Genomic DNA, 115,343 nt, shown 5'->3' with positions numbered 1-115,343 from the left:
CAATGCGTTGATAGCCGGCATCTCGCACTCGCCCGTCAAAAAGGTCCGCCTATCGCTCAACTATCAAGGCTTTTTTTATGACGATAATATCGCGAACAGCAACAACATTAATCTCAGCATGGAATACAAGTTTTGAGATGGATGGTCAGAAGCCGGAAGACAGAAGTCAGAGAACAGAGGCCAGAAGTCAGAAGCCAGAAGCCAGAAGTCAGAGGCCGGAAATAAATAGAAATAAAAGAATATAAATTGAAATAAGTTGTTAAGTAGAAAAGTTGTTGCGTGCGATGGCATTCCCCCTTTAGAGGGTTAGGGGGTGAGCAATGAGGAGCATTTGAAGCCAGCCAGAGATTAGATGTTAGATTATAAGAAATTAAGGCTAGTTATTTCTTTTTATATCACCTTATTTCCATATATATCCCTGGAATTCTTACATCTTAAATCAAAAAAAATCTTACATCTTAGAATCTTATATCTAAATATCTAACATCTGCCCTCTGCCCTCTACCAGCCAAACCGCCTACCCCTCTATTTCCCCCGCCTTCTTCAGCGAATATTTGGATGCGATGGGTCCCAGCAATTCGTGGACAATGGCCGTGCCGATGACCACCGTCATGATAAGGGTCGAGAACGACTGAAATGCCGTTTCGTCCGATACCAGCAAGGCCAGACCGATCACGATACCACCTTGCGGCAGCAGACCCCCCGCCGTATATCGCTTCACCGGCCTGGAGATATTCAACATTGGTGAGGTACTTAGAATGCCCAAATATTTACCCAGGGCGCGGGCCACGATAAACAGAATCATTAAAGGGATATTGCCCGAAATCAACGATATATCCAGATGCAATCCCGACAAGGTGAAAAATATCACAAAAATCAGCTCCTCGGTATATCGCTCCACCACGCAAAAAACCTTGTCGTGCTGACGGTTGTAGTTGACCACCGTCACGCCCATGGCCAAGGTAGAGAGCAGTTCATCCACCTTTAAATACGACGAAGTACCGTAACACAGCATCAGGACACCCAGAATCATGACAATTAAACCGCCATCCGTCTCACGCTTAAAGATTCGTGTCAACAGGTTCAGCAAAAAGCCGAAAACAACCCCCAGCAATAGGGCCAGACCTATGTTTATCACCATCTGCACCAGGGTGGCCCCCAGCGACACCCCGGCATTTCCCATGAGGGCCCCGGCAAATGCCACCGACAAGGTGAACAGTACAATGCCCGCAATATCGTCGAAGGCAGCGATACCAAGCACCGTGGAACTCACCGGCCCGCGCGCCTTGTATTCGTCGATCACCGCCAGAGTGGCCGACGGATCGGTAGGCGCCGCCAGAGAAGCCAATATCAAACTGAAAGCCAATGAAAAATAGATGGAATCGAACAGGTGAAACACATATTCAACCGCCAAAAAGCTGAACAAAAAGACCAGCACATAAGCCATGATCGATTCCCCCAGCGTCATGATAAAATAATTTCGTCCTTCCTTCCTGATCTTCCCAAACGACAACGAACCACCGATATGAAACGTTATCACCGCCAACGATATGTTGATCAATGGTGCGCCCGCCTCGATAAATGTGCCGGGAACGATCCCCAGCACTTTGGGATTCAACAATATTCCTGCAATGATATATCCCGATATTCTGGGAAGAGATAGTTTGGTTACCAGTTCGCCCAGCAAAAAGCCGGAAAAAATGATTATGCCGGTGATTAGAAGTACATCCATCAGGAAAAGTGATTTTAGGTTACTTAAAAAATATACAAAACCTTAGGTATCGTAGATTGCCATGAAAGAAGAAAGAAATTGTTTAATCACAAAATTAAGAAATTAAGGCTTAACACCTAACATCTAGCCTCTGACCTCTGGCTTCCAATGACCAGGCCACCAAAACCACACTCTTTAACCGCCTAAAGCGCCAGAAAAAAGGGGCAATCCCACAAACCCGGGACTGCCCCTAAAGTTTTTTGCCTTAATGGGTTAAACATAAAAATAAAAGTGATGAAAGCAAGCATTAATTTTGTTCGGGTTCAACTTCCTCCTCTTCTTTGCCGCGCCGTGTTTGAGCGGCACGGGCAATGGCCATGGTCTCGGTAATGAGATGGTTGATATCCCGGATAAGCTGATTAAGGGTTTCATTTTCTTCGCTTTGGGCCAGCAGGTCGACCATGGCATAGAAGTTACGCAACGCCTGCTCCAGAGGTTTGCGCGTTTCGGTGAGCGTAACACGGTCAGGAATGTTGCTAACACTGCTTATTTTAACTGCAGTGAATGCGTCCTGAGCCTGTTCCAACTCCTCAAACCACGGGGATGTGGCCCCTATGGCATCCATCTGGTCTGCATGCTCTTGCTTTAGTTCCTCTATCATATTGGCATGCAGTGCCGTTTGTTTTTGGTAACCTAAATTCCAACTGCTCCACCCATACTTACGGATGACTTCCAAAATATCCTCAGCTGGTTCCGATACCGACACATCACGACGATGAGTGCAGGCTTCCACATATCCTCTGAACCCTAGGAAGGCTTCATCGCGCTCACTGTCTCTCAGTGCCTTTTCTTCGGTGTACGGGTTTTTGTCATCCCGCTGAAAGCCACGCGAGAAATCCTTGTGACATTGGTCCACATGCGACAAGAACGTAGTCAACGGGCCCTCCGGCAACTGTGCCGAATTAGCCAACGACAAAGTACCATCCGACAAGTTAAATAACTGGCCGGGTGTTAACAATGAATAATTGATTGTTTTAATTTTCATACACCTTGTGTTTTTTATTATTAAGGCAAAAAACTTTCGATGCTGATTACAACCTATCTTTTATCTATCTAAAAATTTTTAGGTTCAATTTCGGACGTCGATTTTCGACCTATATTTTTACAGATTCAATTTCGGACGCTGATTTTCGACCTGTAATTTTACAGATTCAATTTCGGCCGTTAATTTTCGACCTATAATTTTACAGATCCGATTTCAGCCGCTGATTTTCGACCTGTAATTTTACAGATTCAATTTCGGACGCTGATTTTCGACCTATAATTTTACAGATTCGATTTCGGCCGTCAATTTTCGACCTATAATTTTACAGATTCAATTTCGGACGCCGATTTTCGACCTATAATTTTACAGATTCGATTTCGGCCGTCAATTTTCGACCTATAATTTTACAGATTCGATTTTTGAACTATTCTCAGCCCTTAATTGGATGGATTACTCATAAAAAACTGTTTAATTACAGGCTACATACCTAATTCAAAAACAATCCTCAAAAACCAAAGAGCTTTGTGAAGTATTATATTAATCAAAAGCATCAATCAACTTATCATTAGACTTTACCACACACCAACAGTAATAAATTAACAGACATAAAATTAATAAATGCCAACACGATTGTCAATATTTTTTAATAATTTATTCGACACAAATAGACATTAGAGAAAAATGGTCGGGACGCATGTCGGGAACCCTGTCAGGGTCGCAAAATTTTGCGACCCTGACATGTACCCCAAAAACGCACCCAAAAATCAATTTGGGCCACAATCACAAAACCTGGCATCCATCATTCGCGGGTTTAAAATTGGCGTCACCAAAAATGCCCGACAAATCAACCCCCATTTTGCATGGCAACCTCGCTATCACGACCACATTATCAGAAATGAAAAATCGTTTTATAACATTTCGAAATACATCATTAACAATCCGGGGAAATGGACTGGTGAAAAATTTTACCAAATGACCTGAATTACCTCAATTACCACATCGATAATTTCGCTTTCAATTCCTGGTGCGTTTCTACCTATATCCTGTTAAATCTGACTTCTGACTTCTGGCTTCTCAACATTCCCAATACTAAAACCGAACAGCAATCTGACGAGAAAAATTTTAAATTTGTATCAATCCCCCAATTGGGTATGTAAACCGAAAGCACGTTCCGTCAGATAGTACAGATGAAAAAATTTCTCAACAAATACCGCGGCACCACTACCCGCGCCCGGTTTTGGGATTACGGATGGAATGCGGCCTATTTTGTAACCATATGCACCAGGGACCGGGAATGTTTTTTCGGGGATGTGGTGGATGGTCGCATGGAATTATCCCCCATCGGGCATATAGCCAATTCGTGTTGGCACGAAATACCCAAACATTTTCCGTTTGTGGTATTGGGGGCGCATGTCATCATGCCCGACCATGTGCATGGCATTATTATCATCAACAAACCCGATGATGGACGCAATCATGGACAGATGGTCGGGGCGCATGTAGGGAACCCTGTCAGGGGCGCAAAATTTTGCGCCCCTGACAGGTACCCCAAAAATCAATTTGGGCCACAATCACAAAATCTGGCATCCATCATTCGCGGGTTTAAAATTGGCGTCACCAAAAATGCCCGACAAATCAACCCCCATTTTGCATGGCAACCCCGTTATCACGACCACATTATCAGAAACGAAAAATCGTTTTATAACATTTCAAGATACATCATTAACAATCCGGGGAAATGGGCTCGGGATAAATCCCGATAATTTTTATGTCACCATATACCCTACGTTTTTTCTCAACAAATACCGCGGCACCACTACCCGCGCCCGGTTTTGGGATTATGGATGGAATGCGGCCTATTTTGTGACCATTTGCACCAGGAACCGGGAATGTTTTTTCGGGGATGTGTTAGACGGTCGGATGGAATTATCCCCCATCGGGCATATTGCCAATTCGTGTTGGCACGAAATACCCAAACATTTTCCGTTTGTGGTATTGGGGGCGCATGTCATCATTCCCGACCATGTGCATGGAATTATTATCATCAACAAACCCGATGATGGGCGTAATCATGGACAGATGGTCGGGGCGCATGTAGGGGACGCGGTCAGGGTCGCAAAATTTTGCGAACCTGACATGTACCCCCAAAACGCCCCTAAAAATCAATTTGGGCCACAATCACAAAATCTGGCATCCATCATTCGGGGTTTTAAAATTGGCGTCACAAAAAATGCCCGACAAATCAACCCCCATTTTGCATGGCAACCTCGCTATCACGACTACATTATCAGAAACGAAAAATCGTTTTATAACATTTCGAAATACATCATAAACAACCCATTAAAATGGTCAGGAAATAAATTTCATCCTTGACCCGAATTACCTCATATACCACATCAATAATTTCGCCTTCAATTCCTGGTTCATTTCTATCTATTTCTATTTTATATCTATTTATATCCTGTTATATCTGGCTTCTGGCCTCTGGCCTCCGGCTTCCGGCATTCCTCAAACGCCAAACAGCCTATCTGCCTTTGTAAGTTTTTCCGAAAATTGTGTAAAACAAAACCGGGTTTCAGGGGTTATTTTTGTGTTTGGTATAACGGCCGAATTGAAATTCAGTTCTTTGGCCCGTCGGGGGGAATAGTCTTTAACGCTTCCCTCAAATACAAATTATTACAAGAAACGAAATGCTTAGAGCGGTTACAAATATGGTTATAACCTTCCTGTTGCTCATCTCGACAACGGGCCTGGCTGTTTCTAAGCATTATTGTGGTCAACAACTGAAGTCGGTTGAGCTGAAACCGGTGGTTGCGGCCTGCTGCGACGAAGGCTCGTGCTGCCACACCGAGACGCAGTTTTTCCGTGTAGACGATGATTTTTTGATGGGCCACACAACCGGGGAACCAGAAAATTTTCATTTCACCGACATTGTTTTACCGTCTCCGATCGATGTGGTAAAACCTTTTGCTACCTTAAGCACGGATACTTCAATAAACTATTCCGATCCGCCGCCATTAGTCACCACCCTCCGCCGATTGGCATTGGTACAAACCTATCTGTTGTGATGCCTCATATGCATAGGCAGGAAGGGGATTTAGTCAATAGTCAATTAGCGATTAGTTAATTAGTGATTAGTCATTAGTGGACAGTGCGAAGTAAAAAGAGTTTAGTTTATTTCAGCTTTCCGGTTAATAGATTAGTCCGGTCACTGTAGATAAAAACCCGGAGGTAAGAAAATAGAAATCAGATACCCGGATAAATAAACTACCTATATCAATTTATTTCTATCTATTTCCATTGTATATCAAAAAATCAATTTTCTGGTTTCCGGCTTCTGGCTTCCGGCCTCTGCCCGTGCCTTTTAGGTATAAAATTCTTAATGTGATAAACTTTCCTGGTTAAATTGGTTTCGTTTCAAAAACTACAACATGCTTAACAGAATAATAAAATACTTTCTGGAGAATAAGCTGGTCACCACCCTGGTGCTTATAGGCCTGGTTGTTTGGGGTATCTCCACCTCACCGTTTGGGTGGGACCTTGGCCCGCTGCCCTCCGATCCGGTTCCGGTGGATGCCATTCCCGATATTGGGGAGAACCAGCAAATTGTATTCACCGAGTGGAAAGGTCGCTCGCCTCAGGACATTGAGGACCAAATCACCTACCCACTCACCACCTATCTGTTGGGTATCCCCGGCGTTAAGAGCATCCGCAGCTCATCGATGTTTGGCTTTTCGAGCATCTACATCATCTTTAAGGAGGATATAGAGTTTTACTGGTCGCGCTCACGCATACTGGAGCGTCTCAGCTCTATACCTGCGGGATTGTTGCCCCGGGGGGTGCAACCCACCCTGGGACCCGACGCCACCGCTTTGGGCCAGGTGTTCTGGTACACCATCGAAGGACGTGACAACGAGGGTAATCCCACCGGGGGGTGGGACCTTCAGGAGATTCGGACGGTACAGGATTTCTACGTCAAATATGGTCTTAACGCCGCCGAAGGCGTGGCCGAAGTGGCCTCGGCAGGAGGATTCGTCAAAGAGTACCAGATCGATGTGGATCCTTCGGCACTGAAAGCTTACAACATACCGCTGAAAAAGATTGTTGCTGCGGTAAAAAACTCGAACCGCGACGCCGGCGCACAAACCATGGAAATCAACCAGGCCGAATATCTGGTGCGCGGGCTCGGAACCATCAAAAGCCTTAAAGATATAGAAGAGACGGTAGTAGAGGTTCACAACCATGTGCCCATACGCCTGAAAGATGTGGCCACCGTCACTGTAGGTCCGGCCACGCGGCGAGGGGCTCTCGACAAAGACGGCGCCGAAGTGGTTGGGGGTGTAGTGGTGGCCCGCTATGGTGCAAACCCGCTGGAGGTTATTGAAAACATCAAGGAGAAAATAAAAGAGATCAATCCCGGCCTACCCCGTAAGGTGCTGGCCGACGGAACCGAAAGTCAGCTGACCATAGTGCCCTTCTACGACCGATCGGAACTCATCTACGAAACGCTGGGAACGCTGGAATCGGCCCTTTCCCTTCAGATACTCATCACCATACTGGTAATCGTTGTAATGATATACAACCTCAGAGCGTCGGTGATGATCTCGGCCCTGCTGCCCATAGCCGTGCTGATGGTCTTCATTGCCATGCGTTATTTTGGTGTTACAGCCAACATAGTGGCGCTGTCGGGCATTGCCATCGCCATCGGCACCATGGTCGATCTGGGGATCATCCTTTCCGAAAACATCGTCAAGCGCATGGAAGAAGCATCGCCCGATGAAAAACTCATCAACACCATATATAAGGGTGCCTCGGAAGTCTCCTCCGCCATTCTGACGGCCGTATCGACCACCATCGTCAGCTTCATACCCGTTTTTACCATGCAGGGTGCCGAAGGAAAGCTGTTTGGACCATTGGCCTTCACCAAGACGTTTGCTTTGGTAGCCGCATTGCTGGTATCACTGATGATTCTTCCCACGCTGGCCCACTGGTTTTTCGGGATTCGTTCGGGCAGTCGCAAAGTGGCGGTATGGGGAAACGGACTATTGACAGTAACAGGTCTTACCGCTCTGATCACAGGTTACACCTGGGGCGGAACCATACTGCTGCTCTTTGGTCTCACGGGGTTAGGAAAACTATTTTTCAAATTACCCGATGCCGGGACAAAAAGATGGTACCATTGGGTTATTCATCATTCCGCCCTAATCATATCTGTCATTGCGGTGCTTTGGCTGCTGGCCGGCTACTGGCTGCCGCTGGGACCGGGGAAAAGCACGCTTCTCAACACATTGTTTGTGGTATTAATCGTTGGGCTGGTTCTGGGTTTCTTTATCTTGTTGGAACGGTTTTACAAGCCTGTATTGCAATGGGCCCTGGAACACAAAGCGGGGTTTCTGACAATTCCCGCCACGCTGGTGGTGGCCGGGGTGGTCATCTGGCTTGGCTTCAGCACCGTTTTTGGCTTTGTGGCCAAAGGCTTCGACACCATTGGTTGGAATATACGTCCCACCAAAGTATGGTCGACGCTAACACATACCTTCCCCGGCATAGGGAAAGAGTTTATGCCGTCCCTCGACGAAGGCAGCTTCCTGCTGATGCCTACATCGATGCCCCACTCGGGCATGGCCTATAACCTGAAAGTACTGGCACAGCTCGACATGCTGGTAAGCGCTATCCCGGAGGTGGAGCTGGCCGTCGGAAAACTGGGAAGGGTTGAATCGGCCCTTGACCCGGCACCCGTATCCATGTTCGAAAACATCATCCAGTATAAATCCGAATATGCGCTGGATGAGCGTGGCCGGCGCATGCGGTTCCGGACCGACAACCGAGGTCGCTTCATCACCCAAAAGGGGGATACCCTGACCAATGATGAAGCACTGGAACAAGGGATTGGAAAAGATGACCTGATACCCGATGACGACGGCCTCTATTTCCGCAACTGGAGAAAACAGATTCAAAGTCCTGACGACATCTGGAACGAGATTGTGAAAGCCACACAAATACCGGGGGTTACCTCGGCACCAAAGCTGCAGCCCATCGAAACGCGTCTGGTGATGCTGCAAACCGGCATGCGGGCACCCATGGGCATCAAGGTTTATGGTCCCGACCTTAAAACCATCGAAGCCTTTGGTATGGAACTGGAAAAAATACTGAAAGAGGTGCCGTCGGTCAAAGCCGAATCGGTATTTGCCGACCGCGTAATCGGGAAACCCTACCTTCACCTAAACATCAACAGGACGGAAATCGGGCGTTACGGTCTGAGCGTGGAGGATGTGCTGCAAACCATCGAAACGGCCATAGGAGGCATGCCCCTCACCTATACCATCGAAGGGCGTGAACGCTACCCGGTGAGGGTAAGATATCCGCGTGAACTCAGAGGAGACCCTCAGGCAATGGAAAACATACTGTTTGCCACCCCATCCGGGGAACAGATTCCTCTAACACAATTGGTATCCATCGAATATGTACGTGGACCCCAGGTAATTAAAAGCGAAGACACATTTCTGACCGGCTATGTACTCTTCGATAAGCGCGATGGATATGCCGAGGTAAATGTGGTGAGCGATGCACAAAAAGCCATTCAGGCGAGAATTGAGGATGGAAGTCTCACCGTCCCGGCGGGCGTCAGCTATAGGTTTTCGGGCAATTACGAAAATCAGGTGAGAGCCGAAAAGCGACTGTCGGTCATTGTCCCTCTGGTGCTGGTTATAGTTTTTCTGATTCTTTATTTTCAGTTTAAATCGATATCCACCTCTCTGATGATCTTCAGCGGCATTGCCATGGCTTTCAGCGGAGGATTCATTCTGTTATGGCTTTACGGCCAGGGCTGGTTTGCCGACTTTTCCCTCTTCGGAACCTCCATGCGCGATTTGTTTCAGGTAGATACAGTTAACCTGAGCGTGGCGGTATGGGTAGGCTTCATTGCCTTGTTCGGACTGGCCACCGACGACGGCGTGCTGATGGGTACCTATCTGGATCAGAGCTTCCGGAAACAGCGTCCTTCCACCATCGGGGAGATCCGCCAGGCGGTGCTGGATGGTGCCTCCCGCCGTATCCGCCCGGCCGTGATGACATCGGCTACCACCATCATAGCGCTGTTGCCTGTGCTCACTTCCACCGGTAAAGGTTCTGACATCATGGTCCCCATGGCCATCCCTTCATTTGGCGGCATGCTGGCCGCTACCATCACCTGCTTTGTGGTACCGGTACTTTACTGTTGGAGGGAAGAAAGCAGAAGACAGAAAGCAGAGGCCAGAAGTCAGAGGTCAGAAGCTAGAGGCCAGATAACTTAAATTCTTCAGACTTCCTGCATCAAAAATGTCGCAAAATTTTAATTTGTCATATATTTATTATCAACACATTAAAAGCAAATACACCCTTAAAACCTTGTTAAATGATAAAATCATACAACGATTTGAAGGTATATAAAAGGTCATTCAAATTAGCTATGGATATTTTTCATATGACCAGGGAATTTCCAAAGGAAGAGCAATATTCTCTGACTTCTCAGATTATAAGATCTTCCAGGTCAATAAGCGCAAATATTTCGGAAGGATGGTCCAAACGTGCCTATGAATTGGTTTTCAAGCAACATCTAATCAATGCATTAGGATCTTGTTCCGAAACCGAAACATGGATTGCCTTCGCAAAGGAATGCCATTACATTGATAATGACACTTATAATCATTTTATCTGTGAGTTAAAAGAAATTGGGAAGATGCTCATCAAGTTACACAAAAACTGGATAACCCATGAAAAATAGAATCAACAGCATAACAATAAGATCCTTAATTACAAAAAGTTTTTATTATACTTCAACTCGTATAGGATTTGAATCTGCTATCCGTTTTCTGACTTCTGGCTTCTGGCCTCTGGCTTCCAAACACCGCATCACGATGATATATGGCTTCATTATGGTCATGGCAGCCTTTGATGTCCAGAGCCAACCCCTCGACTCCCTTTTCGTCCTTGCTGCCCAAAGCAATCCTGACGTTCAGTCCAAATACAAAGCATTTGAAGCAGCGATGCAGAGGATCCCTCAGGTGAAGGGATTTCCCGACCCTACCTTGTCGTTGGGATATTTTTTGTCGCCTGTGGAGACTCGTCTGGGGCCGCAGGAGGTCAAGATTTCGCTTTCGCAGATGCTGCCCTGGTTTGGCACGCTTAAAGCAAAGGAAAAGGTAGCTTCACTGGCGGCCGAAGCGCGCTTTCAGGATTTTATGGATGCCCGCAACCGGCTCTATTACCACGTTGCAGACGCCTATTACGCCATTGCCAAAATAAAAGAGTGGACACGCATCGAAAGAGAGAACGTCAACCTGTTGAAATCGTGGAAAGAGCTCGCCACCCGGAACTATGAGAATGGTGACGGCGACATGGTGGATGTCCTGAGAGCAGACCTTCACCTAAAAGAGTCGGCCACCAATCTGGAAATTCTCAGTCGGGAAGAGCGCCCCCTCCTGGCCCGTCTCAATCAATTACTCAACAGACCTTTGCAGGAACCGGTGGTGACCGATACCCTGAAAATGTTTGACGATGCTTTGACGCCACTCAGCAGAGATTCGCTTCTCCTGCTCCATCCGGCGCTTCAAAAACTCGAGCTGATGGAACAATCGTCCAAAGCAGAGGAAGCGGTAGCCCGCAAAAACGGATTGCCCAGGCCAGGCATCGGCATCGACTATGTGGTGGTGGGTAACCCCTCCGGCCTCCAGGTAGATAACGGAGGCAAGGATATTATCATGCCCATGGTATCAATCTCACTGCCCATATACCGAAAAAAGTACAAAGCTGCTGTCCGTGAGGCACAATTAAACCGGGAAAGCCTCGCCCTGCAAAAAGAGGCAGCAACCAATAATCTGCTATCCCTCTACGAAGAGGTATGGTTCACCATTCAAAAACAGGAACAGCTCATCCAATTGTATGACGAACAGATAAGAGAATCCCGTCAGGCACTCAAACTTTTAACCACCGCCTATGCCAACGCGGGTAAAGACTTCGATGAAGTATTGAGTATGCAACAAAACCTCCTGAAATATGAAAAAAACAGAGCAGAAGCCATAAGCCGGTACAACACCGCACTGGCCCGATTAAGATATGTCACAGGAAGGTAGCCCCCCCTGTAAAGCTGCACAATTTATGGGGCTCTAAAATGCATCTCAACAGAATCACAATACAAACACCAAACACCATGAAAACAGATAAGAAAAACCTCATCACCATAGCAATCGCCGTAACCGTCGGCCTTTTCATCGGTTGGATACGCTTTGGTACTTCCACCAAAAAGGAAGAAACAGAACCATCGTCAACCATAGCCGCCGAACATCATCACGAAGGTGAAGAAACCATCTGGACCTGCTCCATGCACCCCCAGATCCGGCAATCCGAGCCGGGCGACTGCCCCATCTGCGGCATGGACCTCATCCCCCTGGAAAAAGAGGAAAGCAGCGATGACCCGCGGGAGATACGAATGTCACCCGCCGCCATGAAACTGGCAGAGGTCCGGACCCAAACAGCAAAAAAAATGAAGCCGGTAAAAGAGATTCGTCTTAACGGTAAAGTGGCGTTGGATGAACGCCAGGTCTTTTCACAAGTGTCGCACCTTGGGGGACGCATCGAAGCATTGAAGGTAAGCTTTACCGGTCAATACGTAACCAAAGGAACCACGCTGGCCTATCTCTATTCGCCCGAACTGGTGTCGGCACAGGAAGAGTTGCTGGAGGCAGAACGCCGGAAAGAGGAACAGCCCGGCCTTTACAGGGCAGCACGCGAAAAGCTAAAAAACCGGAAACTCACCGATGAGCAGATCAACGATATCATTGCTGCCGGAACGCCGCAGCAGCAATTTCCCATCCTGGCCGATGCTTCGGGATATGTAACCCAAAAGCTGGTGAATCAGGGTGATTATGTCAAAGCAGGCCAACCCATCTACACCATTGCCAACCTGTCTACACTATGGGTAATGTTTGAGGTTTACGAGAAAGATATAACCTGGTTAAAGCCGGGAGATAAGGTTGTTTTTACGACTGCCTCCCATCCCGGAAAAACCTTTCATGGCACCATTTCTTACATCGATCCCCTCATTGATGCCCAAACGCGGGTTACCAGGGCTCGTGTGGAACTCCCCAACCCGGAACTGGCACTCAAACCCGGAATGTTTGTTACGGGTGTTGCAGAAGCCTTACTCCCCGACAGGGAAGAACGTATTGTGGTGCCAAAATCTGCAGTGATGTGGACCGGCAAGCGGTCGGTGGTATATGTGAAAAAGACGGATGATGACTTTGTTCGCTTTGCTATGCGGGAGGTAGTGTTGGGTCCCGACCTGGGCAGCAGCTACATCGTAGAGGAGGGACTGATGCCGGGCGAAGAGATTGCGGTCAACGGAACATTCAGCATCGATGCGGCAGCACAATTGGCGGGTAAACACAGCATGATGAATCCCCGGGGAGGAAAAGCTGACTCCGGACCTGACCATGGAAACATGGCTTCCGACCAGATGGCAAACAGGAACCGTAACCATCAGAAGGAAGACATTAATTTAGACGACAACTATAAGACACCCCAACAATTTAAAAAGCAGCTTACCGATTTTTTTAATCAATACATAAAAATGAAGGATGCCATGGTTGCATCGGATGCCTCAAAAACAGCTTCCGAAGCCCGGGAAACACTAAAGGCTCTCGAAAAAACCGACATGTCGTTACTGGAGGGGGAAGCTCATATTTTCTGGATACAGAACCTTGACACCATGAAAAAGGCACTGCAAGTTATCAGTCAATCAAAAGAGATAGATATCCAGCGAGAGGCTTTTGTGGATTTTAATCCAATACTATACCGGAAAATCAAAGCATTGGGTCTGGACGGAGAAACCGTTTACTACCAGTTTTGCCCCATGGCCAATGACGATCAGGGCGCATTCTGGCTGAGCAATGAGGAAAATATTCGCAATCCCTATTTTGGCGATATGATGCTGGAGTGTGGCGAGGTGAAAGACAAATTGGACTTTTAAAACGGAAGGTATTACATTGCATCAAAACAATCTATATCACAAAACGTTACACTTAGCAGGCAGATTCATTGCAAAATCCGAAGATGGTGGTCAGACCCACCCAATATACACGATAAGTCAATCAATTATTAATCATTAAAAACAAAATACCATGAAACGAATAATGTTAAGTTTGTTAACTCTGTTGCTGATAGCGCCGATGGCTATGTTTGCACAAAGCAAAACAGAAAAGTTTGAAGTCAAAGGCCAGTGTGGCATGTGCGAAAAAAGAATCGAAAAAGCTGCCAAATCGGTAGAAGGTGTCACTTCGGCCGACTGGAATTTAGAGACCAAGATGCTGGTTGTGACCTTTGATGACACCAAAACTCAATTGGACAATATTCAAAAGGCCATCGCCAAAGCAGGTCATGACAACGGAAAACATAAAGCACCGGATGAAGTTTATGACAAACTTCCGGGATGTTGCAAATATGACCGTTCGGATGTAAAGAAGGAATAAGTTAGTCCGAAAAAACATTAAGATTCAGCGAATAGCCGTCCACATTAATTGGGCGGCTTTTTTTGGGCACCTTCTCAAACGTTTAATGGCCTTCGGTTATCTAAGAATCTGAGCTTATCTGATACTATTCAAATAAACTTCCAACATTGTATATCCATCATCCGATATTTTGTTCCTATCCGCGTCATTAAAGGGGTCAAGCCCATTTTCCACTTCCCAATCATCGGGCATCCCATCATGATCTGAATCTTTAGGTGGTGTAAGGCTGTTAAGGACAGGCCATCCTCCAACATCCCTTTGAGAATCGATAATCCCACATTTCTTTTCCAAATCCAAAACTTTATGTCTCTTTTTATAAGAAGTACCTTCAAATGTGGCATAGCCATTTCTAACCTCATCAATAATACGACAGTCTACCACGTCTCGTTTAGGTAAGACGGCCCCCACATACTCAAGTACTAATTCATATGCTTCCTCCGCCGTTTGTTGACTTATGGGCATAGAAGGCCATGGTTCTTGAAGTCTTATCTTATCCAATGCAATAGAAGTTTGCACGCCACCGTTCCAGTTATCAATAGTCACCTGTTCATTGCCCACAACTACATTTTCGGCAATATACCATTTTCCAAAATCGGTATCACTTCTGGCAGAAGGACTGGCTATTCTATACATTACTTTTCCCGGTTGAGTTGCCGGACCAGGTTTGAAGTAATTAGCCACTATATTGAAAACTGAAAAATTGAATTTTTCTTTTCCAAATTGTTGTTTTTCTCCGCCATAACAACTGTTATACCCCCAATTATATATTACATTGTTTCGAAAGTCGGTATAACCGGAGCCCGAAGCCATCCTGGGATTACGGCTTGAATGGTGCGCCAACAGGTTATGGTGATAGCTGCCGTAGTTACTTCCCCAGATACCACCAAATCCATGTGATCCTTTTTTATGATTGGAACCACTCAGGCTTTCAGCAATCAGACACCACTGAACGGTAATACTATCGCAATGATATACCGACAGGCATTCATCCACGCTCCAACTGGTTGAGATATGATCTAATATGACATGTTTGGTGTACCTGCTTGATACAGCATCATAATCCTCTCCCGATTCATCACCCAAGCGCACCCGCATATAGCGAATAACTACATGATCTGCCTCAATGATTATGGGATACCTTCGGATACATATACCATCTCCCGGGGCCGTCTGCCCTGCAATGGTAATATAAGGGTGTTTAATTCGAAGAGGACTTTCCAACACAATAGTTCCCGAAACCCTAAATACAACCGTTCTCGGTTCTTTCGCTTCAACGGCAGCCCTTAAACTACCTTCTCCCCTGTCATTTAAATTCGTCACTTCGTAAACAACGCCTCCCCGTCCGCCTTTTGCGTATTTCCCATATCCTTCGGCTGTAGGAAAGGCCAATTGTTGTGCTTCACAATTTATTACTAGAATAATTGAGAGAAAACATAATATACTTTTCATCCTAAAAACTAGTTTTGTTATTGATCTCATAGAACTCGCATGCTGGAACATTTTTTTCAGGTTCTTTTTAATACAATGGTTGTCATGCTCGTTTCAAAAAGTAAGTTTAGAAACCAACCGTTGCAATGATAAAAGGAGCCATTTACCACCACAAGCATTAAAATTCATTGTTTGTATCGTTTTTTGTATTGTGAAGGCGACAATCCAAATTTACTGCGAAAACAACGACTAAAATAGCCGGCATCATTCATTCCCACCATAAATGCCACCTGGCTGATACTATAGTCTCCCATTTTAATTAACTGAGCGGCCCTTTTCATTCGCATGTCACGAATAAATTCGATAGGTGCCATCCCGGTCAAAGTTTTAAGCTTTTTGGAAAATACACTTCGGCTTACCCCCATTTCCGCCACCAGATTTTCCACCACCAATTCATTATTGTCCATATTTTTTTCCATAAAACGGATCAATTTGCGGATGAATTCATCATCCATTGAAGTAACCTGCGGTTGAGAGGGTTCAATTTGGATGGGCTCCTCCTTTCCATTCATATTTTCCCGAAACACCATTTGTAACTGTCTTTGGCGTTGTAACAGGTTTTGCACACGAGCCATGAGATATGAGGTGCTGAAAGGTTTCGTGATATAAGCATCTGCCCCTTTTCCCAATCCCTGCAACTTACTCTCCAAATTGGTACGGGCTGTAAGGATGATAAAAGGAATATGAGAAGTCTCTATATCCTGCCGGATACGCTGAAGCAAGGTAACACCATCCATAACAGGCATCATAAGATCACTAATAATAAGATCAGGTTGATTCTCTTTGGCCTTTTTCCTTGCCTCGGCACCATTGCAGGCTTCGATGACATGGTAGGATTTGACAAGTGAATCCTTAATAAAATTGCGTACTTCCCGGTTATCTTCCACTAGGAGTACCGAACTCAATTCGGAGCAAACATGGTCGGCCTCCTTTTCCGAGGAATTGATTGCAATATCGTCACAAGATTGGTTGGCCTCAGCATTAGACCAAAAAAACTTAGAGGTATTCATTATCTGTACCTCTGCAGAGAAATGATCCAGCCCTTTTCGGAATAAGAGCCGGAACTCTGTTCCCTCTCCGGGAGTACTATTAACCAAAATACGCCCATGATGCATCTCCACAAACTCTTTAACAACGGCCAGACCAATACCACTACTGGACTGGAAGGACGTTTTTCTCAGAGAACCGTTTTCAAAGCGTTCAAATAAGCGATTCATAACTTCCGGTGAAATTCCCTTCCCATCGTCACAAATGGCAATTACAACCTGATTCTCCGCTTCATCAATGCAGACCGTTATTCGATGGCCGTTGTCAATATATTTAAACGCATTGGATAACAGGTTAAAAATAATCTTTTCAAATTTGTCTACATCTACCCACAAATAGGCATTTTGCAACCGATTTTCAAGGGTAAAAATAATCTTCTGATCAATGGCTCTGAACCGAAAATGATCCATCACCCTTTTGACCAATGGTGCGACATCTATTTGCTCCACCATGAGCTTCATCTTCTTATGATGGATTTTTACAAAATCCAGAACCTGATCAATAAGCCGTAACATCCTGTCACTATTCTTTTTGATGACATAAAGGCGCTCTTTGGTAGTAACAGACAAATCATTTTGCTTTAGTACTTCTTCCAAAGGACCGTTGATCAGTGTCAGGGGCGTTCTTAACTCATGCGAAACATTGGTAAAGAAATCGAGCTTCATTTGGGCCAACTGATGTTCTAATTCGGCTTTATGTCTTAAACGAAGGATGGTCGTCAACACAAAACCGCCCCAAAATACAATGGCCAAAAACAAAACAATATAAATGACATATGCCCAAGTAGTAACCCAAAAAGAAGGACGAATAATTAAAGGCAGGCAGCGTTCATTATCGACCCACACGCCGTCACTGTTGGTCGATCGGACTTTAAAGAGATATTCCCCATGTTGGATATTAGTATAGGTAACCCCTCTTTGGTGGTCTATGTATCTCCATTCTGCATCGAAACCCTCCAGCTTAACAGCATATTTCACAAATTGAGGATACTTCATGTCGAGAGCTGCAAAACCGATGGAAAAAATATTCTGTGAATGTTTCAATACGATTTTATCCACCACATCAATGGGTTTAGGCAGAGGACTCCCTTCGCCGACCTCTACTATTCGGTTAAAAAGACGAAACTCAGTAAATCTAAGGGGAGGAACAAATGAGCTTTTAGATAACATGTCGGGATGAAACCATAGCACCCCCTGTTGACTTCCAAACCATAATTTACCTTTACTATCCTTAATATGCGCGGCCTCAGAAAACCTAATTTCATAAAAATAATTCGCTTTATTGTAGTTTTGAAAAGTTTTTGATTGCGGATTAAAGCGGGAAAGTCCATTTTCAGTTGTGATCCAGATGTTTCCCTTACTGTCTTCCTGTAAGGCCAGCAAAACATCTGAGGGTAAGCCATTTTTCACAGTAAAATGTTCAAAAAGAGGTATCGAATCCTCCGAGAACTCCACCAGCCGATTCAATCCTCCGCCGAAAGTAGCAAAGTAAAGGTCGCCATTGGAAGCCCACAGAATATCGTGGACATCGTTATTACTCAGGCAGCTTGAATCTCCGGGGATATAGGTAAAATGGTTAAAAACAAGATTTTCTCCCTTTTCAAAGTTAGCATCAAACATAACCACTCCCTTGGTAGTAGCCGCCCATATCTTATTTTGAGGGCCATAGGTAATAAAACGCACCCTAAAACTCTCATCTATGGGATAATTTCTGAAATGATTCCTATAGTTGATGAATTTCAATTTGTGATCTGGCTGATAAGGTTTTTCAACTAAATTAATACCTCCTCCAAGGGTAGCAATCCACAAGCGTTCCTGGGCATCCTCGAAAATATGATAGACATTATTGTTGCTCAAGCTATAAAGATCTTCTTCTCTGTTTTTATAATGAAAAAGAGAATAAGCAAACTCTTTGGTATCAGTACCAGGAACCGCCATAATTAGTCCCTCCCCTTTGGTGCCGATCCACATAACCCCATTTCTACCTGGAACCAATGAATAAGCCGGAGCGTCGAAATAACGTTTTTTTTCATGAAGTTTTCCATCCATTCCCAGAAAACCTAACAAACGGAGGTTGGAATCATAAATCAATATTTCATTGGATTTAGTGGCGATCCAAATGCGCCCCTGATGATCTTCGGCAACGGCTCTGACATGATTATCATTAATATTATCGGGCGACTGATTAGGAATCAAAAAATTGAAATTCCCATGTGGGAAAACAAATTTTTCCAGTCCTTTGGCACGCGTACTCATCCATAAATTACCCTGATAGTCGGAATACATAGAATGCAATCGATCGGAAATGTGCATAGATTTCTTTTTACTGCCAAAGAAGGGAACTAACTGGTCATTTTTCCGATCAAAATAGAAAATGCCTCCTCCCAAAGGATGAATCCATAACGTTTGATTAATATCTTCATGCGCCATAAAATTGGGGTTATCCGCATCACTCACAAAATGGCCCTTTAAATCGTAATAAGAAATTTGACCGGTTAATTTATTGAATCTGGCAAGGCTGTCGATATCCTGCTGAATCCAAACGTCCCCATGGCTGTCCTGGTAAGTAAAAAGTATATCATCACTCTTCAGTTTATTTCTGGACTTTGTAGAGAAATAAACAAATCTTTTTTCATGATTTCCATTGAAAACGAAAAGACCATCGTTATCGGTAGCAATCAAGCATTCTTTATGGCTAAGTAAATGCAATGCTATTATTTTGGCCTTAGAAGGTAATTTTAGAAAAGAGAATTGTTGTTTGTTTTTATCGTAAATACAAATATTTCCTTTATCGGCACCGAACCAGATCTCCTCACCGAAATCGGCAGCAACAAAAAAGGCCATTGGTTGCTGCCCGATTTGAGAATTTTGAACAAAAAACAATTGTGGAATAGTATCTTGGTTAGAAGTAATTCTTCCTATTCCGTTGTTTGTGAGTATCCACTCATTCCCCCCGTTATCTTGAAAAACATCATGAACCTTGTTGGTGGCAAGATTTTTTCTTGTCAGGGAATAAGGATAAGCCACCATATTGAAAGAGCTGGTATCCGTAACAACACGAAAGGCCCCCCGGTCAGCAGTTAACAGCCAGGTAGCTCCCCCGGGAAGGGTTATTAATCTATCTATCCTGAAATCCTCATTCTCCAGACTGGGAACATTAGCAAATTCTTCCTTCATCGGATCGAACCGACAAACATTTTTCCCATAGGTCAATAACCAGATAAAGCCATATTTGTCCTCAGCTATATAGTCGATCCGACTGCTGGAAATATCAACTTCATCCCCTGGTTTAACTTTAAAATTGGAAAACTGATAACCATCAAAACGACTTAATCCATTCCAGGTTGCAAACCACATAAATCCCCGACGATCCTGCAAAATACTCGTAACGGCATTCTGAGACAATCCATCAACAGTTGTATAGTGCGTCCAATGATAATTTTCCTGCGAAAAAGAAAAAGCACCTGGAAGCAACCATAAGCACAAACAAAGAAAGCCAAATGACATTTGCCATTTGGTTTGAAAGTAAATTCCTTTCACACAATAGAATCGGGCATATATTTTAAAAAAACCGTTCACAACCGGATGATTTCACATCATTAAGGGAACCGGTACCAGGTTAAAATGAACAGACACAATTAGTGTTTAAGCTCCCCAGGTACCAGTATTCCCAAATAAACAGTACAGTAAAGATAATACTCAGAATTGATTATTGAATCCTTACTTCCGATTGATCTACCCGGCGACCGAATCTGATCAAGGCACGAATATCCTCATCACCCGATTGAGAAAAGTTAACTTTCCGGGTTTTTGCCCCCAATATGTAAATAGATTTTTCTTGTTGGGTCTTAAAGCGAAAGTCTTCCACATTAATGTTTTTCCCATTAAACATTATTAATGCCGGTCCTTTTTCTACCGTAACATGAACATTTTTTAACACAATACCATCGGCATCGATAACGGAAATACCCTTTACAGCTCGTAACAAGGCATTTTCCAACTGGACATTTTGCAGATTCATTTCGGGCAACCCCATAAAAAAAGCAGCATTACCAAAACCGTTGGCTCTAATGTTTTTCATAAAAATATTTCTAAAGGCAGGGGTCTCTTCGGTTACCGGTGCGGGTTCATTTTCCTGAATATCAGGAACACTATTACCTCCATCATCCAAAACGGGTGACTTTCCGCCATAAAAAAGATTGAACCGAATGGGTTCGGTAGGTATATCTATCATATCGATATTTGAGATATAGATGTTTTCAACCACACCTCCCCTTCCACGGGTGCTCTTAAACCGCAGTCCAACGTCGGTACCAATAAAGGTGCAGTTGGAAACATGAACATTTCTAACGCCACCCGACATTTCGCTGCCAATAACAAAACCTCCATGACCGTGATATACCACATTATTTTTTACCACCACATTTTCGGTAGGGACAGCACGTTTTCGGCCATCTTCATCTTTTCCGGATTTGAAACAAATGGCATCATCCCCTACATCAAAACTGTTATTATAGATTACCACATTTTTACAAGATTCCAGGTCTAACCCGTCGCCATTTTGTGAATACCAAGGATTGCGTACGGTCAAATTTCGGATGGTAACATCCTCGCACAAGAGTGGATGAATATTCCAGGCAGGCGAGTTCTGGAAGGTGGGCCCGTCTAACAAAACGCGTTTACACTCCTTAATGCTGACCATAACCGGACGGAGGAAATCTCTAATTTTTTCAAAATCTTCTTTTCTTTCCAAATCAGGGACATTGAAATTATCATGGCTATCACCGGCTTTTGACTTTTCTGAAGGATACCAGATCTGCCCGTCGTCACTGAGCACCCCTCCGGAATTAACCAGTTTCTTCCATTGGCTTTCCGTTAATTTACTTTTCTTAACCGGCCGCCAGGCATTGCCATTGCCGTCGAAAATACCTTTCCCTGTAAAGGCTATATTTTCGAGGTTATGGGCATGAATAGGGGACATGCACCTGAAAGTATTTAGTCCTTCGAAGATTGTTTCGATTAACGGATAATCCTCGAAGTCGGGGCTAAACCGCACCACAGCCCCTTGCTGAACATGAAGATCGATATTGCTTTTCATGATGATTGGCCCGGTCAGCCAAATCCCTCTGGGAACAATCACGCGACCTCCACCTTTCTCCGCAACATAATCAATAGCTTTTGCAAAAGCCTCACTGTTATCGGTAACGCCATCCCCTACTGCGCCAAAATCGACTATAGAGACCTTTAAATCAGAGAAAACAGGCTCTTTTACTCGGGGCATATCAAATTCCAGATCCTGGTAAATGAAATCTTCCGCCTCCTTAAAAGAATTACTGAATTCTTCCTTACAACCAAAATTGGCGGTGACAATAAAAAAGGTCACACCAGTTATTAAACAAATTCTACCAAAAACATCTCTGATTTTCATTACTGTAATTTTTTTAGACCATTAAAAACTAATTGAGCCACAGCCATAGCACCTTCCGGTTGGAAATGAGTATTATCTTTTTGCCCGTTCGGATAGGCTTCATATTTTCCTTCAGGAAGGTTCATAAAGTAGTGCTCGGTAACATATTCTCTACCAACACGGGAAAAATGTTCCATTGATAATTGGTTTAAATCAATGAATTTTACATTCATTTCATTGGCTACCTCTTTTACTGCTTCAGGATAATCGCCATGAACATTCACCAATCGACCATCGATCCAAGGGTAATTTCTGGCAACAGGGGTGAGTAAAACGGGAACACCTTTTTTTTGCCGGGTTTGAGATACAAACAACCGCAAAAACTCTTTGTATCCTTGAATGTTTACATGCCTTTCCGGCTTATTTTCAGCCGCATCATTGTGTCCAAATTGAATCAAAACCAAATCCCCGGGTTGGATATTCTCATAAACAAAACGCCATCGTCCTTCCTGAAAGAAAGTCCTGGTACTGCGTCCTCCCCTGGCCCTGTTTTCAACAATAATACTATCAGCAGGAATAATATTGGCCACTAAGGGGAGACTATCCTGTACGAAAAAATGTTGAAAAACCTGCCCCCATCCCGTAACGGGGAATCGTTTTGACAAGTAGTCCTCTTCCAAAGCATAATTAGCCATAGTAGAATCCCCTATTAACCAAATTTTTTTTATATCCTTCTTCTTGTTTCCTTCACTACAGCTACAAATAATTATAAAAACAAGAACAATTTTAAAAAGCGTTTTAAACCTGTTTTTCATAATCTCATCCATAAAAGCTGCTAACAAATAGCTTTCCCCGAAAACCTATCAATCTAAATCTAATTGATAGGTTCCACTCTGAACCAATCAATATCAACATTTCCTGCATCATTGATTATACCGTCGCGTACGGCAAAATAACCGATTTTAGCTCCGATCCAACGTCCTGGAACAGCCTGAAAATCTTCACCCACGACTTTAAATCGACGGCCGTTTTCACTGAATCCAAAACGACAAATGGCCCCATCATGCACTTCGATACGGAACCATATCGTATTGTTACTTATTTCTTGCTTAAAAAGCACTTCTTCGGCTCCCCCTTTTCGGGCATCCTTGCATCGAACCACTTTTATCCACAGTTTGTCGTTCTCCTGTTTTAAGGAAATATATTGATAAGAATCACCCATAACGATAAAACCGGCCTCTTCACCATTGAAACGATGGTTAAAAGTAACTTTGGTAGTAGCCCTAAACACAGGTGCGGGGAATTTTTGCAATAGCATATTGGGGACGTCCCATAGGTTAGTAGCATTTTCGGGTCTTGGACGACAATTGAGTCGAAAGAACCCCAAATTACCGGAAGGATACCCGTAATTAATGTTAGGATTAGCATGCCACTGCCACTGGAGACCTGTGGTATAACCATTAAATTCATCGCTTTCGGGTGGTGTTATCACCGGCCAGTGAGTTTTAGTCACAGGTTTTTTAAACGAAGAAACGGGCTCACCCACGCCATTTCCGTCGAAGTCTTGTCCTAAAAGAGGCCAACCTTTTTCCCACCTCATAGGTTGCAGGTGAAGTATTCGACCGTAAGCCCCTTTGTCCTGAAAATGAATAAACCAAAATTCACCCATAGGGGTTTCGACCCAACCTCCCTGATGAGGCCCATTGATATCGGTAGAACCTTGCTCCAACACCCGTCTAAATTCATAAGGTCCAAAAGGATTTTTGGAACGCAAAGCGAGCTGCCACCCATGCGAAACGCCTCCTGCCGGAGCAAAAATGTAATAATAACCGTTGAACTTATAAAATTTGGGTCCTTCCACCGTCGGGTTGTCAGGATGGCCATCGAATACCATAACCGGATCGCCGACTAAAGAGGTACCGTCGGGGGTCATTCCCTGAACCAGAAGTACCGATTTAACACCGGCCCGACTACCGGCAAAGGCATAAACCAAATAAGCCTTGCCATCCTCGTCCCAGAGGGGGCAAGGATCGATCAGGCCTTTTCCTTCTTTCACCAAAACAGGCTTTGTCCAGGGTCCTTTCGGATCGGATGATTTCAACATAAAAATGCCAAAATCAGGATCCCCATAATAGATGTAAAACTCTCCGTTATGGTAACGAATCGAAGGCGCCCATACTCCCTTTCCATGCTGAGGCTTTGAAAAGTGGTCCTCGGGGGACAAAGAATTAATGGCATAACCTATCAATGTCCAATTAACCAAATCTTTAGAATGAAGGATGGGCAAACCAGGGATACAATTAAAACTGGAAGCGGTCATATAAAAATCATCGCCCACCCTGCACAAATCCGGATCGGAATAGTCGGCATGGATTATCGGATTTTTGTAGGTCCCGTCTCCCTGGTCGGCTACCCATACTTTTGAAACATACTCTTCCTGGGCAAATATGGAAAGAATAGAAATCACCCAAACGAAAATAGTTGCAAAAAGATTCTTCATCATCAAAATAATTTTAAGCATTAAATAATTTTATATCCGTTATTTTATACTGCTTCCCTGAACAAAAGAATTTAAAACAAGGAAACCCCGGAATTAACATTAATCATTTCTAATTATTACAATTTTGGTGATGCATCCATAGTCAGTACATCCTTTTATATGTGTCAATAGAGTCTGAGGTTGGAAGCAAAAGCCCTGAGGTAAAAAAACAATTATTCGGGCCCACCAACAACATCGGCAGGTGTTAGCCACTCCCAATATTTCCAGTTGTCCTCACCACTTAAAATATTTTCAGGGGTATATTTCAAAGCTTCCTCATCGGTCAGCTGATGCGACCAAACTACCCGTTTTTCTGGGGCCGCACCCGGGCCGTAAGATTTATATTCGGCAAAAAATGCTGTTTTTTCTTTGTCCGGATCTCCCCAATTGTGCCAACCTTCCGGTTTTATGTGTTTTCCCATGAAACAATTAATAAACACTGCTTTGGCATATGGACGCCATGGACGTCCCAGATAAAAAGAGTTTTCGGGGGCATTGCCGGTGATCTTACAATTTATAAACACAAATCCGAATTCACGCTCCTGGTGGGTGGAAGCAGCCGTTATATAGCCGCGATCTTTACAAAAAATTTCGCAATCATCGAAAACGGCAGTACTCCAACCAAAAATAAAATCCACCGTACCTTCGATATAACAGCTTTTGTAATATTGACGGCTACCATCTCCATGTGGATAAAGGGTATCCTGGTTTCCCAGGAATCGACAGTTTTCAAACACCACGCGATCGCCGTCGATACGGACCGCCACAGCTTGTCCAACAGGTCCGGCCGAGTTTTCAAACGTAATATTACGGGCCACAAAACCGTCACCAAAAACAAAAAAGCTGGAAGAGCCGGTAGTTCCCATCTCTTCACCAAAACGATTTTTTTTGGAAGCATAATCATCGTGGGTGATAACGGTTTTATATTTATCTTCACCGATAAAAGTCACATTGGTTTTGGAAGCCGGCAATATTAACTTTTCATTATAGACCCCGTTTTTGATAAAAATAACGGTTCTTTTCTTTCTGAAATCCGGTACCGCATTGATCGCCTCCTGAAGGGTTAAAAAATCACCGGTTCCATCGGAGGCAACAATAAAATCGGAATCCTGTGACCGGATATCTTCTAACAATAAAAAGACCCAAATCAGAGCGAGGACTAGTTTAAGCAAAAAATTTCCCATGTTTCTATCTTCTCTTATTTCAATATTCAATGAGACAATTCACTAAGGTCAACACAGATGAGTTGTCCAGGAACGTCCCTATTTTTTCGTCCCAAACTCCCTATATTCTTAGCAAACATCAGGTCTTGGTAAGACTGTGCTCATTCCATTCTTCATCATTTTACCCAGAGAAATTCAGTTGTCATTTTAGTTATTAAAATGGCAATAATGATGTATCACTTCATCTTTCGGTACTTCTCCGCTTCCAAAGCAGCCATGATAAAGGGCCCAACAGCTTTGGGATCATTATTGCGAATCGGTTCGGAAATATAGTATTCAAAAGAGCCATCCCTATATGGGTCTCCCCCAAGGCCAGCCACCGAGCAGACATTGGTAATGGAGATGGTCCCATCCGACTCTTTCTGAATAAAGTTTTTCAGGATTCCCTTGTAGGCCTTCTCGGCCGAGGCAGAAAACGAATTGTCAATATATCCCTTATTAATGGCTTTAAACAAGAAATATGTAAACATAGAACTGGCGGACGACTCCAAATAATTACCCTGGCGATCGCCCAAATCAAGCACCTGATACCAAAGACCGGTATCGTGATCCTGATACTTCACGATTCCCCGGGCAACCCTATCTACCACAAACAATACACTGTCACGCCCCTTATGGTCTTCTGGAATAAAGTCCAAAACATCCACCAATGCCATAGCACACCATCCCATGGCTCGTCCCCAGAAATGAGGCGACAGTCCGGTAACCGGATCGGCCCATCTTTGTTGACGGCTTTCATCCCATCCATGATAAAAAAGACCGGTTTCTGAATCATAATGGTGTTTATTGACCAGCATGATCTGATGCACCACTTCATCAAAGAGTCCCGGTTCATTAAACTCCCGACCATAAAGCGCCAGAAATGGGGAACCCATGTAAAGGCCGTCGAGCCACATCTGATGGGGATATCTTTTTTTGTGCCAGAATCCACCTTCTGAGGTCCGTGGATGATTTTCCATTTGGCTTCTCAGTAACTTAATAGCTTTCAAATACTTTTCTTCTGGTTTTATATGATAAAGATTGATGAGAAAGCGTCCCGGACTCAGCCGGTCAATATTATAATCGGTGAGTTTGTAAGTAAGAATATTTCCGGATTCCTGCACCATAGTGTCAGCAAAGGCATTCACATAACCCCAATAACCTTTATCCTGGGTTTCATGATACAATGCAAGAAGGGCATTCATCATCAACCCATGGGTATATTCCCATTTGGGTTGCTTCCTGAAGTCGATTCTCCAGCCTTCGGGATTTCGCTTCATATCCGAATCAGCCATCTTAACCGCCATATATATTGGCTGTTTCTGTTTTTCTTGGCCAGGCGGGGAATATCTGCAAGAAATGAAAAAACTCGTTAAAGAAAACAGCAAAATTGTAATACAAGTATGGTTCATAAGTCTAAATTCAGCTTTACATATAGGAAAAAGATCATAAAACAGTTTTTGCAAATACATTACAAAAGCAATAACAATTTATTCTACAATCTTAATCAATTGAAAAACCATTCATGGGTTACAAATTGAGTTTTGAGGTGGGATATTTAGTCAAAAAGGAGGGAAAATGTATAAAATCCCGTAAATTTTACCACTTTATAAGTTCATTCAAGTAAATTTCCAAATTGGTATAGGTTTCACTTAGTTCATATTCCCAGCCATCGGAAATGCACAGGGGATTCAAACCATTGGCCTGTTCCCATTCATCAGGGATGCCATCCCAGTCGGTATCAGTAGGAGGTTCCTCTGACTTTAATTCGGGCCAACCACCAACATGTGCCTGAGTATCGATAATACCATTGACGCTACCGTTTCCGCCAGTCATAAAAGTGGCAGTTCCAGTTCGAACATCATGAACAATACGTGCATCAACCGTATCGCGTGATAAAGAAGCACCTGCCCTTTCCAACACCAATTCATAAGCTTTCTGGGCAGTATGAGTAGTAATCAATCCTGGATCGAGAGGCGAGTCGAGTTTCATGTTTCTTTTATCTGATTCAGGAATAGCTCCATACTTGCTATGAAACTGATTATAAACACCATAAGCCCAATTATCATTTGTAGCCCTTTCAGAACCGGCCATATAGTTTCCATCAATATAAAATTTACCCCAAATGCCGGTTGTAGCAAAGCCTTCCTCTGTTTCCAAATCGATGGCAATAATTCTCTCAGTTTTTGTAGTAGCAGGACCTGGTTTGTAGTAGCAGTTCACAATGTTGACATTCATCGCTTCGCCTCCATAACAACTGTTACCCTGCCAATTATAAATAACATTATTTCTCAGGTCTACCAGGTCGGTCAATGCAAAAGCGTCACCATTGATTTCACCTAACCTTGGATTCCGACTGTCGTGATGGGCCAGTAGGTTATGATGAAAAGATGCCTTTTTACCACCCCAAATTCCACCATATCCATGAGATCCTTTGTTGTGAACGGAGTTACGTAGACTCTCTGAAATAATGCACCACTGCATTGTAAAGTTCTCATTTTGATAAAAAGAGGCACATTCATCGGTAGACCAACTTATGGAACAATGGTCAACAATAATATTTTTGCGGAAACGCCCCCCCAGAGCATCTCCCTCCTGCTGTTCAGTATCTCCCATCCTAAATCTTAAGAAACGAATTATTACATTATCCGCATCCACGGTAACCGGATAATTTCTGAGGCAGATGCCATCGCCCGGTGCACTTTGACCAGCAATGGTAACGTCTCCATTGGTAATTTTCAAATCCCGTTGCAATTCAATGGTTCCTGAAACTTTAAACAAGATTGTTCGTGGTCCTTTGTTGGTCAGAGCCCATCGCAACGAGCCTTCACTGCCATCGTCCTTTAAGTTGGTCACAAAATAGACCCTTCCTCCCCGTCCTCCGGAAGTATAACAACCATGCCCTTCGGCGCCCGGAAATGCTATTGAGTTATCAACAGGTGCAGCATTAAAACTCAATGATTCAATATCAACAATCTTCAATCTACCCATAGCACTGTTCCCGTTGATATCGATCGCTTCCACGTTAACTTCCGATGTGGTTGTATTCATTTCAATAGTTTCATCAAAAACAAATTCCTGATGATCATCAAACGTATTAACTTCCTTAATTACTAGGCGATTACCCCCGTTAATCCGAATAAATCTGACTATTGCAAGATCTTTTTCGCTAACTATAGTCCCTTGCACCGGAGGAACAAAATGCTCCAAATCAGTTATCATTGTATCTCCTGCAGCAAATGAAATACTTATCAGGTCGTCTGAATAAGGATCTTTTTCGTCAAGATGGTCACTGTGACAGCTAAACAGAGAGAAGATCAAAAGGAACACTAACAAACATCTCATATTTTTGATATTTAGAAAAAAAGAATAGTACATATACCATTTCTATTAATCAAGGAAGTATCGCTACATCTTATGACATCTCAAATGATGAAGTCTTAACAATGAGAACCAAATCAGAGACCGCAAGGGGAGCGACACTAACTTTACCAAAAGGTTTAATTTCGGTTTAACATCTAACTTTTCTGCATAAGATATACTATACACAATCCATAGGTCCCATTACCACCATCTAGGATCACCTGCTCTGTTTTTCACGGGATTATAAATTAATGTATAATCGTTATTATTAGGATCCTCAAAAACAGAGTAAATGTCTTTTCCCAAATCGGTGGCTTCGATGGGATACATTTCTGTCAACGTTTCAGCATTGACATCCCAAGCCAAATCACTGGTTTTATAATTCTGCAAAAGGGCTAAGGAAGAAGCATTACTTCTTAAGCCACGCACGGTTACATCATCTCCCCATGCTTTTCCAAACAGACAATTGTTAATTTTAATACCATCTTCAAAGGTTTTTTTATCCAAATCAAAGAAGTATCTTCCCCCTACAGGAGCGAAACAGGTTGTTACATACTCAACAGTTAAAGATTTAGGTTGCAGATTAGTTTTCGAAGCACGAACAATATAGCCGTCTAGATGTGAAATGGTTGAATTAGAAATAATAATTTCTTCTGCTCCGGCCCCTCCATTATCGAGGTTAATAACCCCGTAACCTCCAATAGAATCAATAACACAATTATTTATAGAAATAAGGCCAATGGTTGCAGCGGTTTTTATCCGCAATACCCCCCGTTTATAGCGTATTTCACAATTATCAAATAGAATTGAATCCACATGACCGGCTGAACCGAAATTAAAGACATAAGTAGAACCATAATCCCTAAGCTTATCAGGATGATCTGTAAAAGTAATGTTGGAAAATGAAAATTTGGAAACATTTGCACTTCCGTCACTTGGGAAATCGAAATTACCACTTACACGAATAATTGCTTTTCCTTCCAAACTTAAGCCCCCGGTTAAAGAGATTGGGGAATATAAACGTGCCCCTGTAAGTTCATATTCAGTACCACCATCTAATACTATGGTCACTCCTTCTGGGTATTGAGTAGCCATCTGATCGAAAAAGCTCTGTGTAAGAATAGTATAAGCGGTTTCCTCATCATAATCTCTAAGATCAACTACCGCTCCCTCGTATATAGGAGATGCCATGGTTGAAAAGCTTTGTTTACCCATGTATTCTCCCTGGAAATAAGCCTTGACGACGTAAGAGGTTTCGGGCTTTAGTTTTTCAATTATAACCATTTTATGTTCATTGTCGGTATCGCCAAGTAAAACAGAGGTAATTAAAGTATCGTTATGAAACACAACCAAACTGTCGTAAACAGCATCTTTCCATGAAACCATGGCTTTGGTATCGATAACTTTGGTTATCGGTTCCAACTGTGTAGGATAATCCGAAGTTGAAATCTTATCGTAAACAAAATATTCTGATTCAATATTTTGCCCTACAGCTTTTATCCTCAAATAATAGTCAGTATCATAATCTAAATTTTCGAACTTATAATAATTGGTATCCGTTTCGGCCTCAACGGTAATGGTTTCAAACGAGTCGACAGAAAGTTCCAATTGAAAATAATCGGCATTTCTGTAGTTATCCCATTCTGCACGAATCCAGGTTCCACCTGCAGTTACATTTTTGATAATGGGTCGGAACAAACGATCGGCTGTACCCAATTCATCGTCTTCATTACAACCGTAAAAACCGGTCAACAAAAAAATCATCACAAAAAAAACTTTGTGAACAAATAATTGGGAACTAAAGAAGCGTATATATTCGGTTTTATTTTTCATGACCTTTTGATTTTTAATGATAAACAAGTCACCAATAAACTTGCCTCTAATTTTCATTAACATTAATATGACATACCTTTAATTTAACTCATTGGAATAATAAAACTCGCATATCTTTATTTAAACAAGTTCTTGATTTAACAAAAATTCTGGTTACGCTCGTTTTATTATTGCATAGACCTTTTTGAAGTAGACAATTCGATCATAATTAATTTGCAGAAAAAACGTGCCCATATCCTTCATTATTAAGATATATACTATTTCCTACTATTGTGGAAGGAATTGGCAAAAGATAGGGAACAGCCGAAAGTCCGGTATCATCGGTATATCCTCTCCAACTGCGAACCGTATAATCGGCACTTTCAAATATTCCCTTATCTTCATCAACTTTGTAAAGGCTTATTGTCCAGTTTTGTTGTGCATAAGCATCTTCATTTCCTGGTTCTTCCAGCTCCGTAACATCAACAATTTTATCGGGCACTTCATCAGGATCGTACTTGGTATTTAAAAAAATAACCTTTCCATTTTCTTTTTTATAGTACAACCGATCGGCATAATTAATATACCGGGCAACTTCAGGATTTGATACATCGAGTCCCCAGGCGGCCTTCCCCATATTATTAAGAGCTTGTTTAGTTTCTACAATCTTCTTACCGTAAATATTCCACCGGGCCAGATCGAACTTTCGCAAGCATTCACCGCCAAACTCCCAGGCTCTTTCATCAACAATAGCCTCAAAGAATTCTTCCTTTGAATTAAGATTAGCGATATAGTCGTCTACTTTGGATGGATGGTATTCCGCATCAAAAGCACGTCTTCGTACACGGGCCAAAGCTTCTTTAGCAAGGGCATTAGGTCCGTCGTTCAATTCGTTTTCAGCCTCTGCCAACATCAATAACACATCTGAATAACGCATCAGCGGCCAGTTAATACCCGTTCCTTTTGAAGAAGAAGAACCCGGATCAATGGGAAGATCTAACCGATTCCACTTTCCAGTGGCAAGGCCAGTTATTGCCGACACAAACTGATCGTTATCGCTTTCATAATAAATTTTGGAAACAGTAACATCACGCCGCTTATCCTTATCATCAAAGGAAAAATAGTAAGTTGGTGTAAGATTAACCTGAATGGTTGTAGAACCTTTAGAACTGGAGTTTACCGTGGTACCTATACACCACCCCACATCACCACCGTTAGAAGCCAGAAAAGCTACCTCGTAAAGTACATCATCGTTAACAGGTTTTTGGAATGTAGACTGATTTTTAAAGACCGTTTCAAAATCGGGAATTAGTTCTCTGTCTTTCAAAGCTATTAACTTTTGGCAATAATCTGAAGCCAATTGATAATACTCCTTGTATGTACGGGCAGTTTTAACCGTTCCGTTCATGTCAGTATAAGTAACCGCCAACGAATCGTTTCCCATCACATCCAAATAATCATCGGCTCTTTTCATAATCCCCTCTTTAGTCATTCCATAACCTGCACGAAACAAAGCAAGTCTGGCAATAAGGCCTAAGGCAAATTCACGATTCATACGCTCAATGCCGTCAGCAAATTCATCGGCAAAATACATATCTGCTTCACAATTTACCAAATCCTGAATACACCCGGAATAAATAATATTCTTATCCGTTTTAGGCACATCCAGCTGCATACCCGCTTTTGCCGCTTCGGTAAAATAGGGTACATCTCCCCAGAAATTACACAAAAGAAAATAACGGTATGCCCTTAAACAATATGCTTCACCCAAAAGCATTTTCATATCTGGGTCATCAGTTATACTACTACTTTTAATACCTTCTATGCATTGGTTGGCCCTATCTATGGCAAGATAATTATTTTGCCAGGCAGAATAGATATCTTTAAACCCGGTAAGCAAACCACCTTGAAGGGACCAAACATCACGCCTCGAACCATCGGGATTCGCAGCAGGTTGCATAGCTTCCACATCGGTATTTTGCATCCAGACACAAGACATTCGGGAAGTATAAGCATCATGACCAAACAAAGAATAAACGCCCAATAAAGCCTTTTTTGCATCAGTGGTATTGGAAAATATGTAATCGGAATTGAACGAAGAAGGTGAACTGACATCTAGCTTATCCTCGCAAGATGATGAATAAAGGAGAATACAAAACAGAAGTATGTTGATATTTTTCATAACCTGATCTTTTTATTCACTATTTAAAACCAAATACTTAAGACTCTGAAAGTTAAAACTACCACAAATTACCAGGGGCTTAAAATTTCACATTTACACCAAAGGTCCAAGAAAGACTTTTGGGGTAAGATGAATAATCGACCCCGGGAGTTAGTCCTGAGGTGGAAGAATTCCTCACCGGGGAACTAACTTCCGGATCATAACCTGAATAATTGGTCCAAGTCCAAGCATTGTTGATAGTTCCAAATATCCTAAATTGCTTACATTCAATTATCGAACTAATTCGTTTGGGTAAAGTATAACCTAGTGTTATGTTTTGAAGCCGGAGGAATGAACCATCTTCAATAGCCCAAGAATGAGGTAAAGTTGTAGCATTTCCAAAAGTGAAGGGGGACCAAAAAGCTTTATCGTTCTCTCCTTCATTCATTTGCCGAAGTGTTTCCAAGTCAGTCACAATTTCACCGGTACTTCTGTCAAGATATGTATACCGATTACCAACATCCATCATTTTCAACATATTAGGATAATTTGTACGGTATTGCTGGGTGGAAGCCAACTTGTTGGCATTGTAAACATCATTGCCATATACAAAGTTGAAAAGAACTGAAAAATCAAACCCACGGAAAGTAGCATCTAAACCAAAACCACCATAAAAGTCCGGATTGGTATCACCAATGATGGTTCGGTCATTATCGTCAATAACACCATATCCTTCTTCTCCGGGCGATTGCATATCCTTTAACTTCAAAGTACCGGGACGAATACCAATAACACCACCGTATAATCCTGTGGTAGGGATTCCATCTTTAAGAACATATTGTCCTGAAGCTTCATCGAAGTATTCAAAATCGCTAGTGGAATAATAACCATCCGTCACCCAACCATAGATCAATCCAACAGGTTCTCCTACCCTAATCTTATAATCGTAATATCCTTTAAGGTCAGTCCCTGCCCAAGCCGAAGCATAGGACTGCTCAAGGATGCCTTCAGCAAGATTTTCGACCTTTGTACTGTAAAATCCTATATTAAAATTGGCGGATAGCGAAAAATCTCGCTTCTCCAGAATAAAAGCATTCATAGAAAATTCAATTCCTTTGTTGGAGGTTTCTCCCACATTCTCAATGGTGGTTTCATAACCAGGGGCAACTATTTCTCGTTCGATAAGAAGGTCCACCGCCGAGTTCCAGTATCCTTCAATTGTTCCGGACATCCGTCCGTTCCATAAACCAAAATCAAGACCTGCATTTCGTGTAATGGTAGTTTCCCATTTCAGACCAGGATTAGCTAATTGACTGTTTCTGGTTTCATAATATCCCGTTAACACATCACCAATACCATAGGCTTTGAAGGAATTTATTTTATATTCCTGTTTGTACATTGCACTTTTAATTCGGTTATTTCCGGCTTCTCCGTAACTAACCCTCAACTTAAGATGTGACAACCAATTACGCATACCATCCATAAAAGGTTCTTCGGATATACGCCATGCCAATGCAGCGGCAGGGAAAAAGCCCCAATGATTTTTTTCGGGAAACTTGGATGAGCCATCGGCCCTAGCAGTCAATGTTAGCAAATAACGATCACGAAAATTATAACCAAACCTGCCAAAAAATGATGCCATATTATCTTCATCATTCACCGTACTAGAAATCTTAATAGTTCCATCCGACAATCCCATATTGGCGAAAATACGCGCAGGAGATAGATCCGCACTGTAGTTGGTAGCATACATATAGGAGTTCCCCCCTTTATTAGTAATATACTCTTGCCCAACCAACAGATCGAAACGATGGTCTTCACCCACCTTAAATTTGTAGGAAAGGGTTTGTGCCTGCCTCAATTTGCGGGCATCGGATTTGGTCCAATCGACTAAAGGCTCACCACCCACATAAGAAGCATTGCTGGTATATTCACCCCAATAGTTTTGGGTTTCATCAAACCCGTATCGATAACCTCCGTCGATTCGGTAAGTAAGATTTTCCAGAATATTCCATGAAAGGCTACCAGAGAAATAAAAACTCTTTCGGAATTTTCGTTTCCAATATTGATCCGCCAGTTCAGAAAGGGTAAGGTTGCTTCTGAGCCACTGTTCATATTCATCGTCCGAAAGAGTAATCGGGTTTACTTCTATAAAATCGTCTAAACCATTGACTGGACCTTTAGAAACTGCCTCAGAAGTTCTCACTTTGTAGGTTCCTCCCGAGGTTCCGGCGCCATTGATAGTGGCATCTGAAATACGAGCATTGACATCGAACCTGAGATTATCCCGAAGTTTGTGGTTGAGCTTAAAATTAACATTATACCGTTCGTAATCGTTGTTTTCCATTAGCCCGCCATCATAATTCCAAGTTCCACTGAGAGAATATTTGGTTTTATCGTTTCCGCCATTGATCGACAGATTATGCTGTTGAGAAACCACATCGGCGCCGAACATATCGTCCTGCCAGTCTGTTCCTTCCTGATATTTATACAACTCCAGATCTTCGTACACACCGAATTTATTACGAAAACTGTTTAATTCGTCCTCCCCCCGAAGGGCTGCTAACTCATAATTAAGCATCACATACTCATAAGAATCAAGCACATCAAGTCGTCTTGCAAGTCGCTTTGTTTGTACAAAGCCATTGTAGGAAACATCCGTTTTTCCTCCTTTTGCACTTTTGGTGGTAATGATTACAACCCCGTTAGCACCCTGCGATCCGTAAATAGCTGTGGAGGAAGCATCTTTCAATACATCAATACTTTCGATATCGCCGGGGACCACATCGTTAATGCTTGAGACAGGAAACCCGTCAACAATATATAAAGGGCTGTTGTCCCCCGTAATAGATCCTCCACCACGAACTCTAACGATCATCTCCGCATCAGGTGATCCATCTGCAGTAGTGATATGCACACCAGCCAAACGTCCTGATAAAGCTTGGGAAACATTAGAAACAGGCACCTTTGATATGGTCTTGCCGGATACCGATGCTACCGAGCCTGTCAGATCACGTTTGGTGACCGTACTATAACCGATCGCCACCACTTCATCCAGACCTATCACGTTCTCATACATGGTGATATCGATCTGTTCTCTATTTCTAACAGCAACCTCCTGATTCTCCATTCCAATAAAAGAAAATAAAAGCACAGAATTGCTTGGCACTCTCAAAGAATAATTTCCATTAACATCTGTAATGGTTCCAGTGGAGGTTCCCTTGATAGTGATGGTAACCCCAGGCAATGGTTCTCCCTTTTGATCGGTAACCGTACCTCTAACCGTCAGTTCCTGCTGACAAAAGGCTATCATAGAAAACGCGAATACAAACATCAAAAGGTACAATCTTAAAAATCTGATCTTTCGCATAATTTAAATCTGATTTAAAGTTTTGATTTTAAAATATGACTTTATTAAAGGGCCGTCCCCAAAGACCTTTAAGCAGGAGCTACGACTCTTTAATTTTTGTTATACAATTTTATGCGAAATAAAACTGTTTTTATGGTAAAAATCGTTTTAAAATGTGGATTTTTTGAGATTCCAACAAGAGAGTCAAAATGCCATAACACTAACTATCAATCACTTTTGTTTTTTTTAATAAACCCCAGCAAATTTATCCACCACATGTTAAAAACGATAATAACCGTTATCGCCATTATTTTTGCGCGACACTAATGTTTCGGGATGTATTATTGAATAGATGAAAAATGTCACCGACAATAAATAATGTAAAACACTAGCGATCTATGAATTGTAGAATATAGATTTTGTTTTAAATCATCATTTTGTAAATCTATAAACGGGATAACTTAATAGAGCTATGATTTTAACACAACCATTTGTCTTCATCTCTTGTAGAAAAGGAAATGTAAAAAATGTAGCTAAATATTTATTCCCATCGCAATTTTCAGATAACTTATTTACCATTAACAATCCTAGTAAATTGTATACGCAATCAAAACAACCCTTAAAAAAAATAAAATTAAACCTTCTTTACCCTCCAAAAAATTCATAAAACAATAAACTATCTTAAACAAAAACTGTTATCCTTATCTAGGCAGACATTACCGTTATTACGTGAATTTGCGATAAGAAGGAAGTAACCAGATAAAGCAGACGGTTAAATTGGATGATTTCCTAAACCACTGAAAGCCCGATTGGTCTTTTACATTAGAAAGCTAACAAGATTTATAAATTCAATACCACAAGATCATGACCACCGTAAACGTTTATCTGGCCTTTGACGGCAATTGCCGCGAAGCCTTTCAATTCTACCAATCCGTCTTTGGCGGTGAATTTTCCTATTTTGGCACCTATGGCGAAATGCCCAAACAAGAGGGGATGCCCCCATTACCCGGGAGTGAAAAGGATAAGATTATGCACATTGCTCTGCCCATCAGCAAAGAAACCATGCTAATGGGTTACGACACCTCCGAAGTATTTGGAAATGCAGTCACCTATGGCGACAACATTTCTATTATGATAGCCACATCTACCACCGACGAAGCCGACCGGTTATTTAAAGAACTGTCGGAAGGCGGAAAAGTCACCATGCCTATGGAAAAGACTTTCTGGGGTGCCTATTACGGTACTTTTACCGACAAATTCGGCATTAACTGGATGGTGCATGTGGATTTGATCCAATAACCAATTACCCACCCTGTAACAAATTGAAGACATGTCTCAAACAAAAGGCTGTTAAGGAGATATCCCCAACGGCCTTTTATTCTTTTGTCAACATCCCCCCTAACCATACAACCTATTGAGTCAAAGAGCTGCGCCCCCCCATTCACAAAACATACCATTAATTTAGATTCATTTCACATAAATATTGCAACAGCGTTGCAAGAGTTATAAAATAAGTTCATATATTTGCAACAGCGTTGCAAGAATTGATTAAAAACAGTTTTCTCGAAGCAATTGGTCAAAGGATAAAGAAACGTGATTGGGATTCGTAAAAATATGGCTCTTCTACTGTTGGGAATCTTTTTATTCCCAATTGCCTTTCATGGGGTTCATGTGATTCGTCACCACATGCATGACCACCATGAGCATGCCCATTGGATAAGCCGCCATAACACGAATGATTTTCCCCAAACACAGGAATTAACCGAAATTCATAAAGACCCAACCTGTCTCATTTGTAACTTTCAGTTCTTTACCAATACCCTTCCCAAAACCGCCGCTTGGGTGTCGGTAATACCGACGATAGAGGCGCGCTTCATCGAATCCGAAACAGAACCTCCTTACTGCGAATTAATTTCCACCACGACGCCCCGTGCTCCACCAGCCTGTGAATCATAAATCATCTCATCACTATTTCTCAGGTTGTTTAATTTCAATTCATATTACATATGAGCAAAATTGTCGTGCTTGTAGTATGCATGCATTTTGTATATACCCTCGCTTTGGCACAAACACAACATACCCTTCACGGGGTGGTGGTGAATGAAGAGGAAGAACCATTGCCGGGAGCGTCAGTAGTGCTGCTGCCCGCACAAAAAGGTACGGCCACCGATGAGGCAGGCAAATTTGTATTTCACCATCTACAAAGAGGACGTTATGCCGTTCAAATATCCTTTCTGGGTTATGAATCACTGACGGATACCATTATCCTGAAAGATGATTTAACCTATCGTGCAAAACTGAATCGCCTGCCACTCAATTTACAGGAAGTGGTGGTGACAGACCATTATGCCGAAACACGGAAAAAGGAATCAACCCTAAACATAGAAGTGGTTAACGACGACTATCTGAAACAATATATGGGCGGTAGTCTGATGAAATCGCTGGAACGGTTACCGGGCATATCGACCATAGACATTGGTTCGGGACAATCCAAGCCGGTGATACGAGGTCTGGGATTCAACCGTGTGGTAGTGGTCGAAAACAACATCAAACACGAAGCCCAGCAATGGGGTGCCGACCATGGTCTGGAAATTGACCAGTACGCCATCGATAACGTGGAAGTGGTAAAAGGTCCGGCCTCACTCATGTATGGTTCCGATGCCATTGGCGGTGTAATAGATTTGAAGAACCGTAAATTACCGGCCAACAACAGCTTAAGGGGTGTTTTAAACCTTTCGGGTAAAAGTAACAATGACTTTGTGGGGACTTCGGTCATGTTACAAGGCCGGAAAGAATGGTTCTATGCACGGCTGCAGGCCACACTACTGTATTATGGCGACTATAAAGTACCAACCGATAGCATCGACATCTATTCCTACCGGGCCGCACTGTATAAAAACCGTTTGAGAAACACGGCCGGCAAGGAACAGGATGTACATTTATCTTTTGGCATACTGAAAAATCTATTTCAAAGCAGATTTTACGTCAGCAGCATCAACAGTAAAAGTGGCTTTTTTGCCAACGCACATGGCCTGGAACCCAGAAATGTGGATACCCGGATGCACGACGAGTCATCCCGCGACATCCATTATCCTTATCAGTCGGTACACCATTTTAAGGTCACCAATACCAGCCAATACACCCTCGGGAAAGTAAAGGTAGAGTCAGATTTAGGCTTTCAACGCAACTTCAGGCAAGAATGGAGTCAATATGTAAGTCATGGCTATATGCCGGCCACATTCCCCGATACATTGAATTTTGATCCGGACCTGGAACGTGAATTTGAAAAATATGTTTACTCGGGCAACCTAAAGGCGTCATTCCCATTGAACGAAAAGACCTCATTAACCCTGGGTGTCAGCAGCGAATATCAGGACAACAGAATTGGCGGACGAGGTTTTATAATTCCGGCCTTTCACCAACTTAACCTGGGCGGTTTTGCTTTTGCCAAATATACCTTTTCGGAAAAGAGTTTGTTGCAGGTGGGTTTACGCTATGATTACGGCCATCTGAATACCCAACAATATAACGACTGGTTTCCATCGCCCGTTATTGAAAATGGCGACACCACCATGCAGTATCTGGAACGGGCGGAAGAGATAAATCGTACATTTTCCAATATCTCATGGTCGGTAGGATATAACTATAATCCCGGCAACTGGGTGTTTAAGGCGAATGTGGGGAAAAGTTTCCGCATGCCCATCGCCAAGGAACTGGCAGCCAATGGCGTTAATTATCATCATTTTAGCTACGAGGTGGGCGATCCCGATCTGTCACCCGAAATCTCCTACCAGTTGGATGCAGGCATAGAATATGCTTCCGACCGACTGGCTTTGGGAGCTACACCCTTCCTAAACTATTTTACCAATTATATATATCTGAATCCAGGTTGGGAACACGACAGGCTCTACGGCAACGGCAATCAGGTGTATTACTACACGCAAAGTGAAGTATTCAGATATGGCGCCGAGATTCACGCGCATTATGAGCTATTGGAACCGTTGCAGGTAGGAATAATCGGCGAATATGTCTATTCAGAACAGATGTCAGGCGAAAAAGAAGGCTATACCCTGCCCTTCTCTCCCCCTGCCTCCGTCATCTTTAACATTAAGTATCAAAAGCACAAACTGAAATTTATGAATAATTTCTATTGCTCTGTGGACTATAAGCTGACTGCATCACAGGACGACATAGTCCCCCCGGAAGAACCAACGGACGGCTATCAGGTAGTCAACGGAACATTGGGCGGACAAATAATTTGGGGACGGCAAAAAATTGATCTTTCCATGCAGGTAAAAAATATTTTCAATACCAGATATTTTAACCATACCAGCTATTACAGGTTGATAAACGTCCCCGAACCGGGCCGTAATGTTATCATCAATCTTTCCATTCCTTTTTGATGTTGGATATGACCTGAAAAACTCCTTAAAACAGAATAATGTTTGGGTAGCAAAATATCAATGAGAAAGGATTGAAGAGTTCCATCATTAATAAATCAAAAGTTAATCTCAAATACATCAATTTTAATTTTTAACCACCAAAAGTGATAAATTATGAAAACCAAACTGAAAACTATCATTGCTATCGGGTTATTGGCATCAAGCCAGGCATTTTTTTGGTCCTGCGATGATGACGATGCTTCGGTGTCCAAACCGGTCATCTCAGACCTGGAAATAGGCCTCGATGACAGCCATAAGGCCTATGTTGGCAGTGACTTGCACGTGGAAGCAGAAATTATTGCGGAAGGATTAATCGACAAAATCACCATCGAAATCCATCAGGAAGAAGGCGGAGATGATGAAATTGAATTGGAATACGATGAATATGAAGGATTAAGAAACGCCACTTTCCACAAACATGTGGATATTCCTTCTGAAACTGTTCCGGGAGAATATCATTTTCATCTCACTGTCACAGACCAGGAAGGGAATCAAACCAGTGTTGAGGAAGATATTACCATTGCATTAAAATAGATTTTAGTTATCACCCTAATGGAAAGCGCATGATCAATAACATTGATCCTTTTCCCGGTCATCAATCCAATGGTTCATGGGCTTTCCATTAACACAAAATTGTTATAACCAACCTCGGTCATCATTATTCTTAGCAGAATTTATAGCACCATATTATATAAAAACACAACCATTATGAAATATTTACGCAACCTTATAATCGTAACATTTGTCATCCTCACCGTTGTCGCTTGTGGTGATGATGAAGATCCTGATAAGGAAAAACCCGTTATTGATATATCAATTGAAAATGCTTTCCCAACAAATTGCGACACAATCTATTTTGGCGAAACCTTTGAATTAAAGCTACTCTTCACCGACAATGAGGAGTTAGGTTCTTTCAGCATTGATATTCATAACAACTTTGATCACCACTCACATTCCACCGAAGTAACCGAGTGTAACCCAGGCGCCAATAAAGAACCGATCAATCCATTCGCTTTAATTGAAAGTTTCAGTATCCCAGATGGTTTAACCATTTATGAAACCAACCAATTAATAACCATCCCGGCAGGTAATAATGAAGGTCTTTATGATGAAGGGGATTACCATTTTTTTATCCGGGTTACAGACAAAGCCGGCTGGTCAACATATAAAGGCTTAAGTATAAAAATGTTCCATAAGCAGACAGCACAATAGGCTATTAGGCCGTTAGGCCGTTAGGCTGATAGGCCAGTAGGGCCATTAGACCGGTAGAGTGTTAAGTTACCAGAAAGTTTTATTATAAAAGCGTAAGAGGAAGTTAAAATGATTGGGTCGATTTTAAGAAAAAATGAACTAAAAACTAATATCTTTGTGACTGTTAATTTTCACAATTGAAGTTATCGTGAGCCACAAAAGAGAAATTATATTACTGAATATCAGCGGCGAAGACCAGCCGGGGCAAACCGCTGCCTTAACCGGTATCCTGGCACAATACAATGTTAATATTCTGGATATTGGTCAGGCGGTGATTCATCAGAATCTGGGCCTGGGTATTTTGTTTGAAGTCCCTGCCAAATCGGAATCTTCGCCTATCCTCAAAGATATTCTCTTTAAGGCCTACGAAATAGGACTTCATGTCAAGTTCACCCCCATTAGTGAAAAAGAATACCAGGATTGGGTGGATAATCAAGGGAAAGAACGCTACATAATTACCCTGTTGTCGCCCAAACTTACTGCACGTCAATTGGCCGCAGTCACCCAGGAAATTTCCAGACAAAAACTCAATATAGATATCATCACGCGACTGAGCGGACGTATTCCCCTTGATGATCCGGACGGAAAAACCAAATCGGTAGTTGAATTTTCGGTTCGGGGAACACCGGCCAACATCGAGGAGATGAAAAACCATTTTATTGAAATATCTTCATCCACAGGCGTAGATATTGCTTTTCAGGAAGACAATATTTACCGTCGCAATCGCCGTCTGGTATGCTTTGATATGGATTCTACCCTTATACAGACCGAAGTTATTGATGAACTGGCCCGACGGGCAGGTGTTTACGATAAGGTTAGTGCCATAACCGAGGCGGCCATGCGTGGCGAAATCGACTTCGACGAAAGTTTCAAACAAAGGGTCGCTCTTCTCAAAGGCCTCGATGAATCGGTCATGAAAGAGGTGGCCGAATCGTTACCCCTGACCGAAGGGGCCCAAAGACTCTTCAAAACCCTGAAAAAATACGGGTACCGCACCGCCATCCTCTCGGGTGGCTTCACCTATTTCGGCAATTATCTCAAAAACAAACTGGGCATCGACTATGTCTTTGCCAACGAATTGGAAATAAAAGACGGAAAACTTACCGGCCGGCATGTGGGCGAAATCGTCAATGGCCAAAAGAAAGCCGAACTATTGAAACTTATTGCTTTCAAGGAAGATATTAATCTGGCACAGGTCATTGCCGTGGGTGACGGCTCCAACGATCTGCCCATGCTCCGTCAAGCAGGTTTAGGCATTGCCTTCCACGCCAAACCCAAAGTTAAGGCTTCGGCCAGACACGCCATCTCTACCATTGGTCTGGACGCCATCCTCTACCTGTTGGGATTCAGAGACAGGGAAATCAATATGTAGTTTTTTAGATGTAAGATTTTTAGATGGCTAGATATAAGAAGTCAGAAGCCAAAAGTCAGATATTTGGGTACATTGATATATAATTAATACAGATAAAATAAGTAGTTTTTAGTGAGTCATCCACGTTTCCAAAGCCAGACTACCATTCACACAAACAACTTATTTCTGTTTATTTCCATTTGTATCTACATATAATAAACCTATCCTCCTAACCCCATAACCCGAAACCATGGACCAGTAACCAGAAACAACTATCTATATCTACTTTTTTCAAAAATCTGACTAACACCGCCTTGTACCTAACCTCTGGCTTCTGGCTTCGGACTGCCCCGTCCTCTAGCTTCTGACCTTTATCCTCCGGCTTCGGGTGAACTCTCTGCCACCCCACGGTTACCATCCACCCCTTTCACCTTTCTACCCTTACCCCTATGCGCTAAGCCTTATCCTTCATTTCCCCATATTCCCTCATAACAGCATCAGCGTTTTTCGAATCCTTAAGCATTTCACCCTTTAAATATTCTAATCGAAACCTAATTTGCCATTATTCGATATTTTTGTAAGCTATTTGCTTGTTTTTAATTTTAATTTATTACTTTTGCTGAGGATTTAATTACAATTAATAATTTCTACGACCAAAAACCGATTACCATGTGTGGATTTACCGTTTACACCGGAGACGACGCAATGCAGCGATTGCAGATTGCTCATGATTTCAGAAATCTGCAATACCGAGGTCCGGACAATACAATCATAAAAGATCTTGGAAATAATGGGTGGATAGGTTTTCACCGATTAAAAATCATGGATCTTTCCAATAATGGTAATCAACCTTTGGAATACAAACACATCAGTCTGGTATGCAACGGAGAAATTTACAATTTCCGGCAACTCCGAAAAATATATGAACCTGTATTTCAATTCAAGTCATCCAGCGATTGCGAAGTAATGATCCCCCTATACCTGGAAAAAGGGATTGTTGGGATGGCCAAAGCATTAGATGCTGAATTTGCCTGCGTGATTTACGACAGCCAAAAGAATAAATATCTGGCAGCTCGTGATCCCATAGGCATCCGCCCCATGTTTTACGGCTATGATGCCAAAGGGGAAATCCTTTTTGCCAGCGAAATGAAAGCCTTACATAACATTTGCAAAGAAGTACGCCCATTTCCTCCAGGCTATTGTTACGATGGCGAAAAATTTGTTTGTTATCGCGATATAGCCAAAGTAGAGGCCTTTCATGACGATGAACAAGAAACCATATTTAAAGAAATCAACCAACGCCTAACCAAAGCCGTCGAAAAACGGATGGACAGCGATGCCCCGGTGGGCTTCCTCTTGAGTGGCGGACTGGATTCCAGTCTGGTCTGCTCCATTGCCGCCCGGATGACCAGCAAGCCCATCCGTACCTTTGCCGTAGGCATCAAAGATGGGCCCATCGACACCAAATACGCCCGCCAGGTAGCTGATTATCTGGGCGCCGACCACACCGAAGTATTATTTGAAAAACAAGATATTTTCGACACCCTCAGCACCCTGATCTATAATATCGAAACCTGGGACATTACCACCATCCGGGCTTCGGTGGGCATGTACCTCGTCAGTAAATACATTCATGAGAATACCGACATCAAAGTGCTGATGACAGGTGAAATCAGCGACGAAATATTCGGGTATAAGTACACCGACTTCGCACCGTCGCCAGAAGCCTTTCAGGCCGAGGCAGAAAAACGTCTGACGGAAATCTATATGTACGATGTACTTCGAGCCGATCGATGCATCTCCTCCAACGGATTGGAAGCTCGCGTTCCGTTTGGCGACCTGGATTTTGTGGAATACGTAATGGCCATTGGGCCCGAAAAGAAAATGAACTACACAGGCATCGGAAAATATTTACTTCGAAAAGCCTTTGAGGGTGACTATTTACCAAAGGATATTCTTTATCGTGAAAAAGCAGCCTTCTCGGATGCCGTAGGGCATAGTGTAGTGGATAATCTGAAAGCCTATGCGGAAGAGCTCTACAGTGATGAAGACCTGAAACAGGCCAAAGAAAAATATCCCTTTGCCACCCCCTTCACCAAGGAATCGCTGATGTACCGCGACATTTTTGAAAGTCATTTCCCCGGCCGTGCCGATCTGATCAAAGATTTCTGGATGCCCAACAAAGAGTGGGAAAACTGCAATGTGGATGATCCCAGTGCCAGAGTGCTGCCAAACTATGGGAAAAGTGGGGAATAAGGTAATGGCAGGGGAACCCACATCAATAAATGAACAACCAAACCTTTTATTATATCCATCAATAGTTCCATCAACTATTGCATCCCATACCAGTATTGAAAATTGTTAGAGGTTTTGATCTGGTACCAACCGGAAGCTTTCGGGAATACTTTTTCCCGGGACTTCCGGTTTCAATATTTAAACTCCATTTTCAAAAAAACAAAGAAACAGAAGCATAAAAAAAGATCATTTTCATGCATGGTTTTTTCTTTAAAAAAATCGTGTCAAAAAATGAAATCTATCAATACCCATCAATTTCTGTTAATTATCAATAACTTTTAGCTCTCATCTTTTTCCGTCAAACCATTTGGTCTTCCTAATGGGTGCAACTTTTATCCCCTCCCCCATGGACTTTAATAACTTTTTTCTATATTTGCACCGCATTTGAAATGCTGGTCCGGTAGCTCAGCTGGATAGAGCAACAGCCTTCTAAGCTGTCGGTCGTGGGTTCGAATCCCGCCCGGATCACATTTTAACATTCATCCAAAACCAAAAAGCTGTAAATCGTTTGATTTTCAGCTTTTTGTGTTTTTGGGGTATTCATCAAAAACCATCAAAAAACACAATGATGGTGAACAAACTGGTGAACAGATTATTTTATTAACTTTGTTCACCAGCATCGCCACGAACAACTGGTTTTCTGTTTGTTACAAAAATTCTCATTTCATTTTTCCGATGAATTTTGAGCGTTTCCGGAGCAATTTCCGGTGAACAATTTGTCAAACATTTAACACAGCAATCATGGCAAACGCTCAAAATTTTACAGTAAGCTTCATCATTCGAACCGCCAGAATGACTGAAGGACAGGCACCTATCTATGCCCGCATTTCCATCAATGGCAAGCGAACCGAATTTTCCATCAAGAGATTTATCTCTCCGGAATTGTGGAATAAGGAAGCAGGAAAGGTAAAGCCAAAATCCAGAGAAGCTGCTCAAATCAATCCTTACCTCGACAAAATCAGGAAAAGACTTTGGGAATGTTATTCCGAATCCCTCCTGAACAACAAAGTCATTACAGGATCCTACCTCAAAAACCTCTATTTTGGAATTGATGAAGAAACCTTAAAAACCACGAAGGACCTTTTCGAATACCACAATCTGACAGAAAGGGAGAAGCTCGACAAAGCCACTTTTGCTCACTATCAGACTACACAGAAGTACTTCAATGAGTTCCTTAGCAAAAAGAAAAAGACCGAAATCATCCCATTAAGAACCATCGATTACAAAACACTCGTTGACTTCGAGCTATTTCTAAGAAAAAAGACAGGCTTGAATAGTGCAGAAGCTATGCACACGAATACCGCTATGAAACACTTCTGCCGAATTAGAAAAATGCTAAATCTCGCTGAGCGACTCGAATGGATACAAACAAACCCATTTAAGAACTACAAAATCAGATATGAGCGAAAAGAAAGAGAATATCTGAATGCAGAACAATTAGAGAAATTGGAAAACAAAGAATTCTCAATCCAGAGGATTCAACTCGTCAAAGATTTATTTGTATTCTCTTGTTATACAGGAATAGCCTACATAGACATTCAAAACCTGATGAATGACAATTTGGTTAAAGGAATAGACGGTCAGGAGTGGCTTTCGTTTCAGAGACATAAAACAAAGTCAGCCATAAAACTGCCGTTACTCAGAAAAGCCAAAGACATTATAAACAAATACACCAATCACCCAACTCTGGAAGAAACCACCTGGCTATTTCCAAGAATAAGCAACCAAAGAACCAATGCCTACCTCAAGGAAATTGCCGACCTGGTAGGCATCAGACAGAACCTCACCTTTCACATGGCCCGTCACACCTTCGCAACCACCGTCACCTTAAGCAATGGCGTTCCCATCGAAACCGTTAGTAAGATTCTGGGGCATACAGACCTCAAGACCACCCAAATTTATGCCAGAGTAATAGAGAATAAAGTTGCAAACGATATGCAATCACTCAGAAACAAACTGGAAAGACCAGACTTCCAATCTAATAGAAAAACAAATCAATAGCATTTGTTTTGTTTTATAGAAAAATCAGGCTACTTTTAACATACCAAAACCAATATTTAACCCAAAACACCCTAAAATGCAAAAGAGCCTGGTTTTTCTTGAGGACCTGGTATCTAAAGCCGGTTCCATTCCATACCTCAAAGATGAGCGTAAACTCAAACAATTAATTACCTCCTTCAAAACATTTGTTTTCAAGCTGGCAGCTCAACCTTCTTCAACCAAAGAGAAAAAACAAACCTTGTCATACCTTATTGATATCGTTTCGCATATCATGAATGACAGCTATAATAAAAAAGAACCAGCAACCAGCCCGTTAAATCAACTCGTAGAATTCATCCTGTTCCTCGAATTCAATTACCAAACCCTGTTCAACTATCAACTGAACACCCCGCGATACATGGCTGAATTACTTCGCGAAGAGTTAAAAAACAAACACCCAACCCTTCATGCCAGGCTGAGGGACAAAGGAATTCCGGATAATTTGATAAACGTCACGCTGAAACCAATCCGGTCCAATTATGAAAAACAAAAAAACATTCGGTTTTATCGATATTTCTATTTATCCAGATATCACCAGTGGCTAGACGAATTTCTTTCAACAAACTGCCACTTTTATGATACTGAATGTGACCTCATATGCCTTCTGATATCCAGAAATCTCAACACAATCTCTTTCCAGGCATATCTCACCAATTACATTAAAACCCTTTTAGAAAAACAACCATCTCCCCTCGAAAAATCAGACATCCTTCATAATCTAAAAATTTGTCTTTCAGACTTACCCCGCACAACATTTATGATGTACTCCAATAAGACCCCTTCTACAAAAAGCTTTTTTCAAAAAGCCATCAATTCCAGAATACAATATTTTGACAAAAAAGCAAGTACCATTCAGCCTAATGAATTAAGAGAATCCCAAAAATCTTACTCAAAAACCAGGTTGCAAACCTCTCTCAAAGTCAGTCACCTGGGCATTCTGTGCAGACTACTCCATGAACAGGGGCACATCATTAATGCATCGTCAACAGAACTCACAAACTCACTGGCTACACTCCTGGAACTCAAAAACAGGGAACAAATCTCCCCATCCAGCCTGCGCAATAAATTCTACTCCCCCGACGAAAAATCACTCAAAGAATTCAAGTCTATCATCAAAACTTGGGATGAAAAAATCAACGAAATTCTTTACGACCTAAATTACAAGTAAAAGAACAAATCACAACTCCATTCATCCCAAAACCCAACAATTATAAGCATCACAAACCATTTTCAGGAAATTATTAAAAAATCTCCCGAAAAACCAGCTGCAACCCAAATGTTAAATTTCACTTTTTTTCAACCCTCCAACCCCTATAAAATCAGGAGTTGCAGTTGGGTTGCGCAACCCACTGCAACCCATAATTTTCTCCTCAGTTTCTCATATTTGTTGCATCTCAAACTTCATCGGAAAAATTATGAGTATTCAAATTGTAACAACAGAGGAACTTCGCCTTTTAAAGGAAGACCTCATCACCGAAATCAGAGCCATTCTGGAAGAAACTTCAACAAATTCCACTGATGGCCGAAAGTGGCTGCGCTCAGCCCAGGTGAAAGAACTCCTAAGCATCTCTTCAGGAACACTCCAGAACCTTAGAGTAAATGGCACCTTACCCTTTACCCGTATAAATGGTGTCATCTATTACAACAAAGACGATATTGACGCTCTCCTAAACCAAAACATGGTCCGTTAGAAGGAGAAAATACCAATTACCCACACATTTTTGAACGGATCGCCTGGCTTGAAGAATCCGACCTTGACAGATATGCCTAAAAACAAGCTTGTTTTATCGTAAAATCGTTTCTGTCTGAATCTCGTGCGCACAGCAAGCGAGATGAGTTTTGACGATTTCGATAAAAGAACTGTAGTTTTTAGTGCGAAAGCTGGCTCAGTCTTGACCTTTTTTTGATTACTTTTTTTGTGTCAAGACAAAAAAAGTAATTCAGGGTCTAAGGGATGAAATCCCTTTACCCACAATTCCAAAGAATGTTTTTTTAAGAAAAAAAAGTTTCTATTCAAACAGCGTGCTGGCCAGCCCGGTTTCCGGGATGGAGAATGAAAACAAAAAAACCACCCAATGAACTACATCAAACACCTAAATCTAATATTCGCGGTGTTCGATCACGACAAACGACTCGGCCCCTACCATGTAATGATCTACCTGGCACTTTTCAGGGAGTGGAACCATACCGGATTCACCAACCCTATCCAGGTAAACAGGGAGCTCATCATGCAAAAAGCCAAAATCAAATCGCCTAAAACCTATGCAAAAACAATCAGAGAAATGGCAGACTGGGGATACTTCAAATATGAACAGTCAACTTCAAGAGTTTTCGGCAGTAAAATTTACATGTTCCCGACTAGTTTATTTAGGGAACAAGTCATGCCCCCTTTTTATAAACATATAAACAATAAACCAATATATAATGAGACAGAAAATAATTTTCAAATTCAAAATTTCACTGCTTACGCGACTGAAAATAAAAAATCAGCATCCCAGGGTGCTCCAACCAACCTGCAACACGTCAAAATCTATTTCAACGAAAAAAAAGCTCCGGAGATGGAAGCAGAAAAATTCTTCAATTATTATGAAGCACGAAACTGGCTCAACAATTCATTTAACCCCATCATCAACTGGAAGGCTGCCGCCCGTAACTGGATCATCAACATCCTGAAGTTCAACCCCCAAAAAACAAAGAACCGAAGAAAAAAGCCACCTCAGCAAGTTCCGGGAAATCACAAACTCAACCAAAACAAAAATTACAACACCCCCCTCTAATCTCACACCATGAACAACAATACCTCTACCAACACTCAGCCCCCAACCTCCACCCCCCATGCTCCAGGCTCCATGCCCCATGCGCCTTGCTCACTACTCCATGCCCAATCCCCCGGTAACCATTAACCTCATGTCCCCCTACTACCAAAAAGCATTCACATACCTCCAACAAAAAGGAAGAGAAACGTATGGAAATTTCTTCCTCCTATACCCTAACGATACCCAGGTGATAGGAAAACTACTGGCGTGGTTTCTTCGCGACAAAGTCACAGCTGACCTCAAAGGCATAAATCTCCAAAAAGGAATCCTCCTCACCGGCCCGGTTGGTAGCGGAAAAACATCACTTATGAATCTAATGCGACATTTTTCACAAGAAAAGGCACCCCATTTCATGAAACCATGTCGCGACATTGCTTTTGAATTTGAAAAAAATGGATTTGAAATCCTTCGCCGATATTCTGGTATCACATACTTGGCAGGTTCAAAACCAAAAATCATCAAAACATTTTGCTTTGACGACCTCGGAACCGAACAGATCCTTACCCATTATGGAAAGGAATGTAACGTAATGGCAGAAATCATTCTTTCCCGTTATGAAAACTTCATCCGTCATCAAAGATTAACACATTTTACCACCAACCTCTCTGCTGACGAAATTGAGAATGTTTATGGTTCCAGAGTAAGATCACGACTTCGGGAAATGTGCAATCTTATCGCCTTTCCAGCAAATACCCCAGACAAAAGGAAATAAGAGAATAAAAAGAAAAAAGTGTGATATATCACCTCCTTTCCCTACAAATACCCCACAATGCTGTTTTTTTTTTAATTTCAGCAATTTAAACTCAATTTTCAATCACTCATCTACATTTCTTATTTAAACCGTATCAAAATTAACAGTAACAAATACTTTTAAACTATTGCAGCAATTTTTCCCAGACCAAATGATTATATTTGTTTATAGATTATTCAAAACATTTGCTGGTATGTTTTATTTGTCAGTTGTTAAATCATCTCCCTTCAATAACTGATCATTAATAAACATCATCAAATTACCGACACAGCCACCTTAAAGAATTAAAAATCACAATCAGGAGGAAAGTCAAAGACTTAAATTCATGAACAATCATTATTTGTTTATGAAAAGATTAATTAAAACCAAATGAAGAAGCCAGACACAGCCAATAGCATAAAAAAATTCATACTACACCTTCACCCTTTAAAAATCGACACCCGTGCCATTGCCTTTAATCGCACCTTCGGGCTGGGAGGGATCGCAGCGCTATTGTTTACGCTACTCTTTATAACAGGCATGATGCTGAGATTTGTTTATATTCCCTCAGCTGGTCAGGCTCATGATTCTATTCTCAATCTTAAGGAAAACATCATTTTTGGTAACTTACTGCGCAATCTTCACTATTGGAGTGCCATGATGCTTGTAGTGGTTGCTTTTCTTCATCTGGTAAGGGTTTTTTATTCACAATCCCTGTTCCAGGAGCGACGTAAAAACTGGCTTTATGGCCTTTTACTGATGTTTCTGGTTGTCAGCGCCAACTTTACAGGTTACCTGTTACCCTGGGATCAGCTCTCTTACTGGGCCGTGACCATCATGACTAATCTTTTGAGTTACATTCCTCTTCTGGGTGACAACCTTGCCGGTCTGATTAGGGATGGAGACTCTGTGGGTGAAGCAACATTGTTGCGGTTCTATCATTTTCATACAGGTCTGCTGCCATTGGTGATGGTCTTTTTCATGACCATACATTTCTGGTTGGTCAGAAAGGCCGGAGGAGTGGCGCTCCCAAAAGCAGAAAAGCCACAAAAAGTGGATACACATCCCCATCTCACCTACAAAGAAGCTTATGTTACCCTGATAATCATTCTGGCACTTTTGCTGTTTTCTATTTTTGTGGATGCACCTCTTCTCGATAAGGCCAAACCAACAGTGAGCCCTAATCCAAGCAAAGCTCCATGGTATTTTATGGGCTTTCAGGAATTATTGATGCATGTACATCCTGTTTTTGGATCTTTCATCATCCCACTGGCAGTCACCACCTTTTTTATTGCTATTCCGTTTTTTAAATTCCCGGAACTCAAACCCGGTGTTTGGTTTCATTCCCCTAATGGAAAGAAAATCACCATTGTTTCTGCAATTTTCTCCGCCATATTCACGTTTATTTTTGTCATCATCAATGACACGGTATTTGATTTCAGTAACCGGCTGGCTGACTGGCCATCATTTTTAAGTACCGGCTTGCTTCCAACTTTATTATATCTGCTCCCTGCCTCCGGATTTGTTGTATTCATCGGCAAAAGATATAAAGCCAATCGAATAGAGCTGATTATTGGGATTGTCAGCATTATCCTCTCGGCTTATATCACAATGACCCTCACCGGAAGCCTACTCAGAGGTGAAGGCATGCAGCTTATTTTTTAACCATGAGTGTGTAAATTTTGTTTTGCAATGGAAAGGATTAAAATAAACAGACGCAATTTTTTCAGAAAGTTTTTATACTGGCTGCTCACCCTGCAGTTTATATACATCATCTTTCGTCTGCTGAAACCCGGTGAAAAAAATACTGACATTGAGAAATATTACGATGCAGGGGATATTTCTTTTTTTGAAAACGGGAAAATGTATCCCTTCGGATCGGAACAGTTTTATCTTCATCGATTGAGCGACGGAGGTTTTCTGGCGGTATCATCCAGGTGCACACACTTGGGGTGTACGGTTCAATTTAATGTAAATCACAACCGGTTCGAATGTCCCTGCCATGCTTCAGCATTCAACACCAACGGGCAGGTTCTTTCCCCCCCGGCCAACCGCCCCCTTGACTTCTATCCTATTATCTTTAAGGACAATCATGTACTGGTGGATGTCAATCATCCGGTTAAGCGAAACAGCCACGATCCCTCACAAATAAAGTACGTCTAAAATCATGAAGCTTTCATCATACAAAAAAAACACCCGAAGGTTGGGAGTCGTGATTATATTCCTGATTCCTGCTTACCTGGGTATAAAACTGGCAGTCAGTACTCCGGATCAGATTTCATTTCAACAAAAGCAACGTGCTGATTTTGTCGGGAAAGAGAGCTGTAAGGACTGCCACCTGGGTGAATACAACGACTGGGTGGGCTCCCATCATGATATGGCCATGGATGTTGCCAATGATTCCACTGTGCTGGGCAACTTTTCCGATCAGACATTAGAGGGTCAGGGGAAAACCCATAAAATGTATAAAAAAGGGGAACGGTTTTTTGTCTATACCGATGGGGAAGACGGCCAGATGCAGGAATTTGAGGTGAAATATGTTTTCGGTTATACCCCTCTTCAGCAATACCTGGTAGAGTTTGACAGGGGACGACTTCAGACTCTTCCCATCACCTGGAATACGGTGGATAGTGTGTGGTATCACATGGCCGATTCTATCTACAAAGAGGAAAACATCGATCATGACAACTGGCTGCACTGGACCAATCAGGCTCAGAACTGGAACGGCATGTGTGCTGAATGTCATTCAACCAACCTGGTAAAAGGATATGATCATGAAACCGATTCTTACAACACCACATGGTCAGAAATCGATGTGAGCTGTGAGGCCTGTCACGGTCCCGGCTCCCGACACGTGGAATGGGCCAACTTACCTGAATACTCGAGAGAGGATTTCACCAATTATGGGCTGGAGGTTAAAACCAGCGGGATTGATCATGTTCAGTATGTGGACAACTGCGTTCGCTGTCACTCCCGCAAAAGTTCGCTGGGGGATTTTGATCATTCTGCCGCCAGTATTTATGATCATGTCATCCCCGATTTGCCCGATGAACCCAGCTGGCATGTGGATGGACAAATCAAGGATGAGGATTACGTTTATGCCTCTTTCCTCCAGAGTAAAATGTACGAGCGTGAAGTGCAATGCAACGATTGTCACAACGTACATAGCGGAGAACGTCTTTTTGATGACAATGAGCTATGCTTTCAGTGCCATCGCAGCGATATCTATGATACTTATGATCATCATCATCACAAACGAGCCGGAGAATCCGGAGAGGCCGTTATCTCAGAATCCGGAGTGAAGTTCGAGGTAGGCTCCGGAACCGAGTGCGTAAATTGTCACATGCACGGACAATATTACATGGGTGTAGATTATCGCAATGATCACAGCTTTCGAATTCCTCGCCCCGACTTATCCATTGAAAACGGCACGCCAAATGCCTGTAATCAATGTCATGCCAATGAGACCAATGAATGGTCGGAAAGATACATTACAGAATGGTTTGGTAAACGCAGAAGATACCACTATGCTGAGGCCTTCGCCGATGCAAAAGAGGGAAAACCCCGTGCGGCAGGTAACCTGAAATTTATTGCAGAAAATGATCTTTACCCTCCCAATATCAGAAGTCTGGCCATCCAGGATCTGGGTACCTACTTCCCTGATTCTCTCGAACCGTTGGTCGACAATTACCTCACACACATGGATCCTTCATTTCGACTGTCCGCCATGCGAAGCATTCAACAACAAACGGATAAAAATATTGAACGTCTGCTGACGGGGTTAACCGATGCCACCAAAGCAGTAAGAACAGAATCGGTTCAAAGATTGATGCAGGCAGGAGAAGACCGGATTCCCGGAAAATACAAGAGTGCTTACAAAAAAGCACTGGAGGAATATCAGGAAGTGCTGTTTTACAACGCTGACTTTCCTACCGGAAAGTTGAATCTGGCCAATTTTTATTATAACCAAAATCAACTGAATCAAGCTGAAAAGTATTACAAAGCCGCCCTTGAACAAGACAGAGAACTGGTATTCATTAAGCTAAACCTGGCCTATCTGTACAACCGGGCCGGACAAAACGACCGGGCGGAAAAACTTTTTCGTGAATACATCGAGGATACTCCTGAGGATGCAGATGCGCGCTTTTCTTTTGCGCTACTGCTCACCGAAGTAGGCAAATACGAAGAGTCCCTGAATACACTACTCGAAGTAAGAGAGATGACACCGGAAAGACCAAGAGTCAATCACAACATTGCCATGATGTACGACTTCATGAAGGACAAGAAAAGGGCTGAAGAATTTCTTTTAAACGAAATTGAAGTTTTGGATAACCTAAACAGCCAGTCGGAGCTACTTCGGTTTTATCTGGACAACAATTACGGCCAAAAAGCATTACAATTTGGAAAAGAGATTTTGGAGGATTACCCTGAAGCTACAGAGGTAGAGCAGGTAGTGAAACAGCTGGAAAACTCTTTGTCTGACTGATAATACTCTGTCGGTACAACGTGAAGCAGACAACTCACTCAGGGGCTGAAAGGATATTGCATAAAGATATTAACATTATAGAAATTAACAACGCATAATCAGGTGCAGCAGAATAACACATAAGGCTCTAATTACAAACCACTCACCGTGAGTGCCTTTCTTTAAAATAAACCTTGAATTTAGTCGGCACTTGAGAAAAAAAAATTTAACATCTTTCTAACCGAAAGAATCCTTTTGTGATTAAAAAGATTCACTATTCAAAGACGCGGTGGCCTGTCCGCTTTCCGGGCCGGCGGATGGCGGGAAGCCAAAATGGGCGAATTTCATGGCCTTGCGCAATGGCCGGAAATTTTGGCTTTCGCGGGCTGATAGGTTTAAGCGGACTAGACTTTTTTCGTTCTTTTTGGGGCAATGCCAAAAAGGACAATGTAAAGAAATCAAAAGTGGGAATGCTGACTTTTTCAGCAAGACATAATTAACCCACATTATTTTAAACTTAAAAAATTTTCAAGTATGAAAACCATTCAATTCATCATCCTTCCGCTCTTAATGATATTCATAATTAGCTGCCAGACCAAACCAGGTAAAAAGAACCAAACAACAGACGCCAAACAGGAAACTGCAGAACGAGAAAATACAGGGACCAATCAACAACTGGTATCAATCCACGAAAGTGCTTTCAATGGGAATCTGGAAGCAGTAAAAGCTCACATAAATAATAATGAGAATCTGGATGCCACCAATCCTGACGGACATACGTCCCTGATGCTTGCTTCTTTTAACGGGCATACAGATGTAATAAAGGTATTGCTACAAAACGGCGCAGACGTAAACATCCCAGACAACAAAGGGCTGACTCCTTTGCACTTTGCGGCATCAGGCGCCTTCCCTGAAACTGTAAGTCTTTTGCTGGAAAATGGTGCAGCAATCAATTCCAAAGATCAAATAGAACATTTTACACCGCTAATGTACGCAGCTGCTGAAGGAAATATTGAAGTGGTGAAAGTGTTGCTTGAGAAAGGTGCCGACACGACCCTCACCGATGATGATGGCGATGACGCAGAAGCATTCGCAAAACAAAACAATCATACCGATATCGTGGAAATACTACAAAATCAAAAAGACAAATAAACCGAAACCAACCCTTAAAATAAAAAAGAGGTTCTTCTATTTCAGAAAAACCTCTTTTTTATTTGCGAACATAACCCGATTATTTTTTGAAAACTAATCCATCACCTCTTTGGGAGAACCTGCGAAAAACCGGGGATTCGAAAATTTAATCGTTTCCGGACCTTCAGTCTTTACAACCAGATAAATATCGTTTTTCCCTCTTGCCTCACGAAGGAAGGTTTGGACCTTCCCGTTATTAACAACAGAACTCTCTTCATTAATCAACAATGTTCCCATAAGCAGTCCGTCTTTACCACCTTTTCTTATTTCTATCCGGCCCTCTTTAACAGGTTTATCCAGGTCCACTTCGAAATAGTAATAACCAGTTCCCAAATCAACTTTTTTGAAACTTACAACTCCTGTCCCATTAACTGAAAAAGCTCCATTTTCAATCGTTGCATTTTCCATTTTTGATTTTTTGCAGGCAAGAGCTATAGAAAAAGGTTGTTCTATTTCAATTTCCCTGACACCTTCAACAGTTTGTTTTACTGGGATCACCGATCCGTCTTCATTGTAATTAAGGTAATCAACACAAACAGAGCGCTGCGTCCAGTTCCCTTTGTCCTTAAACTCATCCAAGCGCCATGAAGATAGAGCCGAGGTATGATAGAAGAAATATTCCTGACCATGGTATTCAACAACCGCACCATGATTGGATTGGGTTAAACGCCAGGGGACATAATCATATCCGGGTAATTTAGGACCATTATCCACATTATAGCCCAACTCATAATTTATGGGCCCCATGTGTTTTAGTGGACCGGTAGGTGAATCCCCCATACTATAATCCAGATGAGATTTCGTACGATTCTGATCATCAGGGTTCTCTTTAGATACATCCCCATCGTATTTTGTATGGTAATTGAAGTAATACTTTCCGTTTCGCTTGTGCATCCAGGCTGCTTCCATAAAGTTTTTTGCCCCATAATCAAGCTTAAACATTTCACCATCAATTTCACGCATATTATCCTTCAGCTTCCCCATCAAAGCCTGATTCCAATAAAGATAAGCCTCTCCGTCATCATCAATAAAGACAGACGGGTCAAGTCCAGCTCTTTCAACCCCCTCCATACGGTGATTAGTGATTGTAAAACGTTGATCCATGCGATCACTTTCCGCAACAACAATGTATCGCTCTTTGGATCCGTCAGCCAGGATATTGCGCATCGGCACATAAAGGAAATAGGTTCCATTACGGTAAACGATATCTGGAGCCCACAAGGCCCAGTCTTCACCTTCAGGAACATCAAAATCCTCCACTCCCAAAATTTCACCATGATCCACCCAGGTCACCATATCTGAAGTTGAAAAAGCATGGATGGCATGCATGGTGGCATATCCGCCCCCATCTGCATGATCAACCGAAGTAACCATCCACAATCGGCCGTCAGGCATGACCTTTGGTGCTGCATCGGCAGTATACATGTGGGTTATTACGGGATTCCCATATGGATAAGGCTTGGTATTAATCTGCTTACCCTGGGCAGAGGCAACACCAGAGAAAAGAAGACTCAGAATAAAAAGCTCAAATTTTTTCATAAATTTTCTTTTTTAATAATTCTAAAATAGCTCCACATCAAAACAAGGGAAAGGCTAAGAAGCAGGAATATTCATTTTTTATTCGATCTCCACTCCAAGTTCTTTCAGCCCTGCAGCACCATTCAGAAAATGAGCTGTTATCCAGAAGACAGTCCAATCCTCAATATACCCCCCTCTGAATTGAAGGGGATTCTTTCCTTCCACATGCGCCTGACTGTAATTTGTTTGTTGAGGTTGTTCTCCCTGACTACCATAAGGATCGATCAACTGACCACAGCTACGATACATTAAAAGGGCAAGTTCTTTGAGCTGCTCATCTTCTGTAATTTGTCCCAGTCGATAAATTTCGGGTGTCATCAAAACTCCATATACATCAATGTGCATATTTTGAACCGAGACTGCCGTCCATCCACTTGTCTTAAAATCATGATCCCTCAACCGTCCGGCAGGCATATCAACGTCCCAAACATAAGTATAAGACAACACGACATCACAAGCATGTTGGGCAGCTTCAAGAAATTTTTCGTCTCCTATGGTTTCAAACAATTCCAAAAAACCCTGAAATGCGGCATAGGCTCCTTCCTTATCTTCGCAACTGGCATCCAGCGTACCTCCCCAATAAGGTTCTTCCATATTGAAATGCCTATTATAATAATGATCGCCTGCTTTTAATGCTGCCTGCAAATATTTATCATCCTTCAGTATTTGAGATGCTTTACATAAAGGGGCAATAAAGAACCCCTCATTGGTCGATTCAGGCTTCCACTCCAGGGATAAAATTCTTTGAGCATGAAAATCTGAGGCCTTTTTCAAAAAACTTTCCCATTTTTGAGGATCCAATCCGGATTTTTTTGAAGCATTAATTGCATTGGCCATATTATTCATAGCTTGTCCCTGTGATAAAATCTCAGGCATTGGTTTCCAGATGCGCTCTACCCATTTTTGGTCATCAACAGAATACCAGGTATAAAATCCTTTTCCGTCTTCACGCATTTTTATGTCGCTGATAAAATCAAGGGATTTCTGGGCCATTTCCATCACCTCAGAAGGCTTTCCAACATCATCTTGCAGTACCTGAAATGCATACCCCGGAGCAGCAGCCTGACCAACCCATCCCAATACCAAATATTTTTTTAACGCATTATCAAATTGATTAAATCCACTGGCTTTGCCTTCCTCTATCCATCGGGATTCTGCAAAACGATATTTTGAAGCCAGTATATCCTTAATAGGAGGAAAGGTTTTTAATTCAACCGGCTGAAAAAGGTCAATTGAAGTATGTACAGGACCAGTGAAGCTATTGCCTTTTTCGGAACCAGTAGTTACCTCAATGTAAAAGGTCTTCTCAACAATTCCTCCGGGAGCAATATTTAGAAAAGCATCATTGTAAGAAGCCCAGATATCTCCTTCCTGAAAAGCTTTTATTACACTTTTCATTCCATTTGAAGCTGTGGGCCCTGACAAAGCTACCAATTCGGTAGTTTCATGTCCTCCTTTCAATCCTAAAGACCACCATTGATCCTGCTTATTGGCATAAGGAACAAGAGATGGTAAAGAATGTAAAGCAACAGATGTCACGCCATCATCCCCCTGTTTTTCTAGCATAGCAAAGGGCATTGGAAACCGGTGCTCTTCAAATAGATGATATTCTCCTTCCTGATTACCAAAAACCGGCACATTACCACTTCTGGCACCAGAGGGATTGCCATAATAATTGATCCCAGGGAGAAATGGCTTAACCGCTTTGGACTTCAAACTGAAACGGACACTTAACGTTACTTCTCTAAGCGTATCCTCCCCCGTCCAATGGAACCGGCGTGTACATTTTATAACACCTGGTTTCACCATGGCGTAGGCATCTCTTAAGCTTAATATTTCACCCGCTATTTCAATTTCACCCGCCAATATGTGATTCGGGCCCGATATCTCAAAATGTTTCGGAGAAATATTTTTCCATTCTTTAATCCAATTATTATCCCATCCAAGGCCAATGCTCCATAGACCTTCAGCAGGCTCTGAAAGGATGGTTTTACCCTCCTCTTTTACCTGAAAGTGAAAAGCACCGTCGATTTCCGTTATTTCAAAAATTCGTTTGAGCTGCCCGATGGCCGGATTACATGCACCAATAGCAACAATCAAGAGAAAAGTTATTCTCCATACCAATTCTGATCTCATTTCAACTTCTGTTTAAATGTCACCCGCTCACCGTTAAGTGAATATTTCAAATAATTCATTAATATTTTTCTGGCCACAATAGCCGACCTGGCTCCACTTGAAATGGCTCCTTTCAAATCCAGACCTGAAACAATAATACGCCCCATTCCAACTGGAATAACAGCAACAGCTGTAAAGACTTCCTTACGGTGATCGGCATAAACGCCCACTACACTTTCCCCATCCGGCAATCTTAATCCAAACCTTTCGCGATTGTACCGTGCAAGGGACTGATACTCCCAATTAAAGGCAGTATTTACAGGCAATCCTTCAAAAAGCGGATGTTCTCTGACAAAATAATTTCCACCAAACCAATTTCTGTCGATGTGTTCCATTCCGCGATACTCAATAATTTCCTTGTCATCGAAATAATTACACCAGTTATCAGCTCCGTCAATTACAAGCATCGTATTGCCTTCAGATATCCAGTCAATTATTGGATCATCCATTCTGAAATTACCTTTGACAAACCCCGGTTGAATATCTTCCCCTACAATTAAAACACTTTTTACGGGGCGTCTTTTCCGTGCACTGTATTCCGAATAATCTATCCCGTCAATTAAATTTAAAAGTTTCTGAACGTTTCCGGAGGTATCTGCCACTTCAAAATCATTTTCAAATTTCCAAACCGGCTCATCCAGTGCAAATAGCAACTCCCGCCCTTTAGCAATAACCTGCTGTCCTTTCAGAAGTTCCGCCTTCACCAAACTATATCCAGGATGACGTGGTGAAATAACAAATTCATCCATCAGCAATTCCCCATATTTCACTCCTCCTGAAACAACAACGGGAATAAGATTGTGAGAAACAACCCCCAGAGTATCGGAAACAGTTATTTTTAAATTAAAATCTCCATGCAGGTTTTCCTCATTGACAATAAAGAAATCAGCCAGTACACTTTTATTAACCGCTGAAACCTTATTCCTGAGCTTAACCGCAACATAAAGAGGCTGATTGTAATAAGCCATGATAGAATCATCCGCTTTGGGATTTCGATAGATGTCCACAATTCCGGAGTGGTTCTCAACTTTCGTGTCTTCCCACCCATTCACGACATAAGCATCCCCGGTATTTCCAATCCGGAAGTTCTCAATAATTCGCCCCTGATAGTAATGAGCATTCTTAGCAATACTTTTTGTTAAAGCATCCACCGAGGGAAAACCTTCTTCAAAGCCCTTATTTTTTATGTATTCATCATAAACATCATACATCTGAAGGTAAGCATCACCATCCCAACCTCTTTTATCATTTTTATTCAGTTCTTCTTTTATAAACTCCAATCTGGGCAAGGTGCCTATCGCACCATCTTCTCCAAGCATCACAATCTCCTCAGGATGACCATAATGACGATAAATATCAGAGGGTTTATTGTAAAAATCATCGGCATATACTCCCGGTCCGCCTGCATGATGTTCATCCCACCATCCAAAATCATAAATAGTGTGATCATAAGGCAACATGTGGGACTTAAAAGGTGCGGGCGTCTTGGGACATTCACCTTGATGAAATTTAGGCCCGAAATAAGTAGAAGTAAATGTGATTATGCGTGTTTCATCAACCCTGTGTGCTTCTGCCATATCTTTTAGCTCATTTTCAAAAGGCTCCCGGGCCGACTCATTAATCATATTGTAGATTACCATGGAAGGATGATTCCGATCTCTTTTGACCATTCTCAACAATTTTTCCCTCTTCCACCTCTGCAGCAAGTCTGTCTCATTCGGCTTATATCCCCCAGGCTCCTGATAATATAAAAGACCTAATTCGTCGGCATAATTTAAAACAAGGGTCTGCCCTATACCGCGATGAAAATTAAGCATATTCAGTCCAAGTTTTTTGGCAGTGGTTATCTGTTTTTCAGCCAATTCAGGAGTTGGATAAATACCATTAACAGGCCAGTGTCCCCAGGATATGGCACTCCGGAGTACAATGCGTTGCCCATTCAAAAAAAACATTTTATCCTCTCCAACCTCTTTAACTTCAAACCACCGAAAACCAAATCTCACATTTTCAATATCCCGGTCTCCTCCTTCCGATTCCCAATCTATATTCAAATAATACAACACCGGATTTTCAACACTCCAGGGCAATGCATCTTCAACTTCAATATGCTCAGTAATTATTTTGGTTTTATCGAAAGCACCGACCCTGATAGTTCCTTGTTTAACCAGTTCCTTTCGGGAATCCAGTATCTGATAACTCAATTTCCCTTGTTCTCCTTTTCCCTTCAGTGCAGTGACAGTACATTCCAGGTCTATAGCTTTAAGATCAGGGCCATTCTTCACAAAAACATCAGAAATATGAGTGTCATCTTCGGCACGCAAAACAACACCTCCGGTAATACCTCCAAAACCATGACTGGGCGGTATAAGTTGGTCGCCCCAATAAAAAGCATCCCAGTCCCGCCATGCAAAATTGCCACAAGGGTCGGTTATCCGGACAGCTATTTTATTCATTTCTCCAGGTTCAACAAAAGAAGAAACATCTACAGAAAAAGGTGTTCCATTAATCAAGTCATATCCAGCCAGTTTATTATTTACAAAAACCTCAGCCCGAACCCTGACACTTTCGAAATCCAGAAAAACATGTTTCTTCCTCCATTCTTTTGGTACTTCCACTGAGGTAAAAAACCAGGATACACCGGTATAGTTTCCTGCAATACCTGTGCTGTTCCCGTTTTCTCCCCAAAAATATTCCTCTACAGTTGCCGGAAGGTTTGTCTGAGTGTCTTTTTGTTTGTATAGCTTCTCCCACCCAATGGTCGGTTCATTGACCGGCAATTCAGCTACATTAATCGGCGGAAGAAATAAAGAATCATCCACCCACTGGGCCGCTTCATCCAACCAGATATTCCAGGTCAGAGATGAACAATCAATTACTTTTTGAGAAAACATATTCCCCCCAATAAAGAAATTGAAAGCAACAACTGCAAAAAATAATTTCTGTCTCATTTTTCGTTTTTTTTAAGATTTTCATAGATGAATCGAATTCACCCTTTTGCTTGATGCTGAGTTGAAAACCATCTGACATGTGGGTCAATAGTACCTGATTGTGCTTTCAAATCCTCATCTCGTCTGAGGTTTCTTTCTTGTGACGGATCATGAAACGTTTTAAGAATGATATATCGAATGGTCTTAAATAGAATTTTTAGATCCATCCAAAAAGTGGGATAATTAAGATAAACCATATCATAATACAAACGATCGGTCAACTCCTCTATACTGCTGGCGTATCCGTATTTTATCATTCCCAGAGAGGTGAGTCCGGGCTTTTGCTGATAAATAATTTTGTAATAAGGCACTTTATTCGTCAGCAAACGGGCAAAGAAAGGTCTTTCAGGCCGAGGACCAACAAGAGCCATATCGCCTTTTAGTATATTCCAGAATTGAGGTAGTTCATCAATATGCCAGTAGCGAAGAAACTTGCCTAACTTGGTAATTCTGGGGTCATATTCCCCTGACAATTGGGGCCCGTTTTTTTCTGCAGAAACCCCCATCGTTCTGAATTTGTAAAGTGTAAAAGGGCGTGCATTTTTCCCCAATCTTGTTTGCTTGTAAAAAACAGGTCCAGCCGATGTAAACTTTATTAACAAAGCAATAAAAGGCAGAAGAATTCCTAAAAAAATGATTCCTACTAAGGAAATTATTTTGGCCAATATTATTTTCAATATTTGATCAATAAAATTAATCTTGTCAGAAAACAACCGGATGTGTGGAAGATCACTAATATTTTTCATGCCTGTAAGACCGGAGAAAAGACTTATATCAACCGGAATAAATTTTATGACAGCCCCCGAAAATTTTAACTTTAAAAGTAGTTCCTGAGATATTTCGATCTTCCAGGGATAACCAATTATAATAAGCTCATCAACGGGATCGGTATCCAAAGAATCAAAGAATTGCTCTACTTTCCCGGAATATGAATAAGAAATAACAAACCTTACATCACAAAAATACTCCAACTGACTGTATTGATGACAATTCAAATATTTCCGGATGCTTGACAAAATCACCTTATTGGGAATTTGAAAAAAGAGCAATACCAATTTCCTTTGATCTTTCACTTTCCTCTTGATCATTGTTGATTTCATTTAAGTACGAAAATAAATTCTCCGCTACTGCCCTGATGTTTCGTCTTGGATAATATAGAACCTACACATCCGTATTTTATCAAATCATCTTTTAGAGACATTCTAAAAACAAGAAACATCATTAATACTTTATGATATTTTTCAGCAATCGCCTGGCTACTACACTTGCTTTCTTATTGCCAGCAAGAGCTCTTTCAAAATCAAGGGTAGTTACAACAATTTTTCCCTTTCCACAGGGCAAGATGCTCAATGCAGAATAAAGCTCCGCCTGATGATCAGCATAAACACCTACAACTGTCTCTCCATTTTTTAAACGCATGCCTTTCCGGTCGTTTTTGAAATCAGCAAAGACCTGATATTCCCAATTAAATGCAGTATTGACAGGTAATCCATTATAATATGGGTGTTTTTTGTTGAAGAAATTCCCTCCGAACCAATTCCCCCTGATCTCTTTCTCTCCCCTGTAATCAACTATTTCTTTGGAATTCAAAAAGGTAAGATAGGCAGCAGGATCATCGAGTACAATCAAAGTATTTCCATTTTTTACCCACTCAAGCATTTTGTTTCGTATGTGGAAATGATTGAAATAAATACTTTCCGGCATACCTGCAGTGATGATAATCTTCTCCCTGGGAAACCCTTTATCGTATGCATTAAAATCAATATTGGCAGCTTGAAGCATTTTTGAAACCACTTCGCTCGTATCGTAAACAGCAACCATCGGAAGGTTGTCCACGACCGGATCAACGGCAAATATTTGATCACTTCCGGAAGCCAATGCGTTGTTATGCTTCATCAAAACTCCTTTGACAGTAACATAGCCTGCGTTTTTGATTTCAAGACTGATATCACTTACCAATAGTTCGCCATAAGTAGTTCCTCCTGTTACTGTTACAGGAAAAGCCTTTTCATAAAAGACACCTGAAGAATCTTCAGCAGTAATGTGAAGCTGATAATTGCCGGAAAGATCTTCCTCATTAACAATATAGAAATCAACGACAGACCGTCTGTTTTTCTCAACAACTTTATCGCGTACTTTCACTGCAACATATAACGGCTGATTATAGCGGCTAATCAATTTAGTATCTCCTTTGGGATTTCGGAAAGGATCAACTATCCCGGAATGATTTTCAATTTTAGTCCCCTCCCAACCGTTTACATAATAACCATCCACGGTGTTACTGATTCGGATATTTTCAATAATCCGCCCCTGATAATAGAACGCAACATTTCCAAGTGAGGTGGTTAGATCATCAACTTCAGGAAAAGCATTTCTGAATTCGTTCTCATCAAGAAAATCATTATAGGCTTCATATTGTTTCAGATAAGAATCACCATCGTACCCTGTTTCACCAATTTCTTTTATTTTTTCAGCCATTAACTGCAGTCGGGGCGGTGTTCCAATAGCTCCGTCTTCTCCCCATTGAACAATTTCCGAAGCATTATTCGAGTTGCGGTGAAAATTATCGGGCCCATTGTAAAACTCATCCCGGTAACTTCCCGGCCCGTCCGGATGATGTTCATCCCACCATCCGTAATAATGCACCTCATCATCGTAGGGAAGCATGTGCATTTTAACCCCTGCTGTATCCCATGGCATAGCTCCTCCATGAAATTTTTTAAACAGATTGGTTGAGGTATAAGTAATTATTCGGGTTTCATCAATTTTATGAGCTCTGACAATATCTTCTTTTTCATGAGAAAGCGGATCCCGGCCTGATTCATTAATCATGTTATAGATTACGAGAGAAGGGTGATTCCTGTCCCGCCGAATCATGCGAAACAATTTCTGCCGGTTCCATTCCTGTATGAAGCCCGAGCCTGCCGCTCCTGTTTTGTAGCCTCCCGGTTCAGCATAATAAAGCAATCCCATTTCATCAGCCAGATCCAGAATCTCGGGATGCCCGATGTTCCGATGAAAATTGAGCATATTTAAGCCCAAAAGCTTGGCTGTTTCGATTTGTTTTTTGGCCAAACCGAAATCGGGGAACTGACCATTAATGGGCCAAAAACCCCAGGAAATGGATGAAAGAACTACGACCCTTCTTCCATTAAGGAAAAACATTTTGTCGCCTTCCACATCTTTTACCTCAAACCACCTAAACCCAATTTTTCGATTAAACTGATGCTTATCCCCCTCCTCAGGAAGCCAATGAACTTGAAGCTCGTAGAGATTTGGATCTTCAGGCGACCACAACCTGGCCTTTTCATACTCCAAAGAAGTTTTTACAACAGGTGAGGCTCTATTCGAGCTGACTTGCATTTGTTTCTTAACAACCGGTTTATCAGCCTTTCCTTTCTCCCATAGTTCAAACATCAAAATACCCTCAAGTGATTTTCCATCTGCTTGTGCCAGCGAAACCTCCAGATCAATACTATTTACCTGAGGGGTGTTTTTCACAAATACATCTTCTATGTAAGAATGTCCGGTAACACTCAAAAAAACTCTTCCGGTGATTCCACCGAAACCATGACTTGGTGGAATCTGGTAGTTACCCCATTTATGTGGGAAAAAATCCATCCACTCAAAATTACCATCCGGGTCAGTTATCCGAACGGCAATTCTATTTTTCCCTCCATACTTTAAGGCCCGGGACACATCAACCGAAAAAGGAGTTCCGTTAATCAGATCATATCCAACCAACTGCTCATTAACAAATACCTCTGCTCTCATCCGACAACTTTCAAAGTCAAGCACAACTCTCTTCCCTTCAAACGATTCGGAAACATCCATCTCAGTGAAAAACCATGACACTCCTTTGTAATTACCTGCAACTCCGTATTTATTACCGTTAAAACCCCAGAAATGCTCTTCTACAGTGGCCGGTAAATGAACGGCTTTTCCTCGACCATCAAACAAACCACTCCATCCACAGGTGGGCCTGTTGTATGGAAGATCTTCCAATTGAACGGGTGGTAAAAACAGACTGTCATTCTCCCATTCAGCCTCGGAATCTAACCATATTTTCCAGTCCAGATCTGATAAATTCACAAAATCCCGATTAGCTTGAGCTTTCAATGAAGATAAAAAACTAAAAGTCAGCAGAAAAAAAAGCAACGATAGCTTCATAGTTTTGTTAAATTAAACATTCCATATACAGGAAATATGGTTAATTTGGCCGGTCACAATATTTAAAAGACATAAAAAGAGGTAAAGTCGGGACAAAGTATGATAGTGTATTCCTTCACCCCGACCTATAAGCACCAACAAACCTATTTTATCTGATTAGGAATTTCTCAACAACGGCACCTTTTGCATCATAAAACTTAGCAAAGTAAACTCCGTTTGAAAGTCCTGGATTCAAATTATAGGTAGTATAAACTTCACCGGTTAACAGATCCTGATCTACCTTTACCCCTTTTGAATCAAATATTTCCATCTTAACTACCGGGCTCGAATAGGTCAAGTTCAACTGAAGAGCACTATCACATATTACATTAGACACTAAAAATCTGGGGGAACCATCATCTTTAATAGTAAAAACCGGATTGCTGTCATCAAAAGCAACAAATTTGAGATAGTTCAAATCAACTCCATAGGAATCAGCCATAATCCTGAATCTCAAAAAATGATCTGAGTCAATAGAAAGTCCCCTAAACGATGCATCGATCCATCCATTGGTATTTCCGGGAACAACGGTTTGCGCAATACATTGCTCACCATCAAAAAACTTCAAAATCACGCTATTCGAATTCGAATTGCGAACCCTGGCCTTCAATTCATATTTTCCTTTATCAAAGTCCTGAATAGTATATTGAAGCCATTCTCCTTCATTCATGGAAGTAACATGGTAAGCCCCGTTTGAATCATCCGTGATTTCAATATCTACATTATCATCCCTGTAAACACCGCCTGCATTTCCTTTTGTCAGGTCATAATAAGTAAGTCCGTTAGCACCTTCATCATAGTCCTCTGCTTCAATAATTCCCGGAATAGATAAGGCGTTAGGTTCAAAAGAGTTGTTCTTTAAAAGTTTCTCTTTTAGCTCTTGTCCGATTTTCTTCATACTATCAATTTGTGCACTGAGCTTCTGCACGAGGTTTCCATATTGGCTTTGACCATAAAGGTTATTCCATTCATAAGGATCAGCTTTCATATCATACAGCCGACTATTGTTTCCATCTTTCACTAATCTGTACTCATTAGTTTTAATATAGTCTATACCTGCATATGTCATCATTACGGGCCAATCCCAATCCCGTCTTGAGGGATCTTCAAGCAAAGGGGTAAGACTACGTCCTTCAATATCCGTTTTAGGAGCCAGTCCGGAAAGCTCCACTAAAGTAGGATAGATATCCTGCATACTTACAACCTTTTCACATACCTGCCCATTTCCTTCTGCCGAAGGATCATAAATGATCATGGTGGTATGATTGGCTTCATCCCATGTACTAAATTTACCCCAGTGACCTTTTTCACCCAGGTGCCAACCGTGATCCCCCATAAATACCACAATGGTATTATCTTTATAAGGACTGTTTTCCAGGGCATCCAGCATTACGCCAACGTTGTAATCTGCCAATTTGCAAGAAGCCAGGTAAGCATGAATGGCTTCCATCCACTTATCGTTATCAACAATCTCCTGATGAATATCATTACCCGCCTCATTATTATAACCTTTGGGAACTACCATATCTGCACGGTCAAATTCTTCCCAAAAACTTAAAGGACTATGCCATGCCATATGCGGTCTGAAAACGCCACAGGCAATAAAAAAGGGTTTATCCTTATTTTCTGATGTATCATATCCTTCAATTAATCGGGCGGTGTTCATGGCCAAATGATAATCGCCACAATTATTCTCATTCATGACCCGTTCATTGGCACTCCAACCATAGTTACTTTTTGTCGTAAGAAAAAACCGGTTAATGTCCCCACCATTACATCCGGAATTACTTTTATCCAATGAATCCCAATGAGTAGGATCTGTTTCTTCATCCCCCATAGTTCCTGGATGCCAGATCTTACCTGCCGCATGAGTAAAATACCCGTTATCCATAAAATACTGATGCAAGGTTACAATGTTTTCAAAACCTTCTTTATGACGAACGAAACCACCTCCGTTAGTTGAAATTCCGGTAGTAGAGGGGCGAAATCCTGATAGCATGGCATTTCTGGAGGGATTACAAACAGGAGAGGCACAATGAGCGTCATTAAAAAAAACACCTTTATCAGCAAGTGCATCAAGATTTGGTGTTTCTGCTGCCGGATAGTAACCATCCTTACTGGTCCAATAGTTAAAATCATCGGCCATCAAAAATAGAATATTCTTTTTTTCCTGCCCTTTGATTGAAAAACCAACAAGAAACAATAAGGAAAAAAGCACAAGGTTTGAACTGATTCTTTTCATGACTGGTTTTTTTTATTTTGAGGAATAGACTCCTGAGGAAGCCAGGTCTTTAATTCATCCATTAATTCCCGGTATTCAGGCTTGCCGGCAAGGTTTATAAACTCATCGGGATCTGCATTACGGTCATAAAGTTCCTCTTCTCCATTCTGATAGTGGATATAATTCCAGTTATCAAGCACCACCGAATGACTGCCTTGTTCCCAGGTTATAATAGCAGGCTGTTTCCGGGATGCTTTGGGATTAATCAATAGTGGCTCTAATGAATGTCCCTCCATACTTTTTGGAATATCCAAATCAAGAAGATCAAGAACGGTAGGATAAATATCCAAAATAGAAACCGCGACATCGGTTTCACCGGGTTGAATTGTATTCTCCGGAAGTCTTATTATCATTGGAATTTGAGTGGCCTGACGCCAAAGAGAAAACTTCTCCCAGCGGTTTTTATGTCCTGTTTGAAAACCGTGATCCGTAACTAAAATTACTATAGTATTATCTTTATACGGACTATTATCTAGGGCACCCATGAACTGTCCGATACAGGCATCAGCAAAGGAACAACTCGCCAGATATCCTTGTACAGCCTTTTTGAGCTGGCCTTTTTCTTTGACTAATTTCACAAAAGGACTTGACCAATTGACCTGCCCCGCTTCTGGAATATCTCTCATGTCATCCTCAGGCAATTCAGGAAGTTCAATTTCATCCAGTGGATACATATCAATAAACTCCTGAGGTACAATTTGCGGTGAGTGGGGACGGAAAAAGCCTAATCCTAAAAAGAACGGATTTTTATGATCCTTTTTCAAAAAGTCAGCACCAAATTCGGCAATTTTCCAATCACCACAAGCTTCCTTAGCCTGAGGAATTCCTCCCCATACACCAAAGCGGCAGATATATTTCATTCCGCTGTTCTGATATTCTCCTTCAACAAAAGGCTTTTCCGCACCTTCCAGCCAACTAGCAAAACCATCTTCATTCAAGAACAATTTATGCCCGGGAGTTCCAACATTGCCTTTCCATTGAAAATCCCAGGACATGTCATCGGAAAGTTCGGCCGGTTCTTCCTTTGTGCCCCGGGGATGATGGAATAACTTTCCAGCCGCAACAGCAACATAACCCTCCTGGCGCAGCCTTTGGGGAAGTGTTATTATATCCTCGCCCCCCTGTCGCTCTCGGAAATTCCCCTGATTGGTGTACTGCCCGGTAGTTTCGGGTCTCATACCGGAAAAAAGAGCAACACGGGAAGGATTACAGGCAGGAACAACACAATGTGAATTTGTAAAAAGCCTTCCTTCCTTTGCCAGTTGATCAATATTGGGTGTTTTAGCATTACCTCCTAATGCCCCAACCCAATTATTCATATCATCCACTGCAATAAGAACAATATTAGTTTTTTCATCAAACGTTATAACCTTTTTCTCTGTTTCCTCACCGATAGAAGAACATTTGGAAAAGAGCATTCCAATGAAAAGGCCTCCAATAATCAAGAAGCCTTTTCTGCCTGTTTTGCTAAAATCCATGCCTATTAATTTTCAGGATAGTTAAGCAGATCCCTGATCCATCCGGGAGTCTGATTTCTTGGATTCGCTTTCACATAATCAAATTCCGGGTTTACACAGCGATCCAACCATCTCTCATATATAAATCTTAAATCTTCCACTTTTTCCGGATACTGCCCTTTGTCATCTGTTTCCAGAATCCATTTATCCAACTTTCCCCTCAAGTCTTTCAAAACTTCAGCGTACTGAGGATCCGCAGCAAGGTTATTTATCTCATGTGGATCAGCTGCAATATCATACAACTCTTCTTTGGGTTTGGTTGGCTCCCAGTATTTTGCCTGAACATCATTCAACTGACCGGTTTCATACATATTCTTCAGCATCTTAAAAATGGGTCTTGAATCCCGATAATTAGGTTGCATATAAGATCTCTCAGGATGAAAATTTCTGATGTATTTGTATTGTTTTGTTCTAATGCTTCGAATTCGGTCAATGGTAAAATCACATCGATCACGTGTTGAAACCACAAAATCACGATGAAAATCCTTCGCAAACACGTTGCGACTTTCCATAAATTCGGGCACTTCCAATCCGGCAATGGCCAGGCTGGTAGCTGTAACATCAATAGCACTTATCAAATCGCCACGTCTGGTACCTTTTTTGATTTGCTTTTTTATCTCAGGATCATCTCCGAAATAAGATACGATAAATGGTATATGAATACCTCCTTCGTAACAAAACTGTTTGTGCCTCAAGCCTTCAAAGCCATGATCGGAAAAGAAGAATATTACAGTATTCTCCAATTCTCCATCCTCTTCGAGTTGTTTCAAAACCCGTTCTACATCATAATCCACCATTTTAATAGCATCATAATGGAGGGCCCATTCTTTACGGATCATCGGATGATCAGGGAAATAGGGGGGAATATCAATATCATTCGGACTGACTCGTTCTGACTTCTTTAATGTTGCCTCATACTTCGCAACACTAGAGGGGTGTGGAAGGGCATATTTCCCTCCTGTAATCTGAATTTGCCCAAAGAAAGGCTGATCTTCCTGACGCAATGAATCCCGCCAATGACCACCTCCTCCAAGTGTATACCAAAAGAAGGTTTCAATATCTCCCGAATATAATTTTTGGCGGTTATAGGTAAAGTTGTAATCGTCTTTACCATTATTGTAGGTATAATAGCCAGCTTCGCGGAATAATTCAGGAACAGTTGTTACACTATCGGGAAGATAATGGGCAGCTTCAACCGTTCTGGCACTATGGTGCTGGTGAGTTCCCAAGGTGGTTGCCATGACCCCGGTAATAATAGATGACCGGGCAGGCGAACACACCGGAGCTGCTGCAAAAGCATTCTCAAAAACCACTCCGTTTTCCACAAGACGATCAATATTTGGAGTACTACTTAAATCATGACCGTAACATTTTAACCATGGATTAATATCTTCAACAAAGAACCACAATACATTGGGCTTTTTGCTTGGTGCCTGATCACCTTGTTCATCAGGTGAAGAACAGGAATTCAGGACTATTAGTCCGCTCAAAGCCATCAAAATCATTGATGACTTCAACCAGTATTTCATGAAAGATTTCATAACTAGTGATTTTATTTATTTTTTAATTCAATCTTAACCTGCGATTCCCAGGTCGATTTGTTAGCTTTAGTAACACGCGTTTTATCTAACTTCTCCACTTTCCTGTCGTACGTGAACAAACCATTCATTTCATTTTCGACATCTGTCCACTGCGTATACACTGCTGCATTCAACCCTTTAGCCTGAAAGCCAAGAATCATATCAACAAATCGCTCATACTCAGCGGTAGCGGCTTCTTTCCCCTCATAATTGTAGTGCACCCATGGCCCGTCTTCATCCCAAATATGGCCATCTATATTATAGCCTATAGCACCATACTCGCCGCATACAGTAGCTCTTTGAGCACTAACCAAGGCTACATTAGGCGGTCTGTAGGAGTGATTACTTTTAATATGCCCGACCTCAAAATCAACACTGGGCTTCCCTGCATCAATACCGGTATTGCCGGTAACCAGACGTGAGGGATCCAATGCCATTACATTTTTGGTATTGCGTTCTACATCATACACTCCCCAATGTTCATTAAAAACAACCCAGTTAATAATGGAAGGATGATTCCAGTGGCTTTTCACCATTTTCTGCAACTCAGCTTCAAACTGGATCTTATCCATTTCATCCCGTTCCTGAAAAGTCCCCGGCATATCCTGCCATACCAGGATACCCTCTTTATCACAATGGTAATACCATCTCTGGGGCTCCACCTTTATATGTTTCCGCACCATATTAAATCCCCATTCTTTCATATTCCTTATTTCCCATTGCATTGCTTCATCACTGGGGGCTGTATACAAACCATCGGGCCAATAGCCCTGATCCAGTGGCCCCATTTGAAAGAGATATTCATTGTTGAGAAAGATGCGTTGCATACCAAACTCCTTCTTTAAAGAAATTTTCCGCATACCAAAATAAGACATAACGGAATCTACCACCTGCCCTACAGAGTCTTTAACTACCAAACTCAAGTCATACAAAAATGGATCGTCAGGAGACCAAAGCCTGGGATTTTCGATTTTTAAGGCAATCTCATTTAAAGAAGTGCCAGCATAACGAGCAACATTCTGATCTCCTTCTAGTGCATTAACTTCTATAGAATAACCATCCATAAAGTTTTCAACTTCCACTTGAAGTTCAAGAGATTCTTTATCAATATCAGGAACTGCATGAAAATTCTTAATGTGGGTTTTAGCTACAGGTTCCAACCAGACAGTTTGCCAAATCCCGGAAGAAGGAGCATATACAAACCTTTGCGGGTCATTAAATCTTTTCTCATTCTGCTTCCCTGCTGCTATGGGTTCTGAGTTGGAAGGATCAAACACTTCAACAATAAGCTCCTGCTTCCCCTTATTCCTTAAAAAACCCGTAACATCAAAACTAAAAGCGTCATACCCTCCCCGATGAATTCCAACTACCGAACCATTCAGAATAACTTTTGCCTCCCAGTCAACTGCTCCAAAATGCAAAATCACATTTTGACCTCTCCACTCTTTAGGAATTTCAAAGAACCTTTTATAACAAGCCCTTTGACTGTCAAACTGCTTCCTGACACCGGAGAGAGCAGACTCCCAAGGAAATGGAACCAAAATTTCTCCGTCCAGATGATCGCCAACAGCTATTTCATCTCCCTCTTCAATCGGTTGGAACTGCCAAATACCATTAAGATTCAACCATCCGGCCCTTTTCATTATAGGTCTGGGATATTCTTTATAAACATTCTCAGGAGTCAATTCATGGCCCCATTTTGTGGACAAGGGCACTTCTGCCATCTCCCACTTCTGAGCCTTAAGCATACCGCTAAAGAGAAAAACAATCAAGGGTACAATTACCCTCATGTTTATAATCCGTATTTTCATAGTATCTCTTTTTGTAAAATCATAACTCATTCAGCAGGTAATGCGGATCTCCATCCTTCATATAGCATTTCCCTCAACTCGGCTTCAACAGCTTCGTATTCTTCTTTTCCTGCAAGATTTATCTGCTCATTGGGATCAGTCTGATGGTCATACAACTCTATTGCAACAGGTGAATTTTCATTCGGAAATTCATAAGAAGTAAGATATTCGCAATACCTGTATCGTTTGGTACGAACAGTTCTTCCATATAAGGGAGCCGGTGCCATCGAAAAAGCAGCTTTTTTCCACTCTTTTTCAGGATTCTCAAGAAGTGGTTTGAAACTAATACCTTCCAACCGGTTATCCCTCTCAATATTCCATAAATCACAGAAAGTGGGGAGCAGATCCACAAGCTCAACAATTTCGTCACTCTGAGTTCCATTCCCTTTTGCTCCGGGAACATAAACAATAAAAGGCACTCGGATGGTTTCTTCAAAAAGAGTATATTTGCTCCAACAACCATGTTCTCCCAGATGAAAACCATGATCAGCAATTAACACTACAATGGTATTTTCCGATATGCCATTCTCTTCCAGAGCATTTAATAGTCTCCCAACCTGAGCATCAATAAAAGAGCTTGTTCCGTAGTAAGCTGCAATCGCCTCTTTTTGCCTTTGCAGAGTAGGTTTAAACTGATCATACATCCCATTAAAAATATCGTAGTTATTGCCCTTTCTCACTGCAATATTGGGGACTCCCTGATCCTTATCCCGGGTTACCTCGCTAATTGAAATATCTGCAGTATCGTAAAGGGCAACATATTTCTCCGGTGCTAACAATGGTGTATGAGGAGCATACAAACCAACATTGAGAAAAAACTGCTTCTGGCTCCTTGCAAAATCTCCTATCATTTTCTCTGCCAATCGGGTCACGATCCCATCTTCGGTGTACTTATCCTCTAAACCAACATTACCAATCATTTCTGCATGATATTGCTGAAAAGGTTTCCGTAAACTCCAGGTATTTGGTTCTCCCCGTGCCAGTCTGGCTTCTTTTTCTTTCTGAAGTTTCACAAGCATGGAATCGTGCTTTTCATCAGGCACCCAAACCCAATCGCGTTCGGGAGCACTATCCAGAATATGAGGTATAACATGCGTGTACTTTTGAATACCATCAAACGGTCCCCTGTCCGGCTCCATATCAATCACATTTCCATCTTGGGTAACAAATGGTTTTTCCATTTCAATCTGATCAAAATGATTGATCACATTGAACGAATGTCTCCACTTATGCATCAATTTACCGGTTTGTGCGGTATGGGCGCCGTTTTGTTTTAACAAACCGGCCATGTTTGGATCATTCCATCCGATATAATTATCACAATCATCCGGATTTCCATAAACCCCGGTTGCATCAGGACGCAGACCCGTTGTAAAGGAAGCTCTGGATGGATTACATACAACACCCTGGGCATAAGCACGATTAAACTGAATTCCTCTTTGGGCAAGACGATCCACATTTGGAGTTTTTACAATTGAATTACCATAAGTCCCAATGGCTTTAGCATTCCAATCCTCAACCGTAATGAATAAAATATTCATTTCATCTGTACCGGTTTTTTTTTCTTTCAAAAATGAACTACCCTGAAGGGCAAAAACAAAAACGATAAGAAGTAATGATAGAAAAATATTCCGTTTCATAATTATGATCTAAATCTAAGAAATGATGTTAAAAAAAATTCTGGCCTTATTTGCAATACATAGAGAAAGAGTCATTAATTTCCATTTGAATAAGAAAACATAGATCAGATGCAACTATTGTAACTGAACCAAGTACACCAACTCATTTGCCAGAATTATGAAAAGCAGTCTTTTACTCCAGGCCTGTTTGACACTCATCCAATTCCAAAAGCCTAAAGATTAAATTGTCCTTTATTTCAAGTTTTATAACTCTAAAAGCAAAAAAGATTAGAGGCATATAAATAACCAGTTCAATACTAATGCCTCTAATCTCATGGGGCAAGGGGCAATCAAGAAACAAAAGAACTATTTCATACAAAGACTGAAAAGATTAGCATAAAAGCGATCATCATAGCAAAGCCCAGGCCCCACCATAGCAAAACGCTGTTATACCATTTTTTCCCAAGGCCTCCTCCAAGATTGATCTTTCTAAAATTAAAGACCAGGCCTTCTCCTACATTTTTCTCATCCGCCGGAGGAGTAATAGCTCCCATAATCAACACAACAGCCGATGTAAAACCCCAAACAATTAACCCCTGGTTGGCAAAGGGTTTAATAAAACTGGCAAATGCTGACGTAGAATCCGCAAGTGGGAAAAAAACCAAAAACTTAATAATTATTGAAAGAGCCAATCCTGCAACCACGGCAATTACAGCATCTCTACCATTGATCCTTTTCCACAGCATTCCAGCCAGAAAGATCGCAGAAAATGGAGGTCCAATAAAAGTATACATCTCCTGAACATAGACGAATATGTTGATTTTGGCAAAAGTCAACACAATAGCTAAAACAATGCAAATCAATAGTATAACAGTTCCTGCCATTCTTCCAACCCGAATTTCTTGCTTTTCAGAAACCTTTGGATTTATGTACTCTTTGTAAAAATCAATCGTAAAAATGGTAGATGTGGAATTAAGAACAGAGCTAACAGTACTTTGTATTGCCCCAAAAAGGGCGGCCAAAAGAAAACCTACAAGAAAAACCGGAACAAGATTCCCAATCATCAGTATATAGGTTTTGTTGGCTTCTTCACTCATCAAGTCCCAGCTACCTGAAAACAGAAAGTCTGGCTTCATTGCGAAAAATATCAGACCGGGAACGACGACGATAAATGGCAACAATAACTTCAGGAAAGAAGCAAAAACCATCCCCATGCGAGCATTGTACATATCTTTGGCAGCAAACACTTTCTGAATCATATGCTGATTAATGGCTGTATACCATAATCCCAGATAAAAGAATGAAAAGACCCAGTGAGTCCATGGTGTTGTATCATGATTAATAGGTTGAAGCACCGACATCCTGTTGTAGTAATCCCCTGATTCAGATCCGTTCAGTATGTTTGTTACATTTTGACTAATCCAGTCACTGGCCCATCCAAGCTCTCCTTTATTGGCTTCTACCATCTTTGCAAAACCACTGAAAATCCCATCGCCTGCTCCCAACTCTATGAGCCCCAAAATGGTCACCACCAAACCTCCTACTACCATTATTAAGATAGTTAAAACATCCATCCAGGCAACGGATTTTAATCCGCCCCAAATGGCCCAAAGACCAGCAGTTATTGCAATAAGAAATATAGAGAAAAACAAACCCCAGTCGGTCTGTGCACCTGCTTTAATAGCGACTTCATTTAACCCGAAAAGCTCATTAAACCCCAAAGCTTCCTCAACAATTAATCCTCCACCGTAAATTACAGGTGCCATAAAGGCAGTAACATTGGCAAAGAGTGTAATCAGTGCAAAAATAAAGCGCATCTTGGAATTGAAACGCCGTTCCAGAAACTCGGGTGTAGTATAAACTTTTGAGGTAAGCAAAAAAGGAATAAACAACCAGATAAGAAAAGTAAAGGCGATGATTGTACTCCACTCAGGGGTGGCCACCACTATACCATAAAGAACAGCAGCACCTATCATACCCAAAAAATGCTCAGTACTGATGTTGGCGGCAATATAAGAGCTTCCCACAACATACCAGGGGAGAGATTTGCCAGCCAAAAAATAGTCAGCTGCTACCACATTTTTCTGACGACCAGCCAAATACCCTATCAAACTTAACAAGGCAAAATAAGAGAAAAATGCTAAATAATCTAACCAATGTAGTTCCATAATACATATTACAATTCATTCTCTGCCCCAACATGAGGCAGAGAATTATCTATATTCAATAATTAATTTTAAAAAGGAGTTTCTGTATCTGCACCATCCTCTTCAAATAAGGAAATTGCATCAAATGGAGTATGTGCTTCTCTAAGATACAGTTCCATTTGTTCCACAATTTCAGGATAGTTTTCTGCAACATTATTTTCTTCCCCTATGTCATTGGCGAGGTTATACAACTCTCCAATTACAGGTTTAGAAGAGTCTCGTACATTCAACTTTACATATTTCCAATCGCCACTTAGGACAGCCTGTTTACCGCCTCCTTCATAAAACTCCCAGTATAAATAATCATGTTTTTTTTGCTGCTCTTCCTGTCCCATCAATGTGGGATAGAATGAAATACCATCAATCCCAATTGGCTTTTCAACACCTGCAATATCACAGAAGGTGGGTAAAACATCCCAAAAAGCAGCTTGATGATTGGTCTCCCTGCCTTCTTTAATAACCTCCGGCCAACGAACAAAACAAGGGGTCTTAATTCCACCTTCATATAAATCCCTCTTCATACCTCTGTAGGGGCCGTTACTGTCAAAGAAATTCATTTTATGCCCACCTTCCTGATGGGGCCCATTGTCACTACAAAAAACAACAACAGTGTTTTCTGCAATTCCTAAATCTTCAAGTTTTTGAAAAAGAATCCCCATATAGTTATCAATATAGGTCATTACTGAAGCAAATCCCTTTTCCGGATCTGGCCATTCCTTACTGGCAAATCGGCCCCATTCCGGCACTTCCATTCCATTAGGTTTCGCTTCATTGTTAGCATGAGGGATATTTAAAGCATAATAAAGAAAGAACTTATCATTCTTATTTCTTTCAAGAAATTCTGAAGCCTCAACACTAAACAAGTCAGGTGCATACTCATTTCTAACTTCAGCAACTCCGGTTCCTTCCGGATAATCAGCCCAGGGATTTTTCCCATCAACCTCTTTCAGCTTGTTATCAAGAAAAACTTTTTCACCATTCTTATAAAGAAACTCAGGATAGAAATTATGGGCATGCCACATGTTAACATATCCATAAAAATAATCGAATCCTTTCCTTGCCGGATCATCTACCGGTGGTGGATGGCCTATACCCCATTTACCAATACAACCGGTTCGATAACCTGCTTCCTTAAATACATCAGCCATAGTAAATTCATCATCCCCAATCAACTGAGCAGGACTGTTTCCCCTCACCGAATTATGACCGTTGTGTTTCCCGGTAAGTAAGGCTGCCCGGGATGGGCCACAAACTGTATTCCCACAATAAAAATCATTAAACACCAGACTTTCATCTGCCATTTTGTCCAAATTCGGAGTAGTAAATTCGGTTTGACCATATTTGCTCAAATCTCCAAAGCCCATATCGTCAACAAGGACGAATATGACATTGGGTGACTCCACCTCTTTCTCCACGGAGGAACACCCCCAAAAGCATACTCCCGAAATCAGAAGAATGCCCAAAAATCCCAATAGTGTACGTTTCATTGTTAATTGTTTTATTTTCCTTTATTTAGGTAACTCCCTTCACTCTTGTATGCCTTCCCCTTGAAGAGGAAACACATCTTTATATGTTTATTATTTATCTCCATTTGAAAAATGGAACGCTCAATAAATTTCTAACATCCTCTTCTCATAAAAAAGTCACAGACTGATCCTAAGTAATTTAGAAAGTTAAAATTCACATTCTTTACAGCTCCTTTTTGAGTAGAAGAATTCAAAACAATCTACATCGATTCATATTATTCGCGTTCAACATTCTTACCCTTCATTATCGTTGCTTCCTAAGCAGGAAAACAGGTCTTAATAATTGTAAAAACAAATATATAAGTTGAAAAAAGACAGGAATGACCTCTGTAAACTTTTGCTTTGCTCTATTGTACTTCAGCACTCGAAATACTGGCATCCAATCTGGCAAAACCGGAACTCCAATACCTTTTTTCACCAAAGGCCTTAAAGCAATTAATAGCGGAGTTTTCTTTTATTGAGAAGTACATTTTTAGAAGAATAAACTCACAACAAAACAAAGAGTGCGTACAAACGAATCAATAAATGCAAAGTCCCTTCCATATTTTTGTTTTAAACTCCAGGCAGTAAATTACCATTACCCTTCCTAACTGGAGAAAGAAAACCAACCAAAAAAATTGAATCATCTAGAACTTATATGAATATGACTTGGAAAACCATCGCATTAATAACATGTATTGCAGCCTCAACATGCATTAGCTGTGACTACAACTCGAGTAAAATCAGTAAAAATAAAACAATCGTTTATCCTAAAATAAAAAACCTGGAAACTGTAGATGGATTGGAAAGATCTCCATTCTTTTCTTTAGAAGTAAACAACAAGAATGCCTTTGTATACAGAGGTTTTGAAACACGGGAAGAGCATGAATGGTATGGTGATGCAGGAACAATGACTGATTCGCCATCTTACAAGGGAGTATCATTTTGTAATTTCTCTTTTTCCGGTCAGGCAAAAATAGCCATAAGAACCAGCTCTGAAATTGAAGATTGGGAAATATTGCCCAACATTCCCTCCAAAGCACTTGCATCTGATTCATCTATAATGCTAACCATTGATACTCCCCGGAAATTTCTGGTAAAAGCTAAACTAAAAAATGAATGGCAGTTTTTTATTATTAGTGCAGAAGCCCCTGAAACCATGATTCCGGACAAAAACGACCCGAATGTATTATTTATGGAACCCGGGATACATGAAGTGGGACAAGCATGGGATCCTTTTACCAATGGAATCAATACATTATATGTTTCAGGAGGAGCCGTAGTTAAAGGCACCGTAAAAGTGCTTGATAAGGAAAATATTAGAATTCTTGGCAGAGGGCTTTTTTCTCAGGCTTTTGTCAGGCATGCCGAAGAAACGGAACCAAGACTCGAGCAGGAATGGGATTCCGACTGGATGGGTTTTCACTTTGGAAGATGCAAAAACATTGAAGTCAACGGAATTGCCGTAATAAACAGTCCAGGATATCAGATGGAATTTGCGGATTGCGATGATGTAAAGGTTAAAAACGTTAAGCTACTCGGTTTTGGAGAACATAACAACGATGGATTTCACACTTATGGTAGAAATATTACCCTTGAAGATTGCTTTGTAACAGCCAATGACGACAGAGTTTGCATCACTGGATTGTTTGATGCCTCTGAAGGCACAGGGGATATTTTATGGGATGGAACCAATAAACTATCAGGAACTCCGGTTGCAAACATAAATATCAAAAACATGATATTCTGGGGATTGCACAACAACGGAGCAGATATTATGCTGACTTGGAACGGTCAGGATTATTGCAAAGATGTGACAATCGAAAATTGCTATAGCCTAAGCCCTACAAACAAGGCATTTATTGCTTCAATGCATGGAGGTTCAGCCATCTTCAGTAACATTAAAATCAGAAACTGTTATTTAAATCATGGAAACCTGGTAAGTCTCCTTGTAAGAGATGAAGGCTATCAGGGGGCCGGAGGCGGAAGCATCAAAAATTTAACCTTTGAAAATATTCAACTGAATGTAAATAAGAGTGAAATTGGAAAATCCTTATATGGCTTTAGTCAAAAAAGCAACATAACCAAGGTTTCATTCCGAAACATTAAGGCCAACAACGGGGTAGTGAAGAATCTTGATGAAACCGGAATTTCAAGTAATGAATTTGTAAGCGATATAAATGCTTATGACCAAAAGCAATAAATTTCTAAAACTTCCCCGAAATGACTATTAAAAACATTCTCTTTTGTCTTTCTTTATTCTTGTTCTTTTGGCTGAACAGTTGTCATTTTTCTGAAAGTAAGAAAATGTTTATGTCAAGCAAGGAAAGGCTACATCATGGTTCTTTTGACAGTCTTAATGACATAAAGAATAAACTGAATATCCCGGAAGGAGTAGATTTAAAAAATATTGAATGGGATCCAGAAAATGGAAAATTCATTTTTTTAAAAACTTCTTCCTTCTCTTCTAAAAACAATATTGACAACGACCTTCATGGTTTTTACTGGACAGTACCAACCTGCATAAAAACCATCACAATAAACAAGGGTGTAACGATTAATGGAGGATTCAGAGTGCAAGGCTCCATCGAAATCATAGGGAAAGACCGTGAAACCTCCCGGATATTCGGAACCAACACTGCCAACTGGGCATTAGGAAAAAACAAACAAGAACATCCAAATTCATCCTGCAAAGGTGGAGCACATGGAGATGACCGGGCACATGATTGCGAAAAATGGAAATTTGGAGCAATTTCAACAACTAAGACAACTGCGGAAGACACTATTTTTATTAAAAATTTACGCATTGAAAATGCCAGAACGTATGCAATCACTTCGTTTTCTTCACCTATAATTGCTGATAACATCCACATTGTAAACACTCGTTCCAAACCGGATTTTCACAGTAACTCTGACGGCTTTGGAGGAGGAGAAGGCTCCATCATCAAAAACTCCAAAATAGACACTTGGGATGACGCTATTAAACTTTACAGAGATACAAGGGTCGAAAATGTCACCATCATGCACAACAAAAACGGAGCACCATTTCAATTGGGATGGGGAGACGGAATCACGGAATCAAATCATTTTTTGAGTAACGTTTTGATCGAGATTGAGAACACAGAATACTCAAATCTGGCATTATTCTCTGCTTCTCTGGATTCAGGCCTGATTATCAGAAACATTTTCATCGAAGATATCAAGGCCATCTATCACAACTTTCAGAAAATTCAAAATAATTATTCACTGCCCCTATTCTTGCTAAAATCTCCAAATTCCCTGATTAACGTCACCTTCAATGTCTCATCAGACATCTGGCTCAATGCTCCCGAATTAAAGGCCGGGAATGGATGTATAAATGAAACCCCTAAAAATCTGGATATTAAAGCAGGAAACATATCCATTGGAAGAGTTGATAATATATCTGGTTGTGGGTGGTAATACAAAACAACCATTTAAGAAATTTTATTAAACGGAGTACTCATGCAAAAATTCTTTCTTTTTTTTCTTTTGGCAATTTCCTCCAGCTTTGTGCATTCGGAATCAACACCATTGGAGCAGGACAAACTGTCTATTAAAGTTTCACATTCTGAGAATCAGAAGGAAATCCCTTTTCATTCATATCATTTCAATCCATCTAATGATTCTAACTCTCCAATAACCATAATTCGCTTTCCGTTAAAAGCAAAAACAAGTATTAAAATAGCCAACAGCACACTAAACAATATTGAAAGTCATTCAACATCATCCCCTCCACGATTTAAACAGACTAACAATCAAATATTATTTAATATATCAAAGCCTCAGAAACTTGTTTTAAAACTGGGGCAGAACAACCCAAAAACCATAATAATTCTGGCAGATTCAACAAATCAGGAGAAACCAAACTGTGAACAAGTTATATTTTTTGGTCCGGGAGAACACAACCTTCCGGATCCCATTCGGCCCTTGGATAATGACACTATTTTCTTTGCAGAAGGGGCTGTTGTTAAAGGAAGAATTGAACTGAACAGTGCCAAAAACATTACAATCAAAGGAACCGGCATTCTGGATGGTTCCGAATGCTCCAGTGGTTTACCTCTTATCTCTTCCAATGCTGTAAAAAACAAAGTGTCCATCGAAGATGTCACACTCATCAATCAAAATGGGCCGGTTTTAAAGGCAATCAACACACAGGTAAAAATTAAAAATGTCACGGCGTTAAGCTTCGGCCCCAAAGCAAAAGGTTTAATTCCAGGTTCAGACTCTGAAATTAAGAATACCCTGATTTGGGCACAAAACAATGCCATTGAAATTAAAGAAAGCAATTTAGATATTAAAAGCATCTCAGTTTTGCAAGGTGAATATGGTGCTGCGTTCCACATCTCAACAATCGGAACAACCAATACCGAAAACGTGCAAATAGAAAATTGCAAGATCACCCATCTGTGTCCTTCAATAGATAACCCTGATGTAGCTTCTTTTTCCATTTTTAATCAAAATGCAGGAGAAATAAAGCAGGTAAAAATTCAAAACATTGAAGTAAATCAGGCAGGCGGACGGGTTTTTAGCCTGCAAACACATATTTTACCAGGCATTGGAAAAAAACCTGATCCGGGGAACATTGAAAACATTCAATTCAGCAATATCAAAATCCAAACACTTCAGCCAAAACATGCCCGGAGGCTAAACATCATTCGGGGTCATCAGCCACACCCCAATATTAGAAATATTAAACTGGAAAACATCATTTTAAATGGATATTCAATTGAATCGCCTGACGATGGCCACTTTTTCATCGGCTCCAAGTCAACGAAAAATATTGAATTTTTATCCACTACCCACAACGTCAAAAAAATCAGTAGCCCTGATAACAGTCCTGCCCGGTTAAAGCCCTGTCCTTCGTCTGTCGAATCAGGATTAAACTCTTATGGCAATAAAGATTTTCATATTTTCATGGAAAATGAAAAATTCTACTTAACAGCAACTGAACAAACAAACCCTTTATGGGATAAAAGAGGGATCATCCTTTACGAATCAACAGACATGCAAAACTGGCATGAAAAAGCAGTTCTTATATCACGTTCTGAAATCCCAGACTCTGCCTGGTTTCGTGACGAATGGCGAGCTCCGGAAATTCACAAAATCAGTAATAAATATTACTTAACCTTCAATAATCGAAACAACAAAACAAATCCCTACAAAAAAACAGGATTAGGAATTGCCGTCGCTTCTCAATTAACCGGCCCCTACAAAATACTCAATCCTGATAAACCATTGCTTTTGGGAAATAACGCCACGCTGTTTACAGATGAAAATGACAGTACATTTTGCTTCTGGGACATGGATGGATATCTGTTTATGGCACCATTAAAATTATCAGAGAATGAAGCTGTTTTAAGCGATGATATTCGGGAAATTTTCAGTCCGGAAACACATGAAAATTATCATTTTTCGGATGCTCCTTTCGTAATGAAAAAAAACAACCAATATATTTTGGTATTCTCTCAATTTTACGGTGGTTATATTGTCCGAATCAGACAAATGAAAGCAGACAACATAAACGGCCCCTGGAATTTTATTGATGAAGGAGCCATTATGACCTTTTTCGAGCATGAGGCTAATGACCAATTAAAAATGCCTTACAAGAAAGGATATACGTTTGCTCCTCCTACCCAGGTTATCTTTAACCATCACATTTTTAAAGGCACGGGAGATCAATATTATATGTCATGGCATACCTCAGAAAAATATGCTGAACCTTACTTGCAAATTAAACCAATAAAATTCAGGGGAAATGGGAAAATTGACGTCTGCCAATAAAATATTTCAATCGATGGACCGGAAAACAAGAATGATCATTCTGTTATGCTTTTTACTGGGGATGACTAATCTAAAAGCCCAAATAATTACTTATGATGTACCACAGGAGATAAATGACACAAATAAATTTGTTCGTCCATCGGGAGAATATAAAGTAGAATTATCACTGGATGGTCAAACATTTGTTCCCTTTGTTTATGAGATGCCGGCCATGCATGTAACCAATAACTCAAAAACAACTGCGTGGTGCAATTTTTCTTTTAGTGGAAAAATTCAGGTAAAAGTAACTCCGCTCAATCAAAAACCGGAACTCATAAATATCCTGCCAAAATCAGCAGGAATCAATGCAATCATTAAAAATGGATCAGCAGTATTCACAATCTCAAAACCCGGCCATTATTCGGTAGAGTTTGAAGAAGGAATTTACATAGAGCATCCGCTATTTATCTTTGCCAACCCATTGGAAGAAAACCCTCCTCAACCAAATCAGAAGGACGTAATATACTTTGAACCGGGATATCATGAAATAGGGGAAAAATATACAGTGCCCTCAGGAAAAACAGTTTATATCCATGGAGGTGCCTTCGTCAAAGGGCAGATATATTCTGAGAATTCAGAAAATATCACCATCCGGGGACGTGGAATCCTCTCAGGCGAAGAATACCCTCCACGTACTGCTGATCACATGATTATGATGCGAAATGCAGAAAACATAAAGATTGAAGGGATTACAATCATACATGCCCCCAGATATAACATAACCTTAAGAGGCAAAAATCACATTGTTTCCAATGTCAAAATGATGGGCTGGTGGTTTAGCACTGACGGAACTTCAACCGGTGATAATGCCATTATTGAAAACTGTTTCTTCAAGGTCAACGATGATGCAGTGAAGTTATACTCAAGCAACACCTACGTGAGGGATTGTGTGATCTGGCAGATGGAAAACGGAGCTCCTTTCATGATTAGCTGGAATGGACGCAATGACTTTGAAAACTGTTACGTTTCTGACATTGATGTCATACGGGTAGAACATCAATGGGACAACGAAAACCTGGCGGTTATATGTGCCATTCACGGAGGAGAAGCCCACATCAGTCATTTTCTTTTCGATAATATCAGAATCTCGAACTCCAATTGGCGCATTTTTCATTTAGTTACACGCCCTAACCGATGGGGTAAATGGAATCCTGAAAAAGGAAGTATTTCCGACATGACATTTAAGAATATCACGTATGATGGCTCTCCCCGTATAAAAAATTTAATAATGGGCCACGACAGCAACCATCCAATTTACAATCTGACATTCCAAAATATAACCATTGATGGAAATATTGTTTCATCCCGGAACCAGGAGGAATATTTTATAATTGATGACGAAAACACCAAAAATATAAATTTTAAAACTCCATAAAAATGGCAAGAACACTTCTTCTAATATTGCTCTTCTTTTGCGGTCTGCAGAGTAAGGCTCAGAAAAACGGAGCCAGATTTATTTCCACTCATGGATATGACAATTGCATCGAATTAGTCAACAAAGACACCAGAGTTGTTTTAGAACCCAATGCAGGAGGTCGGGTTTTGCTGTATGAATATAAAAATGAAAATGTATTACAAATCAACCCTGATCAAAACGGATGGACGCAGAAGGATGGTCCTGTCCCAGGGAAACACCTCTGTGCCGGTCGTTTTGATTTAGGTCCGCAGGTGGTAAAACCCAATACAGACCTCTTCTTTTCAGGCCCCTGGGAGGGAAAAATAACCGGTGAGCTTTCCGCTGTATTAACAAGTCAGCAGAATCCTTCAAATGGATTAAAAATTACAAGAAAATTCAACCTGAACCCGGAAAGTTCTGAATTAACAATCACCCAAACCCTGCACAATAATGGAAATGATTCCATAAGAATCAGCCATTGGAGCAGAACTTTCGGAAAAGGAAACGGCATTTGTTTTATGTCGGTTCAATTACCATCCAGATTTCCGCAAAAATACATTCAATACGGCCCTCCGGGAAAAACAATGGAGTATTTACCCAATGAACCAATGGTAAAATATAAGGATGGTTATCTGCTTATTCTTGGGCCACCTGCCAGACCGAAATTTGTCATGGATGTATCGGAGGAGGGTTGGATTGGATATTTAACCACCAACAACCGGGTCTTTTTTAAGAAATTCAAGGTATATCCGGGAAAAATGTATGGAGAGATAACTGCTGCAAATGCTTCAATCTGGTACAATGGAAAAGAAATGGTAGAAATAGAACCCATAAGTCCATGGGAGTGGGTTCTGCCCGGCAAAACAAGTTCTTTTACAGAGACATGGATTTTAGGAGAATATGACTTCCCCGAAAATAGAAAAAATTTTGAAATTAAAGACATCAAGAAACTTGTCAAAATGCATATCAAATAAAATGGAACATTTATCAATCCTAAAGTGGATCTTTAATTATTCAGGCATTACTAAGTAATCTTTTGCCTCTTCATTTAATTGATTCAACCAAACCCCATAAAAAAACTGTCATCACATTTTATTGCAATGACAGTTTTTTTTGAACTCACCCACCAAAGGAAAATCCAAATAATCTACTCAAAAACAACATTATACACAAACTCATTAGTTTGAATACTGGTTTGATCAAGGCCATTCAGATGAACACCATTTGCTTTAATATTCTTAAAAACAATGTTATCCACATTGCTTTCAGAACTAAATCCAAGCATTTTATTACTTACATCCTCTGAACTGGCATCAATGGTAATGTCTTCGAGCAAAATATCTCTTACCGAGCCACCTCCCTGGCCCCAGCAAGCCGCATTGGTGATTTCCAGATCAATTAATCGATGATGGTACAAATGGGCATTTCGTACGGTAACATCTTCTACAGTTACGCTCCCGCCATGCTTTGTTGCAAGAAAACCTTTATTGGTAAAACCAAGACTGTGAACATTCTCCACGATTACATCGCGACAAGTCTTTCCGCCATTCCAGGTAAGCATTATGTCTGCTCCGTTTTTCTGCCCCCAGAATACGATGTTGTTAATACGCAGATTGTAAACATCGGTATCATCAAGACGCGGCTGAAGTTCTGCTTTTTTGGTTACTTCAAACCTTTCGCGATCGAAAAGACCGGTAATACATACACGATCGTCGCTGCCTGCAAGGAAGGAATTTTTCAGCTCAATATTTCGCCCGTAAAGATGAATGCCATCGTTGTTACCTTTCCCAAAGCCCATGAGTTTAACATTATCAACCACCACATTTTCACAATCAGCAAGTTCTATCTGGTAACTCGGGCAATTGATTACTGAAATTCCATCGATGGAAAGGTTATTACACTCACGAAAATTAATCCCCATCATATCACCCATCCACTCTGCTTTCAGGGGCGACACATCTTTACCGTTGTCCCAAAGTGCCTGCGCAAAAACACCTCGCCCGGTTAAGGTAAGTCCATCCTGCCCAACTGTATGCATGGTAGCCTGAACCACCGCACCGGGTGCAAGGTATACCGTTTTTATTCCATCAGCATAAGGTCTCCATGCACGGCCAAATGGATGAACACCGGGTTCGATATAAAGTACCGACGGGTCGTTTTTATCGGGGACGTTTGTTTCGGGTTCTTCTACCGAAACAATAAACCAGTTTTCACCGCTTTTCTCCAAATGAGCTGTAACCAAAAACTTTTGAAGTTTATCACCTTTAACCCGAATAGTAGTTTCGTTAACCATTTCATGTTGAACTTCAGGCATAATGGTATAACTTTCAATTTTTTCGGAAGCCGTAATTTCCATGTTCAACAAGCCGGGTTCTGAGGCAAAATTCACAAAGGATCCCCCTTTTTTGCCATAACCATATTTGTTATAGCTAACCTGAAAACCGTGATAAATAAAAAGGTCTTTCCCGTTAACTTTCATATCGAACAGATCAGACTCTTTTAACCCTTCAATAACGGAAAGATCACCGGGATTGGGAGCAATATTCAACTTTGGTTTTTGAGAATTGCACCCCACAAAAAGAACCATGCTTAACAACACAAGCGTTAAATTACAAAATATCTTCATTTTGATTATTTAAAAAAGGCAGCTGACCTAATGAATGCTCAACTGCCTTTAAAGTAATATTTTATTTCGATGATTTACTTACCACAACCAACCAGTCTTTTTCATCGTTAACCGGGGGATTGCCAAGTTCAACAACAGAACCACCTTTTACTTTTTTTACCTTTGTGGTTTGCATTTTTCCTCCGGTGCGTGGGTTAAACCACTTCACTTCGAAATTTCCGGAAGCATTGTTTAAATCCAATGTAGAGGTCTGAACTTCAGCTAAGTAAACCAAATAAAGCTCATCTTCCTTCGCGAAACAATATTTTTCATTGTTATCGAAAGTATTACCAATCAATTGATTTTGGTTTTCCATTTCCCAGAAAGGCACACTATTTTTCCAGAAGTCAAGAGCAATGCTGCAATAGTCCCAGAATAAATCACGAGAACGCCAATCTTCACAAGTAAGGTCTGAATGTGCATTTTGATAACCAAAGTACCACTCTGTACCCCAGCCACCGGCCATCAGAACACCCCACAAGGCACGTTGACGCGCCAGATTTTTCTCCGGGTCAATTTCATCTGGCACCAAAGCATGTCCGGCATCTCCTGGCTCATCAACAGCAACAGCCCATTGCTTACCCGCTTCTTTCGATAAACTTAGCCATTTCAGGGTTTCATGGTGAACGGTCCTGAAATCCTCAAAATGAGTTTGAATTGAGGGACCCGTTAAATGGCTTTGGGTACCCAGCAAATCAAAAAAATACTCACCATTGTGAATCACCAGGTGGTGATTGTAAGGATCATGTTGGTGGAAATATTCTGTCATAGCTACACGTTGCTCTTTAAATTGAGGTGGTGTAGGATGGTTACTGACCCATTCCCCGTTTTCTTCACAAAGGTTCCAGTTAAGAGCCAGGTGATGACCAAATCGTGCAATAAGCTCACGATAATACAGCTTACTCAATGCACCAACTCCACCATTGTCGAGCAAGCCCTGGTTTTCCATTTCCATAATTTTAAAATGAAGAAATACCCCTAATTTTTGAGCGTGAGAAAAGACCTTTTCCCATTGATCTAGTTTAGATACATCAAAACGATCATAGGTATTATAATCAACAAAAGGAAACACATTTTGATCGTCACCAATTATGTTCATGGTAAGAAATGACACAGAATTCAAACCTTTGGAATGAATATAGTTCAACGCACCAATAAGTCCTTTTCCTTTCCCATCTTTCCACTCGGGATCGCCTTCCTTCCAATCTTTCACATGAGCATCCCATGTTTTTACCAAATTGTCTTTATGTCCATCATTGTGAAAAGTCCCGTCAAAATCAGCATACGAAAGCAAATTTTCAGGGGCATCGGGGCCGCTTTTTAAAAAATATTCACCTGTTTCGGCAAATTGAAGATAGCGTTCACCCGTATATTGTAATCTTCCGCGTGCCCTAAAATCAGGGTCCGATTTATCTGTATCGGCAATAACAAAAGTACCCGATGCCCCATTCATAAAGAAGCCACCGTTACCGGGTTCTTCACTTTCACTCACAGCCACCCAGTTGTTACGACGAAAATCTGCCTCATAGAACCACTCGCCGGTTTCATCGGGAGCAAAATGAACACGCCATTTGTTTCCTGAGGTAGCCCCGGTTTCCCCCGCATTACCGTCGGCAGCAAAATATCCGGGTATTAAATAAGACTTACCGGTAGCTTTATGAATAAAACGCACATTAAAGCGGTAATTCATAAAAGGATTAAAATCATCATCTTCAGAAGTATCAGGGCCCTCAAAAGTAAAGGTTACCTTGTGCCACTTTTTCAGCTCGCCTGTTATTTCAGGTTTAATATTTGCTTTTAACTCACGGAGCAAGGCGCGCTGAAGGGTTTTTCCTTCACCTGCAGGAACAATCGCAATCCCACTCCAAATTCCGCGTGACAATATTTTTCCCTGATTCAATGCTGTACTTGTAATCTGTATGGTAGAGTTATTTTCCAATGAAACGTTCTCATACACATGAGTGAAGTTTAAATCTTCATCAAAAGCATTTCTCCCCTGAGGACAGCGGAAATTATCAATATGCTTACCATCAACACCAAGGCCATAACGAGCTACCCCGCCTTTTTGTCCTACAGCAAGCAACAACACATCATACTCACCTGCTTCGCCATGATATTGGGCCCTGCCACGGGCCTGTCTGTCCTTTTCATGTTCAACTGCCAGAAATCTTTTGTTACTTATATAATAATAGTTTGATCCTGAAATATCGAAATCACTAACGGTAAACACATGAGCATTTTTATCAATATCTTTTATTATAGCTGGCAAATACTGCACTCCGTGTCCGTTAGTGCCAACATCGATATCGGTTTGAAAAGGCTCGGGAAGGTTGCCGCTTTTGATCTCAGAAACTGGCAAAGATGCCGGTGCAGGAATAAAATCCAAATCCTTTGTCATCAGCCATTGATCCATTTCAAATCCATCCTCGCGCATACTAAAATGTATATCATGAACTCCGGGCTTTTCAATGTCCAGGTATATTTGGTGAGGCACTCCGCAATGTTCTTCCTTTGTTCGTTGTTTGCTCTCCCAATGCCAGGCGTTTTTCCCTTCGCACCATTGCATACGTAGCCCGCTTTCAGGCCATTCGCCGTTCAGTCCCACGTGAATTCCATTATCCTCACTTCCGGTACTATAAGCTCTCACCCAAACGTAGTAACGCCCGGGTGTATTAAAATATACTTTGTAATTAATAACACCGGCTTTCCCTGGCTCATTACTGAAGTTCTCACCACCAATAAGCCTGTCGCCATGATCTGCTCGTGTATCGGGCAATAATTCAATGTAAGCATTGTTGCTTGCTCCTTTTAAATGAAACGGATCATGATCGGGTAATGCTTTTGGGTAAGATCCGGGCGCAGTGATGCACCACTGACGATGATCATTCATCGACTGTTTGTGGAAATATTCTGCTTCGACAACAACAAGACCATCATTCTCTTCAAAAACCAGAGAATCATCAACCATAGAATAAGAAATACTCTGCGCGCCTCCCTTGATAGCACCGGCTATCAGCAAAATAATACAAACCAATGTAATATTAAAAGTTTTCATGTATTTGCCTTTATATTAAATGATTGTCAAATTGCATTATTAAAAAAACTCATCAGATTATTATTTTTTCCTTCAACAAAAAAGGAATTCAAATTATAATGTAGAAAAAACCCGGAAAAGGAATAATCCTTCCCGGGTTACGATAAAAATAACTCTATGGCTATGAATTATTCATCGTCTTCATCATGCATTACAACATCTGAATACTCTTCATATTTCATATCGCTGTCACGATAAACAAGGGTATCAGTGCAATGATAATAAGTTCCATTATCTTCAAAGCTATAATCAAGGAAGAATGTCCTTTTAGAATCTCCTCCCCATTCATCGGCTTCAGCATCTTCCGGATTTGCATAACTTCCTGAACCGTTAACTATAACTCCCGATTCAACAGATGAAATAACAACAGTCTGATTATTTTCATCTATTCCCAGTTTCATCTGATACCCTTCTTTCTGAGTATTTCCAAGTCTATTCATCATCACTTCATCCAGAGACATTGTGCTCAAGGAAGTTACCAAATCTTCTACAATGTAGCGCTCATGATAAACACTGGTATTTACAACTTCGCTGCCAGGGCCGTTAGCATATTCCTCCATTACACCACGGTGCAAATAAGATCCATGAAATCCATTATGATATTTTACAGCAAAAAGCGTAAAATGCTTGGGCTGTACACCCCATTCTTCCGGTTTTAATGGATCCGGATTCGAAATTCCATCAACCGGAACCCCATGCAACACTGAATCTTCGGTTAAGTCAGGTAGGATCCGCAAAGGGATAACATATCTACCTTCTACCGCAACAGGATCCTGAAAAAAGGCTTCTGCTAGATCTACACGAATAGTTCCCTTTTCTTCTCCTGCAGGAATAACAAACTCCTCCTCAGAGGATAATGTATAATAATCCTCAGGCATTCTTAACAATGTGTCACTACCTCCTGCGACAAGAGTATCAAATTGGGTCAACAAGTCTGGTGCGTATTCAAATGCCACCACACGATTCTTACTGTTATTATATGTGCCACTTAAGGCAACTCCAATACTAAACGCATGTTCTTTATCTATGGAGTTATCAAACCTGCTCTCTCCCAGCTGCAGTGTCCTGATAGGAAATTGAATAGGGAAATAAACAGTTTGTGTATCGTAGTCCGGAAAGTTCCGATCCTCATTCTGGCAACCGAAAAGAGCCAAAATAGCAACAAGGACTAATAAATTAAATATTCTCATATCCTTTCGTTTTTATCAAAAATTAACTGACAAAAGTGTATTGCCTTACCATCCTTGATTTTGAATAATATCATATTTAAGGGTTTCCTCATAAGGAATCGGCCCGTAAATCTGATAAGGCGCATACTCTCTTTTCTCAACAGTAATAACAGCGTAATTTGATTCATCAGAAGAAATCTCCATCCCCTTCACTGCTTCTTGCATGATGTCAGTGGCTTCCCACCTGCGTATATCCCAAAAACGTTGACCTTCAAATGCCATTTCAATTCGTCTTTCATTGCGGATAAGTTCACGCATCTGCTCCTGATTGGAAATGTTATTATCTACATAATCACTGTTGATTCCAACTCTTCCCCGAATAGCATTAATAACCTGACGAGCACTGTAGCCATCAATAACACCATCAGGCCCAACAGCCTCATTGGCTGCTTCGGCAAAAATAAGTAAGGCCTCGGTATACCTGGCATAGGTATAAAAATGTGTTGTCCCGATGGTTGTTCCTGATGGATTGATACGAACATCCTCATTCAGAAACTTCTTCAAATAATAGCCTGTACGTGTAGCATTTACTGAACCATTGATTCCATCTGAACCGGAAAGTAAATTGGTATTAATTGTACTATTACTAAAGTTGGATCCATTGTACACCACGTATGCATCCAGACGGGGATCACGTCCCTGGTAAGGATTGGAAACATCATACCCGCTTCCGGATTCATTAATTGGTGTTCCATCTGCCATTGGAAATGCATCCACAAGATTCTGAGAGGGATTAATATTACCGCTACCAAAAAGTGAAGGCGGAAAATTCTCTTCTTCCCAATTTTTTGAATCATCATTTGTAGTGGATGCCCAGATAATCTCGGAAGACTGATAGTCCAGATAAAACTCCAGGTCTGAAGAAGAAAGATTAGATAGTCCGCCCTTAACATTCATAAGGTCAGCAGCATATTCAGCAGCACGCTGCCATGCAGCTAGATCATTCCCGGGATTATAGGCAGGACTGGCTGCATAAAGAGCCACTTTGGCTTTAAGAAGCATCGCTGCCATGCCACTTATTCGGTTGGCATTGCGGGCTCCCATCACAGAATTATACTCCGGCTCGTCCTCCTGATCTTCCCACACAAGTGGAAGATTTTCGATGGCTTTATCACAATCTGCAATAATAAGATCTACACAGTCTTGAAACGATGCTCTGGGCACCTGGTAATCATCTTCACTTGTAAGCACAGAGGTTACAATTGGAAATCCAAGTAACTCTCCATTCGTACCTTCGCCTGCATGAGCCTGCAACAGACTGAAATTCCACCAGGCTCTTAAGCCATGGGCTTCCCCGGTCATCTTTTGAACGTATAAATCGTTTTTTTCCGCACTTACCCAGGTCCATTCAATATCATTAACATGTTTAAGAAAAGTGTTAAGATACAAATTGGCCTCATAAGCATTGTTCCAGGAACTTATGGGATTATTGGATGAAGTCCATCCCCCAAGATTCATACTAATGATATTTGATGACACATTGGATTCTCTGTCATTGGTTACAGCATCATCAGAAGCAAAATCTTCATTGAAATTGTAATTGGTTGGCAAATTTTTGTATGCCTTCAAAAGCCATCCTTCTGCAATAGCAGGATTGGATGTAACCACCTCTTCTGTATATTGATTATTGGGCTCTGTTTCAAGGAAATCTTCACATCCTGAAAACGCCACACCAAGCACAAGAAGACTGGCTAAACTATTTATTATTTTATTCTTCATAGCTCATTTTATTTTTAGAATGTTGCAACTACTCCGGCAGCACCACCTTTTACCTTTGGAGCTCTTCCTACCACGATGTCTGACATTTCAACATTTTCACCTAAGGTTACCAGATTATATCCTCTTACATAAATGTTGATATTCTTAAACAAGCCGTTTACTGCTCCTACATTATATCCTAATTGTACCGTTGGGAGTGTAAACCAATTATTGCTGTACATCCAGTAAGTTGAATTCCGATAGTTGTTGTTACTTTTATTGGAGGACAAACGGGGCATTTCTGCATTCACATCAAGATTATCCGGACCGTAAGCGTTTAGTGCTTCTACTGAATATTTCATATCACCATACGCCCAATAGTAAGAGCTGTTTCGGAGACTTTCACCTCCGGTTTGACCTACTCCCAGTGCGTAAAGTTCAAATCCTTTATATTCCAAATGAAGATTTAAACTATATTGCAAACGCGCCTGATTGTTCCCGATGGGTTTTTGATCATCTTGATCAATAACATTGTCATTATTCAAATCCAGGTATTTAATATCACCTGCCTGAACATTTCCAAAGGTGGGTGTCGGAAGATCAGAACTTAATTGTCCAAATTCATCAAAATCTGACTCTCCATATAAACCATCAGCAACCCATCCCCAGATAGCATCTGACTCAGTGCCTACCTTATAGCGATACTGGGCATCTTCAGCATAAAAAGGTTCATCAGCTTTCAAAACTTCTGGTACAGAATAAACCATATTTGCCCCCAAACTCATACGCAGATCTCCAAATGAATCATTGTACCGTATTCCGGCCTCATATCCCTTATCACTTTGGCTTCCATAATTATTCCATAAACTGACACCACCCATAATTTGAGGATAGGTATTTTTCATTTCTGTCATCTCATCATAAGACTCACTATAAAAATATCCTCCTTCTATCCATAATTTTTTGGAAAGCAGGTATGACTCAAAACCGAGGGTGAACTCTTTACGCTTCTGCCAGCTAAGTCCTGGAACTCCGATTGTGGAATATTCAAGCTCTTTATTTCTGGTAGCTGTATATCCCGAAGTATTACCATAATTAAACCATTGATCCTGGGTGAAAACGCTCTTGTAAAGAAAGTAGTTATCCCAGTTATCATTTTTCAGAATACCATACGTTCCCTTCAATTTCAAATAGTCAAATAATCCTGTGGACATAAAATCTTCCTCGGAAATCACCCAACCTAAACCAACGGAGGGAGCCATAGTCCACTTTTCATCATCTCCTAATTTTTGAGATCCTTGATAGGTTCCGGCAAATTCGGCAATATACTTATTGTCATACATATAATTGGCACGCAAACCAAAATGTAATGTCTTGGCGTCCTGCTCTGTATTAACCAGGGTGAGTTGATCTCTATATGCCAGTCCGGTAGCAGAAATCGCATGCACTCCAAAAACATTTTCATAATTCAATGTTCCATAAGCACCAATTCTTCTGTCGAAACTGGATTCCTTATCCTGAGGACTTTCTTTGCTGGAGGGAACATCCTTGCCAATCACATTCACGCCAAGGCTGTCTTCCCCGGCTTGATTAAGCAACCATACAGGTTCGTAAACTGCATACTCTTTTTTCTGAAGCGTAATAAATCGGTTGGTCAAGTCAAAAGAGACATACCCCTTAGCACTAAGTCCTTCCGTAATAAAACTCAAATCCCAGTCAAGTCCTGTATTAAACAATAAAGTACGTTCTGTTTCTTTACGGGTTCCTCTCTGAAGCATATCACCATATAAACTTCTGGAATAAATACTGTTACCTCCAAGGAGATACTGCCCGTCAACAAGATTGGCTTCATCAACTATATCAGAGCTTGCAAGCTGATCTACAGGAATAAGAACAGGGTGAGCATTGGGCAAAGACTTTTCCATCTTATCCCAAAAATCTGACTCAACTGCCCCTGTATTGTTATTAACATCCAGGACATCGGGTGCTTCATAAAAATCAAATAGAGCAACCCCGTCAATATTCATTTTCAGGTTATCCGTAATGTTATAATTAACATTTCCCCGAATATTAAATTTATTGGTTGTTTCGCCAATACCCTGATTCATCCATCCCTGATTATTGTCCCAACCAAGGTTAGCATAATACTGAGCATTTTCGTTTCCTCCTGAAAAATCAGCTTTAACACTGGTAAAGTTAGTCATATCCTTAATGTAGGTATCATCATCATAATACTTTTCATTTGGATACATAAGAGGATACTCTCCGCTCCTGGTTTGTGCAATAGCTTCTTCGTCATATTTAGCCAGATTGCCATCGTTTATGTTCGCCTGATTCACTGCTTCCATATATTCAGCTGCATCCAGATATTCCGGCAACTCTCTTGGCATATTAAAACCTGTTTCTACACGAAAATTGGTTTCTCTTTTATTAGCTTCACCTCGTTTGGTGGTGATAAGAATAACTCCTTTATCAGACTGGGCACCATACATCATACGGGATACCGGGTCTTTAAGAATCGTAATCTCTTCAACTTCAAAAAGATCAAAATCATCTGCCTCCCTGGGGATACCATCAACTATAACCTTGGCACCACCAAGTCCCAATAGATCCCAATTGTTAAATACTCCGGGAACAGATCCATTGATTGCAGCACCAACAGAGACTCTGTTATCCTTCTCAAAATGTTCTTCTACGTTAATTGAAGAAACTGAGCCTGTAATTCTGCGTCGGTCAATACGACCAAAAGGAATGTACACTTTTTCATCCTCCCCCATAAGAATGGGATTCTGAGAAAGAACAATATCCGAATTAACCATTAAATCATTCGAACTAATCATTTTGGTTGAATAGCCATCCTTTTCAAAGAAAACCACCTGATTCTCCGTCGTTAAAGGAATGGCATACTTTCCTTCCGCGTCTGTTTTAAGGGAATATTTCCCATTATCCGCGGTAACAAGAACGTCTTCCAGAGTCTGACCATCCTGATCAGAAACAACACCCTGGATCGCTTGTCCTGTTTGGGCCTCAAGTGGCAAAAACCACAACAGCCCCACAACTATCATTATTGAAAATTTCAAATATTTTTCCATCATATTGTGTTTTTAACAAAAAACTCAATCAATTAAGACCGGTATATAAAAAAGTCCAAAAACTTATTACCAGCCGGGATTCTGAGGAAATCCATCGTATATATAGGTATCATCCGGAGGGAATGGCAGCCAGTAATGGCGATCCTCAAAAACATAGGCCTCCAGGGGTTCGCGACTAAATGTGGTATAGTCTTTATCAAACCTCATTGTGTACAATTGTCCGCCGGGATGCTCCTTTTTAGCTGTCTTCCATCTTCTTATATCATACCAGTAATGTCCCTCAAAACATAATTCAACAGCGCGCTCATTTCGCACCAGATATCGGAAGGATTCATAAGGATGATCATTTTCACTGCTCAATGCAGGCATTCCTGCTCTTGTCCTGACTTTATTTACGGCCTCAACAGCGGTCATCGAAGAATTAGGTGCACTCGCACTTCCTGAACCATAAGCTTCATAAACAGCCTCGGCATAAATCAGGTAGATCTCGGCCAGACGCAAATGGGGTGTTACAAATCGAAGTGAATTCCATTGTTTGTCTTTCTTATTTGCTCCCTTGGGCCAAAATTTATGTACAACATAAGGAGTCAAAGGTGCAGAATTTTTAGTACTGGTTCTTCCCCCTTCATAAAGCTCCAACTTCGTTGAAGGATCCAATCCTGCCATATCACCATCCACATAAATAGCTTTACGAAAACGGGGATCCCGGTCATCCCAACGTCTGGCATTATTATTATCATATTCGGTTTTATAAAGGGTACCGTCACTCATCTCAAATTTATCCACATAGTTTTGGGTGGGAGATTCGATGACTGCATTTCCTCCAAATAAGCCATTATCAGGAAGATACAATCGCCCCAGAAAAACATTGATTTCTCCGGAACCTATATTATCCTTATGTTTCCATAGAATAGACTCTGAGGTTACCGGCATCGATCCATCCAGTTTGGCAAAATTGTCCTGGTAATTCTCAAAAGACACCAAACTGTAAATACTCTTTTCCTCTGCAAGTTTTAGCATTTCCCAGGCAGCTTCGGCAGCCCGCTCCATGTATTCCTTGTTAAAAACAGCCTCATTCCCGGCATCTTCATTCATTAAAGGACTTCCTGCATAAAGCAACGATTTGGCCTTTAGTGCCAATGCTGCACCTTTGGTTATTCTCCCCAGGTTTCCGCTTATATTAGGCCATACTTCAGGTAAAAGTTCTGCTGCCTTAGCCAAATCTTCATCAATTTTCTCTGCCAGGGCCTGATAATTCTTCTTGCCTTTATATTCCCAGTAACGCGGCAGTTGAAAGTCACCTGCCAATACCTCTTCTATGTAAGGAATAGAGCCATAAGCTCTGGCCTGTTCCCAATGGAAAAATGCCCTGAAGAAATAAGCTTGTCCCAATAAAAGGTTCCGCTCTTGTTCTGTGGCTTGCTTCAGGTTTTCTATATTAGCAATGGCATGGTTCGCAATTCTGATTCCTTCCCAGCTAAACCAGCGGCTTCCACCTCTTCCATTATCGCCATAACCAAGAAAATTAGACCTCGACCAACTATTATGACCCAACGCCCGGTAGTCACCATGGGTGGCCATATAAGCTGTATTCCAGGGCTTATTACCTACAGTTTCACCACCCAGGTTTTGTGCAACACAGATAGCATGGCCGTTATAGTCAACAATTTTTTCATACATCTGGTCAATAAAGCCCTGGTAAGTCAAATAACTACCAAAAACCTGTTCCTCTGTAATCTCTGCTTCCGGTGGAACATCCAGATAGTCTTCACAGCTGAACAAGCTCAAAGACACTAACAGCAGAGTAGAAATATAAATATTCAATCTTTTCATAACCTGTTCTTTTTAAAAAGTGACATTCAATCCCAGATTAATTTGCTTTGTCACCGGATAATTCTTAACATTAAAATCCTGTCCTTCAATATCAACCGGCAAATCTGACCAATAAAGCAAATTATTACCATTCACATAAAGCCTGAGATCACTTATTCCAAATTGCGATATCCACTTGTCTGGCAATGAATACCCAATTTCTGCAGTTTTCAACCTAAGGAAAGATGCATCCATTTGATAATACTCAGCGTTGGTTGCCACTCTTTCCAATTTCAAACTGCGGAAAGAAGGATTACTGTTCCCTATCTCCGGAGTAAAGGTATCTTCTATTTGAGTTTCATAGATCGATGGGGAATGAAATCCAAATTCTGACAATGAAATATTCTGGGTAACATTATATACTCCGTAAAAATTCAACATCAATGAAAATCCTTTATATTCGCCTCCAAAAGCAAAAGAGTAAGTATTCAATGGATATTTGGGATAACCATAAGGAGCTCCATCTTGTCCATCTACTACTCCATCTGCATTAAAATCTATCAGCCGGTAGTCTCCGGGCATCAGATCACCACGGTCATTCAACGGCATAGTTCCGGTATAAACATCATCCCAGGAAGTCATTAGTTCTGACGAAATCATTGAACGGGTCTGACCAATGGAATACCCTTCATTTTTTTGATAATCAGGTTTCAATTCCGGATCTTCTTTGTAAATGATCTCATTCTCAGCATAAGTCCAGTTTAAAGAAGCCCAATACCTCAAACCATTTCCATGGGCTTTACTAAATCTGGCTTCAAATTCTGCCCCTTCAGAAATAACCTCACCGCTGTTAGTGGCAGAGGCTGTTTGTCCGTAAAAGTCTGGAATGGTTCTTTGCGCTGCCGCAATCAGAATGTCGGTTCTATTCTCCCTGAAAAGATCAACATTCATTGATACTAGATTTTGCAACACACCTATTTCAACTCCAAGGTTTTGCTTATGAGCAACTTCCCATCTTACATCCGGGTTACCAGGAGTTCCCTCTTTATACATCTGAGGCCCGTCAACCAGAGGATCTCCAAACTTCACTTTATCCCCCTCATTCCAGGTAGTAGCATAAAGCCATGGGGAATTCACGCCACTTACGCGGTCATTTCCTACTTTTCCGTTAGAGTAACGAACTTTTAAGGTATTTACAAACGGCAGGCTGTTTTGGAAAAATGTTTCATTGGAAATAGTCCAGCCAATTGCAACTGACGGAAAGAAATCAAACTTATATCCGGGTCCAAATTTTTGAGATCCATTATAAGCACCACTTACATCAAGAAAATAACGTGTATCGTAATTATAGGTAAGACGACTTACCCAGTCTTCACGCTTGGTTGGGAAACCCGCAAATGCACCTCTGTATGAATAGGTTTCTTCACGACTGAACAATCCAAGAAATGTGATCGCATGTTCATTAAAATCGCGTGCATAGTTCAACTCTCCCCGATAATAGAGCTTCCTGCTCGCAGCCTTCATGATATTGTTGGTAATTTGCTCATTGCTATACTCTAAAGGAGCCCGATAAAAATCAAATCCATGCGTCTGATTCTTATAAGCATCAGGATAGTCATAGGTAGTATAATCTTCAATGTCAGCTCCCGGAGTAACATAGTATAGGGGATCCACATATTTAGTCTGAACCCCTAAATCATTGATTCCACGACCTTCTGTCTTGAAAAACTGGTCAAAAGCCAACATTCCACCAACCGATAAACCTTCAGTAATAACACTAAGATCCTGGGTTAATTTAAAGTCACTGTTAACCTCTGCCCGGTTTTCACGGTCAACCCCTGAGAAATTCAAATCAACAAAATTATTTTCTCCAAATCGCTCATATTTAACACCATGACCATAAGTTCCGTCCTCATATTGTACTACAGGATGATCATGAGGCTGTGCATAAACGCCGTACCACATTCCATGCACATTGGCTGCCGATTTTTGAGCTTTTCCCAAATAACCACTCAGGTTGGCCTGGAATTTTGTTGTCTTAGTCAACTCGAAATCAAGGTTTGTTCGGAAGTTATACCTGTCATACCTGAAGTCCGGAACATATCCCTGTCCCAGATCCTTGGTATTTAGAATATCTCCTTCGTGCGAATATCCTAAGGAACTAAAATACTTCACAAAATCAGTACCTCCGGAAACGTTCATATTAATTTTATGGGAACGTCCCCAGTCTTTAAGCATTACATCTTCCCAGTCCACTTCCGGAAATCCATCAGGGTACTCCTGTGTCCGGTAATAATCCAACTGCTCCATAGGCACATATAACCCCCAACTTGTTGGCCGGACAGCTACCTCATTATAGGCAGCAAAGTTCCTGGCTCGAATTCCTTCGTATGAATTTAAAACTGTTGGAATTCTGGAAGCTTGTTTGAAGGTTGTGTTGGCTTCAATATTCAACACTGGTTTACCCTCTTTCCCGCGTTTCGTGGTAATAAGAATTACTCCATTTGCTCCTTTCACCCCAAAAACTGCTGTAGCAGAGGCATCTTTCAATACTGAAATGCTCTCCACTTCATTAACATCAATGTCGCCCATTGATCGCTCAACGCCATCTACCAAAATCAATGGCTCGGCATTATTCCAGGTTGATTTTCCACGAATAAGAATCTCGGCATTTTGGCCAATATCAGAATCTTCTCCTTCAAATGCGCCGCCACCGCCGGGAATACCAGTACTGGACATGACCGTCACCCCGGGCATTGCTCCACTCAATACATCAGTGAAATTTGTGGAACTACCCCGCTTTTTTAGCTCATCTCCTTTGGCCTGGGTGATTGCCCCAACAACACTCTCCTTTTTCTGAACACCATATCCTACAACAACAACCTCATCCAGAGACATCACATCCGGCTCAAGAGATACATTAATCTGAGGCTGCCCTTCATAGGGTACCACCAGGTTTTTGTAACCGATAAATCGGAATAACAATTGAGATCCTTCTTCTATTTCAATGGAATACTGTCCGTCAATATTTGTGATGGTTCCTTCAGTAGTCCCCTGGATCACAACATTGACTCCGGGTAAAGTAACGCCCGTTTCATCCGTAACGGTACCTGTTACCCTCTTTGTTTGTGCTGAAACATAAGATCCCAGTATTAACAGAAACACTAAAATCTTTAATTTTTGATTCATAGCTTAGATTTTTAATAAACGAATATTAGTCAAAAAAATCCTCTCCCAATAATGAGGAACTTCATTTTTCTTTTTATTGGAGGTTCCACCTCCCCTAGGAAATGATAAGATAATTCTGTTTTTCATAGACTTGATTTTAATTATTATTTTCATTTAGCAGTTTTTAAGTACGGTTCTTCTTATTTGGGAACTAGTTTAAACAGAACAGCGCCGTGAGGATCAACTGTAGAATTAATTCTTCCTTCAACAATCCCCATATCCTTCTTTTCCCATAAATCACGTACCTGATACCTGGCCCGCCACTTTGTAAGTTCAAGATCATAAGTGATATCACGGCGTTTATCTGAAAGATTAAACAAGGCTAAAAACTTATCTCCATTTGAAGGATCCTCTGCAACCCAGACCGCTTCATTATTTGTTTTATATACCTGTCGGTTGGATGCACTGAACTGGTTAACATAAAGAACCTCTGAGTTCTGGAAAAAACTCAATGTTTTGTCAGAAATACTTAGTAAATCTGACCCAATCATCAAAGGAGATTTCCCAATACACCATAAAGTCATCAATGAGTAATGCTCCGGCCATGTAAAGCGTGATTCTCGTTCAGGACCATGAGGTCTGTCATCCAGAGAAATCTTACCAAATGGTAACATATCTGCATCAGCCCAATGCCCGGGACCATTATGTGATGACCATTGATTCATTAAATCAAAATTATGCAACAACTGTGGCCAGGTATCCCAGAAATCTCCCGAAATTCTCCACATATTGGCATTGCTCTTAAGGTGATCAGCCATCCCAAGAGGCGCTTCTCCGCACGACAAACTCAATACAATAGGACGTCCGCAATTATCAATGGCTTTACGAATCATTTCTATCTCCTTTTCATGGTAAGGTGGATACATAGTATCATCAGCTTTCACAAAATCAACACCCCAACTGGCATACAATTCAAAAAGAGAATTGTAATATTCCTGTGCTCCTGGTTTTGAATAATCTACACCGTACATGTGATTACACCATCCACAGGTATCATTTGGTTCTGCAATATCCCGGGCAGTATAAGAAGTACCTTTTATTGGAAGGTCGTAATACCAGGCAGCCCTGTGAATACCTCGCATAATATGTATTCCAAATTTTAATCCTTTACTGTGTACATACTCGCCTAAAGCTTTAAAACCCGCCCCATCAACGGACGATGGAAACCTTTCCGGTGAAGGAATCAACCGGCCAAATTCATCTATGTACGTATATTCAGGAAAAAGAGGCTCTCCATCCGCTTTATATCTAATGTTAGGATGTCCCTTTCTTCTGGGAGTATCCCAATTCCCGGGAGCAGGATGCCACCAGATATAATCAATCACTGCATAATTCCAACCATACTCAAGAAGGTTTTCAGACATAAAATCAACTGTGTGCCTGTAAGTTTCCTCATCAATTCGGCAATCATAGGCATCAAAACTATTCCAACCCATTGGAGGTGTAGCTGCTAACACTTTATGATTCTCTATAGAAATAGAATCCCTGTTTTTATCACCTGGTTTACACATTACTAATAAAACCGGGAATAAGAGTAATCCAATCTTTTTTAACAATTGCATAATTCATTTTTTACTTAGAGATAAAGACCAACTATCCGGTCCAACGCCAAAATTTATTGTTCGCAATTTACTGTTGAGAGCAAAAAGGGTTTAACATTTGTGTGCACTTTTTTATTGATTTTGTACAGACACCTGTTATTAAAAGAACTAATCCCTGATAAACAACACATTAACAACACAAACATTCATTTCTGCATCCAGGAATAATGATCAAAATCCATCACACCAAACACCTTCTTTAAGGATGAACTCTTCTTATTCTCAGACATTTCGAACCCTTTGGAGGCAACAACCATCAAAAAAAGTCCTCCTACTATATTAAACACCTTGCCTTACATAAGGCAATAAAATTCAAAAGCCTAACCACTGATAATGAATTACTTAAATCAGATCCACGTACAAATCAATCAATACGATGCACCGCAAAACAAAGACATCCTATAAGAAATAAATAGACTATGTTCTGATGAAAAATTACTCTGGGTGTTTTTCATCACAAACGCATTCTTAAAAAAACGGAAGGTTGATGCCACTGATGATGACTGGGAAAAGGAGACTTTATCATTTTTAATACTTCACCCTCAAAATTCATTCAGACAAATACAGAAATAAAAACCCCCGGTTTACAAACTTTTGTTAAAAACCGGGGATTAAACAAATAAGCTAACTCTTAATTATACAAACCAATTCTTTAGGTTTAGTTAATCATTACTTTCACGGATTGTTTATTTGAATTTGAATCTATAATTTTGATAATATAGAGTCCCTTACGCAAACTCAAGATCTCATTATTCACCGCACCTTCGACGGTCTTTTTCATTACCATAGTCCCTGCCAGATTATAAACACTTATACTTGTTTGTCCAATATTACCGGTAACGGACAAACGATTTCCTGTCACTTGTGCAGAAATGCGGTAATCCTTGACTGTTGAATCAAAAATACCGGTTGGAATTGTACCCATATCCCCATTATAGAAAGAAAATCCACCGTAAGCTGAATTGGTATTACCAGCAACCTCATAGGCCTGGCTGACTTTCACAACATATTCTCCGGTAGCCGAAACATTAAACAAATCAGCTGCATTGTTAGCGATCACCCAATAGGTACCTGCCTGTCCAGTTTTCCCGGCCCTTGCCTGTCCTATATTGGTATACTTGCCGTCTGAAGAAGTACTCCCTATGGAAGAAAAGTCCATCCCCTCAAGATTTACGTTCCAGGAATGCACCGCAGTATTCATGTCATTCTTATTAAACACTTCAAATGAAAAAAGATGTGAATCTGAAGAAGCAGGAGCCCCTCTCACCCTGAATATCAATGCATAATCATCAGCTTGCGAAAAATTTATGGTATAATAATACCATCCGCCACTGAATCGTGGTGAGGCCGGATTGCCATTAAAACGAACCACCGCCCATTGTTGATTGTAATCAGGATAAGCAACTTCATCATTAAGAGTCCAGCCCCTGATTTGGCCTCCGGCAGTTTGAGGTTCACCAACCACATCAGGATCCCAACCGAAAGTCATTTCTTTGTCATTTTTAAAAACCGAATTCCCGGTAGCGTCCACCTGATCGAAATAATCCCACCTCATCCCGAAACTTTGGGTATCTCCGACATCCGTTTCGCTAAGATCAAGTGCTTCCAGATCATTAAAATTGGCATCCGGAACTGAATAAGCCCCGGCTGAAAACTTCTCCTGGTAAGGATAGTAAGAATACTGCCCCATCATAGCAACGCTCAAAAAAAGCAAAAAAGAAATAAATAGTACACTTTTCTTCATAACTAAAAAATTTAGTGTTTATATAAAATTTTTAACAAACACTAAATTCTAGCTTATTCCTTTTTCCTTATTGTCGAAGAGTACAGAACTTTTGCTCTGATCTTCAAAAAAATATAAAATAAACAGCAATTGCAGCATATACTCCGCTTGAAAGGGGCGTGGTTGTCCATTAAGTTCATAACTTTAATTTGTGATCTTTTGGACACCCCCCAAATCTGATAAGAACGCATTTGTTTTGCAGATTGTTGAATCCTGCACCAGGCAGTTTCTAAAAAAAGTCTGAAGAAGTCAATTAATCAGGATAAAACAACTTACACCCCTAATAAATAATCGTAAAAATTCTTACTGTTTCCGCTCATTTTGAATAAACTCACTGGGAGTCATCCCGAATTTTTGTTTAAACGCTTTGGTAAAATAGGAATTACTGTTTAATCCAATCCTGTAAATAACTTCGGAAATGGAGACATCTTCCGACGAAAGAATTTTTGCCGCCTTTTTCATTCTAATATCTCTGATAAAGTCCCCCATTGACTGACCAGTAAGTGACTTTACTTTCTTATACAAATTAGTCCGGCCAATTCCCAGCTTTACCGTCAAATCATCAACCGAAAATTCATTATTATCCATATTCTCATCGATAATTTGAATAAAACGATCAAGAAAATCACGGTCTTTGGAATTCCTGGCAATTTCCCTGCAATCGGCAAAAACATCGCTGCTGTATTTCTCTTTAAGATCCGTCCTGGTCTTTATCATTTTTCTCACTTGAGCCACCAGGAGATTCAAACTAAATGGCTTAGGCACATATAGATCCGCTCCACCTTCAACGCCTTCAATCTGATCCTCCACAGAGGATTTTGCAGTGAGAACAATAACTGGTAAATGACTCATATTAATGTCCGCCCGAATATTCTTTAGCAAGGTCATTCCATCCATCACCGGCATCATTAGATCGGAAATAATCAAGTCTGGCAAATCCTCTTTTATAATATTTAGAGCCTCTTCACCATTTCCAGCCTCTTTCACTTGGTATTCATCTTTAAATGAATCCCTTAACATACCCCTTAAATCAACATTATCTTCAACAATCAGCAAAAACGGCTTCTCGTCATTACCCTCTTCATGGATGTAATCCTCCTCAAGGTCATTTGAAACTGCAGAAATTCCTGAAACAGATTGAGGATAATCAGCAGAAATAGAATCGTCTATAACCTCACTTTCTGCAAGATGTTCACTTCCAACGGGAAACCCAACAACAAACTCGGTTCCTTTTTCCCGTTCACTACTAACAAATACCAATCCCTTATGAAGAAAAACAAGACTTTTTACCAAAGCCAACCCAATACCGGAACCTAAATGGTTATTCCCGGAATCAGACACCTGATAGTAACGCTGAAAAATCTTTTTTATGGATCCTTCAGAAATACCGATTCCGTTGTCGGACACTTTGAGAAATAAATATTGAGAGGAGGGATAGGGACTTTTTTCAAAAAAATAATTCTCAAAAGTCGGCTTTAATGCATCAATCCTTCCTCTGAATACAGTCACGTTAATATTTCCTCCCTCCGGAGTAAACTTAAAAGCATTGGATAAAAGGTTCGTGATGATTTTAATCATTTTCTCCCCGTCAAACCAAAGTTCCTCTTCCTTCCTGCTATCTACATCAAAAGCGATATTTTTCACTTTGGAGTTTTCAGAAAATGAATCAGTTATATTTTTGAGAAATCCAATAAACTCCTGCTTTTTAGCTCTCAATCTTAAGTCGCCTCCTTCTGCTTTCCTAAAATCAATTAATTCAGTGATTAAATTTAATAATCTCTGAGAATTATTGGCAACAATCGAAAGCAGCCTTCTTTGTTCAGAACGCCCCAATTCTTGAGAAAGCATACGTTCAACAGGAGTGAGAATAAGAGAAAGAGGGGTTTTAAATTCATGAGAAATATTAGTAAAAAACTGAATCTTCATTTTATTGATTTCCTCATTCTTTTGCTCCTTCGCTTCTATTAGCTTAATGTTATTTTTCATTTTCACCAATCGGGATAGATAGTAATAAATAACCCACATAACGAAGAGATAAATTACAACATATCCAATATAAGCTCCGGTACTCATCCACCATGGTGGCGTTATTGTTATACCAAGACTTGCAAGGTCTTCACTCCAAACCCCATCATTATTGGAAGCCTGAATTTTTAAATCGTATTCTCCATACCTCAGATTAGTATAATTAATTACGGGATATTCTCCGGAAACAATGTTCCAACCCTCATCAAATCCTTTCAGACTGTAGCGAAATTTACACTTTTGTGGATTAGCATAATGGCCTGATGACAGATGCAAACGAAAATCATTTTGCTGATAATTTAACTTTATTTTGTCCTTAAATGAGATGTCTTCATCCAAAATAACTTGTCCATTATTTTTTCTATCCGGCATCACCAAATCTCCCTTAACCTCTAATCTGGAAATAATTACATCTGCTTGAATATCATTTTTCTCAATCAATTGAGGGATAAAATAATTCAATCCCTTAATCCCCCCAAAATAGAGGGTTCCGTCTGACCCCTTTTGAGCAGCCCCGATTTTAAAACCATCACTTTGGAGTCCATCTCTAGCATCAAAGTGCCAGAAAGAAGAATCTTTTGGGTTAAATCTAGATAGTCCACTTCCTCCAATCCACAGAAAGCCATCATTATCTCTAATTAGACTTTCCACATCATTCCCTGGCAGGCCTTGGGAGCTTCCAAAAGCCGAAGCAGTATATTGTCCATGTCCGAAATCATCAAATTCATTCCGGAGAATCACCCTGTTAAGGCCTCCTCCTAAAGTACCCAGCCAATAGGTGGAATCATTTTCTTTTACAATTGGCCAGACGTACTCACTTGATAACGATGTTGAGCTTTCATTACTCCTATAGTAACCTATTCTTTTAACATCACCTTGCTGATCAAGCCATATTCTATTCAGTCCATGACTGGAAGAGGCAAGAATCTCATTTTTCGAACTGTCCACAAAAACGAATGGGATGGTATTAGAACTGGTTTTAAAGTCCGGATGCGCTTCATTGTATACTTCTATTGATTCCAAAGTAAAATCATCGAAAAGTCTGATTTTAAATAATCCACCCCCCCAACTTCCGGCCCAAATATTTTTATGTGAATCAATAGCTAAGCTATATATGGCAAATGGCGGAATAGTCTCTGAATCATCAGGATTATAGGTTATGGATTTTACTGCTCCCGTTGATAGATCAAAAACACTCAGTCCATGAAGAGTTCCAATAAGAATGGCTCCGGGAATGGATGCCAGAGACCGGATGCTGCGGTTACATATCCTTTCATTGATTTCAATGCCGTTGTATTGATTAAATACTTTCTCTTGACTGGGATCAAAAATTAAAATACCATTATTCTTTGTTCCAATCCAGATCATTTTATTCTCATCCTCCACAACAGCTCTGACAAAATTATTTCCAGGAAAAAAACTCCCGTTTTTATAACCTTTATACTTCACCAGATTAAACTTTTTTTGTTCCAGGTCAAGTATATTAACCCCTCCACCCCAGGTTCCAACCCATAAGCACTTTTTTTGATCCTCAAAAATTGAAGATATATGATCTGATTCCAAAGTATATTCAAAATAGGGCGATTTCTTCAATACTTCGACCATGGGGTTTTCGGACAAAGGATCCCGTACAAAAACAAGCCCACGGGGAGTAGAAGCCCACAAATTTTTCTGTGTATCCACATAAAAGGCCGAAATTTCCAACATTTCCGATGAGGACAATCTGCTTCTTAATTGATTAATATCTAAAACAGTATGTATAGGAGTTTCTCCTCTAATCGCTTCATCTAAGGTCAATGAAAATATCTTATTCTGGGCAAGCACCCACAATAGATCCTCTTTATATTCAATATCAACAATTGCTCCCAGATTTCCCTCCAGTTTCGGAGAATTCAGCCGCTGAATTAACATACTGTTTCTGGATGCAAGATCATAATAAAGCACTCCCTGGGTTGTTCCGATCCATAAATTTCCACTATCATCATTGGTAAAAGAAACAACTTCAATGGGTGGGAATCCTGAATTTAAAATCCCACTTAGATTTAGAGGGTTCTTTACCTCCAAAATATTTGTTCCCGCATCGAAATCCGCTTTCAACAAATTTCTTCCCGCAATAAACCAGATAGATTGGTCAAGAATGATAATTTCTGAGACCGGCTTTGTGCTGGACAATCCTGTTGAATCATTGATTTGAAGTGAAACAAATTTTTGTTTTTTTAAGTTTAAACAGTGGATACCTCCTTCTGTCCCTATCCACAAATAATCATTCATCTCAGCCAGAGCAGTTATCCGGTTATTGTACACCTGGTCATTAGGAGCTTGCCGATTAAAAAAAAGTTCCAGATCATAACCGTCATAACGCTGCAAACCGGAATTTGTCCCAATCCAAATAAATCCTTTGTCATCTTGTTCAAAACACAGAGCATCGGTATGGGCCAAACCATCATTTATTGTAATGTGCCTGAACCGCTGATAATTTTGCCCATGGATATTTTGAATAAATCCAAAAACAAAAAAAACAAAAAGAAAAAAGCTATGGGTTTTAACTGAAGTCATTTTCATCATATTCCTACCTCACAAGAAAAACATCAAAACATTCACAACAATCCCTGTCAAAAGAATCATTAAATCCGAATAAAAATCTGCTCTTTATTCAAGTGTTAAAACTATTCAATTTTACTTAAATCCACAAAAAACAAACATTGAATCTACCCTTGTCCTTTAAATAATTTTTAAAACAAACATAAATGACTCAAAACCTATATCTTTACCAAAAAATTGGCTGTCCAAATAAAATTCAGACAGCCAATTTTTATATATAATTAAGCGAAAAGGTTCATTCCTTTAGCACCTTGTAAACACTTAAACCCTCAACTTTAACAAAATAAACTCCCGGTTCCAGAAAACCTAAATTTATCTGACTGCCACTTTCGCTTATCACCAGCTTTCCTGAAACATCAAATACTTCTATAAGGGAGCCGGGTTTGGCATTCCGAATAAACAAAGTATTTTGCACGGGCATTGGAAATAAAACATGTCTGTTACTATTATTTATTTCATTTATTTTAGTATCCGTATCACACCCTGAAAATATAATGCTACTGGTTGTTGCTTCATCAATATTGAAATATTCTTCCTTATTATCCCCGGAAATACAATTTCCGTTAATCACAACATTTTTGAAACCTACATCACTAATCAGATAAACATCTCCATTGTCCAGCTCTGACCCCAGAATCAGGCTTTTTGAAGAATAAGAGGTCTGAAGAAAACTATTCCCGTTAAAACTAACCTGTTCACCATAAACATAAACATTCTCCAACTTTATATTAGAAATACGCCCTACTGAATTTCTGTAATCTGTTGGGAGTGTGTAATCATTAACATCAATCTTCCTCGAAATATTGTGCAAATTTACCAATGCTGGTATATTGCCATCTACAAACAGATTTTTCACCACTACGTTTTCCCCTATCATATCATAATCTATTTGTGACATAATAATGCCATTATTATTTCCCAAACCTCTCCACTCGGGGTAAATGATATAATTATTCTCTAAAACACTGTTTTCTGTATCGTAATTACCATCCCATCCCAAACAAAGCACAGAACCATTAAAACCTTGCCAAAAAATGGTATTGGTAACAGTCAAGCCTTTATTATATAATGCATCATCACAGGCGCGAATAAAACACTGATCAATTACATTATTATCTCCCCAGGGCCGGAAACCATCATTATTGGGATGCCACCCCCAATACTTAACATTACGATAGGTTGATTGGTATCCCATATTAACACCATGTCCGGCACCATCGCATACAATAATTCCTTCTATTGAATTATTATTTCCACTTACATCAATGTGTGCTTCATTAGCAGGATATGAATCAACACCAAGTTCTCCACCATTAAAATCCAGTCTTTTTGACCATTTGAAGTCACGTCCGGACAGCACTCCCCGTCCATAAATCATCACATTATTACCTTCCGATTTCGCAATGCGTCCATGGACATAAGCTCCTCCCTCAAAATAAATTTGCTTATCATCAGTAATAATACTTCCCATATTACTGACATCCCCAAATGTTCGCGACAAATCATGAAATCCGGCCGGAAAATAAATAATCGGGGCTGCTGATAAGTCTGCTCCGGTTGAGCTTTCTGAATACACATGTACATTGGGACTGTTTTTATTGGGGATTCTGGTTTCAAGCCCTTCAGCAAACAACATTAGCATGTGCTTAACGACTCCATCACTGGTTTGTTTATTGTCCTCAGAGATAAAATTCACACTAACATATCGGGGGCTATTCAGGGTAAATGTAACGGAGGTTTTTTCTTCATTTGAATCAAATGTTATATCATAAGGAGAAGGTACTATTTCAATTTTCTCTGCTCCTTCTCCAAAAATTTTATCGATGGTCACAGTTACGGGTGCATCATAATTCGCCGAAAACATAGACCAGTTAAAGGTTCTTCCTCCCCTGAATTCACTGGCAAAATCGGGTATTTCATCATCTTTGGAATGTGACATAATCACCTCAGAATTAAAAACCTCTCCGTTTTGCTCAAGAGTCACAACATATTTATCAGACAAAAAAGCCTCCCCCTCTCCGGTAGGCCAGTCATAAGTGACAAGGTTTTGAGAAAAAACAGATAATGGAAAAACACAACAGATTAAAACAAAAATTAAATTCTTCATATCATTATTTTGAAAGGTTAAAGATGATTTCTAAATAAACAGGCCTTGTACATTATTCCCAAGGTAATTTCGCAATCCCGTTTGGGCGAAAAGCTGGCAAAACATTATTTGATTTACGAGCTTTCTCTTTCTTCTCATTATATTGATCTCTGGTTTCTTCCGGATTCCAATACCAAGCATGAGGTTCATGTTCAACTGTCATGATAGCTTCTGCCTTTTTTACAATCTCAGGATATAACCCTGAAAGATCTCGCTCTGTATAAGTATCTTCCTCAATTAGATATAATCTGGTTTCATGCTCCGGAGTTTTCCGATAAGCTTTCCAGGGCCCCATTCTCAATGCCTGTTCCCTTCCTCTGGAGAAATAGAGGTAGGGATGTTTCTCAAACCCGGATGAATTGTTTTTTAGCAAGGGA

At 40.9% G+C, this 115,343-nt stretch carries 68 protein-coding genes and 1 tRNA gene (2 of these 69 cut by a window edge); 32 read left to right on the top strand and 37 right to left on the bottom strand.

Translation table 11 applies throughout. The features are described 5' to 3' along the window. A protein-coding gene (locus tag ACT29H_RS13295; RefSeq protein WP_444822128.1) for an outer membrane beta-barrel protein crosses the window boundary here: on the top strand, nucleotides 1-136 show its 3' end. The gene continues 914 nt to the left of window position 1, outside the view; 136 of the gene's 1,050 nt are visible here — the last part of the coding sequence; its start codon lies off the left edge, out of view; the stop codon is at nucleotides 134-136. A 381-nt stretch (nucleotides 137-517) separates the two neighbouring features. On the opposite strand, the gene ACT29H_RS13290 is transcribed toward ACT29H_RS13295, so the two are convergent. Both ACT29H_RS13290 and ACT29H_RS13285 read right to left on the bottom strand, forming a co-directional pair. Then, nucleotides 518-1,732 (bottom strand): cation:proton antiporter, encoded by a 1,215-nt coding sequence (locus tag ACT29H_RS13290; protein ID WP_444822127.1) that lies wholly within the window; start codon nucleotides 1,730-1,732, stop codon nucleotides 518-520. Between the two features lie 286 nt (nucleotides 1,733-2,018). Next, on the bottom strand, nucleotides 2,019-2,756 hold the full coding sequence (locus ACT29H_RS13285) for a DUF6261 family protein (RefSeq protein ID WP_444822126.1): 738 nt from the start codon (nucleotides 2,754-2,756) through the stop codon (nucleotides 2,019-2,021). 738 nt (nucleotides 2,757-3,494) lie between these two features. On the opposite strand from ACT29H_RS13285, the gene ACT29H_RS13280 reads away from it, so the two are divergent. From ACT29H_RS13280 to ACT29H_RS13240, 9 genes are all read left to right on the top strand, one after another. Next, entirely contained in the window at nucleotides 3,495-3,737 is a 243-nt protein-coding gene (locus ACT29H_RS13280) for a transposase (protein WP_444822125.1), read from the top strand. Between the two features lie 206 nt (nucleotides 3,738-3,943). Then, nucleotides 3,944-4,519, top strand: coding sequence for a transposase (locus ACT29H_RS13275; RefSeq protein WP_444822124.1), 576 nt, complete (start codon nucleotides 3,944-3,946; stop codon nucleotides 4,517-4,519). A 157-nt stretch (nucleotides 4,520-4,676) separates the two neighbouring features. Next, nucleotides 4,677-5,129 carry a hypothetical protein gene (locus tag ACT29H_RS13270; RefSeq protein WP_444822123.1) on the top strand — a complete coding sequence of 151 codons (453 nt, stop codon included), beginning with the start codon at nucleotides 4,677-4,679 and terminating at the stop codon, nucleotides 5,127-5,129. Between the two features lie 317 nt (nucleotides 5,130-5,446). Beyond that, a complete protein-coding gene (locus ACT29H_RS13265) occupies nucleotides 5,447-5,824 on the top strand; it encodes an HYC_CC_PP family protein (protein ID WP_444822122.1) in 378 nt (125 codons plus the stop codon). A 363-nt stretch (nucleotides 5,825-6,187) separates the two neighbouring features. Next, nucleotides 6,188-10,048, top strand: a complete 3,861-nt coding sequence (locus ACT29H_RS13260; protein WP_444822121.1) for an efflux RND transporter permease subunit — start codon at nucleotides 6,188-6,190, stop codon at nucleotides 10,046-10,048. Nucleotides 10,049-10,149: 101 nt separating this feature from the next. Continuing rightward, nucleotides 10,150-10,518: a four helix bundle protein gene (locus ACT29H_RS13255; protein ID WP_444822120.1), complete on the top strand. Its 369-nt coding sequence runs from the start codon at nucleotides 10,150-10,152 to the stop codon at nucleotides 10,516-10,518. Then, entirely contained in the window at nucleotides 10,508-11,866 is a 1,359-nt protein-coding gene (locus ACT29H_RS13250) for a TolC family protein (RefSeq protein ID WP_444822119.1), read from the top strand. Before ACT29H_RS13255 ends, ACT29H_RS13250 begins: the two co-directional genes overlap by 11 nt. 77 nt (nucleotides 11,867-11,943) lie before the next feature. Continuing rightward, entirely contained in the window at nucleotides 11,944-13,761 is a 1,818-nt protein-coding gene (locus ACT29H_RS13245; RefSeq protein WP_444822118.1) for an efflux RND transporter periplasmic adaptor subunit, read from the top strand. A gap of 151 nt (nucleotides 13,762-13,912) precedes the next feature. Continuing rightward, the gene (locus ACT29H_RS13240) at nucleotides 13,913-14,260 is read left to right on the top strand and encodes a heavy-metal-associated domain-containing protein (protein WP_444822117.1); all 348 of its coding nucleotides are present in this window, start codon (nucleotides 13,913-13,915) and stop codon (nucleotides 14,258-14,260) included. A 114-nt stretch (nucleotides 14,261-14,374) separates the two neighbouring features. On the opposite strand, the gene ACT29H_RS13235 is transcribed toward ACT29H_RS13240, so the two are convergent. The 11 genes from ACT29H_RS13235 to ACT29H_RS13185 all read right to left on the bottom strand — a co-directional run bounded on the left by ACT29H_RS13235 (nucleotide 14,375) and on the right by ACT29H_RS13185 (nucleotide 36,687). Beyond that, nucleotides 14,375-15,748 (bottom strand): pectate lyase family protein, encoded by a 1,374-nt coding sequence (locus ACT29H_RS13235; RefSeq protein WP_444822116.1) that lies wholly within the window; start codon nucleotides 15,746-15,748, stop codon nucleotides 14,375-14,377. Nucleotides 15,749-15,912: 164 nt separating this feature from the next. After that, complete coding sequence (locus ACT29H_RS13230; RefSeq protein WP_444822115.1) at nucleotides 15,913-20,340, bottom strand: hybrid sensor histidine kinase/response regulator transcription factor; 4,428 nt, start codon at nucleotides 20,338-20,340, stop codon at nucleotides 15,913-15,915. Between the two features lie 202 nt (nucleotides 20,341-20,542). Continuing rightward, entirely contained in the window at nucleotides 20,543-22,261 is a 1,719-nt protein-coding gene (locus ACT29H_RS13225) for a glycoside hydrolase family 28 protein (protein WP_444822114.1), read from the bottom strand. After that, nucleotides 22,261-23,055 carry a rhamnogalacturonan acetylesterase gene (locus ACT29H_RS13220; protein ID WP_444822113.1) on the bottom strand — a complete coding sequence of 265 codons (795 nt, stop codon included), beginning with the start codon at nucleotides 23,053-23,055 and terminating at the stop codon, nucleotides 22,261-22,263. The genes ACT29H_RS13225 and ACT29H_RS13220 overlap by 1 nt, the downstream gene beginning before the upstream one ends. Before the next feature lie 59 nt (nucleotides 23,056-23,114). Next, nucleotides 23,115-24,743, bottom strand: coding sequence for a glycoside hydrolase family 43 protein (locus ACT29H_RS13215; protein WP_444822112.1), 1,629 nt, complete (start codon nucleotides 24,741-24,743; stop codon nucleotides 23,115-23,117). A gap of 209 nt (nucleotides 24,744-24,952) precedes the next feature. Next, nucleotides 24,953-25,963: a pectinesterase family protein gene (locus ACT29H_RS13210; RefSeq protein WP_074964245.1), complete on the bottom strand. Its 1,011-nt coding sequence runs from the start codon at nucleotides 25,961-25,963 to the stop codon at nucleotides 24,953-24,955. A gap of 215 nt (nucleotides 25,964-26,178) precedes the next feature. Further along, nucleotides 26,179-27,288, bottom strand: coding sequence for a glycoside hydrolase family 88/105 protein (locus tag ACT29H_RS13205; RefSeq protein WP_444822111.1), 1,110 nt, complete (start codon nucleotides 27,286-27,288; stop codon nucleotides 26,179-26,181). A gap of 292 nt (nucleotides 27,289-27,580) precedes the next feature. Next, nucleotides 27,581-29,326, bottom strand: coding sequence for a pectate lyase family protein (locus ACT29H_RS13200; protein WP_444822110.1), 1,746 nt, complete (start codon nucleotides 29,324-29,326; stop codon nucleotides 27,581-27,583). A 219-nt stretch (nucleotides 29,327-29,545) separates the two neighbouring features. Continuing rightward, nucleotides 29,546-31,177, bottom strand: a complete 1,632-nt coding sequence (locus ACT29H_RS13195; protein WP_444822109.1) for a DUF5123 domain-containing protein — start codon at nucleotides 31,175-31,177, stop codon at nucleotides 29,546-29,548. 208 nt (nucleotides 31,178-31,385) lie between these two features. Beyond that, on the bottom strand, nucleotides 31,386-33,338 hold the full coding sequence (locus ACT29H_RS13190; protein ID WP_444822108.1) for a RagB/SusD family nutrient uptake outer membrane protein: 1,953 nt from the start codon (nucleotides 33,336-33,338) through the stop codon (nucleotides 31,386-31,388). A 79-nt stretch (nucleotides 33,339-33,417) separates the two neighbouring features. Beyond that, nucleotides 33,418-36,687, bottom strand: coding sequence for a SusC/RagA family TonB-linked outer membrane protein (locus tag ACT29H_RS13185; RefSeq protein WP_444822107.1), 3,270 nt, complete (start codon nucleotides 36,685-36,687; stop codon nucleotides 33,418-33,420). A gap of 843 nt (nucleotides 36,688-37,530) precedes the next feature. On the opposite strand from ACT29H_RS13185, the gene ACT29H_RS13180 reads away from it, so the two are divergent. From ACT29H_RS13180 to ACT29H_RS13100, 17 genes are all read left to right on the top strand, one after another. Further along, nucleotides 37,531-37,965: a VOC family protein gene (locus ACT29H_RS13180; RefSeq protein ID WP_444822106.1), complete on the top strand. Its 435-nt coding sequence runs from the start codon at nucleotides 37,531-37,533 to the stop codon at nucleotides 37,963-37,965. 315 nt (nucleotides 37,966-38,280) lie between these two features. Further along, the gene (locus ACT29H_RS13175) at nucleotides 38,281-38,622 is read left to right on the top strand and encodes a hypothetical protein (RefSeq protein ID WP_444822105.1); all 342 of its coding nucleotides are present in this window, start codon (nucleotides 38,281-38,283) and stop codon (nucleotides 38,620-38,622) included. Between the two features lie 50 nt (nucleotides 38,623-38,672). Beyond that, a complete protein-coding gene (locus ACT29H_RS13170) occupies nucleotides 38,673-41,069 on the top strand; it encodes a TonB-dependent receptor (protein WP_444822104.1) in 2,397 nt (798 codons plus the stop codon). Nucleotides 41,070-41,222: 153 nt separating this feature from the next. Continuing rightward, nucleotides 41,223-41,642 carry a DUF4625 domain-containing protein gene (locus ACT29H_RS13165; RefSeq protein WP_444822103.1) on the top strand — a complete coding sequence of 140 codons (420 nt, stop codon included), beginning with the start codon at nucleotides 41,223-41,225 and terminating at the stop codon, nucleotides 41,640-41,642. 174 nt (nucleotides 41,643-41,816) lie between these two features. Beyond that, nucleotides 41,817-42,320, top strand: coding sequence for a DUF4625 domain-containing protein (locus ACT29H_RS13160; protein ID WP_444822102.1), 504 nt, complete (start codon nucleotides 41,817-41,819; stop codon nucleotides 42,318-42,320). 187 nt (nucleotides 42,321-42,507) lie between these two features. Continuing rightward, the gene (gene serB, locus ACT29H_RS13155; RefSeq protein WP_444822101.1) at nucleotides 42,508-43,731 is read left to right on the top strand and encodes a phosphoserine phosphatase SerB; all 1,224 of its coding nucleotides are present in this window, start codon (nucleotides 42,508-42,510) and stop codon (nucleotides 43,729-43,731) included. A gap of 648 nt (nucleotides 43,732-44,379) precedes the next feature. Further along, a complete protein-coding gene (gene asnB, locus ACT29H_RS13150; RefSeq protein ID WP_444822100.1) occupies nucleotides 44,380-45,966 on the top strand; it encodes an asparagine synthase B in 1,587 nt (528 codons plus the stop codon). 433 nt (nucleotides 45,967-46,399) lie between these two features. After that, nucleotides 46,400-46,473 (top strand) — tRNA-Arg (locus tag ACT29H_RS13145). Between the two features lie 273 nt (nucleotides 46,474-46,746). Continuing rightward, nucleotides 46,747-48,006, top strand: coding sequence for a site-specific integrase (locus tag ACT29H_RS13140; RefSeq protein ID WP_444822099.1), 1,260 nt, complete (start codon nucleotides 46,747-46,749; stop codon nucleotides 48,004-48,006). A gap of 76 nt (nucleotides 48,007-48,082) precedes the next feature. Next, nucleotides 48,083-49,213, top strand: a complete 1,131-nt coding sequence (locus ACT29H_RS13135) for a hypothetical protein (RefSeq protein ID WP_444822098.1) — start codon at nucleotides 48,083-48,085, stop codon at nucleotides 49,211-49,213. A 247-nt stretch (nucleotides 49,214-49,460) separates the two neighbouring features. After that, nucleotides 49,461-49,736 carry a helix-turn-helix domain-containing protein gene (locus ACT29H_RS13130; protein ID WP_444822097.1) on the top strand — a complete coding sequence of 92 codons (276 nt, stop codon included), beginning with the start codon at nucleotides 49,461-49,463 and terminating at the stop codon, nucleotides 49,734-49,736. 384 nt (nucleotides 49,737-50,120) lie between these two features. After that, nucleotides 50,121-50,822 (top strand): hypothetical protein, encoded by a 702-nt coding sequence (locus tag ACT29H_RS13125; protein WP_444822096.1) that lies wholly within the window; start codon nucleotides 50,121-50,123, stop codon nucleotides 50,820-50,822. Between the two features lie 58 nt (nucleotides 50,823-50,880). After that, nucleotides 50,881-51,573 (top strand): ATPase, encoded by a 693-nt coding sequence (locus ACT29H_RS13120; RefSeq protein WP_444822095.1) that lies wholly within the window; start codon nucleotides 50,881-50,883, stop codon nucleotides 51,571-51,573. A 408-nt stretch (nucleotides 51,574-51,981) separates the two neighbouring features. Next, nucleotides 51,982-53,256 carry a cytochrome b N-terminal domain-containing protein gene (locus ACT29H_RS13115; RefSeq protein WP_444822094.1) on the top strand — a complete coding sequence of 425 codons (1,275 nt, stop codon included), beginning with the start codon at nucleotides 51,982-51,984 and terminating at the stop codon, nucleotides 53,254-53,256. 27 nt (nucleotides 53,257-53,283) lie between these two features. Continuing rightward, nucleotides 53,284-53,754, top strand: a complete 471-nt coding sequence (locus tag ACT29H_RS13110) for a QcrA and Rieske domain-containing protein (RefSeq protein WP_444822093.1) — start codon at nucleotides 53,284-53,286, stop codon at nucleotides 53,752-53,754. Between the two features lie 4 nt (nucleotides 53,755-53,758). Beyond that, nucleotides 53,759-56,077, top strand: coding sequence for a multiheme c-type cytochrome (locus ACT29H_RS13105; RefSeq protein WP_444822092.1), 2,319 nt, complete (start codon nucleotides 53,759-53,761; stop codon nucleotides 56,075-56,077). Between the two features lie 513 nt (nucleotides 56,078-56,590). Then, nucleotides 56,591-57,208, top strand: coding sequence for an ankyrin repeat domain-containing protein (locus tag ACT29H_RS13100; RefSeq protein WP_444822091.1), 618 nt, complete (start codon nucleotides 56,591-56,593; stop codon nucleotides 57,206-57,208). A 93-nt stretch (nucleotides 57,209-57,301) separates the two neighbouring features. Here the strand turns inward: ACT29H_RS13100 and ACT29H_RS13095 are convergent, their stop codons facing one another. The 12 genes from ACT29H_RS13095 to ACT29H_RS13040 all read right to left on the bottom strand — a co-directional run bounded on the left by ACT29H_RS13095 (nucleotide 57,302) and on the right by ACT29H_RS13040 (nucleotide 80,737). Next, on the bottom strand, nucleotides 57,302-58,786 hold the full coding sequence (locus tag ACT29H_RS13095; RefSeq protein WP_444822090.1) for a family 43 glycosylhydrolase: 1,485 nt from the start codon (nucleotides 58,784-58,786) through the stop codon (nucleotides 57,302-57,304). A gap of 78 nt (nucleotides 58,787-58,864) precedes the next feature. Beyond that, the gene (locus tag ACT29H_RS13090; RefSeq protein WP_444822089.1) at nucleotides 58,865-60,961 is read right to left on the bottom strand and encodes a hypothetical protein; all 2,097 of its coding nucleotides are present in this window, start codon (nucleotides 60,959-60,961) and stop codon (nucleotides 58,865-58,867) included. Next, nucleotides 60,958-63,948 carry a glycoside hydrolase family 2 protein gene (locus ACT29H_RS13085; protein ID WP_444822088.1) on the bottom strand — a complete coding sequence of 997 codons (2,991 nt, stop codon included), beginning with the start codon at nucleotides 63,946-63,948 and terminating at the stop codon, nucleotides 60,958-60,960. The genes ACT29H_RS13090 and ACT29H_RS13085 overlap by 4 nt, the downstream gene beginning before the upstream one ends. A 38-nt stretch (nucleotides 63,949-63,986) precedes the next feature. Next, a complete protein-coding gene (locus tag ACT29H_RS13080; RefSeq protein ID WP_444822087.1) occupies nucleotides 63,987-65,075 on the bottom strand; it encodes a sugar transferase in 1,089 nt (362 codons plus the stop codon). A 133-nt stretch (nucleotides 65,076-65,208) separates the two neighbouring features. Beyond that, entirely contained in the window at nucleotides 65,209-68,157 is a 2,949-nt protein-coding gene (locus ACT29H_RS13075; RefSeq protein WP_444822086.1) for a glycoside hydrolase family 2 protein, read from the bottom strand. Between the two features lie 148 nt (nucleotides 68,158-68,305). After that, nucleotides 68,306-70,438 (bottom strand): sulfatase-like hydrolase/transferase, encoded by a 2,133-nt coding sequence (locus ACT29H_RS13070; RefSeq protein ID WP_444822085.1) that lies wholly within the window; start codon nucleotides 70,436-70,438, stop codon nucleotides 68,306-68,308. Continuing rightward, nucleotides 70,435-71,955 (bottom strand): sulfatase, encoded by a 1,521-nt coding sequence (locus tag ACT29H_RS13065; RefSeq protein WP_444822084.1) that lies wholly within the window; start codon nucleotides 71,953-71,955, stop codon nucleotides 70,435-70,437. Before ACT29H_RS13065 ends, ACT29H_RS13070 begins: the two co-directional genes overlap by 4 nt. Before the next feature lie 5 nt (nucleotides 71,956-71,960). Then, the gene (locus ACT29H_RS13060; RefSeq protein ID WP_444822083.1) at nucleotides 71,961-73,535 is read right to left on the bottom strand and encodes a sulfatase family protein; all 1,575 of its coding nucleotides are present in this window, start codon (nucleotides 73,533-73,535) and stop codon (nucleotides 71,961-71,963) included. Between the two features lie 11 nt (nucleotides 73,536-73,546). Next, nucleotides 73,547-75,385 carry a glycoside hydrolase family 2 protein gene (locus tag ACT29H_RS13055; protein ID WP_444822082.1) on the bottom strand — a complete coding sequence of 613 codons (1,839 nt, stop codon included), beginning with the start codon at nucleotides 75,383-75,385 and terminating at the stop codon, nucleotides 73,547-73,549. 26 nt (nucleotides 75,386-75,411) lie between these two features. After that, on the bottom strand, nucleotides 75,412-77,064 hold the full coding sequence (locus tag ACT29H_RS13050; RefSeq protein WP_444822081.1) for a sulfatase: 1,653 nt from the start codon (nucleotides 77,062-77,064) through the stop codon (nucleotides 75,412-75,414). A 350-nt stretch (nucleotides 77,065-77,414) separates the two neighbouring features. Further along, entirely contained in the window at nucleotides 77,415-79,211 is a 1,797-nt protein-coding gene (locus ACT29H_RS13045) for an SLC5 family protein (RefSeq protein WP_444822080.1), read from the bottom strand. A 68-nt stretch (nucleotides 79,212-79,279) separates the two neighbouring features. After that, the gene (locus ACT29H_RS13040; protein ID WP_444822079.1) at nucleotides 79,280-80,737 is read right to left on the bottom strand and encodes an arylsulfatase; all 1,458 of its coding nucleotides are present in this window, start codon (nucleotides 80,735-80,737) and stop codon (nucleotides 79,280-79,282) included. 682 nt (nucleotides 80,738-81,419) lie between these two features. Between ACT29H_RS13040 and ACT29H_RS13035 the strand changes: the two genes are divergently transcribed. From ACT29H_RS13035 to ACT29H_RS13015, 5 genes are all read left to right on the top strand, one after another. Next, nucleotides 81,420-82,958 carry a glycosyl hydrolase family 28 protein gene (locus ACT29H_RS13035; protein ID WP_444822078.1) on the top strand — a complete coding sequence of 513 codons (1,539 nt, stop codon included), beginning with the start codon at nucleotides 81,420-81,422 and terminating at the stop codon, nucleotides 82,956-82,958. A 110-nt stretch (nucleotides 82,959-83,068) separates the two neighbouring features. After that, nucleotides 83,069-84,196, top strand: a complete 1,128-nt coding sequence (locus ACT29H_RS13030; protein ID WP_444822077.1) for a hypothetical protein — start codon at nucleotides 83,069-83,071, stop codon at nucleotides 84,194-84,196. A gap of 42 nt (nucleotides 84,197-84,238) precedes the next feature. Then, nucleotides 84,239-86,557: a family 43 glycosylhydrolase gene (locus ACT29H_RS13025; protein ID WP_444822076.1), complete on the top strand. Its 2,319-nt coding sequence runs from the start codon at nucleotides 84,239-84,241 to the stop codon at nucleotides 86,555-86,557. Next, a complete protein-coding gene (locus ACT29H_RS13020) occupies nucleotides 86,532-87,971 on the top strand; it encodes a glycosyl hydrolase family 28 protein (RefSeq protein ID WP_444822075.1) in 1,440 nt (479 codons plus the stop codon). The genes ACT29H_RS13025 and ACT29H_RS13020 overlap by 26 nt, the downstream gene beginning before the upstream one ends. A gap of 2 nt (nucleotides 87,972-87,973) precedes the next feature. Then, nucleotides 87,974-88,966 (top strand): hypothetical protein, encoded by a 993-nt coding sequence (locus ACT29H_RS13015; protein ID WP_444822074.1) that lies wholly within the window; start codon nucleotides 87,974-87,976, stop codon nucleotides 88,964-88,966. A 173-nt stretch (nucleotides 88,967-89,139) separates the two neighbouring features. Here the strand turns inward: ACT29H_RS13015 and ACT29H_RS13010 are convergent, their stop codons facing one another. The 12 genes from ACT29H_RS13010 to ACT29H_RS12955 form a co-directional block, all read right to left on the bottom strand. Beyond that, complete coding sequence (locus ACT29H_RS13010; protein WP_444822073.1) at nucleotides 89,140-90,618, bottom strand: glycosyl hydrolase family 28 protein; 1,479 nt, start codon at nucleotides 90,616-90,618, stop codon at nucleotides 89,140-89,142. Nucleotides 90,619-90,679: 61 nt separating this feature from the next. Beyond that, on the bottom strand, nucleotides 90,680-93,712 hold the full coding sequence (locus ACT29H_RS13005; protein ID WP_444822072.1) for a DUF5060 domain-containing protein: 3,033 nt from the start codon (nucleotides 93,710-93,712) through the stop codon (nucleotides 90,680-90,682). A 167-nt stretch (nucleotides 93,713-93,879) separates the two neighbouring features. Next, nucleotides 93,880-94,941, bottom strand: a complete 1,062-nt coding sequence (locus ACT29H_RS13000; protein WP_444822071.1) for a DUF5627 domain-containing protein — start codon at nucleotides 94,939-94,941, stop codon at nucleotides 93,880-93,882. Between the two features lie 45 nt (nucleotides 94,942-94,986). Next, the gene (locus ACT29H_RS12995; protein WP_444822070.1) at nucleotides 94,987-96,699 is read right to left on the bottom strand and encodes a RagB/SusD family nutrient uptake outer membrane protein; all 1,713 of its coding nucleotides are present in this window, start codon (nucleotides 96,697-96,699) and stop codon (nucleotides 94,987-94,989) included. 14 nt (nucleotides 96,700-96,713) lie between these two features. Next, the gene (locus ACT29H_RS12990; protein WP_444822069.1) at nucleotides 96,714-99,770 is read right to left on the bottom strand and encodes a SusC/RagA family TonB-linked outer membrane protein; all 3,057 of its coding nucleotides are present in this window, start codon (nucleotides 99,768-99,770) and stop codon (nucleotides 96,714-96,716) included. 66 nt (nucleotides 99,771-99,836) lie between these two features. Continuing rightward, nucleotides 99,837-101,603 carry a RagB/SusD family nutrient uptake outer membrane protein gene (locus tag ACT29H_RS12985; protein WP_444822068.1) on the bottom strand — a complete coding sequence of 589 codons (1,767 nt, stop codon included), beginning with the start codon at nucleotides 101,601-101,603 and terminating at the stop codon, nucleotides 99,837-99,839. 12 nt (nucleotides 101,604-101,615) lie between these two features. Beyond that, nucleotides 101,616-104,771 (bottom strand): SusC/RagA family TonB-linked outer membrane protein, encoded by a 3,156-nt coding sequence (locus ACT29H_RS12980; RefSeq protein WP_444822067.1) that lies wholly within the window; start codon nucleotides 104,769-104,771, stop codon nucleotides 101,616-101,618. A gap of 179 nt (nucleotides 104,772-104,950) precedes the next feature. Then, complete coding sequence (locus ACT29H_RS12975) at nucleotides 104,951-106,372, bottom strand: glycoside hydrolase family 27 protein (protein WP_444822066.1); 1,422 nt, start codon at nucleotides 106,370-106,372, stop codon at nucleotides 104,951-104,953. A gap of 697 nt (nucleotides 106,373-107,069) precedes the next feature. Beyond that, nucleotides 107,070-108,155 (bottom strand): T9SS type A sorting domain-containing protein, encoded by a 1,086-nt coding sequence (locus tag ACT29H_RS12970; protein WP_444822065.1) that lies wholly within the window; start codon nucleotides 108,153-108,155, stop codon nucleotides 107,070-107,072. A 342-nt stretch (nucleotides 108,156-108,497) separates the two neighbouring features. After that, nucleotides 108,498-112,775, bottom strand: coding sequence for a hybrid sensor histidine kinase/response regulator transcription factor (locus tag ACT29H_RS12965; RefSeq protein WP_444822064.1), 4,278 nt, complete (start codon nucleotides 112,773-112,775; stop codon nucleotides 108,498-108,500). Between the two features lie 280 nt (nucleotides 112,776-113,055). Continuing rightward, on the bottom strand, nucleotides 113,056-114,927 hold the full coding sequence (locus ACT29H_RS12960) for a T9SS type A sorting domain-containing protein (RefSeq protein ID WP_444822063.1): 1,872 nt from the start codon (nucleotides 114,925-114,927) through the stop codon (nucleotides 113,056-113,058). Between the two features lie 52 nt (nucleotides 114,928-114,979). Continuing rightward, on the bottom strand, nucleotides 114,980-115,343 hold the end of the coding sequence (locus ACT29H_RS12955) for an arylsulfatase (protein WP_444822062.1). Its footprint extends 1,235 nt past the window's final position; 364 of the gene's 1,599 nt are visible here — the last part of the coding sequence; its start codon lies off the right edge, out of view — the gene reads right to left on this strand; its stop codon occupies nucleotides 114,980-114,982.

This window comes from Thermophagus sp. OGC60D27, assembly GCF_052400625.1.
Taxonomy (GTDB): domain Bacteria; phylum Bacteroidota; class Bacteroidia; order Bacteroidales; family Marinilabiliaceae; genus Thermophagus.
Note: the sequence above shows the minus strand (reverse complement) of the source record. Positions and strands in the feature narration are given on the sequence as shown.

What these genes read in the sequence shown, in the direction of transcription:
- ACT29H_RS12970 (WP_444822065.1), bottom strand. Translation starts at nt 108,155, where the DNA reads ATGAAGAAAAGTGTACTATTTATTTCTTTTTTGCTTTTTTTGAGCGTT.
- ACT29H_RS13110 (WP_444822093.1), top strand. Translation starts at nt 53,284, where the DNA reads ATGGAAAGGATTAAAATAAACAGACGCAATTTTTTCAGAAAGTTTTTA.
- ACT29H_RS13255 (WP_444822120.1), top strand. Translation starts at nt 10,150, where the DNA reads ATGATAAAATCATACAACGATTTGAAGGTATATAAAAGGTCATTCAAA.
- ACT29H_RS13080 (WP_444822087.1), bottom strand. Translation starts at nt 65,075, where the DNA reads ATGATCAAGAGGAAAGTGAAAGATCAAAGGAAATTGGTATTGCTCTTT.
- ACT29H_RS13250 (WP_444822119.1), top strand. Translation starts at nt 10,508, where the DNA reads ATGAAAAATAGAATCAACAGCATAACAATAAGATCCTTAATTACAAAA.
- ACT29H_RS13025 (WP_444822076.1), top strand. Translation starts at nt 84,239, where the DNA reads ATGCAAAAATTCTTTCTTTTTTTTCTTTTGGCAATTTCCTCCAGCTTT.
- ACT29H_RS13270 (WP_444822123.1), top strand. Translation starts at nt 4,677, where the DNA reads ATGGAATTATCCCCCATCGGGCATATTGCCAATTCGTGTTGGCACGAA.
- ACT29H_RS13010 (WP_444822073.1), bottom strand. Translation starts at nt 90,618, where the DNA reads ATGAAGATATTTTGTAATTTAACGCTTGTGTTGTTAAGCATGGTTCTT.
- ACT29H_RS13215 (WP_444822112.1), bottom strand. Translation starts at nt 24,743, where the DNA reads ATGATGAAGAATCTTTTTGCAACTATTTTCGTTTGGGTGATTTCTATT.
- ACT29H_RS13185 (WP_444822107.1), bottom strand. Translation starts at nt 36,687, where the DNA reads ATGCGAAAGATCAGATTTTTAAGATTGTACCTTTTGATGTTTGTATTC.
- ACT29H_RS13100 (WP_444822091.1), top strand. Translation starts at nt 56,591, where the DNA reads ATGAAAACCATTCAATTCATCATCCTTCCGCTCTTAATGATATTCATA.
- ACT29H_RS13015 (WP_444822074.1), top strand. Translation starts at nt 87,974, where the DNA reads ATGGCAAGAACACTTCTTCTAATATTGCTCTTCTTTTGCGGTCTGCAG.
- ACT29H_RS13290 (WP_444822127.1), bottom strand. Translation starts at nt 1,732, where the DNA reads ATGGATGTACTTCTAATCACCGGCATAATCATTTTTTCCGGCTTTTTG.
- ACT29H_RS13230 (WP_444822115.1), bottom strand. Translation starts at nt 20,340, where the DNA reads ATGTCATTTGGCTTTCTTTGTTTGTGCTTATGGTTGCTTCCAGGTGCT.
- ACT29H_RS13040 (WP_444822079.1), bottom strand. Translation starts at nt 80,737, where the DNA reads ATGAAACGTACACTATTGGGATTTTTGGGCATTCTTCTGATTTCGGGA.
- ACT29H_RS13095 (WP_444822090.1), bottom strand. Translation starts at nt 58,786, where the DNA reads ATGAAAAAATTTGAGCTTTTTATTCTGAGTCTTCTTTTCTCTGGTGTT.
- ACT29H_RS12975 (WP_444822066.1), bottom strand. Translation starts at nt 106,372, where the DNA reads ATGCAATTGTTAAAAAAGATTGGATTACTCTTATTCCCGGTTTTATTA.
- ACT29H_RS13085 (WP_444822088.1), bottom strand. Translation starts at nt 63,948, where the DNA reads ATGAGACAGAAATTATTTTTTGCAGTTGTTGCTTTCAATTTCTTTATT.
- ACT29H_RS13210 (WP_074964245.1), bottom strand. Translation starts at nt 25,963, where the DNA reads ATGGGAAATTTTTTGCTTAAACTAGTCCTCGCTCTGATTTGGGTCTTT.
- ACT29H_RS13190 (WP_444822108.1), bottom strand. Translation starts at nt 33,338, where the DNA reads ATGAAAAATATCAACATACTTCTGTTTTGTATTCTCCTTTATTCATCA.
- ACT29H_RS13075 (WP_444822086.1), bottom strand. Translation starts at nt 68,157, where the DNA reads ATGAAGCTATCGTTGCTTTTTTTTCTGCTGACTTTTAGTTTTTTATCT.
- ACT29H_RS13165 (WP_444822103.1), top strand. Translation starts at nt 41,223, where the DNA reads ATGAAAACCAAACTGAAAACTATCATTGCTATCGGGTTATTGGCATCA.
- ACT29H_RS13020 (WP_444822075.1), top strand. Translation starts at nt 86,532, where the DNA reads ATGGGAAAATTGACGTCTGCCAATAAAATATTTCAATCGATGGACCGG.
- ACT29H_RS13070 (WP_444822085.1), bottom strand. Translation starts at nt 70,438, where the DNA reads ATGAAAAGAATCAGTTCAAACCTTGTGCTTTTTTCCTTATTGTTTCTT.
- ACT29H_RS12990 (WP_444822069.1), bottom strand. Translation starts at nt 99,770, where the DNA reads ATGGAAAAATATTTGAAATTTTCAATAATGATAGTTGTGGGGCTGTTG.
- ACT29H_RS13130 (WP_444822097.1), top strand. Translation starts at nt 49,461, where the DNA reads ATGAGTATTCAAATTGTAACAACAGAGGAACTTCGCCTTTTAAAGGAA.
- ACT29H_RS13000 (WP_444822071.1), bottom strand. Translation starts at nt 94,941, where the DNA reads ATGAGAATATTTAATTTATTAGTCCTTGTTGCTATTTTGGCTCTTTTC.
- ACT29H_RS13090 (WP_444822089.1), bottom strand. Translation starts at nt 60,961, where the DNA reads ATGAGATCAGAATTGGTATGGAGAATAACTTTTCTCTTGATTGTTGCT.
- ACT29H_RS13035 (WP_444822078.1), top strand. Translation starts at nt 81,420, where the DNA reads ATGACTTGGAAAACCATCGCATTAATAACATGTATTGCAGCCTCAACA.
- ACT29H_RS13275 (WP_444822124.1), top strand. Translation starts at nt 3,944, where the DNA reads ATGAAAAAATTTCTCAACAAATACCGCGGCACCACTACCCGCGCCCGG.
- ACT29H_RS13030 (WP_444822077.1), top strand. Translation starts at nt 83,069, where the DNA reads ATGTCAAGCAAGGAAAGGCTACATCATGGTTCTTTTGACAGTCTTAAT.
- ACT29H_RS13005 (WP_444822072.1), bottom strand. Translation starts at nt 93,712, where the DNA reads ATGAAAACTTTTAATATTACATTGGTTTGTATTATTTTGCTGATAGCC.
- ACT29H_RS12980 (WP_444822067.1), bottom strand. Translation starts at nt 104,771, where the DNA reads ATGAATCAAAAATTAAAGATTTTAGTGTTTCTGTTAATACTGGGATCT.
- ACT29H_RS13195 (WP_444822109.1), bottom strand. Translation starts at nt 31,177, where the DNA reads ATGAAAAATAAAACCGAATATATACGCTTCTTTAGTTCCCAATTATTT.
- ACT29H_RS13050 (WP_444822081.1), bottom strand. Translation starts at nt 77,064, where the DNA reads ATGAAACGGAATATTTTTCTATCATTACTTCTTATCGTTTTTGTTTTT.
- ACT29H_RS12965 (WP_444822064.1), bottom strand. Translation starts at nt 112,775, where the DNA reads ATGACTTCAGTTAAAACCCATAGCTTTTTTCTTTTTGTTTTTTTTGTT.
- ACT29H_RS13265 (WP_444822122.1), top strand. Translation starts at nt 5,447, where the DNA reads ATGCTTAGAGCGGTTACAAATATGGTTATAACCTTCCTGTTGCTCATC.
- ACT29H_RS13280 (WP_444822125.1), top strand. Translation starts at nt 3,495, where the DNA reads ATGTACCCCAAAAACGCACCCAAAAATCAATTTGGGCCACAATCACAA.
- ACT29H_RS13225 (WP_444822114.1), bottom strand. Translation starts at nt 22,261, where the DNA reads ATGAAAATCAGAGATGTTTTTGGTAGAATTTGTTTAATAACTGGTGTG.
- ACT29H_RS13115 (WP_444822094.1), top strand. Translation starts at nt 51,982, where the DNA reads ATGAAGAAGCCAGACACAGCCAATAGCATAAAAAAATTCATACTACAC.
- ACT29H_RS13285 (WP_444822126.1), bottom strand. Translation starts at nt 2,756, where the DNA reads ATGAAAATTAAAACAATCAATTATTCATTGTTAACACCCGGCCAGTTA.
- ACT29H_RS13205 (WP_444822111.1), bottom strand. Translation starts at nt 27,288, where the DNA reads ATGGCGGTTAAGATGGCTGATTCGGATATGAAGCGAAATCCCGAAGGC.
- ACT29H_RS12960 (WP_444822063.1), bottom strand. Translation starts at nt 114,927, where the DNA reads ATGAAGAATTTAATTTTTGTTTTAATCTGTTGTGTTTTTCCATTATCT.
- ACT29H_RS13235 (WP_444822116.1), bottom strand. Translation starts at nt 15,748, where the DNA reads ATGAAAAGTATATTATGTTTTCTCTCAATTATTCTAGTAATAAATTGT.
- asnB (WP_444822100.1), top strand. Translation starts at nt 44,380, where the DNA reads ATGTGTGGATTTACCGTTTACACCGGAGACGACGCAATGCAGCGATTG.
- ACT29H_RS12985 (WP_444822068.1), bottom strand. Translation starts at nt 101,603, where the DNA reads ATGAAAAGATTGAATATTTATATTTCTACTCTGCTGTTAGTGTCTTTG.
- ACT29H_RS13160 (WP_444822102.1), top strand. Translation starts at nt 41,817, where the DNA reads ATGAAATATTTACGCAACCTTATAATCGTAACATTTGTCATCCTCACC.
- ACT29H_RS13045 (WP_444822080.1), bottom strand. Translation starts at nt 79,211, where the DNA reads ATGGAACTACATTGGTTAGATTATTTAGCATTTTTCTCTTATTTTGCC.
- ACT29H_RS13065 (WP_444822084.1), bottom strand. Translation starts at nt 71,955, where the DNA reads ATGGATTTTAGCAAAACAGGCAGAAAAGGCTTCTTGATTATTGGAGGC.
- ACT29H_RS13060 (WP_444822083.1), bottom strand. Translation starts at nt 73,535, where the DNA reads ATGAAATCTTTCATGAAATACTGGTTGAAGTCATCAATGATTTTGATG.
- ACT29H_RS12995 (WP_444822070.1), bottom strand. Translation starts at nt 96,699, where the DNA reads ATGAAGAATAAAATAATAAATAGTTTAGCCAGTCTTCTTGTGCTTGGT.
- ACT29H_RS13245 (WP_444822118.1), top strand. Translation starts at nt 11,944, where the DNA reads ATGAAAACAGATAAGAAAAACCTCATCACCATAGCAATCGCCGTAACC.
- ACT29H_RS13125 (WP_444822096.1), top strand. Translation starts at nt 50,121, where the DNA reads ATGAACTACATCAAACACCTAAATCTAATATTCGCGGTGTTCGATCAC.
- ACT29H_RS13175 (WP_444822105.1), top strand. Translation starts at nt 38,281, where the DNA reads ATGGCTCTTCTACTGTTGGGAATCTTTTTATTCCCAATTGCCTTTCAT.
- ACT29H_RS13240 (WP_444822117.1), top strand. Translation starts at nt 13,913, where the DNA reads ATGAAACGAATAATGTTAAGTTTGTTAACTCTGTTGCTGATAGCGCCG.
- ACT29H_RS13260 (WP_444822121.1), top strand. Translation starts at nt 6,188, where the DNA reads ATGCTTAACAGAATAATAAAATACTTTCTGGAGAATAAGCTGGTCACC.
- ACT29H_RS13140 (WP_444822099.1), top strand. Translation starts at nt 46,747, where the DNA reads ATGGCAAACGCTCAAAATTTTACAGTAAGCTTCATCATTCGAACCGCC.
- ACT29H_RS13200 (WP_444822110.1), bottom strand. Translation starts at nt 29,326, where the DNA reads ATGAGATGTTTGTTAGTGTTCCTTTTGATCTTCTCTCTGTTTAGCTGT.
- ACT29H_RS13105 (WP_444822092.1), top strand. Translation starts at nt 53,759, where the DNA reads ATGAAGCTTTCATCATACAAAAAAAACACCCGAAGGTTGGGAGTCGTG.
- ACT29H_RS13180 (WP_444822106.1), top strand. Translation starts at nt 37,531, where the DNA reads ATGACCACCGTAAACGTTTATCTGGCCTTTGACGGCAATTGCCGCGAA.
- ACT29H_RS13120 (WP_444822095.1), top strand. Translation starts at nt 50,881, where the DNA reads ATGCTCCAGGCTCCATGCCCCATGCGCCTTGCTCACTACTCCATGCCC.
- ACT29H_RS13170 (WP_444822104.1), top strand. Translation starts at nt 38,673, where the DNA reads ATGAGCAAAATTGTCGTGCTTGTAGTATGCATGCATTTTGTATATACC.
- ACT29H_RS13220 (WP_444822113.1), bottom strand. Translation starts at nt 23,055, where the DNA reads ATGAAAAACAGGTTTAAAACGCTTTTTAAAATTGTTCTTGTTTTTATA.
- ACT29H_RS13135 (WP_444822098.1), top strand. Translation starts at nt 48,083, where the DNA reads ATGCAAAAGAGCCTGGTTTTTCTTGAGGACCTGGTATCTAAAGCCGGT.
- ACT29H_RS13055 (WP_444822082.1), bottom strand. Translation starts at nt 75,385, where the DNA reads ATGAAAATACGGATTATAAACATGAGGGTAATTGTACCCTTGATTGTT.